General features: G+C 36.2%; 113 protein-coding genes, 2 tRNA genes, 1 other RNA gene, 2 riboswitches and 1 other annotated feature (2 of these 119 only partly in view). Of the genes, 69 read left to right on the plus strand and 47 right to left on the minus strand.

The window, feature by feature from the left end; translation table 11 throughout:
* The 7 genes from CAO17_RS16980 to tadA form a co-directional block, all read right to left on the minus strand.
* Positions 1 to 159 carry the 5' portion of a pro-sigmaK processing inhibitor BofA family protein gene (locus tag CAO17_RS16980; protein ID WP_085994540.1) on the minus strand. It extends 105 nt beyond the left edge of the window, so only the first 159 of its 264 coding nucleotides appear in the window; it begins with the start codon at positions 157 to 159; the stop codon falls past the left edge of the window.
* 126 nt (positions 160 to 285) lie between these two features.
* Positions 286 to 495, minus strand: a complete 210-nt coding sequence (locus tag CAO17_RS16985) for a DUF2508 family protein (RefSeq protein WP_085993762.1) — start codon at positions 493 to 495, stop codon at positions 286 to 288.
* 15 nt (positions 496 to 510) lie between these two features.
* Positions 511 to 1,107 carry a recombination mediator RecR gene (gene recR / locus CAO17_RS16990; protein WP_085993763.1) on the minus strand — a complete coding sequence of 199 codons (597 nt, stop codon included), beginning with the start codon at positions 1,105 to 1,107 and terminating at the stop codon, positions 511 to 513.
* 10 nt (positions 1,108 to 1,117) lie between these two features.
* Positions 1,118 to 1,432 (minus strand): YbaB/EbfC family nucleoid-associated protein, encoded by a 315-nt coding sequence (locus CAO17_RS16995; RefSeq protein ID WP_085993764.1) that lies wholly within the window; start codon positions 1,430 to 1,432, stop codon positions 1,118 to 1,120.
* Between the two features lie 66 nt (positions 1,433 to 1,498).
* On the minus strand, positions 1,499 to 3,190 hold the full coding sequence (gene dnaX, locus CAO17_RS17000) for a DNA polymerase III subunit gamma/tau (protein ID WP_085993765.1): 1,692 nt from the start codon (positions 3,188 to 3,190) through the stop codon (positions 1,499 to 1,501).
* A 355-nt stretch (positions 3,191 to 3,545) separates the two neighbouring features.
* Positions 3,546 to 3,810, minus strand: an RNA gene (gene ffs / locus CAO17_RS17005) — signal recognition particle sRNA large type.
* A 274-nt stretch (positions 3,811 to 4,084) separates the two neighbouring features.
* Positions 4,085 to 4,549 carry a tRNA adenosine(34) deaminase TadA gene (gene tadA / locus CAO17_RS17010; RefSeq protein WP_085993766.1) on the minus strand — a complete coding sequence of 155 codons (465 nt, stop codon included), beginning with the start codon at positions 4,547 to 4,549 and terminating at the stop codon, positions 4,085 to 4,087.
* Positions 4,550 to 5,145: 596 nt separating this feature from the next.
* Here tadA and CAO17_RS17015 point away from each other — a divergent pair.
* Positions 5,146 to 6,435, plus strand: a complete 1,290-nt coding sequence (locus CAO17_RS17015; RefSeq protein ID WP_085993767.1) for a glycoside hydrolase family 18 protein — start codon at positions 5,146 to 5,148, stop codon at positions 6,433 to 6,435.
* Positions 6,436 to 6,489: 54 nt separating this feature from the next.
* Here the strand turns inward: CAO17_RS17015 and CAO17_RS17020 are convergent, their stop codons facing one another.
* Complete coding sequence (locus CAO17_RS17020) at positions 6,490 to 6,927, minus strand: Rrf2 family transcriptional regulator (RefSeq protein WP_085993768.1); 438 nt, start codon at positions 6,925 to 6,927, stop codon at positions 6,490 to 6,492.
* A 135-nt stretch (positions 6,928 to 7,062) separates the two neighbouring features.
* On the opposite strand from CAO17_RS17020, the gene hmpA reads away from it, so the two are divergent.
* The gene (gene hmpA / locus CAO17_RS17025) at positions 7,063 to 8,289 is read left to right on the plus strand and encodes an NO-inducible flavohemoprotein (protein ID WP_085993769.1); all 1,227 of its coding nucleotides are present in this window, start codon (positions 7,063 to 7,065) and stop codon (positions 8,287 to 8,289) included.
* 85 nt (positions 8,290 to 8,374) lie between these two features.
* Here hmpA and acsA read toward each other — a convergent pair whose 3' ends face one another.
* Entirely contained in the window at positions 8,375 to 10,090 is a 1,716-nt protein-coding gene (acsA, locus tag CAO17_RS17030; protein ID WP_085993770.1) for an acetate--CoA ligase, read from the minus strand.
* Between the two features lie 198 nt (positions 10,091 to 10,288).
* Positions 10,289 to 10,361 (minus strand) — tRNA-Arg (locus CAO17_RS17035).
* Positions 10,362 to 10,490: 129 nt separating this feature from the next.
* Between CAO17_RS17035 and CAO17_RS17040 the strand changes: the two genes are divergently transcribed.
* A complete protein-coding gene (locus CAO17_RS17040; protein ID WP_085993771.1) occupies positions 10,491 to 11,153 on the plus strand; it encodes a deoxynucleoside kinase in 663 nt (220 codons plus the stop codon).
* Entirely contained in the window at positions 11,143 to 11,823 is a 681-nt protein-coding gene (locus tag CAO17_RS17045; RefSeq protein WP_085993772.1) for a deoxynucleoside kinase, read from the plus strand. Before CAO17_RS17040 ends, CAO17_RS17045 begins: the two co-directional genes overlap by 11 nt.
* A gap of 64 nt (positions 11,824 to 11,887) precedes the next feature.
* Here CAO17_RS17045 and proC read toward each other — a convergent pair whose 3' ends face one another.
* The 5 genes from proC to guaB all read right to left on the minus strand — a co-directional run bounded on the left by proC (position 11,888) and on the right by guaB (position 18,313).
* Positions 11,888 to 12,700, minus strand: a complete 813-nt coding sequence (gene proC, locus CAO17_RS17050; protein WP_085993773.1) for a pyrroline-5-carboxylate reductase — start codon at positions 12,698 to 12,700, stop codon at positions 11,888 to 11,890.
* Positions 12,701 to 13,143: 443 nt separating this feature from the next.
* Positions 13,144 to 13,236, minus strand: a tRNA-Ser gene (locus CAO17_RS17055).
* A gap of 223 nt (positions 13,237 to 13,459) precedes the next feature.
* Positions 13,460 to 14,734, minus strand: coding sequence for a serine--tRNA ligase (serS, locus tag CAO17_RS17060; RefSeq protein WP_085993774.1), 1,275 nt, complete (start codon positions 14,732 to 14,734; stop codon positions 13,460 to 13,462).
* Positions 14,735 to 14,808: 74 nt separating this feature from the next.
* Positions 14,809 to 15,027, minus strand: a binding site (T-box leader).
* Positions 15,028 to 15,190: 163 nt separating this feature from the next.
* Positions 15,191 to 16,528 carry a serine hydrolase gene (locus tag CAO17_RS17065; RefSeq protein ID WP_425435891.1) on the minus strand — a complete coding sequence of 446 codons (1,338 nt, stop codon included), beginning with the start codon at positions 16,526 to 16,528 and terminating at the stop codon, positions 15,191 to 15,193.
* Positions 16,529 to 16,843: 315 nt separating this feature from the next.
* Positions 16,844 to 18,313, minus strand: coding sequence for an IMP dehydrogenase (gene guaB / locus CAO17_RS17070; RefSeq protein ID WP_085993775.1), 1,470 nt, complete (start codon positions 18,311 to 18,313; stop codon positions 16,844 to 16,846).
* A 249-nt stretch (positions 18,314 to 18,562) separates the two neighbouring features.
* On the opposite strand from guaB, the gene CAO17_RS17075 reads away from it, so the two are divergent.
* Positions 18,563 to 19,507 (plus strand): YaaC family protein, encoded by a 945-nt coding sequence (locus CAO17_RS17075; RefSeq protein ID WP_085993776.1) that lies wholly within the window; start codon positions 18,563 to 18,565, stop codon positions 19,505 to 19,507.
* 122 nt (positions 19,508 to 19,629) lie between these two features.
* Here CAO17_RS17075 and gyrA read toward each other — a convergent pair whose 3' ends face one another.
* The 7 genes from gyrA to dnaA all read right to left on the minus strand — a co-directional run bounded on the left by gyrA (position 19,630) and on the right by dnaA (position 29,070).
* The gene (gene gyrA, locus CAO17_RS17080; protein WP_085993777.1) at positions 19,630 to 22,134 is read right to left on the minus strand and encodes a DNA gyrase subunit A; all 2,505 of its coding nucleotides are present in this window, start codon (positions 22,132 to 22,134) and stop codon (positions 19,630 to 19,632) included.
* A 135-nt stretch (positions 22,135 to 22,269) separates the two neighbouring features.
* Positions 22,270 to 24,198 carry a DNA topoisomerase (ATP-hydrolyzing) subunit B gene (gyrB, locus tag CAO17_RS17085; RefSeq protein ID WP_085993778.1) on the minus strand — a complete coding sequence of 643 codons (1,929 nt, stop codon included), beginning with the start codon at positions 24,196 to 24,198 and terminating at the stop codon, positions 22,270 to 22,272.
* A 146-nt stretch (positions 24,199 to 24,344) separates the two neighbouring features.
* Positions 24,345 to 24,626 (minus strand): extracellular matrix regulator RemB, encoded by a 282-nt coding sequence (gene remB / locus CAO17_RS17090; protein WP_085993779.1) that lies wholly within the window; start codon positions 24,624 to 24,626, stop codon positions 24,345 to 24,347.
* A 33-nt stretch (positions 24,627 to 24,659) separates the two neighbouring features.
* Positions 24,660 to 25,772 carry a DNA replication/repair protein RecF gene (gene recF / locus CAO17_RS17095; protein ID WP_085993780.1) on the minus strand — a complete coding sequence of 371 codons (1,113 nt, stop codon included), beginning with the start codon at positions 25,770 to 25,772 and terminating at the stop codon, positions 24,660 to 24,662.
* Positions 25,773 to 25,776: 4 nt separating this feature from the next.
* The gene (gene yaaA / locus CAO17_RS17100; RefSeq protein ID WP_085993781.1) at positions 25,777 to 25,998 is read right to left on the minus strand and encodes a S4 domain-containing protein YaaA; all 222 of its coding nucleotides are present in this window, start codon (positions 25,996 to 25,998) and stop codon (positions 25,777 to 25,779) included.
* A 385-nt stretch (positions 25,999 to 26,383) separates the two neighbouring features.
* Positions 26,384 to 27,520: a DNA polymerase III subunit beta gene (dnaN, locus tag CAO17_RS17105; RefSeq protein WP_085993782.1), complete on the minus strand. Its 1,137-nt coding sequence runs from the start codon at positions 27,518 to 27,520 to the stop codon at positions 26,384 to 26,386.
* A 206-nt stretch (positions 27,521 to 27,726) separates the two neighbouring features.
* Positions 27,727 to 29,070 carry a chromosomal replication initiator protein DnaA gene (gene dnaA, locus CAO17_RS17110; protein WP_085993783.1) on the minus strand — a complete coding sequence of 448 codons (1,344 nt, stop codon included), beginning with the start codon at positions 29,068 to 29,070 and terminating at the stop codon, positions 27,727 to 27,729.
* An 822-nt stretch (positions 29,071 to 29,892) separates the two neighbouring features.
* Here dnaA and rpmH point away from each other — a divergent pair.
* The 15 genes from rpmH to CAO17_RS17185 all read left to right on the plus strand — a co-directional run bounded on the left by rpmH (position 29,893) and on the right by CAO17_RS17185 (position 42,198).
* Positions 29,893 to 30,027 (plus strand): 50S ribosomal protein L34, encoded by a 135-nt coding sequence (gene rpmH, locus CAO17_RS17115; protein WP_035507360.1) that lies wholly within the window; start codon positions 29,893 to 29,895, stop codon positions 30,025 to 30,027.
* A 156-nt stretch (positions 30,028 to 30,183) separates the two neighbouring features.
* A complete protein-coding gene (gene rnpA / locus CAO17_RS17120; protein ID WP_085993784.1) occupies positions 30,184 to 30,540 on the plus strand; it encodes a ribonuclease P protein component in 357 nt (118 codons plus the stop codon).
* Between the two features lie 117 nt (positions 30,541 to 30,657).
* Entirely contained in the window at positions 30,658 to 31,398 is a 741-nt protein-coding gene (yidC, locus tag CAO17_RS17125; protein ID WP_425435918.1) for a membrane protein insertase YidC, read from the plus strand.
* Positions 31,395 to 32,015: an RNA-binding cell elongation regulator Jag/EloR gene (gene jag, locus CAO17_RS17130; RefSeq protein ID WP_085993786.1), complete on the plus strand. Its 621-nt coding sequence runs from the start codon at positions 31,395 to 31,397 to the stop codon at positions 32,013 to 32,015. Before yidC ends, jag begins: the two co-directional genes overlap by 4 nt.
* A gap of 211 nt (positions 32,016 to 32,226) precedes the next feature.
* Positions 32,227 to 32,517, plus strand: coding sequence for a hypothetical protein (locus CAO17_RS17135; RefSeq protein WP_085993787.1), 291 nt, complete (start codon positions 32,227 to 32,229; stop codon positions 32,515 to 32,517).
* Positions 32,510 to 32,728 carry a YozQ family protein gene (locus CAO17_RS17140; RefSeq protein WP_085993788.1) on the plus strand — a complete coding sequence of 73 codons (219 nt, stop codon included), beginning with the start codon at positions 32,510 to 32,512 and terminating at the stop codon, positions 32,726 to 32,728. The genes CAO17_RS17135 and CAO17_RS17140 overlap by 8 nt, the downstream gene beginning before the upstream one ends.
* A 27-nt stretch (positions 32,729 to 32,755) precedes the next feature.
* Entirely contained in the window at positions 32,756 to 33,001 is a 246-nt protein-coding gene (locus tag CAO17_RS17145; protein WP_085993789.1) for an alpha/beta-type small acid-soluble spore protein, read from the plus strand.
* 258 nt (positions 33,002 to 33,259) lie between these two features.
* A complete protein-coding gene (gene mnmE, locus CAO17_RS17150) occupies positions 33,260 to 34,636 on the plus strand; it encodes a tRNA uridine-5-carboxymethylaminomethyl(34) synthesis GTPase MnmE (RefSeq protein ID WP_085994543.1) in 1,377 nt (458 codons plus the stop codon).
* A gap of 49 nt (positions 34,637 to 34,685) precedes the next feature.
* On the plus strand, positions 34,686 to 36,572 hold the full coding sequence (gene mnmG / locus CAO17_RS17155; RefSeq protein WP_085993790.1) for a tRNA uridine-5-carboxymethylaminomethyl(34) synthesis enzyme MnmG: 1,887 nt from the start codon (positions 34,686 to 34,688) through the stop codon (positions 36,570 to 36,572).
* A gap of 377 nt (positions 36,573 to 36,949) precedes the next feature.
* Positions 36,950 to 37,663, plus strand: coding sequence for a 16S rRNA (guanine(527)-N(7))-methyltransferase RsmG (gene rsmG, locus CAO17_RS17160; RefSeq protein WP_085993791.1), 714 nt, complete (start codon positions 36,950 to 36,952; stop codon positions 37,661 to 37,663).
* A gap of 305 nt (positions 37,664 to 37,968) precedes the next feature.
* Entirely contained in the window at positions 37,969 to 38,823 is an 855-nt protein-coding gene (gene noc / locus CAO17_RS17165; protein WP_085993792.1) for a nucleoid occlusion protein, read from the plus strand.
* Positions 38,824 to 39,003: 180 nt separating this feature from the next.
* Positions 39,004 to 39,777: a ParA family protein gene (locus CAO17_RS17170; RefSeq protein WP_085993793.1), complete on the plus strand. Its 774-nt coding sequence runs from the start codon at positions 39,004 to 39,006 to the stop codon at positions 39,775 to 39,777.
* Positions 39,758 to 40,594: a ParB/RepB/Spo0J family partition protein gene (locus tag CAO17_RS17175; RefSeq protein ID WP_085993794.1), complete on the plus strand. Its 837-nt coding sequence runs from the start codon at positions 39,758 to 39,760 to the stop codon at positions 40,592 to 40,594. Before CAO17_RS17170 ends, CAO17_RS17175 begins: the two co-directional genes overlap by 20 nt.
* Before the next feature lie 226 nt (positions 40,595 to 40,820).
* On the plus strand, positions 40,821 to 41,525 hold the full coding sequence (locus tag CAO17_RS17180; RefSeq protein ID WP_085993795.1) for a DUF554 domain-containing protein: 705 nt from the start codon (positions 40,821 to 40,823) through the stop codon (positions 41,523 to 41,525).
* A 58-nt stretch (positions 41,526 to 41,583) separates the two neighbouring features.
* Entirely contained in the window at positions 41,584 to 42,198 is a 615-nt protein-coding gene (locus CAO17_RS17185) for a transporter (protein WP_085993796.1), read from the plus strand.
* 176 nt (positions 42,199 to 42,374) lie between these two features.
* Here the strand turns inward: CAO17_RS17185 and yyaC are convergent, their stop codons facing one another.
* The gene (yyaC, locus tag CAO17_RS17190; protein ID WP_085993797.1) at positions 42,375 to 42,995 is read right to left on the minus strand and encodes a spore protease YyaC; all 621 of its coding nucleotides are present in this window, start codon (positions 42,993 to 42,995) and stop codon (positions 42,375 to 42,377) included.
* 91 nt (positions 42,996 to 43,086) lie between these two features.
* Between yyaC and CAO17_RS17195 the strand changes: the two genes are divergently transcribed.
* From CAO17_RS17195 to rpsR, 6 genes are all read left to right on the plus strand, one after another.
* The gene (locus tag CAO17_RS17195; RefSeq protein ID WP_085993798.1) at positions 43,087 to 44,103 is read left to right on the plus strand and encodes a YkvI family membrane protein; all 1,017 of its coding nucleotides are present in this window, start codon (positions 43,087 to 43,089) and stop codon (positions 44,101 to 44,103) included.
* 277 nt (positions 44,104 to 44,380) lie between these two features.
* The gene (locus tag CAO17_RS17200) at positions 44,381 to 44,581 is read left to right on the plus strand and encodes a DUF951 domain-containing protein (protein WP_085993799.1); all 201 of its coding nucleotides are present in this window, start codon (positions 44,381 to 44,383) and stop codon (positions 44,579 to 44,581) included.
* A 218-nt stretch (positions 44,582 to 44,799) separates the two neighbouring features.
* The gene (ychF, locus tag CAO17_RS17205; protein ID WP_085994544.1) at positions 44,800 to 45,900 is read left to right on the plus strand and encodes a redox-regulated ATPase YchF; all 1,101 of its coding nucleotides are present in this window, start codon (positions 44,800 to 44,802) and stop codon (positions 45,898 to 45,900) included.
* Between the two features lie 206 nt (positions 45,901 to 46,106).
* The gene (gene rpsF, locus CAO17_RS17210; RefSeq protein ID WP_085993800.1) at positions 46,107 to 46,397 is read left to right on the plus strand and encodes a 30S ribosomal protein S6; all 291 of its coding nucleotides are present in this window, start codon (positions 46,107 to 46,109) and stop codon (positions 46,395 to 46,397) included.
* Positions 46,398 to 46,412: 15 nt separating this feature from the next.
* A complete protein-coding gene (ssb, locus tag CAO17_RS17215; RefSeq protein WP_085993801.1) occupies positions 46,413 to 46,901 on the plus strand; it encodes a single-stranded DNA-binding protein in 489 nt (162 codons plus the stop codon).
* Between the two features lie 47 nt (positions 46,902 to 46,948).
* On the plus strand, positions 46,949 to 47,179 hold the full coding sequence (rpsR, locus tag CAO17_RS17220; RefSeq protein ID WP_085993802.1) for a 30S ribosomal protein S18: 231 nt from the start codon (positions 46,949 to 46,951) through the stop codon (positions 47,177 to 47,179).
* A gap of 397 nt (positions 47,180 to 47,576) precedes the next feature.
* On the opposite strand, the gene CAO17_RS17225 is transcribed toward rpsR, so the two are convergent.
* A complete protein-coding gene (locus CAO17_RS17225; protein ID WP_085993803.1) occupies positions 47,577 to 48,062 on the minus strand; it encodes a DUF1189 family protein in 486 nt (161 codons plus the stop codon).
* Positions 48,063 to 48,383: 321 nt separating this feature from the next.
* Here CAO17_RS17225 and CAO17_RS17230 point away from each other — a divergent pair, with 321 nt between their 5' ends.
* The 4 genes from CAO17_RS17230 (at position 48,384) to dnaB (ending at position 53,364) form a co-directional block, all read left to right on the plus strand.
* On the plus strand, positions 48,384 to 49,328 hold the full coding sequence (locus tag CAO17_RS17230; RefSeq protein WP_085993804.1) for a YybS family protein: 945 nt from the start codon (positions 48,384 to 48,386) through the stop codon (positions 49,326 to 49,328).
* Positions 49,329 to 49,437: 109 nt separating this feature from the next.
* On the plus strand, positions 49,438 to 51,411 hold the full coding sequence (locus CAO17_RS17235) for a DHH family phosphoesterase (RefSeq protein ID WP_085993805.1): 1,974 nt from the start codon (positions 49,438 to 49,440) through the stop codon (positions 51,409 to 51,411).
* A complete protein-coding gene (gene rplI, locus CAO17_RS17240) occupies positions 51,408 to 51,854 on the plus strand; it encodes a 50S ribosomal protein L9 (protein ID WP_085993806.1) in 447 nt (148 codons plus the stop codon). The genes CAO17_RS17235 and rplI overlap by 4 nt, the downstream gene beginning before the upstream one ends.
* Before the next feature lie 139 nt (positions 51,855 to 51,993).
* On the plus strand, positions 51,994 to 53,364 hold the full coding sequence (dnaB, locus tag CAO17_RS17245; protein ID WP_085993807.1) for a replicative DNA helicase: 1,371 nt from the start codon (positions 51,994 to 51,996) through the stop codon (positions 53,362 to 53,364).
* A gap of 283 nt (positions 53,365 to 53,647) precedes the next feature.
* Here the strand turns inward: dnaB and cdaS are convergent, their stop codons facing one another.
* From cdaS to sppA, 3 genes are all read right to left on the minus strand, one after another.
* Entirely contained in the window at positions 53,648 to 54,268 is a 621-nt protein-coding gene (cdaS, locus tag CAO17_RS17250) for a sporulation-specific diadenylate cyclase CdaS (RefSeq protein ID WP_085993808.1), read from the minus strand.
* Between the two features lie 211 nt (positions 54,269 to 54,479).
* Positions 54,480 to 54,941, minus strand: a complete 462-nt coding sequence (locus CAO17_RS17255; RefSeq protein ID WP_085993809.1) for an RDD family protein — start codon at positions 54,939 to 54,941, stop codon at positions 54,480 to 54,482.
* A gap of 12 nt (positions 54,942 to 54,953) precedes the next feature.
* Positions 54,954 to 55,946 carry a signal peptide peptidase SppA gene (gene sppA / locus CAO17_RS17260; protein ID WP_085993810.1) on the minus strand — a complete coding sequence of 331 codons (993 nt, stop codon included), beginning with the start codon at positions 55,944 to 55,946 and terminating at the stop codon, positions 54,954 to 54,956.
* Positions 55,947 to 56,076: 130 nt separating this feature from the next.
* On the opposite strand from sppA, the gene CAO17_RS17265 reads away from it, so the two are divergent.
* The 4 genes from CAO17_RS17265 (at position 56,077) to CAO17_RS17280 (ending at position 59,904) form a co-directional block, all read left to right on the plus strand.
* Entirely contained in the window at positions 56,077 to 56,382 is a 306-nt protein-coding gene (locus CAO17_RS17265; RefSeq protein ID WP_085993811.1) for a metal-sensing transcriptional repressor, read from the plus strand.
* A gap of 12 nt (positions 56,383 to 56,394) precedes the next feature.
* Complete coding sequence (locus CAO17_RS17270) at positions 56,395 to 58,779, plus strand: heavy metal translocating P-type ATPase (protein WP_085993812.1); 2,385 nt, start codon at positions 56,395 to 56,397, stop codon at positions 58,777 to 58,779.
* Between the two features lie 50 nt (positions 58,780 to 58,829).
* Entirely contained in the window at positions 58,830 to 59,036 is a 207-nt protein-coding gene (gene copZ, locus CAO17_RS17275) for a copper chaperone CopZ (protein ID WP_085993813.1), read from the plus strand.
* A gap of 241 nt (positions 59,037 to 59,277) precedes the next feature.
* Positions 59,278 to 59,904, plus strand: coding sequence for a hypothetical protein (locus tag CAO17_RS17280; RefSeq protein ID WP_085993814.1), 627 nt, complete (start codon positions 59,278 to 59,280; stop codon positions 59,902 to 59,904).
* A 61-nt stretch (positions 59,905 to 59,965) separates the two neighbouring features.
* On the opposite strand, the gene CAO17_RS17285 is transcribed toward CAO17_RS17280, so the two are convergent.
* The 5 genes from CAO17_RS17285 to CAO17_RS17305 all read right to left on the minus strand — a co-directional run bounded on the left by CAO17_RS17285 (position 59,966) and on the right by CAO17_RS17305 (position 65,641).
* Complete coding sequence (locus CAO17_RS17285; RefSeq protein ID WP_085993815.1) at positions 59,966 to 60,772, minus strand: HipA family kinase; 807 nt, start codon at positions 60,770 to 60,772, stop codon at positions 59,966 to 59,968.
* A gap of 1 nt (position 60,773) precedes the next feature.
* Positions 60,774 to 62,738: a polysaccharide deacetylase family protein gene (locus tag CAO17_RS17290; protein ID WP_085993816.1), complete on the minus strand. Its 1,965-nt coding sequence runs from the start codon at positions 62,736 to 62,738 to the stop codon at positions 60,774 to 60,776.
* Positions 62,735 to 63,724, minus strand: coding sequence for an aminoglycoside phosphotransferase family protein (locus CAO17_RS17295; protein WP_085993817.1), 990 nt, complete (start codon positions 63,722 to 63,724; stop codon positions 62,735 to 62,737). Before CAO17_RS17295 ends, CAO17_RS17290 begins: the two co-directional genes overlap by 4 nt.
* A gap of 137 nt (positions 63,725 to 63,861) precedes the next feature.
* Entirely contained in the window at positions 63,862 to 64,992 is a 1,131-nt protein-coding gene (locus tag CAO17_RS17300; protein ID WP_085993818.1) for a glycosyltransferase family 4 protein, read from the minus strand.
* Between the two features lie 4 nt (positions 64,993 to 64,996).
* Positions 64,997 to 65,641, minus strand: a complete 645-nt coding sequence (locus CAO17_RS17305; RefSeq protein WP_085993819.1) for a hypothetical protein — start codon at positions 65,639 to 65,641, stop codon at positions 64,997 to 64,999.
* 444 nt (positions 65,642 to 66,085) lie between these two features.
* Here CAO17_RS17305 and CAO17_RS17310 point away from each other — a divergent pair, with 444 nt between their 5' ends.
* From CAO17_RS17310 to CAO17_RS17340, 7 genes are all read left to right on the plus strand, one after another.
* Positions 66,086 to 67,543 carry a M23 family metallopeptidase gene (locus CAO17_RS17310; protein ID WP_085993820.1) on the plus strand — a complete coding sequence of 486 codons (1,458 nt, stop codon included), beginning with the start codon at positions 66,086 to 66,088 and terminating at the stop codon, positions 67,541 to 67,543.
* 279 nt (positions 67,544 to 67,822) lie between these two features.
* Positions 67,823 to 68,524, plus strand: coding sequence for a response regulator YycF (yycF, locus tag CAO17_RS17315; RefSeq protein WP_085993821.1), 702 nt, complete (start codon positions 67,823 to 67,825; stop codon positions 68,522 to 68,524).
* 6 nt (positions 68,525 to 68,530) lie between these two features.
* Positions 68,531 to 70,366: a cell wall metabolism sensor histidine kinase WalK gene (gene walK / locus CAO17_RS17320; RefSeq protein WP_085993822.1), complete on the plus strand. Its 1,836-nt coding sequence runs from the start codon at positions 68,531 to 68,533 to the stop codon at positions 70,364 to 70,366.
* Complete coding sequence (locus tag CAO17_RS17325; protein WP_085993823.1) at positions 70,363 to 71,658, plus strand: YycH family regulatory protein; 1,296 nt, start codon at positions 70,363 to 70,365, stop codon at positions 71,656 to 71,658. The genes walK and CAO17_RS17325 overlap by 4 nt, the downstream gene beginning before the upstream one ends.
* 3 nt (positions 71,659 to 71,661) lie before the next feature.
* Positions 71,662 to 72,600 (plus strand): two-component system regulatory protein YycI, encoded by a 939-nt coding sequence (locus CAO17_RS17330; protein ID WP_085993824.1) that lies wholly within the window; start codon positions 71,662 to 71,664, stop codon positions 72,598 to 72,600.
* Positions 72,597 to 73,382, plus strand: a complete 786-nt coding sequence (locus tag CAO17_RS17335; RefSeq protein ID WP_085993825.1) for an MBL fold metallo-hydrolase — start codon at positions 72,597 to 72,599, stop codon at positions 73,380 to 73,382. The genes CAO17_RS17330 and CAO17_RS17335 overlap by 4 nt, the downstream gene beginning before the upstream one ends.
* A gap of 74 nt (positions 73,383 to 73,456) precedes the next feature.
* Complete coding sequence (locus CAO17_RS17340) at positions 73,457 to 74,668, plus strand: S1C family serine protease (RefSeq protein WP_085993826.1); 1,212 nt, start codon at positions 73,457 to 73,459, stop codon at positions 74,666 to 74,668.
* Between the two features lie 450 nt (positions 74,669 to 75,118).
* Here the strand turns inward: CAO17_RS17340 and CAO17_RS17345 are convergent, their stop codons facing one another.
* Together CAO17_RS17345 and CAO17_RS17350 are read right to left on the minus strand one after the other, a co-directional pair.
* Positions 75,119 to 75,469, minus strand: a complete 351-nt coding sequence (locus CAO17_RS17345) for a DoxX family protein (RefSeq protein ID WP_085993827.1) — start codon at positions 75,467 to 75,469, stop codon at positions 75,119 to 75,121.
* 234 nt (positions 75,470 to 75,703) lie between these two features.
* A complete protein-coding gene (locus CAO17_RS17350) occupies positions 75,704 to 76,861 on the minus strand; it encodes an acyl-CoA dehydrogenase family protein (protein ID WP_085993828.1) in 1,158 nt (385 codons plus the stop codon).
* Positions 76,862 to 77,084: 223 nt separating this feature from the next.
* Between CAO17_RS17350 and CAO17_RS17355 the strand changes: the two genes are divergently transcribed.
* The 8 genes from CAO17_RS17355 (at position 77,085) to CAO17_RS17390 (ending at position 85,148) form a co-directional block, all read left to right on the plus strand.
* Positions 77,085 to 77,810, plus strand: a complete 726-nt coding sequence (locus CAO17_RS17355; protein WP_085993829.1) for an amino acid ABC transporter ATP-binding protein — start codon at positions 77,085 to 77,087, stop codon at positions 77,808 to 77,810.
* Between the two features lie 32 nt (positions 77,811 to 77,842).
* The gene (locus CAO17_RS17360; protein ID WP_085993830.1) at positions 77,843 to 78,673 is read left to right on the plus strand and encodes a transporter substrate-binding domain-containing protein; all 831 of its coding nucleotides are present in this window, start codon (positions 77,843 to 77,845) and stop codon (positions 78,671 to 78,673) included.
* 65 nt (positions 78,674 to 78,738) lie between these two features.
* Positions 78,739 to 79,422, plus strand: a complete 684-nt coding sequence (locus CAO17_RS17365; RefSeq protein WP_245831863.1) for an amino acid ABC transporter permease — start codon at positions 78,739 to 78,741, stop codon at positions 79,420 to 79,422.
* A gap of 14 nt (positions 79,423 to 79,436) precedes the next feature.
* On the plus strand, positions 79,437 to 80,129 hold the full coding sequence (locus CAO17_RS17370; protein ID WP_085993832.1) for an amino acid ABC transporter permease: 693 nt from the start codon (positions 79,437 to 79,439) through the stop codon (positions 80,127 to 80,129).
* Between the two features lie 320 nt (positions 80,130 to 80,449).
* A complete protein-coding gene (locus tag CAO17_RS17375) occupies positions 80,450 to 80,788 on the plus strand; it encodes a YqzG/YhdC family protein (protein WP_085993833.1) in 339 nt (112 codons plus the stop codon).
* 183 nt (positions 80,789 to 80,971) lie between these two features.
* Positions 80,972 to 82,447, plus strand: coding sequence for a D-alanyl-D-alanine carboxypeptidase/D-alanyl-D-alanine endopeptidase (gene dacB / locus CAO17_RS17380; protein WP_245831864.1), 1,476 nt, complete (start codon positions 80,972 to 80,974; stop codon positions 82,445 to 82,447).
* Positions 82,448 to 82,604: 157 nt separating this feature from the next.
* Entirely contained in the window at positions 82,605 to 83,774 is a 1,170-nt protein-coding gene (locus CAO17_RS17385; protein WP_085993835.1) for a TraB/GumN family protein, read from the plus strand.
* A gap of 153 nt (positions 83,775 to 83,927) precedes the next feature.
* Positions 83,928 to 85,148 (plus strand): hemolysin family protein, encoded by a 1,221-nt coding sequence (locus tag CAO17_RS17390; RefSeq protein WP_085993836.1) that lies wholly within the window; start codon positions 83,928 to 83,930, stop codon positions 85,146 to 85,148.
* 76 nt (positions 85,149 to 85,224) lie between these two features.
* Here the strand turns inward: CAO17_RS17390 and CAO17_RS17395 are convergent, their stop codons facing one another.
* Positions 85,225 to 85,416, minus strand: a complete 192-nt coding sequence (locus tag CAO17_RS17395; protein WP_085993837.1) for a cysteine-rich CWC family protein — start codon at positions 85,414 to 85,416, stop codon at positions 85,225 to 85,227.
* Positions 85,417 to 85,596: 180 nt separating this feature from the next.
* Here CAO17_RS17395 and rlmH point away from each other — a divergent pair, with 180 nt between their 5' ends.
* Complete coding sequence (gene rlmH, locus CAO17_RS17400) at positions 85,597 to 86,076, plus strand: 23S rRNA (pseudouridine(1915)-N(3))-methyltransferase RlmH (RefSeq protein ID WP_085994546.1); 480 nt, start codon at positions 85,597 to 85,599, stop codon at positions 86,074 to 86,076.
* A gap of 160 nt (positions 86,077 to 86,236) precedes the next feature.
* Here rlmH and CAO17_RS21145 read toward each other — a convergent pair whose 3' ends face one another.
* Entirely contained in the window at positions 86,237 to 86,377 is a 141-nt protein-coding gene (locus CAO17_RS21145) for a hypothetical protein (protein WP_179151979.1), read from the minus strand.
* 385 nt (positions 86,378 to 86,762) lie between these two features.
* Complete coding sequence (locus CAO17_RS17405; protein WP_085993838.1) at positions 86,763 to 87,596, minus strand: HAD family hydrolase; 834 nt, start codon at positions 87,594 to 87,596, stop codon at positions 86,763 to 86,765.
* A gap of 386 nt (positions 87,597 to 87,982) precedes the next feature.
* On the opposite strand from CAO17_RS17405, the gene CAO17_RS17410 reads away from it, so the two are divergent.
* The 8 genes from CAO17_RS17410 to CAO17_RS17435 all read left to right on the plus strand — a co-directional run bounded on the left by CAO17_RS17410 (position 87,983) and on the right by CAO17_RS17435 (position 94,825).
* Entirely contained in the window at positions 87,983 to 88,789 is an 807-nt protein-coding gene (locus tag CAO17_RS17410; RefSeq protein WP_085993839.1) for a transporter substrate-binding domain-containing protein, read from the plus strand.
* A gap of 73 nt (positions 88,790 to 88,862) precedes the next feature.
* Positions 88,863 to 89,519: an amino acid ABC transporter permease gene (locus CAO17_RS17415; protein ID WP_085993840.1), complete on the plus strand. Its 657-nt coding sequence runs from the start codon at positions 88,863 to 88,865 to the stop codon at positions 89,517 to 89,519.
* A 2-nt stretch (positions 89,520 to 89,521) separates the two neighbouring features.
* A complete protein-coding gene (locus CAO17_RS17420; RefSeq protein ID WP_085994548.1) occupies positions 89,522 to 90,244 on the plus strand; it encodes an amino acid ABC transporter ATP-binding protein in 723 nt (240 codons plus the stop codon).
* Positions 90,245 to 90,335: 91 nt separating this feature from the next.
* Positions 90,336 to 90,482, plus strand: coding sequence for a hypothetical protein (locus CAO17_RS21150; RefSeq protein ID WP_179151980.1), 147 nt, complete (start codon positions 90,336 to 90,338; stop codon positions 90,480 to 90,482).
* A gap of 74 nt (positions 90,483 to 90,556) precedes the next feature.
* Positions 90,557 to 91,054, plus strand: a complete 498-nt coding sequence (locus CAO17_RS17425; protein ID WP_281252945.1) for a DNA/RNA nuclease SfsA — start codon at positions 90,557 to 90,559, stop codon at positions 91,052 to 91,054.
* Positions 91,029 to 91,241, plus strand: coding sequence for a DNA/RNA nuclease SfsA (locus tag CAO17_RS22190; protein WP_281252967.1), 213 nt, complete (start codon positions 91,029 to 91,031; stop codon positions 91,239 to 91,241). Before CAO17_RS17425 ends, CAO17_RS22190 begins: the two co-directional genes overlap by 26 nt.
* A gap of 104 nt (positions 91,242 to 91,345) precedes the next feature.
* A complete protein-coding gene (locus CAO17_RS17430; protein ID WP_085993841.1) occupies positions 91,346 to 92,935 on the plus strand; it encodes an FMN-binding glutamate synthase family protein in 1,590 nt (529 codons plus the stop codon).
* Positions 92,936 to 93,304: 369 nt separating this feature from the next.
* Positions 93,305 to 94,825 (plus strand): malate:quinone oxidoreductase, encoded by a 1,521-nt coding sequence (locus tag CAO17_RS17435; protein WP_085993842.1) that lies wholly within the window; start codon positions 93,305 to 93,307, stop codon positions 94,823 to 94,825.
* Positions 94,826 to 94,919: 94 nt separating this feature from the next.
* Here CAO17_RS17435 and CAO17_RS17440 read toward each other — a convergent pair whose 3' ends face one another.
* Positions 94,920 to 96,110, minus strand: coding sequence for a coenzyme F420-0:L-glutamate ligase (locus CAO17_RS17440; RefSeq protein ID WP_085993843.1), 1,191 nt, complete (start codon positions 96,108 to 96,110; stop codon positions 94,920 to 94,922).
* A gap of 108 nt (positions 96,111 to 96,218) precedes the next feature.
* On the opposite strand from CAO17_RS17440, the gene CAO17_RS17445 reads away from it, so the two are divergent.
* From CAO17_RS17445 to CAO17_RS17455, 3 genes are all read left to right on the plus strand, one after another.
* A complete protein-coding gene (locus CAO17_RS17445; protein WP_085993844.1) occupies positions 96,219 to 97,124 on the plus strand; it encodes a LysR family transcriptional regulator in 906 nt (301 codons plus the stop codon).
* Between the two features lie 319 nt (positions 97,125 to 97,443).
* Positions 97,444 to 98,163, plus strand: coding sequence for a hypothetical protein (locus CAO17_RS17450; RefSeq protein ID WP_085993845.1), 720 nt, complete (start codon positions 97,444 to 97,446; stop codon positions 98,161 to 98,163).
* 148 nt (positions 98,164 to 98,311) lie between these two features.
* Positions 98,312 to 98,884, plus strand: coding sequence for a uracil-DNA glycosylase (locus CAO17_RS17455; protein WP_085993846.1), 573 nt, complete (start codon positions 98,312 to 98,314; stop codon positions 98,882 to 98,884).
* Positions 98,885 to 98,946: 62 nt separating this feature from the next.
* Here the strand turns inward: CAO17_RS17455 and CAO17_RS17460 are convergent, their stop codons facing one another.
* Both CAO17_RS17460 and serC read right to left on the minus strand, forming a co-directional pair.
* The gene (locus CAO17_RS17460; RefSeq protein WP_085993847.1) at positions 98,947 to 100,152 is read right to left on the minus strand and encodes a phosphoglycerate dehydrogenase; all 1,206 of its coding nucleotides are present in this window, start codon (positions 100,150 to 100,152) and stop codon (positions 98,947 to 98,949) included.
* A gap of 15 nt (positions 100,153 to 100,167) precedes the next feature.
* Positions 100,168 to 101,247, minus strand: coding sequence for a 3-phosphoserine/phosphohydroxythreonine transaminase (gene serC, locus CAO17_RS17465; protein WP_085993848.1), 1,080 nt, complete (start codon positions 101,245 to 101,247; stop codon positions 100,168 to 100,170).
* Positions 101,248 to 101,327: 80 nt separating this feature from the next.
* Positions 101,328 to 101,409, minus strand: a riboswitch (ZMP/ZTP riboswitch).
* Positions 101,410 to 101,608: 199 nt separating this feature from the next.
* Here serC and CAO17_RS17470 point away from each other — a divergent pair.
* On the plus strand, positions 101,609 to 102,475 hold the full coding sequence (locus CAO17_RS17470) for a Cof-type HAD-IIB family hydrolase (RefSeq protein ID WP_085993849.1): 867 nt from the start codon (positions 101,609 to 101,611) through the stop codon (positions 102,473 to 102,475).
* Positions 102,476 to 102,594: 119 nt separating this feature from the next.
* Entirely contained in the window at positions 102,595 to 103,437 is an 843-nt protein-coding gene (locus CAO17_RS17475) for an aldo/keto reductase (RefSeq protein WP_085993850.1), read from the plus strand.
* A 47-nt stretch (positions 103,438 to 103,484) separates the two neighbouring features.
* Here CAO17_RS17475 and brnQ read toward each other — a convergent pair whose 3' ends face one another.
* The 3 genes from brnQ to CAO17_RS17490 form a co-directional block, all read right to left on the minus strand.
* Positions 103,485 to 104,813, minus strand: a complete 1,329-nt coding sequence (brnQ, locus tag CAO17_RS17480) for a branched-chain amino acid transport system II carrier protein (RefSeq protein ID WP_085993851.1) — start codon at positions 104,811 to 104,813, stop codon at positions 103,485 to 103,487.
* A 16-nt stretch (positions 104,814 to 104,829) separates the two neighbouring features.
* Positions 104,830 to 105,636, minus strand: coding sequence for a YitT family protein (locus tag CAO17_RS17485; RefSeq protein ID WP_085993852.1), 807 nt, complete (start codon positions 105,634 to 105,636; stop codon positions 104,830 to 104,832).
* Between the two features lie 477 nt (positions 105,637 to 106,113).
* Positions 106,114 to 106,434: a heme oxygenase gene (locus CAO17_RS17490; RefSeq protein WP_085993853.1), complete on the minus strand. Its 321-nt coding sequence runs from the start codon at positions 106,432 to 106,434 to the stop codon at positions 106,114 to 106,116.
* 257 nt (positions 106,435 to 106,691) lie between these two features.
* A riboswitch (glycine riboswitch) is annotated at positions 106,692 to 106,769 on the plus strand.
* A gap of 81 nt (positions 106,770 to 106,850) precedes the next feature.
* Here CAO17_RS17490 and CAO17_RS17495 point away from each other — a divergent pair.
* Together CAO17_RS17495 and CAO17_RS17500 are read left to right on the plus strand one after the other, a co-directional pair.
* Positions 106,851 to 107,126 (plus strand): ACT domain-containing protein, encoded by a 276-nt coding sequence (locus CAO17_RS17495; RefSeq protein ID WP_085993854.1) that lies wholly within the window; start codon positions 106,851 to 106,853, stop codon positions 107,124 to 107,126.
* A gap of 27 nt (positions 107,127 to 107,153) precedes the next feature.
* Complete coding sequence (locus CAO17_RS17500; RefSeq protein WP_085993855.1) at positions 107,154 to 108,515, plus strand: PFL family protein; 1,362 nt, start codon at positions 107,154 to 107,156, stop codon at positions 108,513 to 108,515.
* Positions 108,516 to 108,791: 276 nt separating this feature from the next.
* On the opposite strand, the gene CAO17_RS21155 is transcribed toward CAO17_RS17500, so the two are convergent.
* Positions 108,792 to 108,956 (minus strand): hypothetical protein, encoded by a 165-nt coding sequence (locus tag CAO17_RS21155; RefSeq protein WP_179151838.1) that lies wholly within the window; start codon positions 108,954 to 108,956, stop codon positions 108,792 to 108,794.
* Between the two features lie 324 nt (positions 108,957 to 109,280).
* Positions 109,281 to 109,613: a chaperone CsaA gene (csaA, locus tag CAO17_RS17505; protein WP_085993856.1), complete on the minus strand. Its 333-nt coding sequence runs from the start codon at positions 109,611 to 109,613 to the stop codon at positions 109,281 to 109,283.
* A gap of 332 nt (positions 109,614 to 109,945) precedes the next feature.
* Between csaA and fabF the strand changes: the two genes are divergently transcribed.
* Positions 109,946 to 111,181, plus strand: coding sequence for a beta-ketoacyl-ACP synthase II (gene fabF / locus CAO17_RS17510; protein ID WP_085993857.1), 1,236 nt, complete (start codon positions 109,946 to 109,948; stop codon positions 111,179 to 111,181).
* A 67-nt stretch (positions 111,182 to 111,248) separates the two neighbouring features.
* On the opposite strand, the gene CAO17_RS17515 is transcribed toward fabF, so the two are convergent.
* The gene (locus CAO17_RS17515; protein ID WP_085993858.1) at positions 111,249 to 111,605 is read right to left on the minus strand and encodes a VOC family protein; all 357 of its coding nucleotides are present in this window, start codon (positions 111,603 to 111,605) and stop codon (positions 111,249 to 111,251) included.
* A 369-nt stretch (positions 111,606 to 111,974) separates the two neighbouring features.
* Here CAO17_RS17515 and CAO17_RS17520 point away from each other — a divergent pair, with 369 nt between their 5' ends.
* Entirely contained in the window at positions 111,975 to 112,565 is a 591-nt protein-coding gene (locus CAO17_RS17520) for a YpjP family protein (RefSeq protein WP_245831865.1), read from the plus strand.
* A gap of 59 nt (positions 112,566 to 112,624) precedes the next feature.
* A complete protein-coding gene (locus tag CAO17_RS17525; protein ID WP_085993860.1) occupies positions 112,625 to 112,924 on the plus strand; it encodes a rhodanese-like domain-containing protein in 300 nt (99 codons plus the stop codon).
* Between the two features lie 612 nt (positions 112,925 to 113,536).
* Here the strand turns inward: CAO17_RS17525 and CAO17_RS17530 are convergent.
* The gene (locus tag CAO17_RS17530; RefSeq protein WP_085993861.1) at positions 113,537 to 114,256 is read right to left on the minus strand and encodes an NAD-dependent protein deacylase; all 720 of its coding nucleotides are present in this window, start codon (positions 114,254 to 114,256) and stop codon (positions 113,537 to 113,539) included.
* Positions 114,257 to 114,416: 160 nt separating this feature from the next.
* Between CAO17_RS17530 and htpG the strand changes: the two genes are divergently transcribed.
* Positions 114,417 to 115,343 carry the 5' end (the start) of a molecular chaperone HtpG gene (gene htpG / locus CAO17_RS17535; RefSeq protein ID WP_085993862.1) on the plus strand. Its footprint extends 954 nt past the window's final position, so the window shows 927 of its 1,881 coding nt (coding positions 1–927); it begins with the start codon at positions 114,417 to 114,419; its stop codon lies off the right edge, out of view.

A 115,343-nucleotide genomic window follows, 5' to 3' on the forward strand; every position in this document is an offset into this window, starting at 1 on the left:
CGCTCCACCAAAAACATTAATAAAAAATAAGAACAATACTCCTATCCCTAGCTTAATAATAGTTTGTCCAATAAAGCGCATGGGTTTTATTGGTGCACCGACAAGCAATAAAATAATGATTAATGAAACCATTATCGTGATAACGAGTGTGGAACTCAACATAACCAACCCCTCTTTTTATCCTCTCTTTATTAATAAAGGTATGATGAAAAGAAAGAAAAAAGAACAAAAAGAGCAAAGGGCGTTTTTTCCCTTTGCTTTCTTCTAAACTATCAATCTAGTATTTCAATGAAAGGCACGAAGCTTACGATATCTTGCTTCCTTTAGTAAGAAGACATATTTTGCTTGTGCAAGAGACTCCAGTATATATCCACCCTCCATTGGTTCAATGCTTCTTTTCATCATAGATTGGATTTGTTTCCATTCGCACTCTAACTGGTGAATACTTTTTATTAATTCCATATCTATTTCGTTTTTATTGTACTTCTTTCCCATGCACTCACCTAATTTCTACAGATCTCTTCGACCTTCTAACGCTTTAGAAAGCGTTACTTCATCTGCATATTCCAAATCCCCACCAACAGGTAAACCATGGGCAATTCGCGTTGTGCGGATTCCTGATGGTTTCACAAGACGAGAAATATACATCGCCGTTGCTTCCCCTTCTATATTAGGATTCGTAGCGAGAATTAACTCTTCTACCTCTTCATCTTTCAAACGATTAATTAAATCAGGTACATTTATATCTTCTGGTCCAATACCATCCATCGGAGAGATTGCACCATGTAGAACATGGTATCTTCCTCGGAACTCTTTCATTTTCTCCATTGCGATAACATCTTTTGGATCTTGTACAACGCAAATAATGGAATTATCCCGAGATGCATCGGAACATATCGCACATGGATCTTGGTCAGTAATATGTCCACAAACGGAGCAATGTGTTAACTCACGTTTTGCATTTACCAACGCATTAGCAAAATCCATCACATCATCATCTTTCATATTTATGACAAAAAAGGCCAGGCGGACAGCTGTCTTAGGTCCAATACCTGGCAATTTTGTAAAACTGTCTATCAGTTTTGAAATTGGCTCTGGATAATACATCGTGTGCCTCCTAGAACATTCCAGGCATATTTAGACCTTTCGTAAACTGCCCCATTGTGGAATTTGTTTTATCATCAATTTGTTTTAATACGTCATTTGTAGCAGCTAGAATTAAGTCTTGAAGCATTTCGATATCATCTGGATCTACTACTTCTTCTTTAATTTGAACATCTGTAATTTCCTTTTTACCATTTGCAATCACAGTAACCATTCCGCCACCAGCAGATGCTTCAAACGTCATTTCATGTAGCTCATCCTGTGCCTTCATCATTTTCTTTTGCATTTTTTGCATTTGCTTCATCATATTGTTCATATTTCCCTTCATGGAAATACCTCCTTCATAATTTCAGTATAGTAGCTTCATTTCATTCTAGGTAAATTTTGCACTTCTTTATTCATGAATTTCAACCAAATCATCCCCAAACAACTTTTTAGCCTCATCAATAAGGGGGGTAGACTGATCTTTCTTTGACGTGGATTCCCCACTTGCTTCATGTTTATTAATGAAATCTGCTCGTAATTCCTGCCAATCTTTCTCGGGAATTGGTATGATGGTTAGTTGTTTATTTAAAATACTGGCAAGAACGGATTCAACGGTATCTTTATGATCTAGAAATAAAGAACAGTGAATCTCATATTTGAAAGCAACAACAAGTGCCTCATCCGAAGCAGCTGCCGGCTTACTATCTTGTATGGTAGCATGCGCTGGGGCATTCATTCCCTTTAACTTACTTAAGAAATTAGCCCACCCAGACTGAACCTGTTTTAAGGCTTGTTTTTCTGCTTGCTTTAAAACTTCTCTTATACGATCATATGGAATTTTATAAGTGTTCTTCCCTGTTCTAGCTGGTCTTTTTCTTTCTTTTGTTGCAACAGGTTGATTTCCTGATGCTACTGGAGTTTGCCTTAATTGTTCCAGTTCTTTTTCTAAACGGGAAAGCTTTTGCGTTAATTGCATTACTGCTTCCGAGTCTACAGAATCTGTATGTTCTGGCTCATTATAGCGATTGGTAATCGTTAACACCGCTACTTCTATAAATATCTTTGGACTGTTCGTCCACTTCATTTCTTGCTGACACTGATTCAACTGTATAATTGCATCTTGAATCCAATCATTGCTCACTATATCTGCTAAAGATTGAAAGGGTTCATTTACTCTAGCTCTTTCCAAAAGTCCTTCAAGAGATGGTGCACTTTTATACAAAAGTAAGTCACGCATGAAGAAAATCAAATCATGAACAAATCGCCCAGGATCTTTACCATTTTGAATAATCTTATCTAATAACTGTATAGATTTTTGAACATCTCTATCAAACATTGCTTGAACAACTTCCGTAAGAACATCCTGTGAAACTCCACCTGTTACAGCCAGTACGTCATCTAATTCCACAACATCTTCACTATAGGAGATAGCCTGATCCAATATACTTAAAGCATCACGCATTCCGCCTTCTGCTGCCAAGGCAACGGTTTCTAATGCTTCATCAGAAACAGACACATTCTCCCTTTCCAAAATATACTTCATACGATTTACTATAGCCTGGTTTGTAATTGGCTTAAAGTCGAATCGCTGACATCTGGAATGAATGGTTAACGGAATTTTATGTGGCTCAGTTGTTGCTAAAATAAACACAACATGCTTAGGTGGTTCCTCCAATGTCTTTAATAGAGCATTAAAGGCATTATTCGAAATCATATGTACCTCGTCAATAATGTACACTTTATATGGAACCGAACTTGATGCGTATTTTACATTTTCTCGTATTTCACGAATATCATCTACACTGGTATTCGATGCTGCATCAATCTCAATAACATCTGAAATGGAACCATCCTGAATACCACGGCACGCAGCACATTCATTACAAGGTTCTCTAACTGGTGCCTGTTCACAGTTGATGGCCTTAGCAAATATTTTTGCAGCACTCGTCTTTCCGGTACCCCTTGGGCCAGAAAAAATGTAGGCATGCGAAAACTTCTGCTCAACAATAGCATTTTGCAGTGTTCGTGTAATATGTGTTTGTCCTGCTACATCTTCAAATTTCCTTGGACGCCAAACGCGGTATAAAGCTTGATAGCTCATAGCAAAATTCCCCTCAACATTCTCTCTTTATTATACCCGATTTAAGGGGTGTATGTGAACTATCACGGAGAAATCATTTATTTTAAATTGCTCTGGTACCAAATAAGGATTTTAAAAAGTAATAAAAGGTAAAATAAAAGGATTCTCTCCGTAAATTCTAAATATCCTTCTTCGTACTTAAAAGTAAATATTCATGAAAGGATAGTCGTATTTCTACAACGGTAATCTTTTCTTATGAAATTAAGGAACATTATATATATTGCATCACAACTATCATTTTAAAAACAGCAAACTAAAAAAGCTAGAGATCCGACAGACCTCTAACTTATTATTTCTATTTGTAATATATGTATAACCGTGCACCCACTGTCGATGAAACGGCTATATGCGTTACTCAAGTTCATGGCTCAGCCTAGGCTTCCCTGCGGCACACAGAAATGACCACTTACTGCTGCTTCCTTCCGGACCTGACAGGATTCATGGGTTTCTGTTGCGCAGGACCTAAGCGTCAACACCAATCCCTTGAGGCAGACCATACAGTCGCTCACCTCGAGTGGGAATTCAGCCTCGCTATAGCGGATTGCGAGTACAGGGCACCGCTACCTCCCCGCCTAGCACGGTAATTTACATTATAGCGATATTTTGTTTGTTTTGCAATGGTAATAGCAGGAAATCTCTAATAAACGGATTATAAAGTCTACTCTAGTTGTTCTATTAGCTTAGATTGACTAATTTCGTTTCTTGATTTTCAGCAAGAGTTTCTTTTCATCAGCCTCAACTTTGTAAAAAATTTATCGTTTCGCCACGTGTAAAAAAAGCAAAAGAAACAGTTTAGAATCTTGTAGCTCATTTCCTTTTCGATTACATTTCAAAAGTATCCTGATAATAAAAAAACTAGCTCAGCTTTTTTCTTTGTCTTAAATCACGAAAGAAGTCCGTTAATAATGTGGAGCATTCTTCCTCCAGTACGCCCTTTGTTACTTCTACTTGATGGTTAAATCTTGGTTCCTCTAGTAAATTCATCAATGTTCCCGCGCAACCTGCCTTTAAATCACTTGCACCGAAAACAACACGTTTGATCCTAGATTGGACTATAGCGCCAGCACACATTGGACATGGTTCTAACGTGACATATAATGTACAATCTTCCAATCTCCAACTTCCAACTTTTTTATTTGCTACTTCTATAGCCATTAATTCGGCATGTGACAGCGTTGTCTGAGAAGTTTCTCTTACATTATAACCGGTAGCAATTACTTCATTTTGATACACAATCACCGCTCCAATAGGTACTTCATCTATGTCCCTTGCCTTTTTTGCCTCTTCAATTGCAATAATCATATATGTTTCATCTTGCATTACATCACATCATTTCTATTCATGATTCATATCCTACTCATATGTTAATCACTTTAATCTCCTACAGCAAGTAATGAGATAATAACTACTGTCATAACTGCACATAAAAAAGGCTCTATTCATAAATTTATTGTTCCTTTACTTCACCATTGAAGAAAAATGCGCAGTAGCTAAAAGTCAAGATAGTATGATAATATCGCTGCGGAAATATCTGTCAAGAATTTTATGAAATTTATCCTCTTATAAAGTGGTTGATTAGAGCGGAGCCAGCCGACTCCTTGAAAAAGAAGACCGCTTTTTCTGTGTGCGATGTAACGCTCTCGAAGCCTTTCTTGTCCTGTAGGAATAGCACGTATCTGAAGCCGTGCCCACGGAAAGCGACTGCCCGCAATGTAAATTAACGTACACCAATACACTTTATTGACTGACAGGTTAATGCGCATTCTATCTAAAATGCTAAAAAGCAGCAGGTATAAATATAAGAATTAAAATAAACAACCATCCATAATAAATAGATTGCCATTTTAGTTGCATATCTTTTTTTCACTTTTCATACAGTGTAATAACTAAAAAGATTATTTAAAGGAGGAAGTTTATTGCAAATACATGTTGTACAGCCAGGGGATTCTTTATCTTCGATAGCCAATACATATAATTCATCTGCTAATGCTATTATTGATGCAAATGAACTAGATGCTCCGGGTCAGCTTGTAATAGGTCAGTCTTTAGTTATTCCAATCGTCGGGCAATTTTATTTTGTTCAGCCGGGAGACAGCCTTTTTACTATAGCCGGGCAATTTGGTATATCGTATCAAGAATTAGCACAAATCAATAACTTCCCTGTTAATAATACATTACCAGTAGGCTATCGACTGTATGTACCTCCACCTACAAAAAGACCGATCACTTCCATGGGTTACATTGAGCCACTTGGGGGAACTGTTTCAGATACATTGGAGAATTCTGCTAATAAAACAACCCCTTACCTTACCTACCTGGCCCATTTTAGCTTCCGTGTCAATCGAGATGGAACCCTTTCTCCACCACCTTTAGGAAATTTGCGCCAAATTGCTGAGGCTAATGGTGCTTCTTTATCACTAGTAGTTACGAATTTGGAGGAAGGATCATTTAGCTCAGATTTAGGCCATATCATCCTTACTGTTCAGGCTGTACAGAATACTTTATTGGATCAAATTGTGAATACTGCCACTTCGGGCGGTTATCGTGATGTACATTTCGATTTTGAATTTATTTACCCTGACGACCGTGAGGCATATAATTCCTTTTTACGAAAAGCGAAGGACCGTTTATCCCAAGCTGGATTAATTATGTCTACAGCTCTTGCACCTAAAAGAAGCGCAACCCAGGAAGGTATCGTATATGAGGGACATGATTATAAAGCGCATGGTGAAATTTCCGATTTTGTCGTTTTAATGACTTATGAATGGGGATATAGTTATGGTCCACCCATGGCTGTATCACCACTTGACCAGGTTCGCATTGTGGCAGAATATGCATTGACAGAAATTCCTGCGAATAAAATTATATTAGGCCAAAATTTATATGGATATGATTGGACACTCCCTTTTCAAGAGGGAGGAGAAGCAGCAAAAGCACTTAGTCCCCAACAAGCCATTGCATTAGCAAGGGAAAACAATGCAGCCATTCAGTTTGATACTACAGCACAGGCTCCTTTCTTCTACTATACAGATAGTGAAGGAAACAATCATGAGGTGTGGTTTGAAGATGCAAGGTCGATACAAGCAAAGTTTAATTTAATTAAAGAATTAGATTTACTTGGAATCGCATATTGGAAGCTTGGTTTGGCATTTCCACAAAATTGGCTTTTATTAAATGATCAATTTAATATAACGAGGCTAGACTAAAATAACCTTGTGGAAATAAAAACGCGGAATCTATACGTAGATTCCGCGTTTTTATTACTTCATTCCCATTAGCTCACGTAGTTCCTGTTCATTTTCTATTAAATCCTTTAATGTAAATTCCTCAAGCACCTTAAAGAATGCATGTAATGCTTTATTAAATACATGCTTTAATGTACAAGCTGGGGTAATGACACAATGATCGGCTCCTTTATCAAAGCACTCTAGCAAATTCAAATCACTTTCTAATATCCGGACAACCATTCCTATATTTATATCTTCAGGCTGCTTTCTTAATCGAATTCCACCGTTTCTACCTCTAATCGTTTCTATTAATTCCAGTTTATTTAACTGAAACACTATTTTTCCTAAATGATGTTGAGATATATTAAAAACATTTGATATTTCTTTAATATTGGCAAGTTCTCCATCCTTTTTCATTCCTGTAAATATTAAAACTCTCAAGGCATAATCAGTGTATTTTTTTAACTGCATTACATAACACCCCATTTCTTCACAATATTGTAACACATAAACGCTTTTACCTATTGATACAGTGTTAATATTTTATATACAATAAAGATGTATTTAAAATACATGTTTTAATTTCTAAGGAAATGGAGTGTTTATATGTCTACGGAAACAGCTAAATTAAATCAAGAAACGATGGAAATTATTAAATCAACTGTACCAGTTTTACAGGAGCACGGTACTACCATTACGAAACGTTTTTATGAAATGTTGTTTGACAATCACCCAGAATTAAGAAACATCTTTAATCAGACTAATCAACGTAAAGGTGACCAGCCTAAAGCATTAGCTAATGCAGTTCTTGCTGCTGCCCAACACATCGACCAATTGGAAGCGATTTTACCAGTTGTTAAGCAAATTGGACAAAAACATCGAAGCTTAAATATTAAACCGGAGCATTATCCAATTGTCGGCGAAAATTTACTAGCTGCGATAAAAGATGTACTAGGTGATGCTGCGACGGATGAAATTATAAATGCATGGGCAGAAGCTTATGGGGTTATTGCAGATGTATTTATTTCCGTGGAAAAAGAAATGTACCAAGAAGTATTGAATCAACGTGGGGGATGGGTTGATTTCAGAGACTTTAAGGTAGTTAAAAAAGTAGTGGAAAGCGATGTCATTACTTCATTCTATTTAGAGCCTGCTGATGGTGGTGAAATTCCTTCCTACTTACCTGGGCAATATATTACTGTGAAAGCTGAAATAGAGGGTCAACCATATAACCATTTAAGACAATATAGTTTATCGACTTCTCCAGGAAAAAACTATTATCGTATTAGTGTAAAACGTGAGGATGCATTAGGAGATACCCCAGCAGGTGTTGTTTCTAGTTACTTACATCACCATGTACATGAAGGCAGCATTCTTCCAATAAGTGCACCAGGTGGTGACTTTGTATTAGACTTAGAAGATACGAGACCATTAGTTTTAATCAGTGGTGGAGTTGGTTTAACACCGATGATGAGTATGCTAGAAACTGTCATTGAAAAACAACCCGAACGTCAAGTAATCTACATTCATGCGGCTCGTTCCGGAAAATTCCATGCAATGAAGGATCGTGTGAATGAAGTTGTAAGAGATAACTCACAAGTAACTAGCTATACTGTTTATGATAATCCTGAAGAAAATGAAGAGTTTGATAAAGAGGGTTACATTAATTATGAATTTTTGAAAGAAGAACTCCCAACTAATAATGCAGCATTTTACTTCTGTGGACCAAAAGGATTCATGCGTGCAATGTATCAAAACCTAAAACGATTAGGTGTAGATGGACAAGATATTCACTTTGAAATTTTTGGACCAGCTGAAGATATTACGGCATAATTTAGTAAAAACAACGCTCAGATCATTTTAATCTGAACGTTGTTTTTTCTCATCTTCTATTTTGACTTTTTGTATGAATACATGCTTATTTTTCAAGTGTAGATGTATCACCAGTTGGTAATCCTAATTCCCATGATTTAAGTAATCTACGCATAATCTTACCACTACGAGTCTTAGGAATGCCATCTGTCACTTCTATTTCACGTGGGGCGGCATGGGCACTCAAACCTGTTTTTACAAATTTTCGGATATCCTCTAATAGCTCCTCCGACTCACTATATCCATCATTGAGAGTGATAAATGCTTTAATAATTTCTCCACGTTCTGGATGTGGCTTACCGATAACACCAGCCTCAGCAACAGCTTTATGCTCAATAAGCTTGCTTTCTACTTCAAATGGTCCAACACGTTCCCCCGACGTATTAATTACATCATCTAGTCGTCCTTGGAACCAGAAGTAACCATCCTCATCATAATAAGCACTGTCACCAGAAACATACCATCCATTTATAAAATAGCTTTCATATTTACTTGGATTATTCCAAACCTTGCGCATCATTGCAGGCCATCCAGCTTTTATTGCCAAATTACCCATCTGATTTGGTGGTAATTCGTTTCCTTCATTATCTACAACAGAAGCCTCTATACCCGGAATAGGCTTACCCATTGATCCAGGTCGAATTTCAAGCGAAGGTAAATTCACAATAAGCTGTGCACCAGTTTCTGTCATCCACCATGTATCATGAATTCGTAAATCAAATGCCTTTAGCCCCCATGTAATAACTTCAGGGTTTAACGGCTCTCCTACACTCATGATATGACGTAAAGAAGAGAGATTATACTCCCTCACTTTGTCTTCTCCATGGCTCACAAGCATGCGTAATGCCGTTGGTGCTGTATACCACACAGAAACCTTATAATCCTCTAACGTTTTATACCAGTCATCTGGTGTAAATCTTCCACCACGGATAACATTGGTTACCCCATGAAGCCATGGCGCAAAAATCCCATAGCTTGTCCCTGTTACCCAACCTGGGTCAGCCGTGCACCAATAAACATCATCTTCCTTAAGGTCAAGCACCCATTCACCAGTAGCATAATGTTGAATCATTGCATGATGAACATGGTATACTCCTTTTGGTTTTCCAGTAGAACCAGAGGTATAGTGTAAAATCATTCCATCCTCCAAATCTACCCATTCCATTTCAAAGCTATCAGAAGCAGCACTCATTTCCTTTTTATAGTCAATGTATTTATCAGAGTCATCTTTCATATCGCCAACAACGACTATCTTTTCTAAGTTAGGTAATTCAGCCTGTGGAACACGCTCTAAAAGCTCTGGTGTCGTTACAAGCATCTTCGCTTCACTATCCTGTAAGCGATCACGGACAGCCTGCTCCATAAACGCTTCAAAGAGTGGCCCGGCAACTGCAGCAACCTTTAATATTCCAAAGAATGTAGCATAAAACTCTGGACTTCTTGGCATAAACAGAAACACACGGTCTCCTTTTTCAATACCATACTTTTTCAAGACATTCGCAAATTTATTACTTTCCTTACTCAAATCCTCAAAAGTAAGCCGTTCTTCTCTATCAGGTGAAGAATACAATAAAGCTACTTTATCCTTTTTCTCAGGATTTTCAGCATGACGATCTAATGCTTCATACGCCATGTTTACTTTTCCAGTACTACTCCAGGAAAAGTTTTTCTTTACATCATCCCAAGAAAAGTTTTCTTTGAATTTTTCATAATCCTTTAAGTTATGATTACCGCCTCTTACTGGTACAGTTTGCATATCCATATCTTTCACCTCACCTTAGATTTTGAAATCGATTACAATTTCCATTAAATAAAATAATTAAAAAATTAGGTAACTTATATATATTTTAGAACATTCTGTGACAATTTTAAAGTAGAAAGATTTAAAAAGTACAAAAAAACACACTAATGACGTAATTAGCGTGTTTTTTAATAGAAATTTATAAAAAAAGGCAAAAAACGACCCCGGCAGGATTCGAACCTGCGACACATGGTTTAGGAAACCATTGCTCTATCCCCTGAGCTACGAGGCCTAAATTAGAATGCGTATATTATTATACAAAAAAAAACGAAAAAAAGAAAGTATAAAACAGACAGTAACTATGTTAAAATAGTTTATTGTGAATTAATAGGCTTAGGCAGAATGGATTGGAGGATTTGCCATGACTGAAGTTCCTTTTATTGCTATCGAAGGTCCTATTGGCATTGGAAAAACATCTCTGGCTAAGAAGCTATCCAATCATTATGGATTTCATCTTTTAAAAGAAATTGTTGAGGAGAATCCTTTTCTAGGGAAATTTTATGAGGATATTGAAGCATGGAGCTTCCAAACTGAAATGTTTTTCCTTTGCAATCGATTTAAACAGTTAGAGGATATCGAGAAACAGTATTTAAATAATAAAGAAGCTGTTATTTCCGATTACCATATATCAAAAAATATGATTTTTGCCAAGCGTACCTTAAAAGCAGATAAGCTTGATAAATATAAAAAAATTTATCACATTTTAACGGAAGATATGCCTGTTCCCAATATGATGATTTACTTAAATGCTAGTCTTGATACGATTTTAAAAAGAATTCATCTTCGTGGAAGAGATATAGAGCAAAACATTAAACCTTCCTATCTGGAACAATTATCTCAGGACTATGAGCATTATATGAATGAGTTTGAACAAATGCACCCAGAAATTCCAGTTATTCGAATTAATGGTGATGATGTGGATTTTGTACAATATCAAGTTGATTTAGATACAATTATCCAAAAGGTGGACATGCATTTAAAAAAACTTAGCGAAGAATTAAAGGGGAATAAAAATGAATCTTAGAGAAAAATACCAAATCCCTAATGACAGTGTTATTACAATTGCCGGAACTGTAGGGGTTGGTAAATCTACCATGACAAAAGCTTTAGCAAAATCGCTAAATTTTAAAACGTCCTTTGAAAAGGTGGATACAAATCCATATTTAGAGGATTTCTACCATGATTTCGAGCGTTGGAGCTTTCATTTGCAAATTTATTTTCTAGCTGAGCGATTCAAAGAACAAAAGAGAATTTTTGAATATGGCGGTGGATTTGTACAAGACCGCTCCATTTATGAGGATACTGGGATTTTTGCCAAAATGCATTATGAAAATGGCAATATGTCAAAGACAGACTTTGAAACATACTCTAATTTATTTGAATCCATGGTTATGACACCATATTTCCCACATCCTGATTTGCTTATTTATTTAGAAGGATCCCTTGATGATGTATTAAAGCGGATTAATGAACGTGGCCGAACTATGGAGAAAAATACTCCAGTTTCCTACTGGGAAGAAATGCATAGACGTTATGAAGAGTGGATTAATAACTTTAACGCATGCCCAATTTTACGATTAGATATATCTGACTATGACTTATTAAACGAGGAAAACAGCATCGAACCTATCTTAAAGAAGGTTGGCTATTTTATTCAACAGGCTAGGAAACCAACATCAAGAGGAAATAGATAATATAGATTTTTAGATAATCACTGGGTAGACCAAACAGAGGCTACCCAGTTTTCTATTAATTTCATTACTCTTCCCCTAATTCCTCTGACCGTTCCTTTGCACTTTTTACACATTGCATGAGAATTTTGTGCATGTGATTTTCTTCTAATACATGGATTCCCGCTTCTGTTGTTCCATTAGGACTTGTTATCTTTTTACGCAATACATCGGCTGGCTCCCCAGATTGCTGTAACATGGCACCAGCTCCAATAACTGTTTGTGTAATCAATTGCTTGGCTATATCTTGATCCATACCCGCTTCGATAGCAGCTCTTTCCATCGCTTCTACCATATAATAAAAGTAAGCTGGCCCGCTTCCCGAAATTGCCGTAACAGCATGCATATCCTTCTCATCTACAATCGTTGTCGTCCCAATTGTATTGAAAAGCGTTTCTGCTAATTTCAAATGTTCCTCATCTGCATATTCCCCTTTTGCAAGGGCTGTAGCAGAATGTCCAATCATTGCAGATGTATTAGGCATCACACGTACGACTGGTGAGTTTACAGCCAATTCTTTCGTTATCGCTTCTGTTGAAACCCCAGCAAGAATGGAGATGATTAACTTATTTTCCGTAATATATGATTTTAATTCCTGAAGGGAATCATGTAAGTCATATGGCTTCATCGCTAAAACAACAATATCCGCACTATTTACTGCCTTTTCCTTATCTTCCATACTTACTATCTCATAGCGGTTTTCCATTTCCTCTAGACGCTTTATATTACTCCTATTTGTTACATAAATATGTTCGTTGGGGACAATCTCCGCTTTCACTAAACCTGAAATTATTGCTTCGGCTATTGAACCTGCACCTAAAAATGCAATTCTCTTCTTCATATGTTTTTCCTCCCCTATATTTCAATAAAAAAACCCATTTCATCCAAATAAAATAGGACGAAATGAGTTCCGCGGTACCACCTATATTGGTAAATCAATTACCCAACTTTCTTGATAACACAGTATTCTGTGATTAGTTATACACTAACGACTCTTAGGTAGGTTCGTACTAGCCCCATCGATGGAACCTTCCAGCCAAGAGTCCCACTCTCTTGCGAATCACTATGTACTACTAGCCTAATCTTCATCTTTGGTATTCTTTTATTTTTAAGTAATATATGCTGTTATTGAAATTTTGTCAAGGTCATTGCAAGCATTTTATGTAAATTTGTTTATATGTATGTTGTAAAGGAAGAATAACATATTAAGTTCACAATTAAAAACACCGCTACGTAGTATAGCGGTGTTGGTTTATCTCCAATATTTGTGTGTGCTGTTATAAATGGAGGAGGTAGAGGGATTCGAACCCCCGCGCGGTTTGACCCGCCTGTCGGTTTTCAAGACCGATCCCTTCAGCCAGACTTGGGTATACCTCCGTAACGACAAAAAATAATATACCATGTTGAATTTCCCATGTCAATATGTAAATAGTAACTTTTTTAAAAAACCTGCATTCACTTTTCCATTAGTCATGCGTTTATTTAAAATGGTGAGTAATATTAGTAGTCTTGTGTGGTAGGTGGTATTAAAAAAGGAGAAGAAGATGAAAGTAGGGGGAGAAAGAGAAATTCATACTTTCATCTTTTTCTTAGTATTATCTTATTTAATCCATTCTATACCACCCATATATGGACGTAATACTTCTGGAACTTTTACCGATCCGTCCTCCTGCTGATAATTCTCTAAGATAGCTGCGACAGTTCTACCTACTGCTAATCCAGAACCATTCAATGTGTGTATAAATTCAGGCTTACCATTTGCTTCTCTGCGGAAACGAATACCTGCTCTTCTCGCCTGGAAATCTTCAAAATTAGAGCATGAAGAAATTTCACGATATGTGTTTTGATTTGGAATCCATACTTCAATATCGTATTTCTTAGCAGCAGTAAATCCTAAATCCCCTGTACACATACTCATCACACGGTATGGTAATCCCAATAACTGTAGAACTTTTTCAGCATGTCCAGTTAGAGTTTCTAACGTTTCATAAGAATCTTCCGGCTTTGCAAAATGAACTAATTCTACTTTATTAAATTGATGCTGACGGATTAATCCTCTCGTATCTCGTCCTGCAGAGCCAGCTTCAGAACGGAAACTTCCACTAAAGGCAACATATTTCTTCGGCAAATCCTCTGCCTTAAAAATTTCATCACGATGATAATTCGTTACCGGTACTTCAGCAGTTGGAACCATAAAGTAGTCCCATCCTTCTAATTTAAATGCGTCTTCTTCAAATTTAGGGAGCTGACCAGTACCAGTCATACTTGTGCGATTTACGATATATGGAGGAAGCATTTCAACATACCCATGTTCATCAGCATGAAGGTCCATCATAAAGTTCCATAAAGCTCTCTCCAGTCTTGCACCCAAACCTTTGTAAAATACAAAACGACTTCCAGTTACTTTTCCTGCACGTTCAAAGTCTAAAATATCTAGGTTGGCAGCTATATCCCAATGTGGTAATACCTCAAAGTTAAAATTAGGAACCTCTCCCCACTTACGCGCCTCCACATTATCCTCTTCATCTTCACCAACTGGAACACTTTCATGTGGAATATTTGGGATAGAAAGCATTATTTGCTGTAGTTTTTCCTCTATTTCCTTTAATTCTTTATCAAGTGCAGAAATCCTTTCTCCTACTTCACGCATTTCTCTAATAGCTGGCTCCGCATCTTTTTTCTCCTTTTTCAGAGCAGAGATTTGTTTCGTTGCTTCGTTACGCTTTGCCTTTAATTTTTCTGTTTCTGCTATTAGCTCTCTTCTTCTTTCGTCAACTTCACCAAAATGATCAAGTTCTGATAAATCCTCACCGCGATGAGAAAGCTTCTCCTTCACTTCTGTAAAATTATTTCGTAAAAATTTCATGTCTAACATAAGTAGTCCTCCTTTTATTAACTATCTTTCAAATGAACATGTTTCAAAAACACAAAAAAATCTCGTCCCCATTATATAGGGACGAGATAAATTCCCGCGTTGCCACCCTTGTTGAAGAGAATTCTCTTCCGGCTTAAACGTTTTAACGGTACGTAACCGGGTTTACCTACTGACTAATGCTTTTAGTAAACCAGTTCAAGGATGGATTCACAGTCATCTACCATCGATTTTCACCAACCATCGACTCTCTTTAGGTAGAACATACTGGTACTATTTCCTATCAATACTTTTTGATTAGAGGTTGTTCAACTATTCCGGAAAAAGGACACCTCGAATTTCTTGGTCCTTCTTATCCTACCTTTTTGAACATACACAGTATATTATTTTTAAACTAATTTATAGATATCATAATCAATTTTAAAACTTTATGCAAGTCGACGAGAATCATTTTAAATCCTAACTAAATAGACCTGCAATCCAATCCACTGCGGCAGTGAAGATGTTAGCGAAAAAGTCACCAATTGCCCCAAGCATTAGCATAAACCAGTTTGACTTCTCTACTGCAGCATCTGTAACTATTGGAACAGTGCCTTTATTATTATCTGTAATAAATCCGTAATCATTATCACCATTATAAATAAGTTCAGCTTTTCCAACTACTTCTCCTTTTCCAATAGGAGCAGTTAATTCCCCATCCTCATTTAATTTTTCTTTATCAAAATGATACTTAACTGTATATAAATCAGCCTCATCTGTCTTTATCGGTATGGTGATGGATTCCCCAAGTGAAATATTTACGGAATCCTCTTTACCCTTGGTTACAGGAAGAGATGTTTGGTCTTCCAATTGATAGCCACTAGGAAATAGTTCCTCGTTCTGGAAGTTATTAAATCCATAATCTAAAAGTTTTGCTGTCTCTTCAAATCGTTCTTCTTTACTATCTGTACGCATTACAACTGAAATCAAACGATTCCCATTTCTAATAGCTGTACCTGTGAAGCTGTTTCCTCCACTTTCTGTATAACCGGTTTTTAACCCATCAATGCCTTCATAGTAGAATTGCTCTAAGAATGTTGCATCATGAGGAAGCATCCAGTTCCAATTGCGAATAGTCTGACCAGCAAATGTCATCTCTGGAATAGATGATGTCTCTAATACTTCAGGAAAATCATGAACAAGATGATAAGCTAGTAGTGCTGTTGATCTTGCAGATAATAAGTTTAAATCATCGGCCTCTGTTCCTTCTGGGTGATTACCATCCAGATCAGCATTATCAAGCCCAGTTGAGTTAACAAATTTATATTCCGTAAGCCCCATTTCTTCAGCTTTCTCATTCATTAACTTAACAAATTCCCCTTCAGAACCTGCAATGAGTTCCGCAAGAGCAACAGTTGTTGCATTATCAGAGTTTATGGCCATTGCCTCGTATAGCTCTTTCACGGTATAATCCTGATCTTGCTTCAATCCAACTCCGGAAAAGGCCTCATTTGCTGAAATACTATATGCATAGTCACTAATTTGTGTTGTAGTATCCCAAGAAAGCTCCCCATTATTTATTTTTTCCAAAACTATATACTCTGTCATCATTTTTGTCATACTAGCTGGTGGAATAGTAGCGTCCGGGTTTTTTGCATACAGAATCTTCCCTGTTTCAAAATCTACCAAAATAGCCGATTCTGCATTTAAATTCAATGATGCCTCTGCTTGAGTGCTATATGGGTTAGAGAGGAATCCCCCAAACATTACTGTCACCAAAAATAGTAATGAGAATATTATTTGCTTGTTGAATTTCAACGTTCTTTACCTCCAAGTTAGTGTTGCCAATCTAGTTTTCCCCTTGTCCAATCTGAAACACACTTTGCTATTTTACCATAGGAAGTCAAAAAAAAATAGATGAGGAAAGTCCTCACCTTTTATTTTTTCCAGTTGTAGGAAAATTTTTTCTATCTAAGAAAGGAAATATAAAATGAATCTTCAATTAGTGGGGGTATTACTACCCTTATCTGCGATAAAATTATTTATTAATATCACCATACATGTCTTCGAACAGGATAACCAAAGTCCTAGGACGAGAAGACCTTAAGATATAAAGCATGTATTCTTTGGTTCTTATACAGAATAGTTCGGTGACTCTTTTGTTATTTGTACATCATGTGGGTGGCTTTCGCGTAAACCCGCATTGGTAATTCTTACAAATTGTGCATCATTACGTAAGTCTGTAATGGTCGCTGCTCCACAATACCCCATTCCAGAACGTAATCCCCCGATTAGTTGATGGACAGTGTCAGCTAAAGCTCCTTTATATGGTACTCTTCCTTCTATACCTTCAGGCACTAACTTTTTATTATCTGCTTCAGCTTGGAAATAACGGTCTTTAGATCCAGCCTTCATTGCACCAACCGATCCCATACCACGATATACTTTGTATTTTCTTCCTTGGTAAATTTCTGTTTCTCCTGGGCTTTCTGTTGTTCCGGCAAACATACTACCCAACATAACAGCATGTGCTCCAGAAGCTAATGCTTTTACAATATCACCGGAATATTTAATTCCGCCATCTGCAATAACTGGTACACCATATTCATGTGCTACCATTGCACAATCATGAACCGCTGTGATTTGCGGTACCCCAACACCCGCTACAACACGTGTCGTGCAAATAGAACCTGGCCCTATACCAACTTTAACAATACTAGCACCTGCTTCAATTAATGCTCTTGTTCCTTCTGCTGTTGCTACGTTCCCAGCTACAATGTTTAAGTCAGGGTACTCGCTGCGCACTTCCTTCACTTGGCTTAATACACCTTTAGAATGGCCGTGTGCAGTATCAATAACAATGGCGTCTACACCTGCTTCAACTAATTTTTCAATACGCTTCAATGCATCTTTCGTTACTCCTACAGCTGCCCCGACTAAAAGTCTTCCATGAGCATCCTTTGCTGCATTCGGAAATTCAATTACCTTTTCAATATCTTTTATGGTGATTAATCCTTTTAATATATTATTTTCGTCTACTAGAGGAAGTTTCTCTATTTTATACTGTTGTAAGATTTTCTCCGCTTCCTCCAATGTTGTTCCTACAGGAGCAGTAATAAGATTAGTGCTCGTCATTACTTCAGATATAGCAATAGAATAATCCTGAATAAAGCGTAAATCACGATTTGTTATAATACCTACAAGTTTTTGCCCTTCAATAGAATCAACAATTGGAACACCAGATATGCGGAATTTCCCCATTAAATGTTCAGCATCGTAAACCTGATGTTCAGGTGTAAGGAAGAATGGATTCGTAATAACGCCACTTTCAGAACGTTTTACACGGTCTACTTGCTCCGCTTGTTCTTCAATTGACATGTTTTTGTGAATTACACCAAAACCACCTTGTCTGGCCATAGCAATTGCCATTTCAGCTTCTGTTACAGTATCCATTCCAGCACTAATAAATGGAGATTTTAATTTTAGACTTGGCGTTAACTCTGTATCAAGTTGAACCTGATTTGGTAATACCTCAGATTCTGCTGGTAATAACAACACATCATCAAACGTTAAACCTTCTTTAGCAAACTTATCTTTACGCAATGTTACTCCTCCTTTTTTATTTAAGAATACTTCTAAGCGAGATATTATTTAAAAGGTACTCTATTAACAAATTACCGACGAGAATCCATTTAACTTTTTTCTAAAATAAGTATCAAATTTATGAAAAAAGATTAAACTAGTAAGTAAATCTATTTTTATATACTTTACGCTAACTAACCTGCTTTTTCAATACTATACTTTTATAAATCAAAAAGAAATTAGATTCTGAATTTTTGGTGGGATTACTTAATGAATAAAAACGACTTTTATACGTACTTAACGTCTCAACAAACGGCTCAGAGCTTTTTACACCATTGCTATAAGCAACAAGATGAAATAGAAGCAGAGTCAAAGAGCTATGAAAACTCTCAAGCTTTTTTGTATTATCTAGATCATGGGCGAAGATTCTATGACATCGGTAACCATGTAGAATTATTTGCAAAACCCGTATTGTACTTTTATGGATTAACTCATTTATTAAAGGCATGTCTTTTAACAAAGCGACCAAATTACCCAGAATCAACCACCCTTCTATCACATGGTGTAACAGCAAGAAAAAGAAAAAAGAGAGACTATACGTTTCTAGAAGACGAGGTCAAGGTTCAGCAAAAGGGCCTTTTCCCATATTTTTCTAATCACCTTTTCTCCATCGACCATATGCCATTTGAGAAAATAAAAATGAAGGATTTATTTGCTAATCTACCTGAATTCAATCATTTTTTTGCACTAACAGGGGAGCGTAAAATGGAAAAGGTTGGTTCAACGGGCTCCTTCATACTAGCATTTCCAGCTCAAGTATTAGATACACATCATCTAACAGAAAAGGCCTTCATCAAACGTATCGAACCATACCTCCCAAATATAGTGGATATAGATTCAGATCAAAGTAGATTGCAAATAAAAATGGACCAAAAACTAACCAAATCAAAAGGGCCTTTCTATATCCATATGAATAATGGATTAATCTATTTTCCTATTCATAGAGAGCAATTCTTAGCTATTTCAGAAATAATGATTCATTATTTATTGCTCTATAATTTGAGTATGTTATGTAGATATGAAGCTGAGTGGTGGGGGGACTTACTAACTTCCAAACCAGATGTGGACTATCCTTTTATTAAACATTTTTTACATGTAACAGCAGAGAAAATCCCTAAATTACTAGAAGAAGAGTTGTATCTACTTTCACCATAGGAGGATTCGTCTTACCTGATACATCCTGGAACGAACTGTAATGGGGTTACCTGCATACACAGTCCCCCCTCGCCCAATATTAAAAAAAGTAAGGTGACATCCAAAGGGGCCACCTTACTTTTTTATTCATTATCCGTTTCATTATTGCTATCTTTTGAGGTATCTTCTATTGGAATCTCTTCTGTTTCTTCCTCTTCTTCATGTTCAACTTTTGCAACAGTAGCAACTTCTTCTTCGTCCTGAAGGCGAATCAATCTAACCCCCATCGTATTTCTACCTGTTTCTGAAATATCTTTTACTGGAATACGAATTAATACCCCTGCAACTGTAATAAGCATTAAGTCTTCTTTCCCGTTAACAGCCTTCACAGCCGCTACATGTCCTGTTTTATCATTTAGCTTACAAGTGAATACACCTTTTCCACCTCGGTTAATGCGACGATACTCAGTCTCTGGTGTTTGTTTTCCATAACCTTTGTTTGTTACATGGAGAATCTTAGAACCTTCTTCGAGTATTTCCATGGAAACAACCTCATCATCATCTCTCAGGGAAATTCCTCTAACACCAGCTGCTGTTCTACCCATCGAGCGGATTTGTGTCTCTTCGAAGCGAATAAGATATCCGTTTTTCGTTGCAATCATAACATCTTTATTACCATCCGTTAATTTAACAGAAATTAGTTCATCATCTTCGCGAAGTCCTAAAGCAATTAATCCACCTTTACGGATATTTGCGAATTTAGATAGAGCGGTACGTTTAGCGACACCTTGTTTTGTAGTAAAGAAGAAGTAAGCATCTTCATGGTATTCATTTACTGAAATCACAGCGTTTACCCATTCGCCACTTTCAACTTGTAGCATATTAATAATCGGAATACCTTTGGCTGTTCTAGAAAATTCCGGTACTTCATAACCTTTTGCTTTATATACCTTACCTTTATTGGTAAAGAACAATACGGTATCATGAGTGGAAGTTGAAACTAAATGTTCTACAAAGTCATCTTCATTGGTACCCATTCCTTGGACACCTCTTCCTCCTCGTTTTTGTGCACGATAAGTAGAGGATGGAAGTCGTTTAATATATCCTTTGTGCGTTAATGTGATAACAATGTTTTCTACTGGGATTAAATCCTCATCTTCAATGAAGTCTACTCCACCAGCCATTATTTCGGTACGACGATCATCACTGTATTTCTCTTTTACTTCCGTAAGCTCTTCACGAATAATTTCTAAGATTTTTTCCTCATCTGCTAATATTGCTTTTAATTCAGCGATTTGCTTTTGAAGTTCAGCATATTCTTCCTCAATTTTATCTCTTTCTAAGCCTGTTAAGCGTTGCAAACGCATATCAAGAATAGCCTGTGCTTGTTTCTCTGAGAGATTAAATTGTTCCATAAGACTGTTACGTGCAATATCGGTTGTTTTTGAATTACGTATTAGAGAAATAACTTCATCAATATGATCTAAAGCAATACGTAATCCCTCTAAAATATGGGCACGTGCCTCTGCTTTTCTTAATTCAAATTCCGTTCTTCTTCTAATAATCACTTGTTGATGGCTTAAATAATGCTCCAGACATTCCTTAATATTTAACACCTTAGGCTGGCCATCCACTAGTGCCAATGTATTGACACCAAATGTCGTCTGCATAGCGGTCTGTTTGTATAAGTTATTCAGCACGACATTAGGATTAACATCACGGCGTAATTCAATAGCAATACGCATTCCGTTACGGTCCGACTCATCACGTAAATCAGTAATTCCATCAATTCGCTTATCACGAACAAGTTCAGCTATTTTTTCCACGAGCTTCGCTTTATTAACTTGATACGGAAGTTCTGTTACTAAAATCATTGCTTTACCATTTGCTTGCTCTTCAATATCTGCTTTAGCTCGAACCGTTATGGATCCTTTACCAGTTTCATAGGCTTTACGAATTCCACTTCTTCCTAGGATTTGCCCAGCTGTTGGAAAGTCTGGACCATGAATATAGTCATCCATCAGCTCACTTATAGAAATATCCGGATTCTTACTTAATGCCAACACAGCGTCAATTGTCTCCCCTAAGTTATGAGGTGGGATATTAGTCGCCATACCAACCGCTATACCAGATGTTCCATTCACTAATAGATTAGGAAAACGAGCAGGAAAGACAACCGGCTCCCGCTCAGCGCCATCGTAGTTATCCTGATAATCAATCGTGTCCTTGTTGATATCTCGAAGCAATTCCATAGAAATCTTAGACATTCTTGCTTCTGTATAACGCATTGCTGCGGCAGAATCACCATCAACTGAACCAAAGTTACCATGGCCATCTACTAGCATGTAGCGGTAGCTAAAATCTTGTGCCATACGCACCATGGTCTCGTAAACTGCTGAATCACCATGTGGATGGTACTTACCAATAACCTCTCCAACTATACGTGCTGATTTCTTGTAAGCTTTATCAGAATGCATACCTAAGTCATTCATAGCATATAAAATTCTTCGGTGTACTGGCTTCATTCCATCACGAACATCTGGTAATGCCCGTGAGACAATAACACTCATTGCATAATCAAGGAAGGACGTACGCATCTCTTTACTTATATTAACCTCTTGTACACTAGGGCGTCTCTCTTCCGCCATACTTTATACCTCCTAAAGAGAAAAACACTTATCCATGTTTTTCTAGAGATAGGAAACCAGAGATCAGAATTGGGAAATTGGCAATAGCTTGTTCCCTATGTTCTCACCTCTTACTTCTAACCTCTTACTACTGTTTTATATGTCTAGATTTTTAACATACTGCGCATTTTCTTCGATGAAATTACGTCTAGGCTCTACCTTATCCCCCATTAACATATCAAATACCTGATCAGCATCAATTGCATCATCCAATTCAACTTGTAGTAAGGTGCGTTTTTCCGGATCCATTGTTGTATCCCAAAGCTGTTCAGCATTCATTTCACCGAGACCTTTATAACGTTGGATACCTGGTTTAGGAGCACTTGGAAGCTCTGCCAATCGTTCATCGAGTTCCTTATCGCTATATACATACTGAACAGCCTTCCCTTGCTTTATTTGATAAAGTGGTGGCTGCGCAATATAAATATAGCCTTTTTCTATCAATGGACGCATATATCGATAGAAAAATGTTAATAGTAAAGTACGTATATGTGCACCATCGACATCGGCATCAGTCATAATAACGACTTTATGATACCTTGCCTTCGAAATGTCGAAGTCTTCCCCGATACCAGTGCCGAGGGCAGTAATCATAGAACGTACTTCATTATTAGATAGAATTCGGTCTAATCGTGCCTTTTCAACATTTAATATCTTACCTCTTAAAGGAAGAATAGCTTGGAAATGACGGTCTCGCCCTGACTTAGCTGAACCTCCTGCTGAGTCACCCTCAACGATATATAATTCACTAATCGATGCATCTTTTGATGAGCAATCAGCAAGTTTACCTGGCAAGTTTGATACTTCTAAGGCACTTTTCCTTCTAGTAAGTTCCCGAGCCTTTTTTGCTGCCATACGGGCTCTTGACGCCATTAATCCTTTTTCCACTATTATTTTTGCAACACTAGGATTTTCAAACAAAAAGGTAGAGAACTTCTCGCTAAACACCGAATCACATACTGTTCGCACCTCACTATTACCTAGCTTCGTCTTGGTTTGTCCTTCGAATTGTGGGTCAGGATGCTTTATAGAAACAATTGCTGTAATTCCTTCTCTTACATCTTCACCTGATAGGTTAGAGTCTCCCTCTTTAATTAAATTACTTTTACGCGCATAGTCATTAATAACACGAGTTAACCCCGTTCTAAAACCAACTTCATGTGTTCCACCTTCATAGGTGTGGATATTATTTGCAAAGGAGTAAATGTTGGTTGAAAATCCCTCATTATATTGGATAGCTACTTCTACAGAAATATCTTGATCTTCTCCTTCTGCATAGAAAGGTTCATGTAATACTTCTTTATTTCCATTAATATATTCAACGTAAGAAGCAATACCACCTTCATAATAATAGCTTTCAGTCTCCTTATCCTCCGAGCGCTTGTCTTCTAAGGAAATTCTTAATCCCTTATTTAAGAAAGCAAGCTCACGCAGACGTTGTGATAATATATCAAAGTTATATTCTAATGTTTCCGTAAAGATTTCAGGATCTGGACGAAAATGGGTTATTGTACCTGTTTTGTCAGTCTCATCAATTACTTTAATATCTTCTTGTGGAACACCCTTTTTGAATTGTTGATAATAGATTTTATTATCGCGGTGCACGTACACCTCTAATGAAGTAGACAAGGCATTTACAACAGATGCACCAACCCCATGGAGTCCACCAGATACCTTATATCCTCCGCCACCAAATTTACCACCGGCATGGAGAACCGTCATAATTACTTCAAGAGCAGGTCGTCCTGTTTTCTTTTGAACATCAACAGGAATTCCACGACCATTATCTTGTACAGTAATACTATTATCTTCTTCAATAATAACCTCGATATGGTCACAGTATCCTGCTAAAGCTTCGTCAATACTATTATCAACGATTTCCCATACTAGATGATGTAGTCCTCTTTCTGCTGTTGACCCTATATACATACCAGGTCGTTTTCGTACTGCCTCTAATCCTTCCAATACCTGTATTTGGTCGGCATCATATGATTGGTCAGTTGTTACTTTTTCTTCCATCGACATCTTTCTCACACTCATTTCTTATGAAGAACTTAATCTATTTCAAATGATACGAATCATCTATATTAGAAGTTGTTCAAAAAGTTAGGTTCCTCCTTTTTGAACACGTATTACTTAGTTATATATATTTCAAAAATCGTTTAGAATAATTATGAAATAACCTCTTCCGAATAATCATCTAGATTATTAATCGCATGATTAATGCTTGATCGCCTTTTCAAGGTTGAAACCGAAACAGTGGTGTAGTAAATCAAGTCTGTTGTAATCATTATCGATTTAGCATCCTTCATCGTACCAATAATCTTTTTTTCCCTTTTCCAGGCCTTCATCATTTCTCCCATGATTACAGAAGAGGAGATCATTTGATAATCAATGATTGCAATAACATCCTCAGAACGAATTACATTGTCATTTCCTAAATGAATAAACATATATTTTTTCCTGAACCCTTCTTTTAAAATTGGTTATGACTGAACCGTTCCATTAACCACACGGAACATTTCCGCTTTTTCTAATGTCTTGTGGTGAATTCCGTCTACACTTGTTGTAGAAACAAAGGTCTGTACCTTTCCTTGAATGGTATTTAGTAAATGAGATTGCCTGAAATCATCTAATTCACTTAAAACATCATCCAAGAGCAAAATCGGATATTCACCAACCTCTTTATTTATTAATTCTATTTCTGCAAGTTTTACCGATAATGCAGTTGTTCGCTGCTGACCTTGTGAACCATATGTTTGAACATCTTTGTTATTTACATGAAACAATAAATCATCACGATGAGGACCAATTAGTGTTGTACCACGTTCTATCTCTTTTTCTTGTATTTCCTGAAATTTCGATAAATATATATCTTCTATTTTTCCCTTATTTTCCTCTTCTGATACCTCTATTGACGCATTATACTTGATTTCCAGGTTTTCAAGTCCTCTACTTATTCCATAATGAATTGGGCTTGCCCAACTTTTTAAGAGTTCAAGAAACATAAATCGCTTTTCTAAAATAATAGAAGCATGTTCAACAAGCTGGTCTGTTAATACATCCAACATGGTCCTATCTTTTATTTCGCGTCTTTGTAACTGCTTTAATAATTGATTCCGCTGTCTCAAGATTCTTTGATACTTTCCTAAATGATAGATATAGGTTGGTTGGATTTGTCCGAGCTCCATATCTATGAAACGTCTTCTAATTTGTGGAGGGCCTTTAACTAGTGTTAAATCTTCTGGTGCAAACATGACAACATTAATCGCACCAATAAAATCACTCAAACGTCTTTGCTCTAAATGATTTAACTTTGCTTTTTTACCCTTTGAGGAAAGAACAATATCTAGCGGGAGAGATTGATTACGTCTAATAATCCTACCTTCTATTTTAGCATAATCCTTCTCCCACTGTATTAATTCTTTTTCATGAGAAGTTCGATGAGACTTTGTAAACGCTAATACGTAAATAGCCTCCATTAGATTTGTCTTACCTTGAGCATTTTCTCCTATAACAACGTTAATTTTATCATCAAAGGATATTGATAATTTCTCGTAATTCCGATAGTTTGTTAACTCTAACCGTTCAATGTGCATGAAATTAAGCCTCTTTTTTTACAATGTACGATCCAAAATTCTCAATTTCTATTATATCATTCGGATAAAGTTTCCTCCCTCGTCGATGCTCTTGTTCGCCATTAACCATCGCACCTACATCTTGGAGAAATGCCTTCACCATTCCACCTGAGTCTAATATGTTTAGAAGTTTAATAAATTGACCTAATGTAATATATTCCGTTTTTATATTAATTTCTTCATGCAATGCTATCACCAGATTCTTTTAAATTTTGAGTCCTATAATCTGCTTTCCCATCTAAAAACTTTATATACCTATTTTACTAAAGTTTTTGGATTAATGAAAGGTAAGACCCCAGAATAAACTAAAAAACCCTTATTTATGCCTATATTTGCTTTTAAAACACATTAATTATTTATCTTTCATGCTGGCCAAATAAAAAAGTTCCATTTTATTTTTTCGTGATACTTAATTAATTCTTTTTTATAATTATACCTTTTAATTTAAATTCATTGTAAGAAGGATATAAGTTAATTTTTAAACTTTTATTGCTAACAATATTTTCTTTAGTAGTGGTTTTAAGTTGTCCGCTTTTAGGCAAAAAAAGAAATCGGTATTTGCACCGATTTCCTTAATACGTTCGTACTGGGAGAATTAATTGTAAGATGGAATCATCATCAACAGGACGAATAATAAATGGCCTCATTGCTCCCGTAAAAGCAATAGATACTTCGTCATATTCAATTGCCTTTAATGCATCAATCATGTATTTCGAACTAAATGATATTTTTAACTCTTCTCCCTCGATGGAATGTACGCTAATATCTTCTGTGACATTTCCAATTTCAGGGGAATTACTAGTAATTTCGACGATGTTTGTTCCTTGAGTTGCTAAACGAACAACATTATTTCTTTCTTCTTTTGCTAGTAAAGAAGCGCGATCAATCGTTCCTAATAATTCCTTTGTTTTAACTTTTATTTTGGTTTTACTTTGTTCCGGTATTAAACGAGAAGTTTCAGGATAATTCCCATCGAGTAATCGTGATAAGAAATTTAGGTGCTTGGTGCGGAATAAAATTTGATTATTTGTAACACTAATTTCCACCGATTCCTCATTATCATCAAGTATTTTATTTAATTCATTCAGACTTTTACCCGGAACGACAATATTCTTAAATTCAATACTAGTATTTGCTATAGGAACTTCCCTGGAAGCTAATCGATGGCTATCTGTTGCAACAAACTTCAGTACACTATTCGCTAAGTTGATGTTAACCCCTGTTAAAATCGGACGAGTTTCCATGGTTGAAACGGCAAATACCGTTTGTTTAATCATGCTTTTTAATATATCAATTGGCATTTCGATACTATCATCCGTTTGAATCTTAGGAAGCTGTGGATATTCTTCTGCATCCTGTCCGTTTAGAGTAAATTCAGCTTTGCCTGATCGAATGGTTACTTTTAAGCTTGCATCAGATTCTATTTCTACTGTTTTTTCAGGAAGTTTCCGTACGATGTCAGGAAAATATTTTGCTTGTAAAACAATGCTACCTTCCTCTATTTGTTCTACGTTTACTTTTTCATCTTCTTCTGCTGGGATGTAAGACTCGATAGATATATCAGAGTCACTACCAGTTAATGTTACGCCATCATTTCTAGCTTCAATTTTAATACCTGTCAAAATTGGAATGACTGTTCTAGACGAAATTGCCTTCATAACATCTTGAACACTAGAAATTAATTGTTCACGTTGGATAATAAATTTCATAAAGAAATCCTCCTAAGGGAAGTTATATATATATTTATTTTTTATAAAATATAATAATAAAAGTAATAATGCTTGTGATTATGTGGATAAGCGAGATTTTTGTTTAGAGCTCTAAGTTTTCCACATGTGGATAGTCTGTTTATAACAATGCAACAGAATTAACATTATTAACATGTGGATAATTGGAAGAGAGTAAAAAAATAACGCTATAAAGATTTAAGTTCTTCTTTTAATTCTTCAATTTCTCTATTTAAGGCTGCATCCTTTTCTAATAGTTTAGAGATTTTTTCGTGTGCATGAATAACTGTTGTATGATCTCTTCCACCAAATTCATCCCCAATCTTAGGCAATGAGAAATCTGTTAATTCTCGTGATAGATACATAGCAATCTGTCTTGGAAAGGCGATAGACTTCGTTCGTTTTTTTGCTGCGAAATCTTCCAATTTAACATTATATTTTTCTCCGACAGCTTCTTGAATTCCTAATATAGTAATAACTTTCGGCTTACTGCTAGGGATAATATCTTTTAGCGCATCTGCAGCAAGTGATGCATCAATATCCTGGTTAACTAGAGAGGAATAAGCAACAACACGGATTAGAGCTCCCTCTAGCTCGCGAATATTCGTATCAATTTGATTAGCAATATATAGCATGACTTCATTGGGAATATCTAAACCTTCTGCCTTTGCTTTTTTATTTAAAATAGCAATCCTAGTTTCTAAATCCGGAGGGGTAATATCTGTAATTAGACCCCATTCAAACCGAGAACGCAGACGATCTTCCAATGTTGGTATTTCTTTAGGCGGACGATCACTCGAAATAATGATTTGCTTGCTTTCCTCATGCAATGTATTAAATGTATGGAAAAATTCCTCTTGAGTTGATTCTTTTCCAGCAATGAATTGAATATCATCTATTAATAGAACATCGACTGTTCGATATTTATTGCGAAAGTTCGTCGTTTTGTTTTCCATAATGGCATTAATAAACTCGTTCGTGAATTTTTCCGAAGTGATGTAGACAACTTTAGCATTAGGATTTTGATCCATTACATAATGACCGATTGCATGCATCAAATGTGTTTTACCTAATCCAACACCACCATAAATAAAGAGCGGATTATAAGCTTTTGCTGGCGCCTCTGCAACAGCTAAGGATGCCGCATGTGCAAAACGGTTGCCTGCTCCAATAACAAAAGTATCAAACGTATACTTTGAATTTAACATCGTCTTTGGGAAATCATTGTTTTCGGCTGAATTCTTAGGCTTTGGAACAGGCTTTACATCCTCTAATTCAGGAGTTATATCTGGAATAACAAATTTCGTGTTCAATCTTGTACCAGTGATTTCACCTATAATATCGGAAATTAAATCGGTATATTGGTTTTCAAGCCAATCCCTAGCGAATTCGTTTGGTGCAGAAATAACTAATGTATTTTTTTCTAACGATTCCGCCTTTGTATTTTTAAGCCAAGTATCAAAGCTTGGTTTGCTGATTTTTTCTTCAATTTTTTCTAATGTAGCAACCCATAGCTCTTCAATGTTTTCCAATACGGTTTTTCACTCCTTTTTAGAAAAACTAAGCTATTTATAAGAAAAGTTCTTAGTTCCTCTTTATTTCGGTTTCAATTGTTTGCTCCATCACTTCTTCTTTCTGATAAAAAATGATAGGACATAATACTTTTAATACTGACAGAAAAAGCCTTCCTTTGTTCTTATTGGAAAGAAAGAAAGGCATTAAATATGAACATATTTTACTAGGTTAGAGGAAATAGTTCTGTGGATAGAAAATATGTGATTGTATGAGGGATACGAATAGTTATATACGTTATCCACATCATTGTTGAAAAACTTATTAATAATACTGTGAACAACTATCCACAGTTTATCCACAATCTGTGTATAAGTTAAATTTGATTTTGATTTTCCACAAGTGAAAACATAAATATGATAACAAAAAAAACCTAAACGTGCAACGGCATTCTGACACTTATCCACATAATTCTACCTGTTGTATATAAATGTTGTCCACACTACTATATTTTGTGATTTTCTTGTCGATAATGGTTGTGGATAGGAGAATAGTGTCGAAATTTTTATAAACAGTGAGTGTGGATAATTGAAAAATCCCTTTTGGAATTGGAAAAGGTAGAGGATTAAACGAATGAAATATCGTGGTAAGCAAAAAATTAAATAGTTCTCTATGGGAAAAAATGTGTTTCAATATTATTATTTGTCGACGGAAAGCAGTATTGAAAAATCTATTTGACAAAGTGGCCTTCTTTTACGTATAATTACAAAGACTGTTTTTGATTGATATGTTTAAAAACAAAATTTTAGATATTTAGTAATCCTTTGGGAGGTGCATGATAAATGAAAAGAACATTCCAACCAAATAATCGTAAACGTAAAAAAGTTCACGGTTTCCGTGCTCGTATGAGTTCTAAAAATGGACGTAAAGTTTTAGCACGTCGCCGTCGTAAAGGAAGAAAAGTTTTATCTGCATAGGCCACTGTTAATTCAGTGGTCTTTTTCTACTTATTTTGAGAAAAGATGACTCCTTGTTGGGGTTTATGGAATATATATACATATTCATTATGTAGTTAGAATAAAAGCGAAGTTGGTTACGTAAATGGTTAGCGTCGTTTTTAGATAGGTGGTTAGATGAAAAAAATATTTCGTATTAAAAAGAATGAGGAATTCCAGCTGGTTTTTAAAAAGGGAAAGTCTTTTGCCAACCGACAGCTTGTAATATATTATATGGAAAAACCTGGACAGGATCATTTTAGAATTGGTCTTTCAGTGGGGAAAAAGATAGGAAATGCTGTTACTCGTAACCGCATAAAACGATATTTACGCCAAGCATTTCAAGAGCTGGAGGATTACATTAAGTATCCGCATGATATTGTTATAATTGCTCGAAACCAAACAAAGGATATGGAATACAAAGATATCAAAAAAAGCTTAATCCACTTATTATATAAACAGCATTTATTAAAAAATGGCTTTAAACAAGCTTAGTATAGAAACTTGTACCTATTTCATATAAAATAGCATATAGAAAATCTGTTATTTGCCAGGAGTTAAGGAGGAAATAAATTGCGAAAGAAGTATTTATTACTTCTGACAATAATCGGTATGGTACTTTTATTAGCCGGATGTATGGAAGTAGATCAGCCGATTACGTCAGAAAGTGAAGGAATATGGAATACAGTATTTGTTTATCCGCTTTCATGGGTAATTATAAAAATCGCTGAAATCTTTAATAATAGTTATGGGCTTTCAATTATTATTGTTACAATCTTTCTTCGTTTGATTATTCTACCTTTAAGTGTGAAACAAATAAAAAGTTCAAAAGCGATGCAAGAAATACAACCAAAATTACAAGAAATTCAGAAGAAATATAGTTCCAAGGATGCGAATACACAACAGAAGCTGCAACAGGAAACGATGAAGTTGATGCAGGAACATAATGTTAATCCACTTGCAGGCTGTTTACCAATCTTTGTTCAAATGCCAATATTAATCGCGATGTATCATGCAATTGTTCGTACGGAGGCAATAAGTAATTATAGCTTTTTATGGTTTGAATTAGGATCACCTGATTATATCTTACCTTTATTAACTGCCGGATTTACGTTCTTGCAGCAAAAATTAATGATGTCAACCAATACATCAGTGAATTCCAATCCACAAGTTGCTATGCAAATGAAAATGATGTTATATGTGATGCCAATCATGATTGGGGTAATGGCATTCTTCTTCCCAGCTGCATTAGCATTATACTGGGTAACAGGTAACATCTTCATGGTGGCTCAAACACTTCTAATTAACAAACCGATGATGAATAATGCAAATAATGGAGGAGACAAAAAGTGAAGGAAATAACTGCTAGTGGTCGTACGGCTGAAGAAGCGATCCAATCAGCATTAGAGCAGTTAAACACCACGAGGGATCAAGTCGAAATTACCATTATTGATGAAGGGAAAAAAGGATTATTAGGCGTTTTTGGGTCAAAACCTGCATTTGTCAAAGTAACTATTGCGCAAGACTTGGTAAAAGATACCGAAGCTTTCCTACAAGAAATTTTGGCTAAAATGAATGTAGAGGCGGAGATTAAGACCACAGTAGATGGAAAGTATGTCACCTATGATTTAGCAGGAGAGAACATAGCGATTCTAATAGGGAAACGTGGACAAACACTTAATGCATTGCAATATTTACTACACTTGGTAATTAATAAGGATAGTCCAATTTATTATACAGTCACACTAGATGCAGAAGGTTACCGAAGCCGTAGAAAAGAAACTCTGGAGGCTTTAGCAAAAAAAATGGCAGACAAAGCTATTCGATTAAATAAAAAAGTAGCTTTAGATCCTATGCCAGCATTTGAAAGAAAAGTTATACATCACGTACTACAGGAATCTCATGTATCAACTTATTCTGATGGCATAGAGCCTCATCGTCATATTGTAATCAAACCGAATAAAAAATAACAAAAAACCTTGGATATGTTCCAAGGTTTTTTGTTTTGTACGATAGAATATATCTATTCATTAGTGAGTAGACGTTTCCTAAAATTAGTTTTTCTAATAAAACCAAAGATATTGCACAACTTAATAACGAATTCCTTTTTACCAAACGTGAATGATGGAAATAAGTTAATCCATACTAGGAATACTACGATTTGGTAAAGGAGTTTTCTGTATGAATCAATATACTGGTGCAATATTTAGCGGGGAATTGGATAAGAAGAATGAGACTTTTTATCTAACTGAGGTAAAAAGTCTTACAACGGGTTCCACTTTATCCCTAAATCAATTAGAGCAAATGTATTCGTATTTAGGGAAACAACAAGATAGTTGTATGTTAACCGTTAATGACCAAATTCCCGTTCTCATACAAGAAAATGAGAAGAATGAGTTAATTAATGACCTTCATCATATTTTAAAAAACCTAAATCATGTAAGTTCAGAAGGGAGTTCATCAAATGCTTAAAAAAAGCAGTGGAAAGGCTAAAACTGTAGCGGAAAAGACATACCAATATTCGGATTACTATAGTAATGATCAACTATCAAAGGGAATGGCTGAAACTCATGAACAGGTATCCGATACCTATATGGAGGGAACCGTAGATAGGGAAAATAATTATACGAATTCCCGTGATGATAATAGTGATGAGAATAGTATTCCTAGAAAAAAACATTAATGTATTTTAGCGGAAGAAGGGAAGAACATGGCGAAAAGGAAAATTCTTGTTCCAGAGGCCCGTGAAGGTTTGGACCAATTAAAGGCAAAAGTTACGAATACAATTGATCCAAAGAATACAAAATATGAAATTGCTGATGAGCAAGGAATTTCATTAAATCATGGCTATAATGGTGACATTAAAGCAAAGGAAGCAGGTAAAATAGGTGGGGAAATTGGTGGAAATATGGTAAAGGAACTAGTGAGTATCGCCAAAAAACAAATGAACAGGTAATCTTTAAAAGCCTCGCTTAGGTATGAGCGAGGCTTTTTAATATATAAGGAATATTCACTTGTTGATAAATTTTTGTTTAACGTTATAATAGATTTTTGGTAATGTATCCACATGTTGATAACTATGATGTGTTTTTGGTTATACTAATAGTGTGGATAAGTTTATTTTTTTTTTGGTTTGTGTTATCCTATTTTGTTAGTGACTATAAAAATAATTCTTTAATATAAAGCTGGAATATTGTTGGAGGTGAATGTAATGATGGGAACTGATACAATTACTGCAATTTCAACCCCAATGGGTGAGGGCGCGATAGCTATTGTCCGATTAAGTGGTCCAGAAGCCATTAAGTTAACATCAGAAGTGTTCAAGGGGAGGGACTTGCAGGAAGTCGATTCACACACGATTAATTATGGTAAGATTGTTGATCCTGAGACAGGCGAAATGGCAGAGGAAGTGATGGTTTCCATCATGCGTGCGCCGAAGACATTTACTCGTGAAGATGTAGTTGAGATTAATTGTCATGGTGGAATGGTGGCTGTAAATCGTGTGTTAGATATTTTATTGAACCGAGGTGCAAGACTCGCGGAACCTGGAGAATTTACAAAACGAGCTTTTTTAAATGGCCGTATTGACCTTTCCCAGGCTGAAGCTGTCATGGATCTGATTCGTGCAAAAACAGATAAGGCAATGAATGTTGCTTTAAAGCAAATGGATGGTAGATTATCTGGTTTAATTAAGCGACTAAGACAAGATTTATTAGAAACGGTAGCACATGTAGAGGTTAACATTGATTATCCGGAATATGATGATGTAGAAGAAATGTCACATGAAATGATGCGAACGAAGACGAAAGAAGTTCATGCAGAAATTGAAAAACTTCTAGAAGTAGCAAAGCAAGGGAAAATACTTCGTGAGGGTCTTGGTACAGCTATCATTGGAAGACCGAATGTTGGAAAATCCTCATTAATGAACACACTGGTTCAGGAAAATAAGGCAATTGTAACAGAAGTCCCTGGAACAACAAGGGATATTATTGAAGAATATGTTAACGTTAGGGGAGTTCCTTTACGTTTAGTGGATACGGCAGGTATTCGTGAAACAGAGGATATTGTTGAAAAAATCGGTGTGGAACGCTCCAGACAAGTATTAAAGGAATCTGATCTTATTTTATTTGTTCTAAATTATAATGATGGTTTAACAGATGAAGATGAAAAGCTATTTGAAGCGGTTAGAGGGCTTGAATATATTGTTATTATTAATAAGACTGACTTAGAGCAAAAACTGGATTTAGAAAAGGTAAGAGAACTTGCTGGCAACCGCCCCATTGTGACCACTTCCTTATTAAAAGAAGAGGGAGTAGATGAATTGGAAAAAGCGATTGCTGATACGTTCTTTTCAGGAGAAATTGAATCTGGTGATCTAACTTATGTTTCTAATGTTAGACATATTCAGCTTCTTCAAAAGGCTAAAAAGGCATTGGAAGATGCGATGGAAGGTATTGAGCTTGAGATGCCAATGGATATTGTTCAGATAGATGTTACGAGAACGTGGGAATTTTTAGGCGAAATTATAGGTGATACTGCAAGTGATAGTTTAATCGATCAGCTATTCTCACAATTTTGCTTAGGTAAATAAAAAGTCATATTGCTATTTATTAGAATCGTTAGGAAAGGGTGAAAAATAGATGACATACAATGCAGGTCATTATGATGTTATTGTTGTTGGAGCGGGGCATGCCGGTGTAGAAGCTGGTATAGCGGCAGCGCGTATGGGTGCCAACACACTTATGCTTACCTTGAATTTAGATATGATTGCTTTTATGCCCTGTAATCCTTCTATAGGTGGCCCGGCAAAGGGAATCGTCGTACGTGAAGTTGACGCACTTGGTGGCGTGATGGGAAAAGTGATAGATAAGACATATATTCAAATGAGAATGTTAAACACTGGTAAAGGACCTGCTGTTCAAGCATTACGCGCGCAAGCTGATAAAGCACTTTATAGTGTGGAAATGAAGAAATTAATTGAAAATGAAGAGAATATTACATTGCGTCAAGGGATGGTTGAGGAACTTATTGTAGAAGATGGCGTCTGTAAAGGAGTCATAACAGAGACTCATGCTGCTTACTATGCGAATGCTGTAATTCTTACGACAGGTACCTATATGCGTGGTAAAGTCCTTATGGGTGATTTGGAATATGAAAGTGGCCCAAATAATCAGCGTCCATCTCTTAAGTTATCCGAGAACCTGGAAAAGATAGGGTTAGAGCTTGTTCGTTTCAAAACAGGTACACCGCCACGTGTGAATAGCCATACCATCGACTATTCCAAAACTGAAATTCAACCTGGAGATGAAAATCCAAGCTTGTTTTCGTTTGAGTCAGCGGAAAAAATTGTCGATCAAATACCGTGTTGGTTGACCTATACGAATGAATTTACACACGAGGTTATTAATGAAAATTTAGGTCTTTCTGCTATGTATTCCGGTATGAAACGTGGAACTGGACCACGATATTGTCCATCGATTGAAGATAAAATTGTTCGTTTTAATGATAAGCCTCGTCACCAAATTTTCTTAGAACCTGAAGGAAGAAACACAGAAGAGGTATATGTTCAAGGATTATCTACATCCTTACCAGAATCAGTTCAACATCAGATGGTAAAAACGGTTCCAGGGTTGGAAAATGCAGAAATTATGCGTGCAGGATATGCCATTGAATATGATGCAGTGGTGCCAACACAGCTATGGCCAACATTGGAAACCAAAGCCATTTCTAGATTATTTACTGCTGGACAAATTAATGGAACATCTGGATATGAAGAAGCGGCAGGGCAAGGAATCATGGCGGGCATCAATGCTGCAAGAACCATATCCGGTAAAGACTCTGTTATTTTAGACCGTGCTCAGGGGTATATCGGTGTGTTGATTGACGACCTAGTAACCAAAGGTACGAATGAACCATATCGCCTGTTAACTTCCCGTGCAGAATATCGCTTATTACTACGACATGATAATGCCGATTTAAGATTAACGGAAATTGGCTATGAAATTGGGTTAATCTCTGAAGAGCGTTATGAGAAATTCCTAGAGAAAAAACGTTTGGTTGAAGAAGAGAAAAAACGTTTAAGTAAAATTGTGATTAAGCCGACTGAAGAAGTAAAACAAATGATGGCTGAAGCGGGAGCTACTCCTATGAAGGAAGCAACAAAAGCTTATGATCTCATGAAAAGACCGGAATTAAGCTATGAGATTATAACAAACATGATTGAATCTAACCCAGACCTTCCCGAAGAAGTTAAGGAACAAGTTGGGATTCAAATTAAGTATGAAGGGTACATTAAAAAAGCGTTAGACCAAGTAGAACGGATGCTTAAAATGGAGGATAAAAAAATTCCAGAAGACATTGATTATGATGCAGTAAGTGGAATAGCTACAGAAGCTAAGGAAAAATTGAAAAAAATACGTCCATTGTCTTTAGGTCAAGCTTCTAGAATCTCTGGCGTAAACCCAGCGGATATCTCCATTTTGCTTGTATATATTGAACAAGGGAATATTGCTCGTTTAGCTAATTAAAGGAAATGGTTGAGCATGCAAGATAGGCTAAAGAACCTATTTTATTTATGATTTAAGAGGCTGGGACATAACGAAAGTGTTTAACTCAAAAGACGAACAATGTACTGCTTAGGGGAGTATATTTCCGAAGTGGCCTTCGCACTAATCATGTTCGGGTTTTGCGTTGAAAAATACTTTTGTCCTGGCCTCTTTACATAGGAAGTCTTAATTATTACAGTTAGGACTTTTTTAAAAATTGTTGTTTGTACTGTAAGATAGAATGTTCATTTAGAACTAGAGAATAGTATCTTTTAACCGTGATGAAAACACCGCCATTTACGAAAAGAGTCATAAGTAATAGCATATATAAAATTTTATAGTTAGGAGTTTATCTTTCCATGAATCCAGAACAATTCCAATTGGCTTTAAAGGAAAAGGGAATAGAATTAAGCGAGATACAATTAGAGCAGTTTGAAACTTACTTTAAACTTCTAGTGGAATGGAATGAAAAGATTAATCTTACTGCTCTAACTGCTGAAGAAGATGTTTATCTAAAGCACTTTTATGATTCGATTTCCGCTGCATTTTATTATGATTTTACGAAGGAACAATCCATTTGTGATGTAGGAGCAGGGGCAGGATTTCCGAGTATACCATTAAAAATCTGTTTCCCGGAATTAAAAGTAACCATTGTGGATTCTTTGCAAAAGAGAATTGTTTTTTTAAATCAATTAGCAGAGAAGCTACAACTATCTAATGTTGCTTTTTATCATGATCGTGCAGAGACTTTCGGTAAAAACAAAGAACATAGAGAAAGTTTTGATATTGTTACTGCAAGGGCAGTAGCTCGTATGTCGGTCTTAAGTGAGCTTTGCCTTCCATTAGTAAAAAAGAACGGTATTTTTATTGCAATGAAGGGTGCACAGGCTGATAATGAATTATCAGATGCTAAAAATGCCATTGAGATATTAGGTGGGGAAGCGAAAGACACGCATACATTTACACTTCCGAATGATGAAGGTGAGCGTAGTATTATTTTCATAAATAAAAGGAAGAAAACACCGAATAAATATCCTAGAAAGCCTGGAACACCAAATAAAAGCCCATTGTAAAACATGACGCAGCATTAGTGATGGTTCAGAGATAAATGGAATGGTTCTTACGTATCCAAAATTTTTACAAATAAAGAACATTTAAAAGGCATGATAGCCTTTTTTTTATTATCTCGAAAGATATTGATACTTTTCTTATCCTACTTATGGTAAAATAGATTATAAATCTATGCATAGAATTCTACTATGTTATTAATCTATAAATTTATCTATATAATAGTTAAAATATAAATAAATATTGTTTCACGTGAAACAATTTAATACATAAATTTTTATTTAATAGAAATTAAAGGTGGTGTCAAATCATGGTGCATCCTTTTAATCGACTTTTTGGATTAGGTGATAAAACTACAACAGAAACGGAAAAAGAATCCTATAATCCCGATGAAGTAGTTCAGATACCTGTAAAAGATATCATTGCCAACCGTTTTCAGCCTCGTTCTATATTTGATGAAGAGAAAATAGGGGAGTTAGCGCAAACCATTCATACACATGGGATGATCCAGCCAATTATTGTGAGAAAGTTAGAAGATGATAAATATGAGATTATCGCTGGTGAACGAAGATGGCGTGCTGTTCAATCGATTGGTTGGGAAACGATCTCAGCTATTGTTCGTGAAATGACAGATACGGAAACGGCTTCTGTTGCTTTAATTGAAAACTTACAGAGAGAGGAATTGACGGTAATAGAAGAAGCTTTTGCTTACTCAAAATTACTAGAAATGCATTCCCTAACACAGGAGGCTCTAGCCCAAAGGCTTGGTAAAAACCAGTCCACTATTGCTAATAAATTACGTTTATTGAAACTACCTGATGAAGTACAGGAAGCATTATTAAGCAAAACTATCACAGAACGGCATGCACGAGCATTAATAAAGCTGAAAGACCCAGAGAAACAGGTCGAAGTATTAAAGATAATTATAGATAATGAGTTAAATGTGAAGCAGACGGAAGAGCGTATTGCAAAAATACAGGAGCCAAAGGAAAATAAAAAGAAACGTCCTAAACTTAAAGGTATTAATAAGGATATTCGTATTGCCATGAACACCATACGCCAGTCACTAAGCATGGTTACACAAACAGGTGTTAATGTGGAGTCAGATGAGAAAGAATTTGATGAGTATTATCAAATCACTGTTAAGATACCGAAGAAAAAATAGGAGTATGGACACAACATTTGTTTTTACCCATCTTATGAACATAAGGTGGGTATTTATAATAGATAAGTTGTTAAACTAGAGGACATCTATTACAAGTTTTTTAAAGATACGATTAAAACGTTCTCTTTTATAGAATGCGTGATAAAATAGTATGTATACAGTTTTTAGGAAGGTGTCAACATGGGGAAAATAATATCCATCGCTAACCAAAAAGGTGGCGTAGGAAAAACAACTTCATCAGTTAATTTAAGTGCTTGTCTTGCCTATTTAGGAAATAAGGTCCTTATAGTAGATACAGACCCACAGGGAAATGCAACTAGTGGAGTAGGGGTAAATAAAGCAGATGTGAATCATTGTGTTTATAATGTTCTAGTAGATGATATGGAAGCTGAGGATGTCGTCATTTCCAGTAATGTTGAAAGCTTAGATATAATTCCTGCTACCATCCAGTTAGCTGGTGCAGAGATTGAACTCGTTCCTGTTATTTCTAGGGAAATTCGCTTGAAGAAAGCATTAGAGAGTTTAAGGGATGAATATGATTATATTATTATAGACTGCCCACCATCCTTGGGTTTATTAACGCTAAATGCTTTAACAGCTTCAGATACGGTGATCATTCCAGTACAATGTGAGTATTATGCACTAGAAGGATTAAGCCAATTATTAAATACGATTCGCCTTGTACAAAAGCATTTAAATAAGTCGTTAATGATTGAAGGAGTTTTATTGACGATGTTAGATGCCAGAACCAACTTAGGTATACAGGTGATTGAAGAAGTGAAGAAATACTTCCAGGATAAAGTCTATCAAACTATTATTCCAAGAAATATAAGGTTAGGAGAAGCACCTAGTCATGGTGAGCCAATCATTACATATGATCCAAAATCAAAAGGTGCTGAAGTATATCTTGAATTAGCAAAGGAAGTGATGGCCAGTGGCGAAAGGGTTGGGTAAAGGTATTAATGTGTTTTTTCCAGAAGTAGAACAGAAAAATGACGATTCTATTCAAGAAATTGATATTAAAGAGCTTAGACCAAATCCATATCAACCAAGAAAGTCGTTTCACGCCGATGCGATTGAAGAATTAAAAGAATCTATTCTTCAACACGGTATTCTTCAACCACTTATTGCTCGTCAAAGTATCAAAGGGTATGAGATAGTCGTTGGTGAAAGGCGATACCGAGCCGCAAAGGAGGCAGGGCTTAAGAAAGTTCCTGTAGTGGTTAAAGAATTAACAGATGATAAAATGATGGAGTTAGCTTTGCTTGAGAACCTTCAGAGAGAAGACTTAACACCGATTGAGGAAGCACAGGCATATTCTAATCTCATGCATGAACTAAAGGTCACACAAGAGGAACTGTCCAAACGGTTAGGTAAGAGCCGATCCCATATCGCCAATATGGTTCGTTTGTTGTCCTTACCTGAAAATATTGTTGCTTATATTAATAATGGGGAATTGTCTATGGGACATGGTAGGGCTTTATTGGGACTAAAGGATAAAGACCGACTAACACCACTCGTAAATAAAATAAGAAGTGAAAAACTAAATGTAAGACAGGTTGAAAAATTGATTGCTGCATTGAATGAAAAGCCAGTGAAGAAAAAGGAAAAGACAAAAAAGGATGTATTTATTACGGAAAGAGAATCCATCTTAAGAGATCGACTTGGTACCGCAGTATCTATTCAAAGAGGGAAGAAAAAAGGGAAAATTGAAATTGAATTTTATACAGATGATGATTTAGAACGAATTATTGAGCTACTTGAGGATTAAATAAATGCTGATTAAGAAATATAGACTGATTCATATCGGTCTATATTTTTTTCTGTTAACAACAAGGAATAAAACAACTGCGCATTATCCTTCGTAATAAACGAATAGTACAAGACAAAGCAAAAGAGTATTTCATCAAATAATTTAACAAAAAATGTTCCACGTGAAACATTTTTTGTTATCCTTATAGATATATATAATTTACATAATAGGGAGATGTAGCAGTGTGGCTTTATTAGGGACGATTGTAAATGGTGCATTAATTGTTATTGGTTCAATTATTGGTTTGTTTTTTACGAAAATACCAGAAAGATATAAGGAGACAGTTATGCACGGAATAGGCTTAGCTGTCATATTAATAGGGTTACAGATGGCCTTTTCGACAGAACAGATTCTTATTGTATTACTCAGCTTACTTTCTGGAGCAATTATTGGAGAGCTATTTCGTATTGAGGAGGGGCTTAATCGTCTAGGGGATTGGATAGGAAGTAAATTTACAACAAACAACGATGAATTTAGCATTTCGCAGGGATTTATCACTGCTACACTTATTTTCTGTATCGGTGCTATGTCAATTATTGGTGCACTGGATAGTGGAATCCGACATGATCATGAAGTACTGATAACTAAGGGAGTTATTGATGGTTTTACCAGTCTTGTATTAACAACAACACTGGGATTTGGGGTTATCCTTTCTATTATTCCAGTTGTGCTTTATCAAGGTTCTATTGCTCTATTATCTACTCAAATTACTCACTTTGTATCTGAAGCATTCTTAAACGGGTTGATTGTGGAAATGACTTCAGTTGGTGGACTTCTTATTGTTGCAATCGGACTTAATATATTAAAGATAACAAAGATTCGAATTGGGAATTTATTACCTTCCATTCTAACTGTAATACTTATCTATTATATTTTTCAGCTATTTTAGAATTAATTTCAGTTTTGATGGTTGAATATAATAGGGTTATAGATAGTGAGGTATTTAAATGCAAAGGGTTATGAAAATGGCATACGAAGGGATTATGCTTCTTTTAGTCATGCTAACCATTATGACAATATGGTCAGAAGATACAATAAATACAACCATCAATTGGGTAGTGTGGGCAATATTTACGATTGATTTTTTACTTAGACTTTATTTATCTGAAGGTAAGTGGGCATTTATAAAAGAAAATCCATTTCTTGTATTAGCTATTATACCACTCGACCAATTATTTCAAGTTGCTAGAATAGTGAGATTAATATATTTCTTTCGGATTAAAACCATTACCAAATATTATGTTTCTCCCTATATTGAAAAACTTTCCTATAAATCGTTGACCATGGTTTTGACCTTGTTAGTTATCGTATTAATTGTAGAATCCTTCATTATTATGGCTCTTGAAAGCTCTGTTTCCACATTATTAGATGCGATGAATGTAACTTTCGGCCATTTAATGTTCTTTGGGAGGGAAATTTTTGTTATTAACCATTCCATTTCTGTATGGCTGCTAACAGCTACATCTATCATTGGTGTGATAATTCAGGGGCTAGCTTTACAATGGGGCTTTCATAAAGCTGATAATGTATATAGGAAGTACAAAGAAAAGATTAATCTGTAACTATTATATAAATAGGGAGGGAGAAGGCATTCGTGCTACTCCCTTTTTTAGTTTCTTAGTAATTTCTACTTATAGTGTTGACTAAATATGAACCACTGGTACACGGTGCTAAAGGGAGCCTTCCTTTTCTAAGCTACATATATTTATTCCGTGTTCTAAATCTGTGTCTAATCTAGTTATATGCTCTGTTTATTTCGGGAGTGTTTAAGAACAATTGCGGGCATAGAGCGGTTATGTGTTAAATTACGATCCACTTTATCTAGTACAAATGCTAGTTCTTTCGCCATATCGGTTACAACGGATAGCCTAGTGTTTTGCAATACGGAATACTCCATAAACCCACCAATATTCACAACTCCAGATATATGCATGTCTCCCACTGGTGGCAGTGATTTATTTAAGGCAGCTCCAGGCTTTAAGGGTCCTTTTGCTGTAATGAATTGACCAATGGATGAATTTTTCCCTAAACAAGCATCAATTGCGATAATAAAAGGGTTTCGATGTGATTCCATAATGTGCTCAAGCGAGTCTTCTAAATTAGTAGCATGTATGGGCTGATGTAACGTTCCATAAACAGTCATATGTTTTAATCTTAATTCAGATAAATAAGTGCCGGTAAGAGGACCAAGGGCATCTCCAGTAGAGCGATCTGTACCAATGCAAACAATAATATATTCACGTGGAGCATCGGGCATCCATGAAATAATTTTCTCGCTCATCTTATGATGCAATGTTGGATCATTATATAGCATACGAAAATTTTCATTAAAATTACCAAATCGACTCTTTAGATTCATAGCTTATCCTCCAATTACATATTGGTATAGTATACGGATATTTTTCCCTTTCTATACATAGATTGTATAAATAAATATTGGAGGAAATAAAATGCTGAATGCTGGTCTAAAATGGATGTTTTTAATTATTGGAACAACGATTGGTGCAGGATATGCTTCAGGAAGGGAATTATGGCAATTTTTCGGTCATGAAAGTGGACTAGCTATTGTCTTGTTTGCTATTTTCTTTACCATTTGTTGTATGGTTATTATGTATATTAGCTATAAACATAAATCTACGCATTATTTACCGGTTCTCAAAGACATAGTTGGTAAACGTTTATCGAAGTTTTATGATGTAATGATTTTCTTTTATTTATTTTCTACAACGGTTGTGATGATTGCTGGCAGTGGTGCAACGGGACAAGCCTTTAATTTCTCAAAATGGTGGGGGATATTAACAATCATCATTGCATTAGTACTACTATTCATGAGAAATATAAATGGATTGCTTACGATCAATCAATTTATATTACCCATATTATTAGGTGGTTTACTTTTTATTTTAATGTTATTTACGATTGATCAAGAATTAGAGCTGTTTTCACATTGGCATGAACAAAGAAATTGGACTGCTGCATTTCCATTTACAGCATTAAATATCTTACCTCTAATAGCTGTATTGGGAGCAATAGGAGACAAAATGAAATCGAAATCAGAGATTTTTATTGCCAGTATTGGCAGCGGAATGATTCTTGGGGCGATATCTTATATTTACAATAATAGTTTGATTCAAATTGCAGATGAAATTCTTTTATATGAAATACCTTTGTTTGCTATTCTAAAACACTATCCTTTTGAGATAACGGTATTTATGTCTATTATGTTGTGGTTTGCCATATTTACTACAGCCGCTTCTGGAGTATTGGGGATTGTAACTAGAATTCAGGAGTATTTTAGGCAATCCTTCGTTTTTTTAGTTGTGGTAACATTGCTTTTTATGATTCCATTAACGACGATTAGCTTTTCAAAATTAATTAGCATTATTTATCCCATTTATGGAATATTGAATTTATACGTACTAACTAGATTATTGCTATTTCCTTTTTGGAATAGGATAGAGAAGTAGTAACAGAATACGGTAACTTAAATTAGGCATATAGACTTTAAGATGTATGTGTGTGTTTAGTTATCATTTGGACATAATCTTTTGTTGAGATATCTTGAAAATAACATAGAATTAACTAGTCACTTCTTGCCATTATCCGTTATAATAAATGGGAGTTAAAAGAAAGTTAATTTGGAAATATTTGTTGTACAATCGATAGAAATGAATGGTAAAGAAACAAGCTTTAACTATTATTCCAATAAGGTAACAGCAATCATGCAGAAAAGGAGATGGCAAAATGGTTAATAAGGATTTCGAATTAAATGATGTAGTTCAAATGAAAAAGCCTCACCCATGTGGAGAGAACCGTTGGAAAGTAATACGTATGGGCATGGATATTCGAATTAAGTGCCAAGGTTGCAATCATAGTGTCATGCTTCCAAGAAGAGAGTTTGTTAAAAAAATGAAGAAAGTTTTAGAAAAGGCTAACCAGGAATAGGTAAATATATTTATAATAGACGGTATAATGCGTAAAATGATAGTATAGTATTAAGTAGTAATAGCAAAAGTGAAAAATTACAGGATGAAAAGGCAAAAATAGGTATAGGAAACATGCCTATTTTTCTTTTTTGTGTATTTGTCATTTTTACGGCTAAAATCTATAATTGGATTATTGAACGCGTTCAGATGAAAGAATCCTTAAGGAGTGGAATTTTAATGGCTTTAACAGCAGGAATTGTCGGATTACCCAACGTAGGGAAATCTACGTTATTTAATGCAATTACGCAAGCAGGAGCAGAGGCAGCGAACTATCCATTTGCGACTATTGATCCTAATGTGGGAATTGTAGAAGTTCCCGATGAACGACTAAATAAGTTAACAGAATTAGTTAAACCAAAGAAAACTGTCCCGACTACGTTTGAATTCACAGATATCGCCGGCATTGTGAAGGGTGCAAGCAAAGGGGAAGGTTTGGGTAACCAATTTCTTTCTCATATTCGTCAAGTTGATGCAATCTGTCAGGTTGTACGTTGCTTTGAGGATGAAAATATTACACATGTATCTGGTAAAGTTGATCCAATTGATGATATTGAAGTAATTAATCTTGAATTAATTTTGGCAGATTTAGAGACTGTAAACAAACGATTTCAGCGTGTAGAAAAACTCACTAGACAAAAAGATAAAGAAGCAATTGCTGAGTTTCATGTTCTTTCTATATTAAAGGAAGGACTAGAAGCAGAAAAACCAGCACGGGCATTAGAATTTACAGACGAACAATGGAAAGTCGTGAAAGGTCTGCATCTATTAACTAGTAAACCTACCTTATATGTAGCTAACGTAAGTGAAGAAGAAGTTAGTGATGTGGATAGTAATGAAAGTGTCCAAAAGGTTAGAGAATACGCAGCGCAGGAAAATGCACAGGTCATTGTTATCTGTGCTAAAATAGAAGAAGAAATTTCAGAATTAGATCAAGAAGAGAAGGAAATGTTTCTTGAGGAATTAGGAATCAAAGAGTCTGGTTTGGACAAGCTTATTAAAGCTTCATACAGCTTGTTAGGCCTAGCAACTTATTTTACTGCTGGTGAGCAAGAGGTTCGTGCATGGACATTCCGAAAAGGAATCAAAGCTCCACAAGCAGCAGGGATTATCCATTCAGATTTCGAAAGAGGTTTTATTCGTGCGGAAACGGTGTCCTATTCAGATTTAATGGAAGCGGGATCGATGGGAAGCGCACGAGATAAAGGAAAAGTTCGGTTAGAAGGTAAGGACTACATTGTTCAAGATGGAGATGTCATTCACTTCCGATTTAATGTTTAAGGCATCGTTGCATAATCAGGGAAAATAGACAAAATTAGATAACGTATAATAAACAGGATTTCTCGAATGCTTGTCAAATAAAAAAAGTTTTGGTATAATATTTTACTGTGAGTAATTTATTGTATGATTGCTCCTTGCTCTAAATTGGAAAGGATTATTACAACTTTCCTAAATAGGGCCGCTAAGACCAAAAGGAGGTGTAACGGATGAGAAAATATGAAATCATGTATATCATCCGCCCAGACATGGAAGAGGAAGCTCAAAAGTCTTTAGTTGAGCGTTTTAACACAGTTTTAACTGATAATGGGGCGGAGATTGAAAAAGTTAATGAAGTAGGTAAAAAACGCCTAGCTTATGAAATTCAAGACTTTCGTGATGGATACTATGTTGTAATAAACTTCAGCGGTGATGAAAAAGCAGTTAATGAATTTGACCGTCTAGCGAAGTTTAGTGATGACATTATTCGCCACATTGCAATTCGAGAAGATGAACAATAATAAGGAGTGGTTCTGATGTTAAATCGTGTCGTATTAGTAGGCAGATTAACGAGGGATCCTGATTTACGTTATACGCCAACAGGAGTGGCTGTTGCTAACTTTAATATTGCAGTAAACCGGCCTTTTACAAATCAACAAGGGAATCGTGAAGCTGACTTCATTAACTGCGTTACATGGCGCAGACAAGCAGAAAACCTTGCGAATTACATGAAAAAAGGTAGTATGATTGGTGTAGATGGTCGTGTGCAAACACGTACTTATGAAGGTCAGGACGGTAAGACTGTTTATGTAACAGAAGTTCAGGCTGAAAGTATTCAGTTTTTAGAAACAAAAGGATCTTCTGGTGGAGGTACAAATACATCAGGATTTCAACAAAATCCAAATCAGAACCAGTTTCAACCGAATCAATTCCAACCAAATCATAACCAAAATCAACAACCAGAGGACCCATTTAAGAATAATGGGGAACCTATTGATATATCAGATGATGACTTACCATTTTAGAGTATCGGACTTTAAAATGGAAAGAAGTACAAAAAGGAGGGTTTTAAATGGCAGCTCGTCGTGGTCGTGCAAAGCGTCGTAAAGTTTGTTACTTTACAGCAAACGGAATTACACACATTGATTATAAAGATGTTGATTTATTAAGACGTTTCATTTCTGAGCGTGGAAAAATTCTTCCTCGTCGTGTAACTGGAACTTCTGCAAAATACCAACGTAAACTGACAAGAGCAATCAAACGTGCTCGTCAAATGGCATTATTGCCATACGTTGCAGACTGATTGAAGAAACCTCTAACCAAGTATGATTACTTGATTAGAGGTTTTTTTAGGCTAAAATGATTTTATATATTTTGTGTGATGTTGTTATTGCATAAAAAATATATAATGTTCATTAACTTGATGCTAGCTGTGCGTGTCGATTTTTGCTGCGGGGCTTACATGCACGTGCCTTTTTAGCAGGACTGGGAAGGCTTCGTCAGCGTCACATCTTCGTTAGATAAAGCAATTTTCTTTTCAAGGAGTTGACTGTACTCCGTTCCAATCAATTATAGTAATGGAACTCTTATAATCTAATTAATTGTACAATAAAAGCGAGTAGCAATGTACAAATCTAGCGGAGTGTATTTCCGTAGCGGTAATTCTCCTACTTCCTCATATTCTCTCAATGAGTATTTATTCATTTCACTCTTCGTTTTGGATAAATCATAATCATTTTAACCAATAATCCCATCGTATAAATGAAGGCCAGGAGTAAATAAAGATTATTCATAGAAAAAAAGAATGCCAAGATACTGTATAATAATAACGGAATCGTTAATGTGAAAGCAGTCATTTTCCACAATAGAGAATAGTGAAGCTTTCGATTTACGATGTGCGTGATTATTTTACCGAAATAAGCAATAATTGAAATTAAAGCAAATACAATAATAGTTAATGGGAGATAATAGAATATAAAAAAGTAAATTAGTTTAAATAAAACATTAATATTTGAACTGAAGCTTGTTGTATCCGTCATCCGGTCCACTAGTGTGGGAATAGATACAATGAATAATAAGATAAATATATAAAATACAGCGATGTCTAAACCAACACGATTAAGGCTAAATAGTGCTTTTTTATTTGGTAATTGAATACTTTTTTTAAAAACATGCCAAAAAATCATTTTTTTCTCCTTATTGAATATGGTTTGATAATACCTTTATTATAGTAGAAGTGATGTATAAAATTGTATAATAACTTTGAAGAAAAGTTGATATTTCTTCAATTATTAACAAAAAGTAACAATCATCTTGATAGGGTATATGCGTTATAATGGGTCTAGATAAAAATTTTAGTTCCGTTCACACTTTAGATCACAATGATTAATATAAGAGGCACCAATCCGAATACTAGTTCTATTTTTTTCGACAACAATTTCTCTTTGTTTCATGTTATCATGTAGTATATTATATCATTAGTTATAGATGTTTAGTTGAGGTGTCTTATGAATCAATCAAAGATGTTAAAAGATGGTATTGTACTATTAATCATTTTTATGATTTTACTGTTTATTACCATTTCTATACCAGTTTTACCAATGATTAGTATTTTTCTATTGCCACTTCCATTTGTTATATTTGCTGCAAGATATAATTGGAAATCATCATTACTTATGCTTATGGTAGCCATGGTTATTACCGCCATGATATCTGTGTTTCTCATTATCATACCAGCTGTTATGGGATTTGCAGGGATTATGATTGGAAGTGCAATTTATAAAGGTTTATCATCATATGAAACCTTAGCAAGGGGAACGTTTGGATTTATTATTGGCCTACTCTCCCTATTTGTCATTAGTCAATCTATATTTCAAGTAAGTTGGACAGAAGATCTTCAAAGGGGAGTATCTGAGTCCATGGAAATGAGCTCTTCTGTCCTAGATGAATTTGGTCTAGAAAGCCAAGCACAATTGGAAGAATTTGAAGAGATGATGCAACAACAAATCAATTACCTGATAGATATTTTCCCTGTATTTTTAGTTGTATCTGCATTGATTCTAGCCTTTATTACGCAATGGATTAGTTATAAGATATTAAATCAATTGGAAAAGATGGATCTGGTTTTTCCACCATTTCGGACATTACGGATACCATCCGTATTTCTATGGATATATTTAGTTGTTCTCATTCTGTCATTTGTGGAACCAAATACAGGAAGTGCATTATATGTTGTAATTCAAAATGTATTAGTAATGGTTAGTATTTTATTAACTATCCAAGGGTTCTCGTTTATTTTCTTCTATTCTCATCATAAACATTTATCCAAGGCAATTCCTATATTGAGTATCATATTAGCAATTCTGTTACCATTTCTTATAAGCTTGATACGAATCATAGGAATTATCGATATTGGTTTTAAAATGAGAGACCGTTTAATTCAAAATAAATAACTAACCTGAGGATGTATAAGTGTGTGTTCAAAAGGGAGGATAAACCGGACATTTTGAACACCATCTAGAAGCAGCCTTAAAGGAACAGTTTTTTAGGAGCTGAAAAACGATGCCGGATTTCCAAAGAAAACCAAAACTTAGCAGGCACTTATGGGTGATCTATTTCTTATCCATCATTCTGTTAATGTTTATATGGTATTTTGAATGGATACTAGGAATTATCATGAGTGTATTATTAGTTGCTTCTTTTTACTATACTATACGGACAGAGAGAACCTTAATGGACGAAACAGAAGCATACATTTCAACGATTTCACATCGTATAAAAAGAGTAGGTGAGGAAGCACTATTAGAGATGCCATTTGGAATCATTTTGTTTAATGATGAGTATCAAATCGAATGGTCTAACCCTTACATGAATTCATTTAGTGAGGAGGATACCCTAGTCGGTGAATCTCTAAGTGTTCTTTCCGAGAAACTTATTCCAATGATTAAAGAGAATAAAGAGGAAGTATGGATTGATTTGGGCGAATATAAACTACGTACGATTATTCGCAAAGAAGAACGTCTACTATACTTTCTTGATCGTACATCTCAGGTGGAACTAGAAACACGGTACCAAGATGAAAAAACGGTAATAGCTTTTATCTTTTTAGATAACTATGAAGAGATAACACAAAACATGGATGATACAGCTAAGAGTCAGTTAAATTCAGAGGTAACATCTGTCTTAAATAAATGGGCGGGTGATTACGGCCTTTATTTGAAACGTACCTCACAGGAAAGATTTATAGCTGTAGGTACAAAGGAAATTCTAGAACGGTTGGAAAAGGCAAAATTTGATATTTTAGATGTAGTGCGGGAATTGATAGGAGAGCAGAACAATCCGGTTACACTTAGTATTGGAGTTGGAACAGGGAATTTTACACTTCCCGATTTAGGGGAGCTTGCTCAATCCTGTCTAGATTTAGCGTTAGGACGTGGTGGTGACCAGGTCGCTATTAAAGATGAAACGGGCAAGGTTCGTTTCTATGGTGGAAAAACCAATCCAATGGAAAAGAGAACACGTGTTAGAGCTCGTGTTATTTCTCATGCATTAACGGAATTGGTAAAAGCTAGTGACAAAGTGATTATCATGGGACATAAGTCACCTGATATGGACTCTGTCGGTTCAGCTATTGGTGTCTTAAATATTGCCAAAACGAATGATGTCGATGGATATATTGTATTTGACCCTGATGATGTAGATACAGGAGTATATCGATTGATTGAGTCCTTAAAAGAGGACGAAAATCTGTGGAAGCATTTTATTGAACCATTTGAAGCTGAGGAAATAATGACCAATCAAAGCTTAATCGTTGTTGTAGATACACATAAACCATCGATGGTTGCAGATGCGAGTCTGTTGAAAAAAACAGATTATAAAGTAGTTATAGACCACCATCGCCGGGGAGAAGACTTTATTAAGAATCCTACTCTGGTTTATATGGAGCCATATGCTTCATCAACGGCAGAATTAGTGACAGAGTTATTGGAATATCAGCCTAAGGGTCTGAAGCTGAAGATGCTTGAAGCAACTGCACTATTAGCTGGGATTATTGTGGATACGAAGAGCTTTACACTTAGAACAGGCTCTAGAACCTTTGATGCGGCGTCCTATTTACGTTCGAAAGGTGCAGATACTGTTCTTGTTCAGCGGTTTATGAAAGAGGATATTGACCTTTATATTAAACGGAGTAAACTTATAGAGCGGACTGAGGTATTTAGGGATTCTGTTGCTATTTCTAAAGCGGAGCAAGGTGTTACCTATGGACCTGTATTAATTGCACAAGCGGCTGACACGCTTTTAACGATGACAGGAATTAATGCATCTTTCGTTATCTCAGAGAGAGATGATGGTAGAATAGGGATAAGTGCAAGATCCTTAGGTGATGTAAATGTTCAAGTTATTATGGAAAAAATGCATGGTGGTGGGCACTTAACGAATGCGGCTACTCAATTAGAAGACACTACCATTGAAGAAGCAGGAAACTTACTAAAGGATATTTTAGTGGAATATTTTGAGGGGAGAGAATCAGAATGAGAGTTATTTTCCTAAAAGATGTTAAGGGCAAAGGAAAAAAAGGTGAAGTAAAGAACGTATCGGACGGCTATGCGCGTAATTACTTATTAAAAAATAATCTAGCAGAAGAAGCAACTTCTGGTAATTTAAAAGCATTAGAAGCGAAGAAACGTAAAAATGCTGAACTAGAACAACAAGAAAAAGATCAGGCAATGGAATTAAAAGAAAAGCTAACGAAACAAGAGGTTGAATTAAAGGCAAAGGCTGGCGATGGTGGCCGTCTATTTGGTTCCATTACAAGTAAACAAATAGCAGAAGCACTGCATAAACAGTATGGTCATAAAGTAGACAAGCGGAAAATCGAGTTGGATCAACCCATTCGTGCACTTGGATATACAAATGTTCCAGTGAAATTGCATCCAGAAGTAACTGGTACCATTAAAGTACATGTTGTTGAAAAATAAAGTGATTTTCTTTTCATATAATCAAATTCAAATAGAAATCGGCTTGTTAGCCGGTTTCTTCTACTCTTACTATCACTTCGGACACCCCTTCTTCACTAACAAACTTCTTAGATTATAAAACTAAAGGAGAGAAACATATATGAGCCAATCGTGGAATGATCGGACACCACCACATAATATGGAAGCCGAACAATCTGTATTGGGTGCTATCTTTCTAGAACCAGAGGCCTTTTCAGCAGCTTCAGAGATATTGGTTGCTGAGGACTTTTACCGTGCTGGGCATCAGCGCATATTTGCTGCCATGATGAAGTTGGCCGACCGTGGTGAACCTATTGATGTTGTAACGGTTACTTCTTATTTAAATGACATGAAACAGTTAGATGAGGTTGGCGGTGTAGCTTATCTTACACAGTTAGCGGAAAGTGTACCAACCGCAGCTAATATTGAATATTATAGTAAAATTGTTGAGGAAAAGGCCATACTGAGAAGATTGATTCGTACGGCGACAGATATCGTTACTTCAAGTTATGAACATGAGGATCAGGTAGAAGATGTCCTTAATGATGCAGAAAAGGGTATTTTAGAGGTATCAGGTCAAAAGAATTCAGGAGCATTTAAATCTATTAAAGATGTCTTAATAGATGTTTATGATAATATAGAGTTATTACACCAGCAAAATGGAGATGTAACCGGTATTCCTACTGGTTTCAGAGATTTAGATAAAATAACGTCTGGCTTCCAACGTAATGACTTAATCATTATTGCTGCCCGTCCATCTGTGGGTAAAACAGCTTTTGCACTGAATGTTGCCCAAAGTGTTGCAGTGAATACAGATGAAAATGTTGCGATTTTCAGTTTGGAGATGGGTGCGGATCAACTTGTACAACGTATGCTTTGTGCGGAAGGAAATATTGATTCACAGCGCCTGCGTAATGGACAACTTCAAGCAGATGATTGGAGTAAATTAACGATGGCCATGGGTTCTTTATCCAATGCTGGTATTTATATTGATGACTCACCAGGGGTCCGTGTTAGTGAGATTCGTTCTAAATGTAGAAGGCTTAAACAAGAACATGGCCTTGGAATGATACTAATTGATTACTTGCAACTTATTCAGGGTAGTGGAAATTCAAAAGAAAACCGACAACAGGAAGTTTCAGAGATTTCCCGTTCCCTAAAAGGATTGGCTCGCGAATTAAATGTGCCACTTATAGCCCTATCACAGCTTTCCCGTGGAGTGGAATCGCGACAAGATAAGCGCCCAATGATGTCTGACTTACGTGAATCGGGAAGTATTGAGCAGGATGCGGATATTGTAGGTTTCCTATATCGTGATGACTACTATGATCAGGAATCTGATAAACAAAATATCATCGAAATTATCCTTGCTAAGCAACGTAATGGTCCGGTTGGTTCAGTCGAATTAGCCTTTGTAAAGGAGTATAATAAATTCGTAGACTTGGATCACCGTTATGATACAAGTGATATACCACCAGTACCTATGCAATAAAGATACAATTAAACTAGTTTAATTTTTACTATAATCACGCTTAGAGATTTTTTAGCTCTAAGCGTATTTTTTGCTGCTTTTCCCAATTGGTTTCTAATTATGTTTCATTTTTCTTAGTAGAAAGATGATGTGCAATAGCTATCATTTGAGCAAAAAGCACCAACTAGCGAAGTGTATTTCCGTAGTGGTAATAGTACACCAATCATCTGTGAAAGATTACTGCGCACTATATCTTTAATGTGCATAAAACTACAATCTTTAAGAAAACGGCCATTTTTAAATATTATCTTAATCCCTTTGTCATAATCGGGTATAGATTCCCTCCTAATGCAAAGGTTGCTCTACCACTTTCCTCCGATACAACAAGTACTAACGCATCGGTTAATTCGCTTATTCCAAGTGCTGCACGGTGTCTTGTGCCGATTTTCTTAAGATTAACCTTTTTATTGGATACAGGTAAAATATTTGCAGCAGAGACAATTTTATTATTACAGACTAATACGGCTCCATCATGTAATGGATTACCAGAGTAAAAAATGGATTCAAGTAATGGAGCAGATAATTCAGCATGGATAGGGACACCAGAATGGATGAACCGGGTTAGGTCATCGTTTCGTTGAATAACAATTAATGCCCCATGGTTTCTTTGAGAAAGATGCTGAATAGCAGTAGCTAGAACATCAAATTGTTTCGTAAAAGGGGCAAGATATCTACGCAGGTAATAAGAAGCTGCATTTACTTGTACATCGTGAAATAAATGGTGGAGTTCCTCAAACTCATTCAATACCGAAGATTCCCTTTGATCTATGGTTATAAGCATTTGTTGTATTTCCTGGGATAACCGTTCTAAGTTTCCTTTTAAATGATTGAACATAGAGATCGTTATACCTGGGTTAGAAGGCATTTTTTTCCCCCCCATAAAAACTAAAGGTTTTTATTTATTTTTAACTTGTTACGGTTTCTTATTCACTGCTGATAAAATGGGTATATTAAAAGCATGCCTATCGTTCTGAGTTGCTAGACATGCTTTTTCTCCTGATTTCCTATTGCATAGCTTATTTATCTTCTCTTAATAAATATTCATTTTCATCGTTTTATTTGTCACTTAAATCCTTTCACACATGGATAACCCTCGTATCCGCAAGCATATCGTGAATTCCTTGCTTCTCCTCTTTTACGGCAACGACGATATAGAGGAAAGCCGTAAACCAAAAAACACGGTGGAAAAACCGTCCAACAACCTCCCGAAATAGTAGGTCACTCCAGCTTAGTGACTGTCTATCTTCTCTAATTACTTTTAGACCAAATATCATCTTTCCAAGTGTTTGATTAAAATATTTGGTCATTAGTAAAAAATAAATGTAAAAAACCAAACTGCTTGCTATACCAGCTAGAGTCCAAAATCCTATATCAACACTCTTCCCATCATTTATAAAATGCAATGGACTAAGTAAGATGCCATTCAAGCTAAAAACAATCAGTAGATCTGCTAAATATGCCCAAAAACGCATCCAAAAGCCGGCATATTTTATTGTTTCTATTTCCTCATTTGTAACTGGAATTGTTTCTTCACTCATCATATACCCCCCTTACTCCGAATAAAGATACATGGCTTGTGGTGCATTGGATTGTCGGAGTAATTCAACCAAGCTATCCATTTTTCCTTGTGAGCCCAAGCTCGACTTTAAGGTCATGCCGATATATTGATAAATCCCTAGGCCACTTTTGTATTCCACAACTTTTGCATTCTCTAATTGATGCTCTTCCTTCATGCTGGCTATCGCATCATCAAGTGTACCTAGACTATCAACAAGGCCTAATTCAAAGGCTTGTGATCCTGTATAAACCCGCCCATCGCCAAGTTCTCTGACCCTTTCATCTGAAAGTTCTCTACCTTCCACAATCACTTGCACGAAGTCATCATAAAGGTCATCTATCATTGTTTGGAGAATTTGCCGCTCTTCTTCAGTCATTTCCCGTGACGCAGACATAATATCTTTAAATTCACCACTTTTAATGGTATTAAAATCAATACCAAGCTGATTTGCTAGTTCAGTAAAATTGATACTTTCCATAATGACACCAATAGAGCCAGTTAATGTTGCTGGATGGGCAATTATTTTATCTGCAGGTGCAGAAATATAATAACCGCCGGAAGCAGCTGTGTTTCCCATTGAAACGTATACAGGCTTCCCATGCCTTTCTTGGACTTCTTTTATTTTATCGTGGATTTCTGCACTTTCAACGACACCTCCTCCTGGTGTATTTACCCTTAGTATGATTCCCTTGATAGTGGAATCTTCTCCAGCTTCTTCAATCATTTGTAAGAATTGATTATGATTATATGTTGTGGTATTAAACGCATTGGTAGATGTATCTTGGATAATCCCATTTAAGCGAATCACTGCAATTTTATTTAACGATGATCCTTCCTCTAGGATATCTTCTTCAAATTTACCTACATCAAAATTCATTAACTTCTCCAAGTCAGCGGTCATTATGCGAGTAACTGCTTGGAATCCAATAGAAAATACAAAAAGAATGATTGCTATGGTTAGGGCAATCCATCTTTTACGTGTCATGTGCATCCTCCTCCTTCAAATAGGTATTATAACCATATCTTACCATTCCCTTTATGAATGATCTTAATTATTTGACTTGAATACTATAGGGGGGTATAGTAAAAGTACAAATAAAAAGGAAGTGATTTATTTGGATGAGAAATTTTTACATGATCACCCAAGTAAGCCAAGGACGAAAAATGAAATACAAAAAATAACGAATCGTTTAAAGCGAATAGAAGGTCAAGTACGTGGAGTACAGAAAATGGTAGAAGATGATCGATATTGTATGGATATTTTAGTACAAATCAGTGCCATTCAATCTGCACTAAAAAATGTAGGTTTTTCAATCACAGAAAGACATATTAACCATTGTGTCAGTGATGCAATCAAACATGGTGAGGGAAAAGAAACGATTGAGGAACTACTGAATGTCATGAAACAATTTTCCAAGTAAGGGGGGATACTCATGAATGGTACAAATCATGCAACACTTGGTGTCACAGGAATGACTTGTGCAGCTTGTTCGAACCGTGTTGAGAAGGTTTTAAATAAAATGGATGGTGTCGATGCTCAAGTTAATCTCACAACAGAAAAGGCAACTGTGAATTATGACCCTGAAAAAACTTCCATAGAGGATATTACGAAAAAAATAGAGGACATTGGCTATGGCGTTTTATTCGAAAAGGCTGACCTTGATGTCTTTGGAATGACTTGTGCAGCATGCTCTAATCGTATTGAAAAGGTTTTGAACAAGCAAAGTGGGGTAAAGCTTGCAACAGTAAACTTAACGACAGAGAGTGCTCAAATTGAATACAACCCTGGTTTAGTTGATATAAAAACTTTGATAGATAGGATTAAAAATATCGGCTATGATGCTAAACCAAAGGCAGAAGTGGAAGAAAAGCAAACAAATAAAGAAAAAGAATTGAAAAGTATGAAGACAAAATTACTCCTATCAGCCATTTTATCTGCACCATTATTAATAACGATGCTTGTTCATTTATTTGGCATGAATATTCCAGATATATTCATGAATCCATGGTTCCAATTTATTTTAGCAACACCTGTTCAATTTATCATTGGATGGCAATTTTATGTTGGTGCATATAAGAACTTGAAAAATGGTGGAGCAAACATGGATGTGCTTGTCGCATTAGGTACAAGTGCAGCTTACTTTTATAGTCTTTATGAAGCAATAAAAACAATTGGAAATCCTGAGTATGTGGCCCATTTATATTTTGAAACTAGTGCGGTTTTAATAACGTTAATTTTATTTGGTAAATATTTAGAAGCACGAGCAAAAACGCAAACGACTAATGCTTTATCTGAATTACTTAACTTACAAGCAAAAGAGGCTCGTGTTATTAGAGCTGGTAAAGAAATGATGATTCCAGTTGAAGAAGTAGCAGTTGGAGATCGTTTAATCGTCAAACCGGGAGAAAAAATACCCGTAGACGGTATGGTGGTGAAAGGCAGAACTTCTGTCGATGAATCCATGCTAACAGGTGAATCGATTCCAATTGAAAAAGATGTAGGTACAAAGGTAATTGGGTCGACTATGAATAAAAATGGTTCGATTGAAATGGAAGCAACAAAAGTTGGGAAAGATACAGCACTTGCATCCATTATAAAAGTTGTGGAAGAAGCTCAAGGTTCAAAGGCTCCAATACAACGATTAGCTGATGTTATTTCTGGATATTTCGTTCCTATTGTAATTGGTATAGCCATTGTTACCTTTATTATCTGGATTGCTTTTGTACAGCCTGGGCAATTGGAACCCGCATTAGTTGCAGCTATTGCTGTGCTTGTTATTGCCTGTCCATGTGCTTTGGGACTTGCTACTCCGACTTCGATTATGGTCGGAACAGGTAGAGCAGCAGAAAGTGGAATCTTATTTAAAGGTGGAGAACATTTAGAGGGGACCCATGAATTGCAGACCATTGTACTTGATAAAACAGGAACTATCACAAAAGGAAAACCGGAAGTAACTGATTTTTCTGGTGATGAAGAAGCACTCCAATTATTAGCAAGCGCTGAAAAAGGATCAGAGCATCCACTTGCTGAAGCAATCGTAGCGTATGCAACAGAGAATGACATGAACTTTGTAGAAGTAGACCATTTCTCAACCATACCTGGTCACGGTATAGAAGCTACTATTTCAGGGAAACACATTCTTGTAGGAAACAGGAAGTTGATGAAAGACCATCACATAGATATGGAGGGGTATGAAGAGGAATTAGCTGAATATGAAACAGCTGGGAAGACAGCCATGATGATTGCTATAAATGGCAAGTATCGTGGAATGGTTGCAGTTGCAGATACTATAAAAGAAACAGCACCAGAAGCTATTAGGGAATTAAAAGAACTTGGAATGGAAGTTATTATGCTTACAGGGGATAACGAAAGAACGGCAAAGTCTATTGCAAGCCAGGTTGGAATCGACCGAGTAATTGCTCAAGTATTACCTGAAGACAAGGCAGAAAAGATAAAGGAAATTCAGGTTAAGGGTAAGAAGGTAGCCATGGTTGGTGATGGAGTGAATGATGCACCTGCATTGGTAGCAGCTGACATTGGCATTGCGATTGGAACAGGGACAGAAGTAGCCATAGAGGCTGCAGATGTTACGATTCTTGGTGGGGAGCTTTTACTTATTCCAAAAGCAATTAAAATTAGTCATGCAACGATTCGAAATATCCGGCAAAATCTATTTTGGGCTTTTGGGTACAACACAGCAGGAATCCCTGTTGCTGCATTAGGTTTATTAGCACCATGGATTGCTGGTGCAGCAATGGCATTAAGTTCCGTAAGTGTTGTTACAAATGCACTTCGTCTAAAGAGAGTGAAATTGTAATGAATTTTTACCGGACATTTCGAACAATCATTTAAAGGAGGTGAAAGGCCATGGAAAAATCCCTAAATGTACAAGGCATGTCATGTGGTCATTGCAAAATGGCAGTAGAAGGTGCTTTGAATAAATTAGATGGTGTGTCATCAGCGGAAGTGAATTTAGAAGCTGGTAAAGTGGTTATTGCTTATGATCATTCTAAAGTAAATGTTGAAGTCATGAAAGAAGCTATTGAAGAGCAAGGCTATGATGTGGAAGCCTAAATATAGGAATGGATAAACAGTTGATTTTCTACTAAGGAAATCAGCTGTTTTATTTTAGTATAATTATATATTCAAAAGGTATGAGAAATAATAGGAAATAGTCATGGTCGTAGAAAAGAAAAAATGTTCATTACTCTTAACCCATAATATTATTGTTAAAGAGACTTGTCTATACGAATTTCTTCTTTCAGACATAAGAATATAGTATGTAATCTGATAGTTCTGAAAGGGGTTGTAGATAGTGAATTTGGATAAGGGAGTTATGGAAAAGCTAGATAAAATAAGTGTATCCAAAGCCTCAGGTGCTGTGGAAGTAAGTAATCCTACACAATTTAAAATGATAGGGAAGGGACATCAAGGGGCCGTATTTCAAATAGATGATCATCGTTGTGTAAAAATCTATAATACCAAAATAGACCGAGATAGAGAATTGGATGCGCTACAACGAGGTAATCAAATCGGTATCACCCCAAAGGTATATATTACAGGAGATAAGTTTATTGTGATGGAATTTATCAAGCATCCGTCCCTGTTTGAGTATTTGGATAATAATCCATTGGACAAAGAGTTAACAGGTAAAATTGTTGATTTACTGGATTCATTTGAACAAATTGGGTTCAACCGTTTTGATCATTCAGCAAGGCATATCTATGTTGTCCCTAATGGGAAATTGAAAATCATTGATGTTGTTCACATGATCAAATCAGAGCCTGTTATGTTAGCTAAGAAGTTATTGGGAGATTTGGGGGATAAAGCAGAAGACTTCATACATCTGGTAAAAGAAGTTAGTCCCAAATGGTATGATACATGGAAAAATCACCCTGATTATGATGGACTAATGTTTAAAATAAAAAATAAAGGGAAGTAGTAATTCCATTTTATACAGTAGAAAAGGTTCTGCCGAGGAGCAGAACCTTTTTACATGGTTATTATTTTTTCTTCTTCTTCTTTTTTTTCTTCTTTTTCTTCTTCTTGGAGTCCGCCTGTAAATTGATATTTGGTAATCTTTCTCTCGACTCAAGTAGGTGGGTGACAAGTGCTTCTCTTTCTTCTTCCGTTACATCCCAGTCGTATGGTATCGATTGGATGACATTCTGAATGGTTTCTTCTGGTAATGCCATAATATTTGTAATGGCTTCCTGAATTTTATTTTCACTTTCCGGCCAATTTAAAGACCATTTGTGAACATTGAGGTTGACATCCATATTCGGCATTTCTTTCAAGGCCTTTATATCCCATTTGGCTTTGGAGAAACAACGTCCGTGGTCAATCATATGAAGGAAATGCTTTCCATCGCCAACGGGTTCAAGCAAGACATTGTTTTCTTTTCGATCGGTATTACCCACCCAAAGATCAAATACAACCATTTTGGCAAGTTGGTCGCGATTACTCACTTTAATGTGTGCATTGTCAGATCTTCTTTCTAGCTGGATGCAATTTGGAATATATAAACTAGCGAATTGGTTACCAGATGTAAAGCCGTGCTTGGCAAAAACATCATGTTGTTTTATAAAGTCATCTGTTATTTCGATTACTTCAAAGGGAATCACGGGGAGCGAAAGAATCTCACCTAATTTGGTGGCAATGTACTCATTTACGAGAATTCTCGTTCCAGACGGATTATTTTTAAACTTTACAACATAAGAATTTCCGTCATTAAAAAGAATGTGCTGAGGTTTGGAGTATCCTTTAAAGACGGTATCTAAAAGTTTTACTGGTTGTAAATTCTCACTCATTTTAAGATGAACCTCCTTCGTATGGTGATGAAATAGGTCCCGACCCAATAAGGATGGAACCTGAACTTGATGAAATGGTTAGTCCTAGACAGAAACCATGTCCGAAAATGGGAACACGTGGTATTCTCCATACAGTGTCCTCTGACTCTATCGATACCCATGAAACCACGTTTCCATTTTGAAAGCCTCTTTTACTATCTATTTGAAATGGTTGAATCGATGAGCGACCTTCGCGTAATAATCGCAAATAATCTGGGGATAGACCAATATCAAGAGATAGGGGTAAGATTTTGGAGGGGATATGCTCATAGCTTATTAAGACTTCATTATTCCCTTTCTTCAGTAAATAGCGCTTGGTCATCCCCATGGCTGCACTGTTGGTTTGAATGTTTTTCAGTATGAGTTCGACTTCATTTTCCTTTATATTGAGAGATTGAATGTCATACTTGTCATGTTCAAAGCCGTAATCTGCTAATGCACCGGGGTGGTTCATAGGAACATCCATAAAATCATTTAGTTCCTCCAGCCAATTCCAGTCATCGGTAGGATTCCCAATGGTAAGATGCCCATCGTCTTCACTATAGAAAAATTGGTAGATAATACGCCCACCGAATTGTGGAGATATGACCGTTGCGCCATGATTATTTCGTAGTACGATTTCTTGATAACCATCATTATCTATATCATCGATAAAGGCATGGACAAAACGAGTTTTCTTTCGGTCTATTTGCCACTTTACGGATTCTATCAAAACGGAAGTTGATTGTGCGTGGCTGGCAACCGCACGTGCCCAATGTGCTGGTATAGCGACAGGATTGTTGCTTTTACCAGTATGAACACTGTTAGGGGCGTCGTGCCAAGCTGTTTCGTACGTGCAAGCAAGAAAGTGTTTTTTAGCTAAATCTAATAAGGAAGATGGATAGGTGATTTTAGAAGCGGTTTGTTTATACATATCCCATGTCTTTTCCAAAATGCGTTGATAAGGTGCCCATCCTTTTGAGTTAGCCCAGTTCATATAATCTTTACCGGCGTCAAACAAGGTTTCTAGTTCTCGGTAGGTACCTGTTCCAATCGATTGTTGGGAGGTAATGCTGATATTTTCCAACCAAGATTGAAGGAAAACGGCTTTTACCTTTTTTTTCTTTGTTAGCCATTTAAGAAACTGTTTATAATGGTTGATGGCCTCTGGGTTCCATGGTGGAATTCCGGCAACCTTTTCCATGTCGTCACCATAGATTGCAATGGCGTCTCGACCACTTTCTATCTCGTGCTGTATTTGAGAAATGAGCGTATTCAATCGTTGCTCTTGCTCTTTGGTTTCCAATGGGATTACTTGACGTAATTGATCTGAAAGAGGCAGCGCTATTAAATGGTCACTGTCCTTTATATATTGAGCCTCGAAAAGTTCTGGAATAAAGGATGGATTTTGGTCAAATTTATTACGTGACCTTTTCGGTAAAAACAATCGATCATCCAATAATACATATTGAAAACCTCCATTGGAAAGGGTGGGATCTGTTATAACATGGGCTAGTTTTTCGGTGTTCCAGACTCTTTCAGGGACCCAAAAACCGGAAACATCCGATAGATTCGACCCAAGCCATTTATCGAAAAGGTACAATTCTTCCTCCATTTGCAAGCGATTGTGTTCGTCGTCGAATAGAGGCATAATATTTTGGGCATAAGTGGAACCAATGATTTCGATTAATCCAGCTTCTCTTAGCTCAACTATTTCATTCAGAAAAAGTGGATCAAACCAGGCACATGCCTCGATGAATGTACCACTGATATGAAGGTGAAATGGAATATCATATTCAGAGTGTAGGTCAAATATGGCACGCAAACCTGAGGAAGCATCTGGGGGACCAATGATTTCTTCGATTCCTGGACGATTCTTATACCCATTGGTGATTAGATATTGATTAGCATGATGAACGATAGCTATAGGAACGTGGGAGAGGCTCATTGATAACCACTCCTTTGTAAATATTGTTCACACTTGCTGAGGAAAGCATCTACAATATGAAATTTACCAGTATTTAAAACGCATAATTCATAGTGTAGACTTTCAAACAAAGAACGAGCACTGTATAATGCAAGACGATTTAAAAATGCCTGTCGATTATAGGAAGGATTTAGTTCAAGATACTTTGTGATAAAATGCTTGACCATTGGTTGAAAAAAATCAAAATCGCCTTTTTTAATAAAGCTACTTACCTGTATTTGACAGGCAAAATATGCTACATCCCAAGCCGGGTCTCCATCAAAATGGTGGTCAAAGTCAATCGCAATCACTTGATCCTTGTGCATAAAAACATTTTTAGTATGAAAATCCCCATGCAGTAATACTTCTTTATCTGTATTTAGTCTTCCAGATTCTTTCATAAAATGATGGTACAGCTCTCTAAGCCTTGATTGTTCTTTTGGTATGCATTTTTCAAGGTCTTCATAAAAACGCCTTATATCAGAATTTGCCCTTGTTTGACTCTTTTTCCGAATTTCTGTAAGAGGAATGGCATGCATCTGCGACATCCAGTAAGCAATAAGAGAAGCCAATTGTTTATTATCGACTTTTGGATCATACATCCAATCATCCACTGTTTTACCTGGGGACTTGGACATAATCATCAATCCCCACTTTTTTAAATAAGCAATCGGACGTACAACGGTAAATTGCGGGTTGGAACGAAATCCATTTTCCCATAAATACTTTAAAAATTGATAGCTATCTATTCCTTTTTGGACATTAGAATAGACCTTTCCAATTAATGATTCTTTTTTTACTTCTCCAGTTGGCGTACGGTATGTTACTAGATATTCTGCAATCATTTTTCGTATTTTAGGGGTGGAGGAAACCAGATCCACTTTTATAACCTGTCTTCCGTTTTTATAATGATTCTCATATGCTGAACGAATCACTTTATTCGAAGGAAGTCGCTCTTTGTTTTCCATTCATCCATCAACTCCTTTCTTGTTTAGAAATTTATCGTAGGTTAAGGGGCAGTAACACTCCCATCTCACAATGGAGGTAACACGAACCATTTTAGGTGGGGGATGAAAGAAAACCCCCTGATGATTGAATGCCCACTCTATTTTAAAAGTTCCTTATATAATAGTTGGGTTTTCGCAGCTACATGTTTCCAAGACCAGTTCAGTGCTTCTTGTGCTCCTTTTTTCCCTAAGTCTTGTCTTAAATTCGTATCCCCAAGCAATTTGAGGATTGCTTTAGCTAGCTCTTCAGGTTGATTAGGCTCAACAACAAGAACATTGTGCACCATTTCTAATGCACCAGTTGTACTACTAATGATGGTAGGGACTCCTGAAGCCATTGCTTCCAGTACGGTTATTCCAAATGGCTCGGATCTAGATGGAAGAACAAATAGTGTAGCATTTTTGTAGCAATCCAATAGTTTGTCTCCAAAAACGGTGCCAGGAAATTCTACCTTATCAGCAATCTTCCAGCGACGGGCTTTCAGGCGTAACTTATGGAGTAGGTCTCCGTCTCCTGCTATCATAAAACGTGTATGTTCACGTTCTGAAATAACTAGTTTCGCTGCTTCTAAAAAGTCCTCTGGTGCCTTCTGTCCAGTTAATCTACCAAGGAATAACACATAGCCATCCGTTTCTTGATAGTTTCGGTTTGCTAGCGGTCTATAAGAGGAGATATCTATCCCATTATAAATACTGGTAACCTGGTCTGGATTCGCTCCATACCGATTCACTAAAATGTCCTTTGTTCGATTAGAAACAGCAATCGTATGTGTTACGGTACTTAAAGCTTCTTGTTCAATCGTATAAACTGCTGGATTCATTGACATTCCCCCAGAGCGGTCATATTCGGTAGAATGAACGGTCCAAATGAAAGGAATATGATGTTTTTGAGCAATTTCCGTTGCGGCATAAACTCCCATCCAATCATGTGCATGAATCATATCGACCTCAGTTGGATCAAATTGTTTATTGAGCTGGTTTCGAAATTCCATCACAGAGTCCCACATGACGCTTCCTAAATAGGAATTATCAGAGAAAGAATGGCTCATTTGTACGTGATGAATGGCCATTCCATCGGGAGTACTAAATTCGAACTCTTTAAATTTAGGGAGATAGTATTCAATTTCTACACCAATATCAGCTAGTTCCTTTGTTAAAGCTTGGCAGTGGATGCCAAGACCTCCCGAAAACTGTGGAGGGTATTCCCAACTAATCATTGCTACTTTCATCCCATCACCCCCTTAATTTAGCTTTATCTACTGTGGACTGAAACTTTGGATGCTTTGTCCATTTTTTGTACAAATCAGAGTCTAATTCTTCCACGTACTTGAGAAAGGTAGGTGCCTGTTTACCCATTCCTTTGATTAATCTTTGTGGAAATTCCTTCCCGGGTATTTTCGTATGACGGTGCACATTTACTACCTTGAAGCTGCCATCTGGCATGAGGTAAATGTATTCTGGACTTTGATCAAGACGGGTATAACCAACTGCTTTAAAATCATTCAGAAGCTTCAGTAGTTTTTTGGTAAATTCCTTTGTAATGGTATTCTCCTTTAGATAATCAGCAACTGTTGGCGCATCAATCGGTTCCATTACTACGTAAGTACCTTTTCTTCCATATACAGTTGGAGTAATTCCTTGCTTCGCCCCAAGTTGAAGGGATTTAAATTCTTTCTCCGCTTTTTCTTCTTTTTCAAAATAAGCTGCACAATGATTTTTATCGATACCAATGACCACTCGCTTCTCTTCATGACTAATAACAGATAGGTCTGTCGGGTTATGCACTACCATCCCTGTATCTTCAGGTTTTGTCACCTTGATTTTATGGATCTCTTTGACTAATTGTTTGTCACTGAATCCTTTGGAATCTTTGGCCATAATGAACACAACTCTCCTTTTCTAAAAAAATGTAAAGAATATTAACTTACTGTTAAGGTATGGAAATCTATCAAAGGGGAGTATACCCCTGTCCAATTAAATAAAAATTGAAGAATATGCACTATAAGACTTGAACTCTTTTAAGCTGTTATTACTGTAAGTGAGGTCTGATGTGTCTACTTTATTGAAATAGGGTGGGATGAAATGGAGAACAGTTGATGATTAGAAGTGCTAAATAGTAGGTAGCAGTGCTGATAAAATTCATTTCCATATATTAATAGTATTGTAATAGGGCTAGGAAAAAATGGTAATTATGTGGGGCTATGCTACAATTTCTTTACATTATTCGACAAACTATTTCCAATTCAAGCAGGCTATGGTAGATTTATATAGGTGTAAATGATTAGATCTTATAGGAACATAGAATGAAGGAGTACTATTATAATGAGAAATAAAAGTAGTGGTAAAGGTTTACAGAGAAACATACCACAACAAGGTAAGAAACCAACGATTTTTAAAAAGATCATGGCTACAACATGTATTGCCTTAGGTCTGACGTTTTCGGTAGCTTATGCCGAGGAAAATATTGTCGAAACAGTTTTCCATGTTTATATAGATGAGGAGCATATTGGAAAGGTGAGTAATGAACAAGTTGTGGAGGACTTGGTAGATCAGAAGTTAACCGCAGGGGAGAAAGACTATGATTATCCTAATTTAACCATTGGAGAGGATATTACATATATTCCTGAGAAGGTTTTTAATCCTACATATAATAATGAAAAGGTAATAGACAGATTAGAAGATGAACTCACAGTTATGGCTGAAGTGTTTGAGTTAAAAATTGGTGAAAATACAGTTGGTTATTTCCAAGATAGGGAAACAGCCAAAGAGGTTATGGAAGAATATAAAACAAAATTTGTCGATAAGGAAGCACTCGAACAAGTAGAAGGCTCTGATGAAAGCAATGAGGATAGAGCACTTGAAGTGGATGAGTCTGTTATCACAGATGTAGTTCTAACCGAGGATGTCAAAATTTTAGAGGGGAAGTCACACCCTGAAGAAGTTTTAACAAAAAAAGAAGGCATCAAATTACTTGAAAAAGGTACGCGTGTAGAAAAAACGCACCAAGTTGAAGAGGGAGAAGTTTTAAGCGAAATTGCTAATAAGTATGATCTATCAATGGAAGAATTATTAGATTTAAATCCGGGTTTATCAGAGGATTCTCTCATTCAAATAGAACAGAAAATAACCGTGTTGGGTTATGAACCGTTTGTTGATGTTATCGTTACGGAAGAAAAAGTAGTAGAAGAAACCATAGAATATGATACAAAGATTGAAGAATCGGATGACATGTATAAAGGAGAAGAAAAGGTAACTCAAGAAGGACAGGATGGCAAAAAGGAAGTTCATTATGTAGTTGAAAGGATAAATGGGGAACAAACCGAAAAGGAAAAATTAGATGAGAATGTAATAACGGAACCAGTTAAAAAAATCGTTGTTAAAGGAACAAAGGTTATCCCATCAAGAGGGACAGGTGACTTAAGCTGGCCAGCAGTTGGTGGGTATGTATCTAGTGATATGGGCCAACGTTGGGGAAGAATGCACAAAGGAATTGATATAGCAGGTCCTAGCAATCGAAATATCTTAGCGGCAGATAATGGTGTAGTAGTATCCGCTGGCTATAACAGTGGTGGATATGGTAATAAAGTTGTTATCAATCACAATAATGGAATGAAAACGATTTATGCTCATCTTTCTTCTATTGATGTAAATGTTGGACAAACCGTAGAAAAGGGCCATAAACTAGGTGTCATGGGATCCACAGGAAATTCAACAGGGATTCATTTGCATTTTGAAGTATATAAAAATGGATCATTAGAAAACCCACTGGATTATTTATAAGACTTTAATAAAGTAAATCTTCAATCGGTGGGGGATTACTGCCCCTTAACCTGCGATAAAAATAGATATGAACAAAGTGACGGACGTAAAAGGAACACAATCAACGAATAACTTTAATTAGTAGAAAGACTGACTCTTGAAGGGTTAGTCTTTTTTCTTATAAAATAGTATGTAAAGAATTAATTACCAAAATGGGAAAATGGTTCAACTCAAGACATATCGGGTAAAGTACGATAAAATAGAATAAGGCAAAAGCAATGGTAAAAGGAAGTGACGAGATTGAATCAGAAAATACTTGTAGTAGATGATGAACAACCAATTGCAGATATATTAAAATTCAACTTAGAAAAAGAAGGATATCAGGTAATTTGCGCTAATGATGGAGATGAAGCCGTTAAATTAGCAGATAGTGAAAAGCCTGATTTAATTTTACTAGATATTATGCTACCAAATAAGGATGGTAATGAAGTTTTACGTGAAGTGCGAAAAACACAGACCATGCCAATTATTATGTTAACAGCGAAGGACTCTGAAATTGATAAGGTATTGGGTCTTGAACTTGGTGCAGATGATTATGTTACCAAACCATTTAGTAATCGCGAATTGATTGCTAGGGTGAAGGCGAATCTAAGAAGACAACAGGTGCCAGAGGAACCTGCTAAGGAATCATCTGATATTGAAATTGGTAATTTAACCATTCATCCAGATGCATATGTTGTTTCCAGAGATGGCGCTCAAATTGAACTAACGCATCGGGAATTTGAATTATTATATTATTTGGCACGCCATATTGGACAAGTCATGACGCGAGAACATCTTTTAGAAACGGTATGGGGTTATGATTATTTTGGGGATGTTAGAACTGTAGATGTTACCGTGCGAAGACTTCGCGAAAAAATTGAGGAAAACCCAAGTAATCCTACTTGGATTGTCACCCGTAGAGGGGTAGGGTATTATTTACGTAATCCTGAACAGGAGTAGTTTTTAATGAAAAAGGTTGATTTTTTTCGTTCGATACAATTAAAGTTTATTATCATTTATATTTTGTTAATTTTATTAGCCATGCAAGTGATTGGAACCTTTTTTATGAAAGAATTGGAGGATGACCTTTTAGAAAGCTTCACACGTTCTATTAATGATCGTATGGAGCTTCTTAGCTATAATTTAGAACAGGCTTTTAACCGTGATCGGAGTGAAGACGTAGAAGGTCTGACATTACAACAGGAAGTTCAGCAAATTGTAGACGAGATAAATATTGATACAGCGGTAACTAGTATTCAAGTAGTGAATAATCAGGGACGGATACTTGCAACAAATGATCCAGCATACGAAAGAGACATAGGGAAAAAAACAACAGATGACATCATTGAAGATGCGCTTTTTTTTAATACATTAAAGCAGGATATATTATGGGATAAAGCATCTGGTGAGCGAATCTATGTCCAAGCAGTACCACTTTATGATAATAGCAATACAGTTATTGGGATTATCTATGTTAAGGCATTAATCCAAAGTGTTTATGATCAATTAAATAAAATCAATGAAATTTTTGTTCAAGGGTCTATTTTGGCCATTAGTGTCTCTGCCTTTTTGGGAATTTTGGTGGCTCGTACGATAACGAAGCCGATTATGCAAATGCGCAGACAGGCACAGACAATGGCTAGAGGAGATTTCACCCAAAAGGTAAATGTTTATGGGCCTGATGAAATTGGTCAGTTAGCAGAAACTTTTAATGATTTAAATAGTAAATTAAAGCATTCTTATGCAACGATAGAGGAAGAAAGGCGTAAGTTAAGCTCTGTCTTATCCAATATGTCTGATGGTGTTATATCCATTGATAATACTGGAATCATCACGTTAATGAATGATGCTGCAGGTCGTCTGATTGGCCAAAATCCGGATGAACTTATTGGTGAGTGCCTAATTGACGTATTACAGTTAGAGGAGAGAATTGTTGATATTACGGAATTACAAGATACCGGTACCATGATTATTGACTTTAGTGATGATGATGAGCCTTTCCTTATTCGGGCTAATTTTTCAACCGTACTAGACGATGAGGAGCAGGTAACTGGATTCATAGCGGTTATTAGTGATGTAACGGAACAGGAAAAAGTGGAACAAGAACGCAGGGAATTTGTATCCAATGTGTCGCATGAATTAAGAACACCATTAACAACTATGAAGAGCTATATAGAGGCACTTACAGATGGGGCATGGCAGGATAAAGAAATTGCACCTAGATTCTTAAATGTTGCGCAAAATGAAACAGACCGCATGATTCGTATGGTTAATGACCTGTTACAATTATCGAAATTGGATGCGGATGAATACCCAATCCATAAAGAACAAATTGAATTTATCAGTTTCTTTCATCAAGTTATCGATCGATTAGAAATGAATATTCCTGAAAAGCTTGTCTTTAAACGAGAATTACCAAAGGGTAATTACCATGTTTGGATAGATAAGGATAAGATTACACAAGTTCTAGATAACATCATATCCAATGCGATTAAATATTCTCCTGAAGGCGGAGAGATTTGCTTAAAGGTTGAAAATAAACGCCATTATCTTTTAGTTAGCGTGAAGGATGATGGTATAGGAATTGCCTATGATAAGCTAGAAAAGGTATTTGAACGTTTCTATCGTGCCGACAAAGCTAGAACAAGGAAACTAGGTGGAACCGGATTAGGTTTAGCCATTACGAAAGAACTTGTCGAAGCCCATCATGGGAAAATATGGGCAACAAGCAAAGAAGGAAAAGGGACTACCGTATACTTTACACTCCCGCTGATGAGTAAGAAGCGGAGGGACAACCGATGAAATTAGAAACTGTAAAAACAGTTATTTTAATTGTATTAATTGTTATAAGTCTGTTTTTAACATTCGGTATGTGGAATTATCAGCCAAATTATAGTGCCCTTAATGAAGAAAGACCAGAAGATGATAGTCTTAATGGATCGGAGGAATCCATTGCTTCACTAATAGAACCTACTCAGATTATTTTCCATCAGGGTGTAAAGGATTACGGTTTTAGTGACCCGGAGCAAAGAACCGAATTCTATCAAGAAATACAAAGATGGTCCTTAAGTAGGTTTGAAACAGCGAAAACGCAGGATGTTACAAATAGGCAATATGATTTTGAGATGATCTTTCCAACGACATTACCGATGGAGCTTTTGGATAGTATGTTTATGATGAAGTCGGCAAATTTGGAGTTGCCAAGTTGGTCTTTCCAACGCGTTTATTTTACTTTGGAACCGGAAATGGAGCAGATTCTTGTTGAATTTGTCTCTATTGATGGTAGAGATAAGGCTAATGCTGTGATAACGGGACAACGGGAGCTTGAGTTTGTAGATTCCTTTATAGAAGAACAGGACTTGCAAGAGTTCACTGTATTTAAGGAAGGGGCTTCTAAGATTTATATTCCAAAAGGGAACATAACGATGCCTAGACAAACAAGAGCAGTAAGTTTTATTAATCCAAATCATTTAGTCGATATTCTTTTTTCTGATCCATCTATTGTAAGGCAATCTAGTTCATCTTCTCGTGGAGTAACTTATTTTACTGACAGTAGTCAAATGCGTGTGACGCAAAATGGTATGTTATTGGAATTTGCCAATCCTGTAGTAGATAATAACAGTAATTTGTTATTTGAAGAGGATTTACTAAATCTAAGTATTTCTGATATTAACAGTTACCGAGGATGGACAGACGAATATAATTTGATGAATATTAAAGTGGATCAAAGTGAAATTACGTATCAGATGTATTATAATGGATATCCGGTATTTGATGATCGTCTAGCTGTCATTGAGCAAAGGTGGGGCAAGCGCCTGGTTGAATATATTCGGCCGCTTTTCCGTATAGACTTATTTTTAAATGAGATTAGTGTTGAGTTAGCATCAAGTGATGAGGTTATTCAATATTTAAAAGAACATCCTAATTATAATCTTGAGAATATAAAGGATATCCAAATTGGTTATCGTTTAAATTATCAAGGTAATGACCGATATAATATTGTTTTTGAGCCGAGTTGGTTTATAAATTACAATGGGGTCTGGATGGATATTGATCCTCTTGATGAGGACTCTAGTTTACAAGGAGGGAACTAAAGGATGCAATGGGGACATATTAAGACACTATTTATCCTTAGTTTCCTCATTCTAAATATTTATTTGCTGGTTCAATTAATTGATAAGCAAAAAAATGGAGATTATGGAATGATAAATAGCCAAGAATCATCCATTGAGGAACGGTTAGCTGTAGAGAATATTTCTATAGAGCCTGATTTGAATATGGAAATTAGTGATGAAACATATATTCTAGCTACTCAAAAAACATTTACAGATCAGGAAGTAGAACAATTAGAAAATAAGGATAATCAGGAAATTACAATTATTGATAACAAATTGATTGTTTCCCAGCTAGATCAGCCCATTTCCCTATCCAAGGATATGCTAGAAGAAGAAGTGAATAGAAGGGTAAAAAGTGTTGTAACGTTTCCAGAGCAATTTACCTTTTGGGAGTGGAATGAGGATTTAAATATTTTAATATTTCTTCAGCAGATAGATGGCCGCCCTGTATATTATAATAGAAATGGACCAGGTGTACTGTTGGCTTTTCTCAATGAAGAAGATGAGATAACACATTATACACAAACATTGCTTGGAGAGGCTAAGCAACAGGGTTCAGGTGTGAACTCGTTATATCAGCCCATACAGGCAATTGAGATCTTGTACAATACCAATGAACTCATACCTAATGAAAATGTTACAGAAGTTGATATTGGTTATTACTCTAGGCTAATCGAAGAGGGAGAGCAAATCTTTGCACCTACCTGGAACATTGTGGTAAACGGAAAGCGAAATTATTTTGTAAATGCTATTGAAGGATTTGTGTTCTCAAGTATAGATAAATCATTTTTAAGTTCCGTTATCCAAGATACAATGTTGAAGATTCAGTCGTTAGATGATGAAAAAGAGAAGAAACTAGAATCGTTTATAAAGGTTCTCAAACAGAAGCAACAATTGGGAAATCGGAGTGAAAATGAATGACCTTACGTTTTAGTGTATTAGCATCAGGAAGTACGGGAAATGCATTTTATATCGAATCTGAACAGGAAAAGTTCTTAGTTGACGCAGGAATGAGTGGTAAAAAGTTAACAAATTTGTTTCATAAGGTTCAGATTGATCCATCACAACTCACAGGGATTCTTGTAACTCACGAGCATAGTGACCATATAAAGGGATTAGGAATTTTTGCACGTAAGTATAATTTGCCAATTTATGCAAACGAAAAAACATGGAAGGCGATGGAAGGCTCCATTGGAAAGCTCAGCATCGATCAAAAATTCCTATTCAATATGGAAGAAGTAATGACATTTGCAGATATGGACATTGAATCATTTGGTGTTTCACACGATGCAGCGGAACCGATGTTTTATACTTTCCGTCACGATGGAAAAAAAGTAGCCCTTGTTACAGACCTTGGTTATGTATCAGAACGTATTAAGAAAACAGTAGAAGATGCAGATGCTTATATTTTTGAAGCAAACCACGATGTGGAAATGCTTCGTATGGGACGTTATCCATGGAGTGTTAAAAGACGTATTTTAGGTGACTCTGGTCATGTATCCAATGAAGATAGTGGACTTGCATTAGCGGATATAGTAAGTAATCGGACCAAACGTATTTATCTAGCCCATCTAAGTTTAGATAATAATATGAAGGATTTAGCCCGAATGTCTGTTCAAAACGTTCTCAGTGAACGAGGGATAGAAATAGAATTGCATGATACAGATCCAGAAGAGCCAACAGCATTATATGAAGTGAGTTAATGTTTATAAGAGTAATTCCCCATTTATTAGGAATACTACGATAGTAGAAATCTTAATTAAATGAGGGGAAAGAAATGGGTTATTATAATCAAGGTTATCCGCCAAATCCACATCGGAAAAAGCACCGCAAATTCCGTTGGTTATGGCCAATGTTAATTGGAGCAACTCTTGGTATATTATTAGTTGCAGAAGTGATACCAAGCTTTATGCAGGCAGATGATGGAAGTTCTAATCAAGCGCTTGATATGAATAATGGATCCAGTGGAAATACTGGTAAAATCATTAATACTTCAGTAAATGTGGATGTATCTACGCAAATTACGGAAGTTGTGGAAGAAGTTACTCCTGCAGTAGTAGGAGTGACAAATCTTATGAAGCACGAGGACTATTGGCAGCAACAGGAAAGTATGGAAGCTGGTACAGGATCTGGTGTTATTTATAAGGTTGAAAATGGGAAAGCCTATGTAGTTACCAATCATCATGTTATTGAAGGCGCTGATGAAGTAGAGGTTATTCTATATAATGAAACAGCTATTCCAGCAGAGATTGTGGGAAGCGATATTTTTACGGATTTAGCAGTGCTTAAAATGGATGCTTCTAACGTTGAAAAAGTCATTGAGATAGGGTCATCTGCTAATGTTAAAGCTGGGGAGCCTGCAGTAGCAATTGGTAATCCGCTTGGTCATATATTCTCAAGTACAATTACACAGGGAGTAATTAGTGGTACGGAGCGGACAATACCACAGGATTTTGATCAAGATGGAAGGGCAGATTGGCAGGCTGAGGTTATCCAGACGGATGCTGCGATTAATCCAGGGAATAGTGGCGGTGCGCTAATTAATATTAAAGGTCAGCTTATCGGAATTAATTCCATGAAGGTCAATCAAGAAGCTGTAGAGGGAATTGGTTTATCTATACCAATTGATTTTGCTATGCCTGTTATAGCAGAATTAGAAGAAAAGGGTGAAATGATACGTCCATATCTAGGTGTAGAAATTTATTCGCTTGATGAAGTACCACATGCGGAATGGGACAATACATTAAATCTTCCTAGAGAAGTGGATGGAGGAGTTTATGTTTGGAGTGTCGAACCTTTTTCGCCAGCTGACCAAGCTGGTTTAGAAAAACTTGATGTTATTATTTCGCTGGATGATAAGCCAGTAAAAAATATGATTGAATTACGTAAGATTCTATATCAGGAAAAAGAAATTGGAGAAGAAGTCAACATTTCCTTTTATCGAAATGGGGAACTTCGTGAGGTAACCTTAACATTAGGTTCACAATAATATGGTGAAAAGCTATCTTCAAAGTTGAGAAGATAGCTTTTTTAGTGATAGGGGGTATAAGATTCAACTAAAGCTACATTTAGCTCTACCTCCCAGTGACTAGGGGGTATCTAATGGGCACTTTTGTTCTAAAAAAGGTTATCCACATAGGTTATGCACAGGGTGTTGATAAGATTGTAGATAAATCACAATATATGGTATAGAAAGAATGTTCGCCAACAAAATAGCTACGAACACTTGTGCATATGTTAATAACTATGTGGATAACTTTTGATTTTGTGGGTTAATTTGCCTGTTATTAACTATTTATCAACAATAGAAAGACGAAAGATGTTGAAATTTGTAAGATGTTATTGACGGTAAAAGTTTAGATTGTGTATAAATAGGATGATACGGATTGGGAAAACGCACTTGAAATTTTTTTCTGAGCATTTTAGAATATCTCAAGGTTTATCGATGTTTCCATAATGCTAATAAGAGAATGAGCATGACGATATCTAGCCTTATTTCAAATGCAAAGGATAAAAATCCATCGCTTGTAAGAATCGGAAGTTTTACTAAGAATATAGCTCCAACCATAATGATGACCAGTGGAGGGATAGCTTTGTTTAGATTCATTCTTGCTGCGATGAGTGTTCCGCAAGCGATTTCGATAACAGCTATTAAAAATAACAAAAGTTCTGGATAAGGCAATCCAAGGTTCATAAATATAACCTTAAAATCATTTATTACTAACTTAGCAATACCAGAAATAATAAATACATAGCCGATTGCATAGGGCACCCACTTAGTCAATGGCATTTACCAAATCCCCTCCCAAAAATGTAGTTATTATCACCTTATGCAGATGTTGGGACAACATTGACAAGCAAATGGGGAAATCTAAAATCTTTCGACTTATAAGGAAAATAACCCGCAGAACGGAGTGATTTTTTCATTCGTTCTACGGGTTATTTTGGTTGTTTTCTATAGGATGGTTGTCTACGCACAATATGACCTTCAACTGCTAATCAAACAATAAAATATATGAAAACATCATTTATTTTGATCAGCAATCGATTTATCAGCTAACTTCATAATTGTCATATCGTCCATAGGTGGATTGTGGAGTCCAGCACGAACATCACGATAGTAGCGTTGTAAATCGCTTTTAATGGATAGGCTACGTGCACCGACAACACGCATTGCTAAGTCCACAATATTTACGGCTTTATTGACAACAGACAATTTTGCAGCCCCAAGCTCAGGGCCCATGGTTTGTCGGACTTCCTCATCACTTTCATCCCATTTCTTTGCTACAGAGTATAGTAAAGATTTGGATTCTAGAATAGCGAGCTCCATTTCTCCAAGTTTTTGTTTAACATTTGGTAGGTCGGAAATGGTCCCCTGAATACTATTAGGAGAATAACTAGTTGCAAAATGAATGGCAGATTTTTGCGCGGCTTGGGCAATTCCTAGGTAGCATGCTGGAATATGCAATAACCAACCGGCCGGCTTCTTCTTACCAGGTATTACTTTTTCCACCAAATCATTTTTATTAACGCGTACATTTTCTAATACAAGGTCATGACTGCCTGTTCCACGCATAGCGATGGAATCCCACGTTTCTTCAACCTTGACTCCTTCTCTGTCCCGTTTAATTAGGAAATACCCCACATCATCCGTACCATCAATGGAGGCAGTTACAACAAAATAACTGAGGATAGGAGAAAGTGTTGTAAATGTCTTCCTTCCATTAATAAGCCAGCCATTTCCATCCTCAACTGCAAAGGTTTCTGGTTTACCTCCACGAGTAGGACTTCCTGTAGCAGGTTCTGTTGCCGCATTATTCAACAATGCCCCTGTTTGAATAACATCTTGAGCGACGGCGGTATAAGTCTCCTCTTTCCATATTTTATTTTCTCCCAGATGTTTCATTAGCCCCATATGCCATCCAATGGAAAGTGCTGTTGAGCCATCAGCCTCTCCAATTATTTCCTGATAACGTAGCATTTCATATAAAGAGATTCCGAGCCCTCCGTATTCTTTCGGAATGGTTACAGAAGGATAACCAATCTCTGTTAAGTCCTTAAAATTTTCAAAGGGAAACGTTAAGTTTTTATCATGTTCTGGTGCACGTTTAGAAAAGGGCTTTACCGTTTTAGATAAAAGATCTATTCGTTCTTTCATGGTGTTTAAATCTAGTAAATTCATTGTATTCCTCCATCGTCTGTTCTTTAATCAATTTATTCCCAGGAAATTAGTGCGTTTTATATTTTTATTATTTCACCATTATAGGAAAATTTCAATACATATGTATTAAAAGCCAACTAATCATAGTTGACAGCTGGGGATTATACATTTAAGATATAGATTAATATAAAAATCTTAAAATTTGGGAATGTGCCAATTTGTCATCAATAGGAGAGAGTTTGAAATGCTAACTTTAAAAGATTTACATGTATCGTTTAATGGCAATGAGGTTTTAAAGGGTATTGATTTAACCGTTAACAAGGGAGATGTTGTTAGCTTAATCGGACCAAGTGGGACAGGAAAGACCACTTTATTAAGATGCATCAACTATCTGGAGAAACCAAGTAAGGGAGAAATATCGTTAGCTGATATTCATTTGAATTATCAATCAATACGGAAGAAAGATGTTCTTAATCTTCGGAGGAAGACTGCGATGGTTTTCCAGCAGTATAACCTCTTTAAAAATAAAACGGTTGTTGAAAATGTAATGGAAGCACAAATGGTTGTTCAAAAGAAATCAAAGAAGGAAGCTTATGAAAAGGGTATAGAAGAATTAGAGAAAGTTGGTTTACAGGATAAAATAAATTCGTATCCCTCTGAGCTTTCTGGAGGACAGCAACAAAGGGTTAGTATTGCAAGGGCACTAGCTGTGGAACCAGAGGTCATACTTTTTGATGAACCGACATCTGCACTCGATCCTGAATTAGTTGGTGAGGTGTTAAAGGTTATTGAGCATGTTGCAAAATCCGGAATGACGATTGTTCTGGTAACGCATGAGATGTCTTTTGCGCAGAAGATTTCAACAAAAGTAGCTTTTATGGATAAAGGTAGAATAGTAGAAGAAGGTCCACCTGCGCAAATTTTCACTAATTCTACCATGGAAAGAACAAAGGAATTTGTAAAGAGGTAAGAAATACGAAGGAGAGGAAGGAGTTAAAAACGATGAAAAAATACTTTTTAATACTTATAATATTTAGTTTTACCTTATTTTTAGCTGCCTGTGGTAGTGAGTCTACATCAAGTGAGGGGAATTCTTCGGAATCTGGTGTTCGAACCATTGATGTTGCTGTTCCTCCTGCAGCAAAACCGCTTAGTTATACAGATGAGAATGGTGAACTTACAGGATATGAAGTTGAAATTCTAAAGAGGGTTGATGAGAGATTAGAAGATTACAAGTTTGAGCTCGTAGGTGTTGGTGATAGTGCTGCTGAGCTTGGTCTTGATACTGGTAAATATGACATGATTGCACAAGGGCTATTTAAAACAGATGAGCGTGAGGAAAAATACCTTATTCCTTCTGAGAGCAATGGTTCCAGCTTAATGAAGATTTATTTGAATGAAGCAAGTAAAGAAGTGAATTCGCTTGAGGATTTAGTTGGAAAAAGCATTCTTCCACCAAACCCTACAGGAGGGGTCTTTAATTTGTTGGTACAGTATAATGAGGAAAATCCGGAAAACCAATTAGAATTTAAGCCATCTGATCAAGGTCTTTCCGTAGCAGCGAGATTAAAGGAAGTGGAATCAGGAAAATATGATGCTTTAGTTCTTCCTTCTAACCTTGGTCAGGCTGAGATTATTGAAAAGGAAAACTTAAATATTTATACATCTGATCCAGTTGAAATTAACAAGACTTATTTCCTTATTCATAACGCCGAGGAAAATAAACAGTTAAGTGAAGAGATTAGCACAGTATTAAAGGATTTAAAAGATGAGGGCGTACTGTCCGAATTATCTCTAGAGTATTATGGTGAAGATGTATTTCAATATGAGTAGTTTTTACTATTGTAATAATAGATATAGTTAAATGAGAAAGGATTACGAAAATGGATATCGCATTTATGCTTGAGATACTTCCGCAATTTTTAAGCGTTATCCCTATTACACTGATGATTATTGTTGTATCAGCTGTTTTGGGACTTCTATTAAGCGTTATTGTTACAACCATAAAAATACAAAAAGTGAAATATCTCAGCCCATTAATGGATGTCTATATATCTTTTACAAGAAGTACACCTATTTTGCTTCAATTATTTTTGGTTTATTATGGTTTACCGGTACTCCTAAGTGCAGTTGGCATCAATATGAGTAACTTAAGTGCTGTATTAGCTTCCATCATTACGCTAATTGTTTATAATGGAGCCTATTTATCAGAGGTGTTGAGACCTGCCTATTTAGCCATTGACAAAGGACAGCATGAAGCCGCAGATAGTTTCGGATTCACTCCTTTTAAAAAGCTTACTAGGATAATCATTCCACAAGTAACACCAATTGCATTGCCAGGAATAGGGAATGCCATTATTTATTTAATTCATGACACTTCCCTCGTTTTTACTATTGGTATTATAGACATTATGGGACTAGCAAACATTATCATTTCAAATAATCTTGGGACAAATCAAATTGAGGTTTACTTAACTATAGCAATCATTTATTGGATGATTTGTTTAATTTCTGAGGGTATTATTAAATTTTTTGAGAACAGAACGAAAAAACTTCATTTAGACAGTGGATTTAAAAATTAGGGGGCGACAAGAAATTGTTTGACATACGTGTTTTTATAGAGGACTTTTTTAGCATTTTAACGGTCGTTCCCAAAACATTATTTTTAGCATTAATTATTTTATTGTTATCTTTATTAATTGGAGGGTGCATTGCTTTAATTCAGCAATATAGAATTCCAATATTTTCACAGCTGTTCTTCTTGTTAAAATCTTTTTTAAGAGGAACACCTAATGTTGTTTTATTGCTCATAGCCTATTATGCCTTACCTGAAATGGCTAGCTTTATATTATCATTGATTGGCATTGACTTTGACCCGAATAATTTATCCCCGGTTATTACAGTAATTGTAGCATTTTCCATTAGTTTTTCTGTATTCCAATCGGAAATTATTAGGGGATCCTTCTTATCTGTCCACCATGGGCAAATAGAAGCGGCGCAATCTTTAGGCTACAGTTTCTTTCAAATATTAAGGAGAGTCATTGTACCACAAGCACTTGTTGAAGCATTGCCAGATATTATGAATGCCTATTTGGTTATTATTAAAGCTTTGTCTTTAGCATTTTTAGTTTCTGTAGTAGATATCTTTGGTCAAGCCAAAATATTGGGAGCACTTAGTTTCAGATATTTAGAAGCATTTGCGGCTGCGGCAATTGTATATTGGGTCATTTGTGGGATTTTAACATATCTAATTAATAAATATGAGCTTAGGTTGAGAAAAGGATATTGAGTGTTTAAGGGTAGTTTATGCATTTTGCATGCTACCCTTTTTGATTTTTATGATTATTGCTTTGGATATTAATATATATAGTTGGGGCGGAATTCCCGCTACGAATATACATTATAGAATGATTGTTTTTATGACAAAATGGAACAATTAGTTAATCATAGTTCGACATAGTGAATGGGAAATTTCCTGGGAAATTGTCGATATTACCTGGGAAATGACGGAATATTTCCTATGTAAATAGTACGGAGCATTATTTAATGGCCGGTGTTTGAATAGTTCTGAATGGATTAACAAAATCTAATAGAAAGGAGGTTTGCATAATGAAAAAGATAGTAGGTATCATGATGGTTTTCATGTTATTTAATGCCACGTACTATACGATTCCCCATCCACCTCTACTTCATGCACAAGAAAAGCCAATCCCCTCCTATGCTAAATGGGGGCGATTAGCGATGAAGGAAACGAAAGCTAAATACTCCAATGCGCAAATTATTGACTATCTTCATATAGGAAGAGAAACAAAGGGTGATCATTCCATAGAGAAATTTAAACTTTGGTTAAGAGAGGGGCAGAGAGAATTTGGAGTGTTTATCGATATTGAATTTGTAACTGAATCAGAGGAAGTAATCTCTATCAACTTTGAAGAAACAGATCGGTGAAGTTATTCCTGCCATACTCTATAAAAAAGGATGGCAGGATTATTTATTTTCAGGAAATAAAATACAGGGAAAATGGAAAGCATAGTAAGGTTTGGCCGATATAAAGGAATAATTACAATAAGGGTGTGGAACGGAATGATTTATAGGAAATGGATAAAAGCGATATTTTATTCCCTGTTTATGATGATTATCGTAACTTTATTATTTCTAAATCAAAAAGATGGACTATTTGTTACAGCATCTAAAGATTTAACAAAAGAACTAGACGACTCTTTACCACTAGACGAAAAGTTGAATCAGATTTTAGAAGATGAACGGCTTGATGGTTCTATAACTGGTATTAGTATCCGAAAGGCGAATAACGGTGAAGAAGTATTTTCTCACAATGGGGACATTCGTTTGCATCCAGCATCAAACATGAAGATATTAACTGCTAGCGCTGCATTGGAAACGCTAGGATTAGATTATCGATTTACGACAGAAGTTTTAACAGACGGTAAGGTGATAGATGGAACATTACATGGCAATTTGTACATGAGAGGAAAAGGTGACCCTACGTTAATAATAGAGGATTTACAAGTATTTGCGAAACAATTAAGAAGCCAAGGTATTCGGAAAATAAAAGGAAAGTTAATAGGTGATGATACATGGTATGATGACGTACGACTGTCACAGGACCTTAATTGGTCAGATGAGCCCTTTTATACAGGTGCACAGGTATCTGCTTTAACTCTTTCACCGGATAGAGAATATGATGCAGGTACCGTAATCATAGAAGTAGTACCTGGGGAAAAAGTAAATAGTAAGGCGAAAGTGAATATCATACCTGAAACGAATTATGTAACCATACATAACAAAACCAGTACCGGAAATAAGGAAGAAAGAAAAAAAGTCTCTATTGAGAGAGAGCATGGTACGAATGAGATTGTTGTAGAGGGTGTCATGCCTATAGATGGTAAAAAGTCAAAATCCTGGGTAGCCATTTGGGAGCCGACATTCTATGCACTCCATATATTTCAAGGAGTTTTAGAAGAGAACGGTATTACGTTTATTGGAAATTCTACCATGGAATCGGCTGTTGTACCTCGGGATGCAACGATATTAGCATCCAAACAATCAATGCCACTTCAAGAGCTTCTCATTCCTTTTATGAAGCTAAGTAATAATGGGCATGGAGAGATATTAACAAAAGAAATGGGAAAAGTAATTCATGGGGAAGGAAGTTGGGACAATGGGCTTAAAGTGATAAAGAATGTGGTGACAAATCTAGGTGTTTTACCTGAAACCATTCAATTACGAGACGGATCTGGTATGTCCCATAAAAACTACATTCCAGCAAGTGAGTTAACCAAATTACTCTATGAAATTCAAGATAAACCTTGGTTTCACACATTTGAGAAGTCTTTACCTGTTGCCGGTGTTTCTGAACGAATGGTAGGTGGAACATTACGGAATCGTATGACAGAAGAGCCAGTAAAGGGAAATGTCAAAGCAAAAACTGGTTCATTAAATGGGGTGGATACGTTATCCGGATATATAAGAACAGTGGATGGAGAGAAGTTAATCTTTTCTATATTAAATAATAACTACATCAGTGGTTCGATGGATGAATTACAAGACACTATCATTAAAATTCTCGCGTCACATGAGTTCAAATAATAAACGAATAGAGTTTAGATATTCTTTCAATAAAGAGAGCTTCTCAAGGGGTTCTCTTTTTTTCTTATTTGGAAGGTAATAATATTAATTTCCATGAATCTAGTTTAAAATGATATTATATTGTAAAAGTTTTTATATATTAAAAGGAAGGTACCAAATGAAGGAAGATAATATTACTCGGTTACATATCAACAATAAAGAATTAATTCTTATTGGGACAGCACATGTATCGAAGCATAGTGCAGAGCAGGTTAAAGAAGTAATTGAAAGAGAGAATCCTGATTCCGTTTGTATTGAATTGGACGAGCAGAGATTTCAATCCATTCAAGAGGGAAATAAATGGAAGGATATGGATATATTTGAGGTGATAAAGGGGAAAAAGGCTACGCTACTGCTTATGAATCTTGCTATCTCCTCCTTCCAAAAGCGGATGGCCAAGCAGTTTGGAATTAATGCGGGACAGGAAATGATTCAAGGGATAGAGTCAGCTAGGGATGTAGGGGCTGAATTAGTTCTTGCTGACCGTAATATCCAAATCACCTTTTCAAGAATATGGGGGAACTTAGGATTAAAAGGAAAATCCATACTTCTTACACAAATCATTGCAAGTATTTTCAGTAAAGAGGAAATCTCAGAAGAAGAATTAGAAAAAATGAAGCAGCAGGATACAATAAATGCCATGCTACAGGAATTTACGGAGCATTTCCCAAAGTTAAAGAAGCCACTTATTGATGAAAGGGACCAATATCTTTCACAGAAAATTAAACATGCCCCAGGAGAAAAGGTTGTTGCTGTTTTAGGTGCAGCCCACGTACCGGGTATTACAAATGTGATTAAAAAGGATCATGATTTAAATAGGCTTTCAAGTCGCCCTCCAAAGTCAAAGGCACCAAAGATTATTGGTTGGTCCATTCCTATTCTCATCCTTGCTATGATTGCTTATACCTTTATCACCAATCCTGCAGCCGGCTGGCAGCAGACGATTAGTTGGGTAATATGGAATGGCTCTTTTTCAGCGTTAGGAACGCTGATGGCATTGGGACATCCTTTGGCAATAATAACTGCCTTTATTGCAGCACCGATTACTTCTCTTAATCCTTTGTTAGCTGCCGGATGGTTCGCAGGGATTGTTCAGGCTTATATTAGTAAGCCAAAGGTAAGGGACTTTGAAAGTTTGGCCGAGGACATATATACAGTCAAAGGATTTTGGAGAAATAAAGTAACCCGAGTTTTATTAGTAGTTGTACTAGCTAATGTAGGTTCCTCAATAGGAACGCTTATAGGCGGTGCGGATGTGATACGACTATTCTTAAATAATTTGGCATAATTTAAAGAAGGGATTGAGGGTGGCTTTTTGATGAAAAAGCCACCCTTTTGTTTAATATATCCGTTCTTTGGAATACTATTTTTTACACGGTAATTCCTACTAAATTTCTTACTCATTTCGTTATTTTGATTGATATAAGGAGGAAACCAGCTCGTGATCATCGCGATCATTTTTTTAATATTTGTTTCATTTTTCTTTTCAGGAAGTGAAACGGCACTGACAGCTACGAATAAAATGAGACTTCAGACCAAAGCAAATAATGGGGATAAAAGGTCTGAGAAAATATTAAATTTAGTGTCAAGACCAAGTGAATTTATTACCACTATTCTTATTGGTAATAATATTGCCAATATCTTATTACCAACCTTAGTGACCACATTGGCCATTCAATATGGCTTTAATGTGGGACTTGCTTCTGCAATATTGACCATTGTTATTATTATTTTTGCTGAAGTCATTCCAAAATCTGTATCAGCAGCATTTCCTAATCGCATTTCTACTATTGTTTATCCGGTTATTCGCTTTTTTGTAATCATTTTTAAGCCAGTCACTGTTATTCTGAATGGTCTAACAGGATTTATTACGAGGACACTATCAAAAGGTGAAGAGACGGATGTATCAATTTCTAAGGAAGAATTTCGGACAATGATTGATATTGCTGATTCGGAGGGAACCTTTAGAAAAGACGAATCATCACGTATCAAAGGGGTTTTAGACTTCCAAAATTTAAATGTAAAGGATGTTCTAAAGACCCCACGTGTCGACCTTGTAGCACTTCCCAACACCGCAACCTTTGAGGAAGTTAGGGAAGTTGTGATACAGAATCCTTTTACCAGATATCCGATTTATAGAGAGGATATTGATAATATTGTAGGGGTTTTCCATTCCAAGTACTTGATACAATGGTCATTGGAACCTGATAAGCCCTTAAAAGCATTTAGTGACATTGATCCGTTGCTTGTCTATGAGTTTCATTCCGTGGAGTGGGTTTTTTTAAAAATGACCAAAGAGAAAAAGCATATGGCTATTGTCTTGGATGAATATGGTGGTACAGAAGGAATCCTCACACATGAGGATGTGATTGAATCCATGATTGGGCTAGAAATTGTGGATGAAATGGACCTTGAGAGTGATACCTTAGTTGAAAAGTTAACAGAAACAGAAATTATCTGTGATGGTAAAATCACCTTACACCGCTTGAATACCATTTTCCATACAGACATTCCTGAGGAAGAGGACGTACTGGCTGGGTACCTATTAAAGGAAGTTACAGATTTTCCAGAAGAGGATAAGGTTATCGAACGGGATAATTTGACTTTTAAAATACTGGAGATTGATGGTCGGACCATTAAGAAGGTACAGATCGTAAAGTAGAAACTGAGGGGGACAGTTCTCTAGTTTCATTATCCGAATTGCCCCCCTTTTTAATAGTAGGCCAGTAAGGAGTCTATCATTTCTGTACTTCTATATATTTATTTAAGCACTTTAGACAGATACAGTGTTTTCTTTTACTATCTTCAGGAACTAATTCAAATATTTCTCTAGGGAATTTCTGCGTGTCACACCAGCAGTTGTTATTCCCCTTACCTCGACTCATGCATTTATTTACCTCTCCACAAATCGGACAATACGTATTAGCCAATTAGGATCCCTCCATATTATTATAATGTTTTAATTTATCAGTTAATTGTAACATAGAGTCACTTCTGATCGGGGATAGATTCTAACGTACTTTGGCTAGGTAGAGCTGGGTAGCTTTAATTTATCTATTATAAGTCGTTTGGTAAAATAATTGTTGGATTATGTGGGAAAGGAATGGAATATGAAAATAACTATTGTATCGGTAGGGAAATTGAAGGAAAAATATTTAAAACAGGGGATACAGGAATATCTAAAGCGATTAACACCCTATGCGAAAGTAGAGATTAAAGAAGTAGCGGATGAAAAGGCTCCGGAAAACTTAAGTGAGGCGGAAATGCATAACGTAAAATTAAAAGAAGGGGAGAGAATCCTGTCTCACATTCGTTCTGATACCTATGTGATCACCTTGGAGATTCAAGGGAAAATGCTTAGTTCTGAACAACTTGCTAGCAAGCTGGATAAGCTTGCAACATATGGAAAGAGTAAGGTTGCTTTTGTAATAGGCGGCTCTCTTGGTATCAGTGAAGCAGTCCAACAACGAAGCGACATGGCGATATCCTTCTCAAAAATGACGTTCCCACACCAGCTTATGCGGTTAATATTGTTGGAGCAAGTGTATCGGGGATTTAAAATCAATAGGAATGAACCATATCATAAATAGTGGTAAAACAGTTGTGGGGGTGGTGTGGAAAAGAACGGTTCGGAAAGTTAAGATAATTTCATAATAGTGTGGACTGGAAAACCCGCCTTTTTCTTCATCTAATATTGTTTTGGTAGAGGAAGAATTAGTGATGCTTCTAATTCTTCCCCAAGGCAATATCCTAACTTTCGGAGAGTTCAATCCGTTTTACTTTTCCGATTACAAAGATATAAGACATTGTACTCGAACCACTTTCCTTCTTTTCCTCGGTTATTTCTATTAAATCTGGTTGCATCCTCATTTCTCTTAACTCGTTACTCATCTAATTTCTCTCCTTATTAACTTTCCAGCTTTTAATATTTTTTAATAATTCCTTTAATTTGTATTGCAGGTTAAGAGGCAGTAATACCCCACCATTAGAAGTCACGGAGGAAACAATTAACGGTTGAGTGCGTAAGGGGGAGAAAAAGTAACGTATCTGTCCTACATCATATTCATTGATGTTAGGATCATTTTTAAAAGAATAGGTATGTATTTAAATAAAACCATTGACCTCTCATAAAGAGTGTCAATGGTTCTATTTTTTGAATGAATCCCAAGTGGAATAATAGCTGGAATCGTAGCATATAGGAAGGAAAGATAAGAGGGATTCAACTATCCCCCTTATCTTTATCAATCCATTTTGCTTCGTTTTATCATTCTATGAGCTATTTTAGTTTGTTTGGTAGAGTGTCTTTTGCGGTTGTTAATTGAAGCTGTTCACACATAGCATAAGCAAATCCATCTTCATCATTTGTCTTTGTAATAAAATCAGCTTGTTTTTGTATAGCAAGAGGGGCATTTCCCATTGCAATCGACGTAGTTGCTACTTCGAATTGTCCGAGGTCATTACCTCCATCACCGATCGCAATAATCTCTTTGAAAGATAGATTCATCATCTGCTGGTAACGTAATATAGCCTTTCCTTTATGAGAATCACTAGAGGTGATCTCTAGATTATTAGGAAAAGAGGATGACATGGAAATATCGAATTTATTTGCTAAGGACGTTTTTACTTCTTCTATTTTTTCTAATTGGTCATTCGGAACCAATGCTATTAATTTATATATTTTTAGACAATCCTTTATTAATATTTCGTCATAATTGTATTCTTGAAATAGCATGGTGAGCTCTTCTTTACTTTTATCATGTAATAAAGGCAAAGTGGAAGGAAACCCGCCATAATTGGTATAAACAAGAATACCTACACCCATTTCGTTTAATATCGAAAATATCCTTTTATAAACGGAAATAGGGATTGTTGCCTCATACAGTAACTCTCTTTTTTTTGAATATAAAATAGAGCCATTTATACAAAAAATAGGGATTTCTATATTTTGTACAGCTTTTAGTTTTATCACATCTCTAAAGGCGCGACCTGTGTTCAAAATAACGCAGTGCCCCTGTTCCTTTAATTCGTTTAAGGCTTTTAAATTTCCATCCGATATTTCTTGTTGAGAGTTTAATAATGTACCGTCTAAATCAATGGAAATACATTTCATTGGATTATTTTCCTTCCTTTCTATGCTTTAGACTTATTGGAACTAAGTGATATTATAGTTCTTTTGTTGACAGATTGCTAGAACTCAGGCAGCCTTGACCCCTTTCTTTACCAGGAATTCCTGGGTTTTACAGGAATGGCAATGATCGGAGCCCTCGATTTCTATTATAAAAGCGATAAGAAAGCCCAATTTCAGAGGATATGTTAGTATATCAAACTTTCCATGAGGATATGTACAAAATCTCTTCCCTACTAACATTAATCTATAAAAATATAAAAATAACATCATAAACCAGCATTAATCCAATTTTGAAATGTCGGAATATATCGATATAATGGAAAATGTCGTTTTAAAATTAAATCAATTTTACAGGGGGATTATTCTTAATGAATATACAACAAAAGAAAGTGCCATTTGTTAGTAAATGGCTAATGATTACCTTAGTTGGTCTCATTACATTGGCATTAGCAGGATGTGGAACTGATGAAGTAAATAGTGAATCTTCAGGTGAAACAAAAGAAGAAATCACAGTTGCAGTAGTGCAAGACTATCCACCATTTGAATATAAAGTAGATGAGGAATTGACTGGTTTTGATGTGGAGTTAGTTGAAGCTGTTGCAGAGAAGGTAGACTTAACTGTTGACTGGAAAATTATGAAATTCGATGGTATTATCCCGGCACTTCAGGCTAATCAAGTAGATGCAGCTGTATCAGCGATTGGAATAAGAGAGGATCGTTTAGAAGTAGTAAATTTCTCCGACCCATATTTTGAATCTGGTCTATCTTTAGTTACGTTAAAAGGTAGTGATATAGAATCAGAAGCAGATTTAGAAGGAAAGACAATTGTTGCCAAACAAGGGACATCTAGCTTAAAACTAGCTAATGAACTTGCTGAAAAATATAATGGTGAAGTTACTAAACTTCAAGACGATGCCACTATGTATATGGAATTAGAAAACGGTAATGCCGATGCTGTCATCAATGATTATCCTAGTGTTGCCTATAAAATCAACCAAGATAGTGAGGAATCTCCACTTCGATTAGTTGGCGATAAGTATCCAAGTGAAGACTATGGAATTGCCATTTCTAAGGGGAGTGAAGGTTTAGTAGAAAAAATGAATACGGGGCTACAGGAACTAAAAGATAGTGGTGAATTTGACGAAATTTATAGCCGATATTTTTCAGAAAAATAATAAATAAAAATGAAATCAATAAGGTGTGGCACAGTTTGTCACATCTTATCCAAAAGAAAGAGGGAAACCAAGTATGATGGAAACAATCAACATTATCCTTGAAGCATTACCTACTCTATTAAAAGGAATGGGTTTAACAATAGAAATAACAGTCATATCACTTATTCTTGCAATGTTTATTGGACTGATACTCGGTGTATTTAGTATAACAAAGAGTAAAATATTAAGGGCAATTTCAACTGCCTTTGTTGATATTATTCGAGGGACCCCGTTACTCGTTCAAATATTATTTATTTATTTCGGTTTGCCAAGTGTCATTGATATTAGCTTAACAGCATTTTCCGCAGGTGTGATTGCAATTACGGTCAATGCTGCAGCCTATTTAGTAGAAATCTTCCGGGCTGGAATAAATTCTATCGATAAAGGGCAAATGGAAGCCGGTAGAACGATTGGTTTTTCTTATGGCCAAACGATGCGTTTAATTATATTACCTCAAGCAATACGTCGCATGATTCCCGCATTCGTCAACCAATTTATTGTAAGCATTAAAGATACTTCACTCCTTTCCGCTATTGGATTGGCTGAGCTAACATTGTCTGGGCAATCCATCTATGCAGCTAATTTCCGTGCTTTTGAAATATTATTTGCTGTTGGGGTTCTGTACTTTATCATTATTTACTCATTAAGCTTATTCTCACGCTGGCTTGAAAGGAGATTAGATGTAGCATGAAAATGATTGAAGTAAATAATCTAAAAAAGTCATTCGGTAAATTAGAGGTTCTTAAAGATATCAATATAGATGTTCATTCGCAGGAAGTAGTTTGTGTCATTGGCCCTTCAGGTTCAGGAAAAAGTACACTTTTACGTTGTATGAATTTATTGGAAGAACCGACTGGTGGAGAAATCTTTATTGAGGGAGATAATCTCACCGCAACCAAAACGAATATTAATCAATTGCGTCAAAGAATGGGAATGGTATTCCAACAGTTTAATTTGTTTCCCCACATGACGGTAATAGAAAACATTACTCTTGGACCAAAACGATTAAAAGGGAAATCACAAGCAGAAGCAAATAAATTAGGAACAAAGTTACTTGATAAAGTAGGATTAGTAGACAAGGCAGAGGTGTATCCTGATAATTTATCTGGTGGACAAAAACAACGGGTAGCCATGGCTCGTGCGTTAGCCATGGAACCAAACATTATGTTGTTTGACGAGCCCACATCAGCCCTAGACCCAGAAATGGTTGGAGAAGTACTTCAAGTTATGAAGGATTTAGCTGAAGAAGGTATGACGATGGCGATTGTGACACATGAAATGGGATTTGCCAAAGAAGTCGCCGATCGTGTTATCTTTATGGATGAAGGCTTTATTGTAGAACAAGGTACACCAGATGAACTATTTAATCACCCAAAAAATGAAAGAACGAAAAGCTTTTTATCGAAAGTATTATAATCAGTAACTGTTGCATCATAAGGCTTAGAGGTTTTCTCTAGGTCTTTTTTAAAATATAACCTGACATATTACTTCTAATGGGGGTGCATAAATGGTACAGGGGAATAACAGGAATAAGAAAATTACCTTAGCAGTATTTTTCGTCGTTGCTGGTATATTGGATATTAAATATAAAGGATTATTCTATAAACTATTACCTTCTTCCATTCAAATGTACTTAACTAATTCTTTTAAGTAAACAAAAGGAATGTTTCCTTTTGAGTTTGAATGAAAGATTAATAACGTAATGATAAATACGTTGGATGTGAAATGATGAAGTACGGAAAAGTAGTACATGGAAGGTTTGAAAAAAGACTAAACAGGTTTATTGCTGAAGTCTGGATAAATGGGAGAATAGATAGGGCACATATAAAAAATACGGGTCGCTTAACTGAATTGTTTCAGCCAGATAGGAAAGTACTCTTGGAAGTTAGTGATAATCCAAATAGAAAGACAAGATTCTCGCTTATAGCAATTGATAAAAATGGAACATGGGTAAATATTGATTCTCAAGCACCAAATAAGGTTGCCATGGAGGCACTGAAGATAGGGAAATTAGCTGAGTTTGGATCGGTTGACTTCGCTAAAAAAGAGGTTACTTATGGAAAATCTCGATTCGACCTTTATTATGAAAAGGATGATAAAAAGGGATTTATTGAAGTAAAAGGTGTAACATTAGGAGAATGGAATAGCTTTATTTCCGGATGCTCCGACCGCCAGAGGGACGAAGCATGTATTAGAATTAATAAAGGCATCTCAATATGGATATAATGCTGCAATCCTCTTTGTTCTGCAAATGAAAGGTTGTCATGCCTTTTCCCCTAATATAAAAATGGATAGGAACTTTACAGATTCATTATTAAAGGCATCAAGACAGGGTATACAAATTTTAGCTTATGATTCCATTGTCAAAAGGGATGGATTGACTCTTAATCAACCAGTACCAGTCATTATATAATGGATGTACGTATATGTTTTTGCTTCGAATCGATTAGTTAGCATTCCTCCGGGTAAAATACTACAAAAAGGGTATTTGAATAATAAAGGAGGAATTTGCTTAACATGGCAGATATATTTACTATTATCGCCTTTCTTTTTGGAGCTTTCATTTTTGCGGTACTGATAATAACGGGCTTATCTTTATATTTCGTAGATCGGAATCAAAGGCAGCATCCTGTTTTACGTAATTATCCGGTCTTAGGTAGAATACGATACTTTCTAGAACAAATCGGTCCTGAACTTAGACAGTATTTATTTAATAGTGATTTAGAAGGGAAGCCTTTTTCTCGGATTGAATATCAGCAAGTTGTTAAGAAGGCAAAATATAAACGAGATGTTCTTGGTTTTGGCTCGCTAAGGGATTTTGATTCGCCGGGTTTCTATATTCGAAATGCAATGTTTCCAAAGATAACAGAGGAATTGAAAATGGACAATGATATAAAGGTGAAGACAAAGAGATATTTATTATTAAATGATCCGTTGTTTACCCAAAGGAAAGAGAAGTGGGAAGTGCATGAGTCGGGAGCATATTTACTTCAGGACGAAGATGCAATTGTGATCGGAAAGGATTGCAAGTATCCTTTTATTCTTAAGGGACAAATTGGGATGTCGGCTATGAGTTATGGCTCCCTTGGAAGCAGAGCAATTACTGCCCTATCAGAAGGGTTGGGCAAGGCAAAAGGTACATGGATGAACACAGGAGAAGGCGGTATTTCAGATTACCACTTAAAAGGTGGTGTGGACCTCGTGATGCAAATTGGCCCCGGGCTTTTCGGCGTAAGGGATAGGGCTGGGAATTTTAGTTGGGATGCTTTAAAGGAAAAATCTCAGATACCTCAAGTAAAGGCGTTCGAGCTGAAACTGGGACAAGGTGCAAAAACACGCGGTGGTCATATTGATGCGGAAAAGGTAACCGAGGAAATTGCGAGAATAAGAATGGTTGAGCCATTTAAGTCAATAGATAGTCCAAACCGCTTTAAGGAATTTAGTGATTTACCATCGTTGTTTTCGTTTATGGAACGCATTCGTGAATGTACTGGAAAACCTGTAGGAATGAAGGTTGTGATTGGAAGTAGTAAGGAAGCGGAAGAATTAGCAAACCAGATCAAGGAAACTGGAAAAGGTCCCGACTTTATTACAGTAGATGGTGGAGAGGGTGGAACAGGTGCATCCTATCAAGAATTGGCGGATAGTGTTGGGTTGCCAATTAAATCCGCTTTACCATTAGTTCATCAAGCTTTGTTGAAATTAGGTGTACGTGACAAAGTAAAAATAATTGCGTCGGGCAAACTCGTTTCTCCAGATCGAATTGCGGTTGCCCTAGCTATGGGGGCAGATTTAGTAAATATTGCACGGGGATTTATGATAACAGTAGGATGTATTCAAGCACTAAAATGCCAATCAAATGCCTGTCCAGTTGGTGTGGCCACGACAGACCCTGACCTGCAAAAGGCTTTGGTAATTGATGAAAAGAAATATCGAACTGCAAACTATGTCATAACAATGCGTAAAGGGCTATTTCGAATTGCTGCAGCTGCTGGATTGGAGTCACCGATTAAATTTAGTGCGGAACATGTGATTTACAAAGATGAAAGAGGAGACGTTTATACACTAGATGGAAAGAAACAAGGTGGAAGTTTTTCTGTATCCTAAACTATTAGGGACTAAAAGTACGGTAGTAACCAATAACGGTTGCATCTTTCCACTATGTGTGGTTTTCTCTAATCATAAAAAGACTTGCAGTTCAAAAGTGAGTCTTTTTATTGTTTCTTTACTAGCTCGATTAACGATTTAGTACATTAATAATTTGATAGTTTATGTAATCATTACCTATTGATTTGTTAGCTTTTGATTGGACAGGAATAATCAATATATAAATATATATTTTAATCCATCAAAGATTCTGATAAACTATAAGTAGATTATAATATATTCAGATTAGGGTGTGATTGGATTTCTTGCTTTTAATAAGCGGGTGTTCAACAATTTTCTGAAAAAATTTATAAGATAGGGATGGGACAAATGAGCAACAAACAGACTAAAACAGAAGTTATCTTAATCGGTGCCGGTATCATGAGTGCAACATTAGGAGCACTTTTAAAAGAATTGGTACCGGAATGGGAAATTACAGTGTTTGAGAAGCTCGAAAGCGCAGGGGAAGAAAGTTCCAATGAGTGGAATAATGCTGGAACGGGGCATTCAGCGCTATGCGAACTTAATTATACCAAAGAAAAGCCAGACGGCACTATAGATACGAAGAAAGCAATAAAAATTAATGAACAGTTTCAAGTATCAAAGCAATTTTGGTCTTATCTAGTAAATAGTAATCTCATAAATAATCCTCAGGACTTTATCATGCCATTACCTCATATGAGTATGGTTCAAGGGGAAGATAATGTCTCTTTTTTAAAGAAACGTTTTGAAGCGCTATCAAAAAATCCATTATTTGAAGGAATGGATTTTTCTGACGACCCAGAAAAATTAAAGGAATGGATACCACTAATCATGGAAGGCCGTACGTCAGATGAACCGATAGCAGCAACAAAAATAGACTCTGGAACAGATGTTAATTTTGGCGCTTTAACGCGTAGATTATTTGAACATTTACAGAGTCGAGATGTTGCGGTTAACTATAAGCACAGTGTGGAGAATATTCAACGTATGCGTGATGGTTCATGGGAAGTTAAAGTACACGACATGGATGGCGATAAGTTGGAATACCATACTGCTGATTTTGTTTTTATTGGTGCTGGTGGGGGAAGTCTACCTCTATTACAGAAAACTGGTATTCCTGAATCAAAACATATTGGTGGATTCCCAGTTAGTGGGCTATTTTTAGTATGTAACAATCCAGAGGTGGTTGAGAAGCATCATGCAAAAGTATACGGTAAGGCTAAGGTCGGTGCGCCACCAATGTCTGTACCACATTTGGATACTAGATTTATAGACGGCAAAAAGTCCTTGCTATTTGGTCCATTTGCCGGCTTCTCACCAAAATTCCTAAAAACAGGTTCAAATTTAGATTTAATAGAGTCTGTTAAACCGAATAATGTCTTCACCATGCTGTCAGCTGGTGCAAAAGAAATGAAACTTACAAAGTATCTCATTCAGCAAGTTATGTTATCCAATGATAAGCGGATAGAAGAATTACGTGAGTTCATTCCGGATGCTAACAAAGAGGATTGGGAAGTTGTTGTGGCCGGTCAGCGTGTGCAGGTAATTAAGGATACAGAAAATGGAGGGAAAGGAACCCTACAATTTGGTACAGAAGTAGTAAGTTCAGATGATGGGTCTGTAGCTGCACTACTTGGAGCTTCTCCAGGTGCTTCTACATCTGTTACCGTTATGCTGGATGTCTTGAAGCGATGTTTCCCAGAATATATGAAGGAATGGGAGCAAAAATTAAAAGAAATGATTCCTTCTTATGGAAAATTACTGAGTGAAAATCCAAGACTTTTCCGTGAAATTCATGCTTCAACATCTAAAACACTTGGCTTAGATAAACAATACGGTGAAAAAAGCCGTATATTACAACAAGTATAAATGAAAGAGCCTCCTCAGAATACTGAGGGGGCTCTTTTTGGATGGTTCATCTTTGTATAAGCTGCTATTAGACAATTTAATACATTTTTATTAATTATTTCGTATAGTTATCAAAATAACCTTGTATATAGATAATGGGTGTACCCTTATCTCCACTTCCTGAAGTTAAATCAGACAGAGATCCAATTAGGTCCGTAAGTTTTCTAGGTGTCGTTCCTTGTGCTTCCATCGAACCTACAAGGTCTTCCTCTTTATTATTGATATATTGAGAAATAGCTTCTTGTAGCTCTTCTCCTTTTAAATCAGCAAAGTTATTATCAGCTAGATATTTTAATTTTACTTCATTCGGTGTACCATCTAGGCCTGAGGTGTATGCTGGGGATACAACTGGATCGGCAAGTTCCCAAATCTTCCCTACAGGATCTTTGAATGCTCCATCTCCATAAACCATGGCCTCTACATTTTTCCCAGTTTTTTCCTTCAGCTTTTGTTGAATGTTATTAACAATAGGCTGACAGTTACGAGGGAAAAGTTTCACACTATCCTCTGTTGCTTTATTGGAACCTAATAGACCATATTCCTCATTATATCCACTACCATCGATGGATTCTGACAAAATGTTATCAAGGCTGTAGATTATTTCTCCACCATTTTCTTTTATTATTCTTTTCGTTCTTTGTCTTGAATGGATATCACAAGCTAGTACATTTTTTGTGTATTCTAAAATGGACTTTGGATTATTGGAGAAAATGATTTCACATTCAACACCATTCTCTTCCACAACGGATTTATAGTATTCAATATAATCCACACCAGTAAAGGTATGTTTATGATGACCAAAATATTCACGGAATTGTTTCTCTGTTAAAACATCTGTCCAGGGATTCACACCCTTTTCATCAAGTTGATCAAGACTGACCAAGTGATTCCCAACCTCGTCAGCTGGATAGCTAAGCATTAAGACGATTTTTTTTGCTCCTTTTGCAATCCCACGAAGAACGGTAGCAAAACGGTTTCGGCTTAAGATAGGGAATATAACACCGATTGTTTCTTCACCAAACTTTGAACGGACATCTTGAGCGATATGATCCACTGTCGCATAATTTCCTTGTGCACGAGCTACAACGGATTCTGTTACTGTTACGATATCTTTATCACGAATAGCAAACCCTTCTACTTCAGCGGCTTTTAATACACTATCTACTACAATTTCCTCTATTTGGTCCCCTTGATTGATGATAGGGCAACGTAATCCTCTGGCAACTGTTCCAACTACTCTTTCCACAACACTCGCTCCTTAAAATGGTGTAAATTATTTTCTACAATTACTATACAATTATATTTTATATAAGTAAAATTAATATATGTAATAATGAATATAAGGAGGGTTTATATGATAGGCAAGTTAGATTTATATAGAATTTTTTGGACGGTTGGAAAAAATCAAAGCTTCTCTAAGGCAGCAAAGAGTTTATACATGACACAGCCGGCTATCAGCCAAGCAATAAGGCAATTAGAGAGAGAGTTAGGGACACGCTTATTTCATAGAACACCTAAAGGGGTATCACTAACAAACGAGGGAAGCCTCCTATTTGAGTATGTCCATTCTTCCCTTAATTTAATTGATGCTGGGGAAGAAAAAATACTGGAATTTAAAAATTTAACAGCTGGCGAATTAAAAATTGGTGTAGGTGACACGATATCTAGACATTTCCTCCTACCATATTTAGAGGATTTTCATAACAAATATCCCAAGATTAAATTTAAAATTGTGAATGGGACGACATTAGAGATTGTTACTCATTTAAAATCAGGAGAAGTGGATATAGCAGTTTGTAATTTTCCAATCAATGACCCATCACTAGAATTAATACCATGTATCGAAGTACAGGATACTTTTGTTTGTGGGGAAAAGTATAAAACACTCTCATCTAAGCCACTAGAACTGGAAGAATTAACTAAACTGCCATTAATTTTCCTTGAACCTAATTCAAATTCTAGAAAATATGTGGAGGAATATCTATTTGCGAAGGGAATTTTTATTTCCCCAGAATTTGAGTTAGGCTCCCATGATTTACTACTAGACTTTGCGAAAATTAACCTAGGTATTGCATGTGTAACAAGGGAATTCTCTATAGACTACTTGAATAGGGGATTTGTATATGAAGTACAACTTGAAGATGAGATACCTAAGAGAAACATTGGTATAGGCTATTTAAAAAGTGTTCCATTATCACCAGCATCAACAAGATTTGTAGAAATTATAGAAAAGGGACAGTCACGATTTAAATTTAATTAAAAAAGTTGTGATGGTGTTTTTTAATAATCATGTATATCACAGGTTAAGGGGCAGTAATACCCCACTGATGGAAGATTTAATTTATGATGAGATTGCTTAACTTTGTTGTGACAAGAGGTATGAATAGGTCGTAGGGGGAGATGCATAGGTGGGTGGATGAAAAAATAGTCCAACCTACCTGCTAAGGTAATTTACACAGGATAAAAAATTTTAAAATAAAAAGAAGGATTATGGAGATCCTTGTCGAATTCTTAATGTTAAGCAAACTAAAAAGAAATAGACAAGGAAAGGTTTGTTGTTATGAAAGGATGGAAAACAAATGAATAAAAAGTTGCTAGAATTTACGCAGTCAGAAACAAAAGCAAAGCAATTCAGGCATGATTATCCTATTTCAGAAGAGTCAAGAGAGAAGTTGCTACAAAAGGTTTATCCGGATTTTGCTAAGTATATATTCCATCGCCGTTACTCCACAAATTTCCCACTACTTGAAGAATTCATGAATGAACACCACATAAGAGAAGAAAAAAAAGAGACACTAGAACATAATATGTTTTGGTGGCAGGTCCTATATGAAGCCAGAAAAAACCCAGAAAACAATGCTATAGAAGACTATATTGAGAAAGACCCATTGAAAGAAAACTTAATGACATCTTGGTTAAGAGAGTGGAAAAAGGCTGTTCCTAAATTTTATTATGTGGGTTATAAGTATAATGATCGAATCCTTGTTATGGTTGATATTCTGACACAGGAGACATTAGATGTCATTGTATATGATCCAACTGCTATTCCATCTGAAAAAGGTGAAATCGTTATGGGAACCTTAATTCCAATAGGAGATGCATTATATTTTCCTATTATTGATTTTTACCATTTTGATTTTGCCGCCAGAGAAGACTTAGCAGGAAATCTAACCCACTTTTATAATAAATATTTAGAAACATCTACATTACATGAGGCATTTATTCATGTCCTTTCTGCTGCATTGCAAATAGAAAGAATTAACTTCTTGGAAAACCAAAATACATCGTATAAAAACTAAGATTTTCTATAAAACCTAGTTTTAAGTACGATAATCTAAATTCCCCCCATTTACTCCTTTTTAAAAAAGTACCCATTTTTAATTTATAGCTGCTCAGCTCATTAGTAGAGTGACAAATGGTTATTCTAGTAGGAGGAGCGTGATAATATTGAATTCATTTTGTCCAGAGGCCTGGCCGGAGGATATGACTCCAGAGGCACAGAAGGATTGCAAGAAGTGTGGTTTGTATCAACAAGGATCGCGGATGATTTGGGGGGAGGGAAATCCCAAGGCACCTATTATGCTTATTTTGGATAATCCAGGTGCCCGTGAGGATCGTGAAGGAAACCCGATGGTCTGTGGAACAAGGCAGACATTGCAAAAAGCTACTTTAGAAGCAGGGCTAGATAAAGATCAGATATATGTTACTTATATTTTAAAAAGACGACCAGTACGGGCGTATGATAAGGAAAAAACACGGAATATATGTATACAGCATTTGCAGGAACAATTGGAACATCAAAAACCAGATATAATTGTTTGCCTTGGGAATGTTGCAGTACAGTCCTTTTTTCAGGACTTGGAGGTAGATGTTAAGGGGTTAAGAGGGTCATGGCATCAAATAAACGGCTATCAAACGACCGTAGCATACCACCCACTTGCAGCAAGGCGACGTCCTAATTTATATCCTCTTTTATTAGAAGACATGCAGCTTGTTGCTGAAAGAATGGAGAAAATGTAATTAAATAGAGGCTGGCACAAGTTAAACACTTTAGTTATGTGCCAGCCTCTTACATATTCCTCTTATTGTGAGATGATTCGAACGCTAACCATCCCTGCAATTTGATTGATTTGTTTTTCTAATTCAGGTAACGTTTCTGTAGTCGTTTCATTATCAACATCAATCATGGTATACGCATATTCCCCGCGGCTCCGATTGATCATATCAGCAATGTTCAGGTTGTTTTCAGAAATGGCTGATGTAATTTGTCCCACCATGTTTGGAATATTATGGTGAAATGCTGTGACCCGTGTTTTTCCAGTGTAAGGGAGTGATGCATTAGGGAAGTTAACAGAGTTTTTAATGTTCCCTGTTTCCAAAAATTCCCTCACTTGACGAGTAGCCATTACTGCACAGTTTTCTTCTGATTCCTTTGTAGATGCCCCAAGATGTGGAATTGGTACTGCATTTTTCATCTTTAACACATTTTCATTAGGAAAGTCTGTAATATATTTACCTACTTTGCCACCCTCTAGAGCTTCTGCCATATCCTTATCATTCACTAACTCACCCCTAGAGAAATTGAAAATATGAGCACCTGGTTTCATTAGTTTAAATGTCTTCTCATTAAATAGTCCACGGGTATCATCAGTTAGAGGAACATGTACAGTAATATAATCTGATTTTGTTATAAGCTCTTCCAATGTCATGGCGCGCTGCACATTACGAGATAGATTCCAAGCAGTGTTGACAGAAATAAAAGGGTCAAAACCGATAACATTCATATCCAAATGAAGTGCATCGTTAGCTACAAGAGCTCCAACATTACCTAAACCTATAACGCCGAGGGTTTTACCTTTGATTTCTTTCCCTAAAAACTGTTTTTTACCAGCTTCAACAAGACTTGGTATCTCTTCTCCTTTGTCTTCAAGTGATTTGATCCACTCTACACCATCAAATAGATTACGAGAAGAAGCCATAAGTGCAGTTAATACGATTTCTTTTACTGCATTTGCGTTTGCACCAGGTGTATTAAAAACGGTAATTCCTAATTCTGTACATTTTTCAATAGGAATGTTATTGACACCAGCACCCGCACGTGCAATAGCTTTTAAGTTACTATTAAACTCATAATCATGCATTTTATAGCTTCGTAATACGATAGCATCAGGGTTATTACTATCATTATCAATCGTATAATTATCTTCGTTCAATACTTCTAGTCCACGGCTTGCAATATTATTCAGTGTCTTAATAGTTTTTGTTTTATTAATCGTTACTGTGCTCAATTTGCTTCCTTCTTTCTAGTTATGGTTTTTTTCAAATTCCTTCATAAATGTAACTAATGATTGAACACCTTCTAAGGGCATTGCATTATAAATACTTGCACGCATACCACCTACAGAACGATGGCCTTTCAATGTCTCAAGTCCTGCCTCTTGTGCTTCTTTAATAAATGCAGCATCTAGTTCCGGTGAGGAAGAGACAAATGGAATGTTCATAATGGATCTACTATCTTTTTGAACAGGAGATGAAAACATAGTTGACGCTTCAATAGCATCATAGATTAATTGAGATTTCTCCAGATTTCTTTTTTCCATTTCCTTCAGTCCTCCAAGGTCCTTTAGCCATTCAAAAACTAGCTTAGCCATATAGATACTATAGGTTGGAGGTGTATTATATAATGATTCCTTATCACTATGGGTCTTATAATTTAACATGGTTGGGCAGCTTTCTGGTGCATTCCCAATTAAGTCTTCACGAATAATTACAACCGTTAATCCGGCTGGACCAATATTTTTTTGTGCTCCAGCATAAATAATACCGAATTTAGAAACGTCTATTTCCTCTGATAGTATATTAGAAGACATATCAGCAACAAGTGGCACATCACCTGTGTCTGGAATGTTTGTAAATGCAGTACCTTCGATTGTATTATTAGTCGTGATGTGTACATAGTCTGCTTCCGGGTCAATCAAATGTTGATCAACGTTTGGAATATAGGTGAAGCCTTCATTCTCTGATGAGGCAATCACGCGAACGTCACCAAATCTTTTGGCCTCTTTAATCGCCTTTTGGGACCAAGAGCCTGTATGAACATAATCTGCTTTTCCATTAGTCAATAGATTCATAGGTACCATCGCAAATTGTTGCGATGCTCCCCCTTGAACAAACAGAACCTTATATTCCTCAGGGATATTCATTAATTCTCTTAAGAGTTGTTCCGCCTCTTTAATTATTTCACTAAATAACCCGGAGCGGTGACTTAATTCCATAACAGACATGCCGGAGTCCTTATAATTAACCAATTCTTTTTGTGCTTTCTCTAATACTGGTAAGGGAAGCATAGAAGGACCAGCAGAGAAATTATACACCCTATTCATTTCTTACACCCTCATTCTTTTGTAGTCTATATATTTAATGGTTTCTGACGATAACACAAAGAGGTAAGGAAAATTTTCCTTACCTCTGCCCAGGCGAACGGCATAATTCTATCCATGTGCTCCCTCGCGGTTATCCGCGTCTCGCCAGTTACACATAGCACTTAAATTTTATTTAACCGTAACAAATTTTCTAATTATTTTCAACCTCTAATTAGAAATTAATTTAAACTTATTAATACGAAAGTACTTTTTAGACTTTAATTATATAGTTGATAGAATTGCTTAATAATTAAAATAGTGGCAAATGGTTTATTACTTTATTATAGTGAAGGTAAATATGAAAATAAATGAGGTACTGTAAATGAAAATGATAGCTTCCGATATGGATGGCACACTTCTTAATGAAAAAGGTAAAATTAGTAAGGAAAATGAGCTAGCAATTAAGAAGGCAATGGAGAAAGGGATAACCTTTGTAGCAGCAACTGGTAGGGGGTTCGAATCAGCAAATAAACCACTACAGGCAAAAGGAATAACTAGTCCAATTATTTCACTAAACGGGGCAAAAACTTACGATCAAAACCATCAATTAATTCATGAAGTATCTATGGACTTTTCTATAAGTAAAAAGATTTTATCGGTTTGTCAACAAAAAGAGATGTACATTGAATTATTTACAAATCATGGGATCTACTCACTTGCTCAAGGTGATTATATGGATATTATTATAACCATCATGAAAATGGTACGAAAGGATGCTCATGAAGATGAAATCCGCCATATGATGGAGCAACGCTTTAAATTAGAGAAGGTTCATTTTATTCGACATTATGAGGAATTAGCTTCCATTAGCGACTTAAAAGTTTATAAAATTCTATGTTTTTCAGATAATGACGAAGTATTAAATCAAGCCTTTAATACGCTAGAAAATGCACCGGGGATGGTTATAACCTCGTCAGGAACCTGGAACCTTGAATTTAATCATCCAGATGCTCAGAAAGATATAGCTTTAAAGTTCTTAGCTAATCGTATGGGGATTCGTATGGAGGATATCATGACAATAGGCGATAATCTAAATGATAAAAGTATGCTAAGTAAGGCTGGACGAGGTGTTGCAATGGGAAATGCATTAGATGAGATTAAAGAAATATGTAAGTACACAACCAAAACAAATAATGAAAATGGTGTTGCTTTCGCTATTGAAGAAATGCTGGAGGATTATAATTTGTAATGGTTATCCCTAGTTCATTAACTTCATGCGAAATGGGGCGTAATCACTGTTATGAGAATACACTACGCTTTCCATGGGAGGCTTGTAATAAATATTTTTTAAGGAGGAGACTTTTCACTATGAGTCAATGGATACCAGAAGTGACCTTAAATGATGGATTAACCTTGCCAGCAGTTGGATTAGGTACATATAAATTGAATGGAAATGAGGGGGCCAATGCCATAAGAAATGCCGTTCGTTTGGGTTACAGGCTAATTGATTCTGCGTATAACTACGAAAATGAAGGAACAGTTGGGGAAGCGATTAGACGTAGTTCTGTTCCTAGACAGGATTTGATAGTTACTTCGAAGTTACCTGGTCGTTATCAAAGTTATGATAAGGCTGTTTCAACAATCCAAGAATCTCTCTATCGTGCCAATTTGGATTATTACGACTTATATCTTATTCATTGGCCGAATCCGAAGCAGGATACCTATGTGGAGGCATGGGAAGCATTAATTGATGCAAAGAAATGGGGACTTATTCGTTCTATCGGTGTTTGCAATTTTCTACCTGAGCACCTCAAACGATTAGAAAAGGAAACTGGGGTCAAGCCAAGTATCAACCAAATTGAATTACATCCATTTTTTAATCAAGAGAACCAACGAAAATGGCATGAAGAAAATAATATTATAACGGAATCATGGAGTCCATTAGGTAGAGCCAATGCCGTTTTACATAACGAAGCGATTCAAAAAATTGCCGAACATCATCAAAAAAACGTTGCACAGGTTATTTTACGTTGGCATTATCAACTTGGAGCCATTACCATTCCTAAATCTGCGTCACCTAAGCGTCAATTAGAGAATATATCTATCTTTGATTTCTCATTAGATGAAACGGAGATGGGTATGATTTCAGAGTTAACCCGTCCTGATGGTAGACTAAAGAACCAAGATCCCGCTACCTATGAGGAGTTTTAAATTCAATACCTCTTTTATTAACCTAAAACACAAAAAACTACTTATTCCTATTTTGTCTTGGAATAAGTAGTTTTTAAATGATTTGCTCTTAATTTTATTCGATCTATCGTGTATCCAATTACAGCTCCAATAAATGCCGGTAATACCCATCCCAATCCATTCTCGAAAAATGGCATGACCCCAATCCACTTTTCAAGTATTATTGGGTCAAATCCTATGCTTACTAGAACATCATATAAAGCATAAAATGATGTTAGCAGGATGGAAAACTGGTACATTTTTTTACTGTATCCAATGAATGGCTGGAATAAAGAAAGGATAATTAACACGATAGCAAAAGGATAAACTAGAATTAATAAAGGCGTAGCGATAGCTATTACTAATTCTAAACCTAGATTGGAAACCAGCAATCCGATCAAAACAAAAATTCCTACATACGTTTTATAACTAATCCTCGGGTAAATCTCATTAAAAAATCTAGAGCATGCATTTGTCAGTCCGATGGTTGTAGTTAAACAAGCCAATATAACAATCGCACCGAATAATAGACTACCTCCATTACCAAACAATGTGTTTGAGGCTACGACCAATATTTCCGCTCCAGATGTTAGTGGCATTTCTTTTGGTATGACAACACCCATCCAGCCCAGCGATACATAGACAATGGCTAATCCCGTACAAGCAAGTATTCCTGCTCCCAGTGTTCCTTTTACGATGGATTGTTTACTTTTGGCTCCTTTATCCTTTAACCCATTAATAATAACAATTCCAAAGGCTAAGGCTGCGATGGCATCCATTGTAAAATAGCCTTCTAAAAATCCATTAATAAATGGAGAGGTTGCATACTTTTCAACGGGTGACGTCGCTGGGCTATGGAATTGAAGAAATGCTTGGATAAAGAGAATGGATAAAACCACCAATAAGACCGGAGTTAGAATTTGCCCAACACGGTCTATCATTTTCTTTGGATTTAAGCTTATTAGATAGGTAGCAGCAAAAAACACAAAAGAAAAAAAGAATAAGGAAAAACGGTTATCTAATGGAATAATCTGAATAAAGCCTAGTTCATATGCGACATTAGATGCTCGTGGAATTCCATAAAGTGCCCCAATTGACATATAAATGAGTATTGCGAAAATTAATCCAAAAATACGGTGTACTCGATTACCGATGGAAATTAACCCACTTTCTGAAAGAGAGACAGAAATAATTGCCATGAATGGGAGTAATACACCGGTAATGAGAAAACCTGTTATAGCAGGGCCGAAGCTACTTCCAGATTCCAGACCTAAAAAAGGTGGGAAAATAAGATTGCCTGCTCCGAAAAACAAAGAAAATAGCATAAGGCCAGAAAGTAGAATATATTTCTTGTTCATTGGTTAAATAGTCCCCCTAATTTTTAGCGAATTCGCCATCAACTTCGATGGTTTCGAATATATTAATAAATGCCTTTTCATCATGTTTCCGGACGATTTCTTTCACTTTGATTGTTTCATAACGAGTAAGTACCATCATAAGTATTTGCTTATTCTCCATGGTATATCCTCCGTAGCCATCTGTAATCGTTATTCCACGATAGATGGAGTCTAACAGTTCTTTGCGAATGACCTCTCCTTTTGTCGTAATAATCTGCATGGTTAATTTAATATGATTCGTATGAATCGTGTCAATTAATTTACCTGTTATAAAAATAGATAGGAGCGTATAAAGTGCAAGATTCCAGCCAAATATAGCACCGGAGAAAAGCACGATAATACCGTTCATTGCCGTTAGCAGTAAACCAACGCTTATATTACTGGAACGAGAGATAATGATCGCGATAATATCCAGACCACCAGAGGTTCCAGAAAATTTTAAAATAATGCCGATCCCAATCCCACTGATAACCCCACCAAAAATAGAAGAAAGCAGGGTGTTATCTGATACTTGGACAATGGGAAGAACATATAAAAATACCGATAATGATAGTACGGAAATAAGCGTATTAAAGGTAATTTCCTTTCCTAGCTTATAATATCCGAATAATAAAATTGGTAAGTTTAATACAAAGTTCAATACCCCAGTATCAAAGGGAGTGAGTATACCGAGTAAAATAGCAATCCCACTGATTCCACTACTTAGAATTTCATAAGGAACCAGGAAGAAATTAAAGGCAAACGCAATGATTAATGAACCGAAAATGACAATGAGATTTTTCATTTCAATATCTCCTCTATTCGTTGCACGAAAAAAACTCGTTCCCTGTTCTAGGGACGAGTTTGCGTCCGTATCTGCCACGATATGAAACCATTCAAAAATTAATCTATCAGAGCGGGAAAACAGAGTCAATACATTTCACGAATTAAACATATTTTTCTTTTGTAAGATTATTATTTCCAAGGATTGTAATCTTAAACAAAAAAATAAGCTGCTATTGAATTTTTAATAGCCAGATAAAATGGAGTGTCCAATAGAAAGTTTGTACGGTTCCATGAAGTAATAAATGACTGTACAAGGTGGGCATAATGAAAGTACTTTGATAGCACTAAAAAAACCCCCTAATCCATAAATTTAGAGGGAATTCCTTTATTGCTCCTTTATCGCAGGTTAAGGGGCAGTTTATTCCCCATCTTAAAAAATGGAGGAAAAAATGAACCCTTTTAGGTTGGGATGAAAGAATCCCTACTGATTGAAGATTCACTGTATAGATTTTAGTGTAGATACTACTTTTGATATAATGATTTCACTATCTATAATAGGGGATTCGGAAGCGTTCTTGTTTTCTGATCCCTGATGTGCTCGCTTGAATATATCACTATCTCGCCATGCTTGGAAATCCTCGTGGCTTTCCCAATACATACTTACATTTAGTATGTCACATTCTTGCTTTTCCGTTACGGTAACTTCAACCTTATGAAAACCCTGCATTTCTTGAAGTGGTCCAGCCTTTGTGAATCGATCGGCCATTTTTTCCGCATACCCTTTTATGGTCTTCATTTTATTCGTCACGATAATCATATAGAATCCTCCTATTATTTAAACATTTCTATTAAAATAATTGTAACATGTTATCTTTAAATCATAAAAACTCCTTGTCACCAAATGATGAAATCGATTTTAAATACCAAAAAATACGGAAGTTATTGCTGGATATCCATATGATGGAATCCAGATTTGAATTGACCAAATACATAATAATTGGTATCCTATATTTGTTCTTTTTTAAAAAAATAATAATATTAATAGCTATGAATCTTGTGGGTAAAACTACAAAAGGAGCAGCTTCTGGAGAGACCGAATGATTTCGGCGCCGAAGGATTCACAATCTCAGGCAAAAGGACAGAAGAGTATACATTTAAATACTCTTGTTCTATTTGAGATTGGTAGCTAAGACCAATCTCTTTTATTTTCTAATATTTGAAGAGGTGACAAACGTGAAGAATAAACGTGCAGTAGTAAGTGTTATAGGAAAAGACCAGGTAGGTATCATTGCAAATGTAACGAATGTATTATCCAGTAATGAAGTAAACATTTTAGATATAAGTCAGACCATCATGCAAGACTTTTTTACGATGACGATGATAGTTGACGTCACTGAAATACAAGATTTAGGTCATTTACAGCAGCAATTTGATGAGGTAAGTGAGGAAATAGGATTGGAAATAAACATTCAGTTAGAAGAAATCTTTCAAGCCATGCATCGAGTATAGAGCTATTTTAGATAAGGAGAAGGCATAATGAATATGGAATTAAATGAAATGATGGAAACGATACGAATGATCCAATTGGAAAACTTGGATATTCGTACGGTTACAATGGGGATTAGTTTAGATGATTGTGCAGATTCTGATTTCAACCAACAAAAGGTGAAGGTTTACAATAAAATTGTTAACTATGCTGGTAACTTAAGAGAGGTAGCAGAAACTGTTGAAAAGGAATATGGAATTCCCATTATCAATAAACGTATATCCATCACTCCTATTGCGAATATATTAGGAGAGGCTACAAAAGAGCAAGCCATTGAATTGGCAAAAACATTGGATCAAGCAGCAATGACGCTTGGTGTGGACTTTATCGGTGGTTATTCCGCACTCGTGCATAAAGGAATGACAAAAGGGGAAGAAACACTGCTTGATGCACTTCCGGAGGCCTTAAGTCAAACGGAGAGGGTTTGTGCTTCTGTTTCTGTTGCTACGACGAGAACAGGGATTAATATGGATGCAGTCCGCAGAATGGGGACTATTATTAAGAAGGCAGCAGAGCTTAGCAAGGATCAAAATGGTCTAGCTTGTGCAAAGCTTGTTGTCTTTTGTAATCCAGTAGAAGATAATCCGTTTATGGCAGGTGCCTTTCATGGAACAGGTGAAGGAGAAGTAGTCCTAAATGTGGGTGTCAGTGGTCCTGGTGTGGTTTTAAATGCATTGAAAAGGCATCATGAGGCCGATTTGGGAGAGGTTTCAGATGTTATTAAGAAAACAGCCTTTAAAATTACCAGAGCTGGTGAATTTATAGGTAGAGAAGTTGCTAAACGACTTCATGTTCCTTTTGGTATTATGGATCTTTCTCTCGCACCAACAAATGCAATGAATGATAGTGTTGCGGAAATTTTAGAGGAGATAGGGCTAGAGCGCGTCGGAACACATGGTACGATTGCCGCTCTTGCTTTGATGAATGATGCAGTGAAAAAAGGTGGTGCCATGGCGAGCTCGTATGTTGGTGGTCTAAGTGGTGCATTCATTCCGGTGAGTGAGGATAACGGGATGATCAAAGGGATTACGGATCATGCGTTAACATTGCCAAAACTAGAGGCGATGACCTGCGTATGCTCTGTTGGCTTGGATATGATTGCTGTAACAGGCGATGCCTCAGCTTCCACACTTTCAGCATTAATTGCTGATGAGGCAGCTATTGGGATGATTAACAAAAAGACAACAGCAGTCAGAGTTATTCCTGTTATAGGAAAAGAAAAGGGCGATATGGTAGAATTCGGTGGATTATTAGGTCGTGCCCCTGTGATGGGTGTTAATGGCTTTAGCTCCGAAAAACTAATCTCGCGTGGCGGACGAATTCCAGCGCCATTGCAAGCACTTATTAATTAAAGGAATAGATGTAATGGCTTAAAAGGTGATGAGACTAAAAAGCTCTTGAAGAAAGGGAAACCTGTGACTTAATACCATCTGAAAAACTGATAAAAAGAAAAATCCGAACTAATTCGAATTCGAACGCAAGGATTTCGAATCGTAGTCCGGATTTTTTTATAAACGTCCTTTTGCTTCAGTCTCATTTTGTCTTGGAAGATTGTTAAATTGCCAAAGGTTACGGTCGAAGTTAATACTACCCATATCTTCCTTCGGTGCCACAAGGTAAGTTCATTTTTATTCTTGCTCTTGTTCTGGTGCCCCTTCTGTTTCATTCTCCTGTTGCTCTGTAGGCTCCTCATTCGTCGCCGGATCTTCTTCATCTTCAGCGGAGCATCCAAATAATAGTCCGATAGAGATCATTCCTGAAAGTAATAATACATTTAATTTTTTACGTTCCAAATTATCATCTCCTTACCAATATTTATGGTACATGTCTTATTGTATAATTTAATGTTTAAGACAGTATGAATGCAATGTTAATAATTTGAAAAGTTTTATTATTTAAATTAATTTGGGATGAATGGGATAAAATGGTCAAGAGTATAGGTGAAAGATGATAACTTTTTAATACCTAATAAAAATGAGGCTGAGACATAACTTAAGTATTTAATTCAAAAGAAGAATAACGCACTAATTAGCGAAGTATATTTCCGTAGCGGTTTTTATCCACCAATAACGTTCGGTTTTGCTTAGAGAAAATACTTTTGTCCCAGTCTCACATGCTTAAGCTATCGGTGTTCCATTTTTAACAGGTTCATCTGGTTTTAATAGTACGACATCATCTTCTTCTGGGATTCCACCAATGATTAAAGCCTCTGATTTAAATCCTGCAATCCTTAGGGGAGGAAAATTAACCACTCCAACAACTTGTTCTCCTATTAATTTATCTTGATTGTATCTCTTTGTAATTTGTGCGGATGATTGTTTAATCCCTATCTCTTCTCCAAAATCAATCGTAAGTTTAATTGCTGGTTTCCTTGCCTCCGGAAAAGGCTCTGCCTTTATCACAGTGCCGATTCTCATATCTAGTTTCTGAAAGTCCTTTATATCTGCCATTATAGTTACCTCCTGAATAAATAAGATGTTGATCATTGTATCGTTATTTTTATTATTTCCATCTAACCGCATTTTAACATTTATAGGTAATTTATAGTATATAGTGATTTGACTATTTCAAAAATGGGGAATTATTCATGATATGAAAGTTGGTGGATGTTCTACTCAAAATATTTATTAGTGGGAATAAATACCGCTACGAAAATACACCATAGCCTAATTTACCATTTGGTATTTTGCGAATCCCTTTTGATAGCAGAGTCAAAAATTTAAATTTCCGTTCACAATCGATATAATGGATATAAAGACTATAAATTAGGAGAGGAACTTCGATGAAGAGGGTTGTTGTTACTGGAATAGGGGCTGTTACACCGTTGGGAAATGATGCTTTTACGAGCTGGGAGAACGCCAAAAAGGGAATATCGGGTATTGCCGAGTCCACTAGACTGGATAAGGAAAAGGTGGATATCTCTATTGTTGGAGAAGTAAAAGGCTTTGAACCACAGAACTATATGGATAAAAGAGAAGCTAGGAGAATGGGACGTTTTAGCCAATTTGCTGTTGCGGCAAGTAAAATGGCGATGGAGGATGCGGCAGTAACAGTAGGTGAAAACGTTGAGGCGGAACGTGTTGGGGTATGGATTGGTTCAGGTATTGGCGGATTAGGTGAGTTTGAAGAGCAATACCAGAAATTTTTAGATAAGGGGCAGCGAAGGGTTAGTCCTTTTACCATACCTATGTTTATACCAGATATGGCTTCAGGAAGAGTGTCGATAGAATTAGGGGCAAAGGGAGTAAATAATTGCTCTGTTACCGCTTGTGCTTCTGGTAGTAATTCTATAGGTGATGCTTTCCGGGTCATTCAGCAAAATAAGGCAGATATGATGGTCACTGGTGGTGCGGAAGCTTGTATTACAGAAATGACTATAGCTGGTTTTTCTAATATGACAGCTTTATCTAAAAATTCTAACCCTAATCAGGCAAGTCGTCCATTTGATAAAGGTCGTGATGGATTTGTTCTAGGAGAAGGAAGCGGAGTGCTTGTTTTAGAAGAATTGGAGCATGCTAAAGCTCGTGGTGCAAAAATATATGGAGAATTAATCGGATATGGAGCAACAGGAGATGCCTATCATATAACAACACCAGCACCAGATGGCGAGGGTGCTCAGCGTTCGATGAATGAAGCGTTAGAGGATGCAAATATTTCCTCTAATGAGGTAGACTATATCAATGCTCATGGAACATCCACTGCATATAATGACCTTTATGAAACGAATGCAATTAAAGCCGTTTTCCAAGAACATGCATATAAGCTTGCAGTTAGTTCTACCAAATCCATGACAGGTCATCTATTAGGTGGTGCTGGAGCGGTGGAGGCTGTTTTCTCCTTATTGGCCATTCGGGATTCTGTAATGCCACCAACCATTAATTATGAAACACCTGATGAGGAATTAGATTTAGATTATGTTCCAAATGTCGCGAAAGAAAAGAAACTAGACATTGTGATGTCCAATTCATTAGGGTTTGGTGGTCATAATGCAACATTGGTATTTAGGAAATACATCTAATAGGATAAATAAGTTAGTGAACAGATAGCCTTTCTGATTTCTGTTCACTAATTTTTTTCTCCCATTTTTATTCCCAGTGACACACCTTCAGCCGATTGTGATCCAAATCATAAACATCAAGAGATTTACTTATACCGTTGTCTAGTATTGTGCTCGTTTTTACATTATCCCTTTGGAGTTTTTCATATGTCTTTTCTATATTTCTAGTAAAAAAGATAGGATATACTTGATTAATGCTTCTTACCTCTTTTCCTAAGTCCTTTTCAAGAATTAAAGGTATCTCACTACTACCAACCCCTAAAATAAGATAATCCGTTCCACGAAAAATCTCCTTGAATCCTAAAACTTCCTGATACCAATAACTCGCTTGCTCGATGTTATTGACCTGTAGACAGATGGAATCAATTCGGTCAATCAGGCTCATGTTTATTCCCCCATTTTATCTGACATGTGTGTTCCCTTAAATGATGAGTATATTCAAGAATCAATTTTAAAATTTCCCGACACCTTATACTCCACCTGGTTTTAAGCATTCAGGGGATTACTTCCTTGTATTCATGTTTGCAAAGGGTATGATTGAATGTCGAATTTTGTTTAATTAATACTATATTCGCTATGTATATCTAAAATCCTTTTATTTATAGAAAAAATTTACTAAAAACATTGTTTAAGATTGTGGAGGAATTGTGGAAAGTATAAAATTCTTATTAATACTTTTTAAAATTACACAAATAACCTATACACATGATAAAATTGAAATATAAATAGTAGGTGATTTAAAATGAAATTATGGATGAGAAAGCTAGCAGTTGCACTAGTAACAATTGCCACATTAGGAATGTATACCCCTACGGCACTATTAGAAGTTCATGCAGATGAAGCGGAAGGTCAGCTTTCTAAATCAGATGTAAATCAGGAACCATCTGTTAAACAAGAAGTTCTTGAACATACGGATTTAATTCTGGATAAAAAGGATAATGAGGAAGAGTCCTATTATCAAGAAATGAATGAGCATATCAAAATGCTATCTATGGAGAAATTCGGTCCAAGAATTAGTAATCAAGTAGAAGATGAATTTACTACGACGATTTTACCAGCAATGGAATATGTTATCCGGACTACAATAGAGAAAAATGGTAATGAAGTAGAAAATTACGGGATTACGGAATCTCCTACGAGTGGATATGGAGAGAGAATCTTCCATGTTTATGATTATCAGAACGAAAGAGATTTGGCTAGATTCCATGTTCGTCGTGATAATCGACCAATGGAAGGGTATTATTTCAATTTTCACTATCACCTCAGCGAGGATGGATTTAAGGATCATCATGAAATTGGTGAGATTTATTGGGATAAAAATACACCACCAAAATGGATGGCATAATTTACTTAGAGCAAGCACATAGGTTAAACTAGAAGAAAATGGTCTGGAGGTAATTTATAATGGAAGAAATATCAGCAAAGGATTTACAAACAAAGCTTGAAAATGGAGAAAAATTAAATATGGTTGATGTACGCGAGGATGAAGAAGTAGCACAAGGGATGATTCCTGGTGCAAAGCATATACGTCTTGGTGAACTTCCTGAGCGTCTAGAAGAGCTAGAAAAGGACAAGCATTACTATATGGTTTGTCGATCTGGTGGAAGAAGCGGAAGAGCAACAGAATTCCTCAAGGAAAAAGGCTATGATGTAACCAACATGGCAGGCGGTATGTTAGCATGGGAAGGCGAAGTAGAAGCTTAAAAAGTAGAGAGGGGTGCGCGCACCATTAACATGGCGCACCTTTTTTGCTTCACTCACCTGTTTTTTTGTAATTGAAGGATAATACGACGTAACTCGGTAAAGTTTGCCGGTGCACGTTGATTTCCACTGCAAGCAGTCGCTTTCCGTGGGCACGGCTTCGGCCTTCGTATCTGAAGACTACCGCTTCGTAGTCTTCAGATACGTGCTATTCCCACAAGACAAGAAAGGCTTCGGTAGCGTTACATCTTCGTGAGAAAAAGTGGTCTTCTTTTTCAAGGAGTCGACTGCCCTTCGTTCCAATCCACATTATTATAGCTAAAATAATAATAGAAGATTATGCTCAAAAATAGCGGAGGAAATACACGAAGACTCCTCGAAAATACAAACCGATTTTCTTCGTGCGATGCGTTGCTGCCGTAGTATTCCTTGTCCTGTGGGATGAAAAGCCTAGGTGAGACTCTGGAGAGCGTTAGCTCGGAGGAGGCTCAGCAGCGCCACGGAAAGCGTAGTGTATTTCCGTAGCGGTATTAATGCACCGATTATCTTCGTCTGGTTACTGCGCATTCTAAATAAAATGTGCATGACAAATTACGCTTAAAAACGTATATTCTCTTATTTCACACGTATCTCCTGATCTAATTCCTGCAGTAGCTCGCCAATCTTTTTATTACGAATAACCTTATCCGCATAAAGGTCCATTTGTGTTTCCTCTTGGTTAACAATAACAAGCTTTGCCCCATTTTCCTTAGCGATTAGTGGGAATTGGTTCGCGGGTGTTACACTAAGTGATGACCCAAGTACGATGAATAAATCGGATTTCTCTGTGTCCTGTAAAGCTAACTGAAATGCTTCTTCCGGTAAGCTTTCCCCAAACAACACTACATTCGGTCGCAATATGCCTCCACATTCACAATGATAATCTTTATGTACATATTCCGTACTATCATACTCTCTCCCACATACCTGACAATGCAATTTCTGCAATGTACCATGAAGCTCAGCCACTCTTGCACTACCTGCTAACTGATGGAATCCATCTACATTTTGTGTAATGATGGATTGGATGATACCTTTCCTTTCCCAGTCCGCGAGAATATGATGTCCTTTATGTGGTTTATATTCCTTCACACCAAGAACACGTTGACGGTAAAAGGCGATGAACTCCTCGACATTATTATTGAGAGCATCTGTGCTTGCAATTTTACTTGGATTCTTCTTCCTCCAAAGCCCCTGATTAGCAGAGCGAAAGTCAGGTAAACCACTCTCTGTTGACATCCCAGCCCCTGTAAAGATAACAGTATGTTTTGCCTCCTGTATCCATTGTTTTAGCACTGAAATCCCTCCATTATTAAAGTCTATTACTTCATTATAACCTCTTCTAGTATGATTAGTAATTTAATTGACAGGTCAAAATGGATGTGGTATTACAATTATAGGAATTATCACTCACTCATATAGAGTGCTAATAATATCGGAAGAAGGAGAGATTATCTTGGCCAAGAAAGAGTTTAAAGCAGAATCAAAAAAATTATTGGATATGGTTATTAATTCCATTTATTCGAAGCGTGAAGTATTTCTTCGTGAGCTTATTTCTAATGCAAGTGATGCAATCGATAAAATTTACTATCGTGCATTGACGGATGATAATCTAACATTTAACCCAAGTGATTATTATATAAAAATCGAACCAAATAAAGACAAACGGACATTAAAGGTCATCGATACCGGGATTGGGATGACAAAGGACGAGCTGGAATCAAATTTAGGAACAATTGCTAGAAGTGGATCCTTTAACTTTAAAAACGAAAATGAGATTAAGGATGGCTATGATATTATTGGTCAATTTGGTGTTGGCTTCTATGCTGCTTTTATGGTTGCTGATACAGTGACTGTCATCAGTAAATCTCTTGATGGTGAGGAAGCGTACAAATGGGAGTCCCAAGGTTCGGATGGCTATACGATTGAAAGTGTAGAAAAGGATGATGTTGGTACAGAAATTATCCTTCAAGTAAAGGACAATACGGAAGAAGAAAACTATGATGAATATCTAGAGGAGTACCGATTAAAACAAATTATTAAAAAGTACTCTGATTTTATTCGCTATCCAATTAAAATGGATATTACAGAAAGTAAGCTTAAAGAAGGATCCGAGGATGAGTATGAGGACGTTATTGAAGAGCAAACCATTAATTCCATGGTTCCGATTTGGAAAAAGAACAAAAGCGAGTTGACAAATGAGGACTATGAGAACTTCTACAATGAAAAACATTATGGTTATGATAAACCATTAAAACACTTGCATATTAATGTGGATGGAACCGTTCGTTATAATGCGATTCTTTATATCCCAGAAAGTGCTCCATTTAATTACTACACCAAAGAGTATGAGAAAGGATTAGAGCTATATTCTAATGGCGTT

The sequence above is a fragment of the Oceanobacillus senegalensis genome (genome assembly GCF_900176885.1).
GTDB classification, from domain to species: Bacteria; Bacillota; Bacilli; order Bacillales; family Amphibacillaceae; genus Oceanobacillus; species Oceanobacillus senegalensis.

Coding starts and splice junctions, on each gene's coding strand:
- dnaX (WP_085993765.1), bottom strand. CDS start 3,190: ATGAGCTATCAAGCTTTATACCGCGTTTGGCGTCCAAGGAAATTTGAA.
- CAO17_RS17075 (WP_085993776.1), top strand. CDS start 18,563: ATGAATAAAAACGACTTTTATACGTACTTAACGTCTCAACAAACGGCT.
- CAO17_RS17295 (WP_085993817.1), bottom strand. CDS start 63,724: ATGGAAAACAAAGAGCGACTTCCTTCGAATAAAGTGATTCGTTCAGCA.
- copZ (WP_085993813.1), top strand. CDS start 58,830: ATGGAAAAATCCCTAAATGTACAAGGCATGTCATGTGGTCATTGCAAA.
- yyaC (WP_085993797.1), bottom strand. CDS start 42,995: ATGAATCTAAAGAGTCGATTTGGTAATTTTAATGAAAATTTTCGTATG.
- mnmG (WP_085993790.1), top strand. CDS start 34,686: ATGACATACAATGCAGGTCATTATGATGTTATTGTTGTTGGAGCGGGG.
- CAO17_RS17170 (WP_085993793.1), top strand. CDS start 39,004: ATGGGGAAAATAATATCCATCGCTAACCAAAAAGGTGGCGTAGGAAAA.
- CAO17_RS17045 (WP_085993772.1), top strand. CDS start 11,143: ATGAATCTTAGAGAAAAATACCAAATCCCTAATGACAGTGTTATTACA.
- CAO17_RS17525 (WP_085993860.1), top strand. CDS start 112,625: ATGGAAGAAATATCAGCAAAGGATTTACAAACAAAGCTTGAAAATGGA.
- CAO17_RS17185 (WP_085993796.1), top strand. CDS start 41,584: ATGCAAAGGGTTATGAAAATGGCATACGAAGGGATTATGCTTCTTTTA.
- gyrA (WP_085993777.1), bottom strand. CDS start 22,134: ATGGCGGAAGAGAGACGCCCTAGTGTACAAGAGGTTAATATAAGTAAA.
- sppA (WP_085993810.1), bottom strand. CDS start 55,946: ATGACACGTAAAAGATGGATTGCCCTAACCATAGCAATCATTCTTTTT.
- rlmH (WP_085994546.1), top strand. CDS start 85,597: ATGAAAATAACTATTGTATCGGTAGGGAAATTGAAGGAAAAATATTTA.
- CAO17_RS17450 (WP_085993845.1), top strand. CDS start 97,444: ATGAATAAAAAGTTGCTAGAATTTACGCAGTCAGAAACAAAAGCAAAG.
- proC (WP_085993773.1), bottom strand. CDS start 12,700: ATGAAGAAGAGAATTGCATTTTTAGGTGCAGGTTCAATAGCCGAAGCA.
- dacB (WP_245831864.1), top strand. CDS start 80,972: ATGATTATCGTAACTTTATTATTTCTAAATCAAAAAGATGGACTATTT.
- brnQ (WP_085993851.1), bottom strand. CDS start 104,813: ATGAACAAGAAATATATTCTACTTTCTGGCCTTATGCTATTTTCTTTG.
- serS (WP_085993774.1), bottom strand. CDS start 14,734: ATGTTAGACATGAAATTTTTACGAAATAATTTTACAGAAGTGAAGGAG.
- CAO17_RS17340 (WP_085993826.1), top strand. CDS start 73,457: ATGGGTTATTATAATCAAGGTTATCCGCCAAATCCACATCGGAAAAAG.
- CAO17_RS17435 (WP_085993842.1), top strand. CDS start 93,305: ATGAGCAACAAACAGACTAAAACAGAAGTTATCTTAATCGGTGCCGGT.
- rsmG (WP_085993791.1), top strand. CDS start 36,950: ATGAATCCAGAACAATTCCAATTGGCTTTAAAGGAAAAGGGAATAGAA.
- CAO17_RS17475 (WP_085993850.1), top strand. CDS start 102,595: ATGAGTCAATGGATACCAGAAGTGACCTTAAATGATGGATTAACCTTG.
- CAO17_RS17350 (WP_085993828.1), bottom strand. CDS start 76,861: ATGAATTTACTAGATTTAAACACCATGAAAGAACGAATAGATCTTTTA.
- CAO17_RS17145 (WP_085993789.1), top strand. CDS start 32,756: ATGGCGAAAAGGAAAATTCTTGTTCCAGAGGCCCGTGAAGGTTTGGAC.
- noc (WP_085993792.1), top strand. CDS start 37,969: ATGGTGCATCCTTTTAATCGACTTTTTGGATTAGGTGATAAAACTACA.
- CAO17_RS17200 (WP_085993799.1), top strand. CDS start 44,381: ATGGTTAATAAGGATTTCGAATTAAATGATGTAGTTCAAATGAAAAAG.
- ychF (WP_085994544.1), top strand. CDS start 44,800: ATGGCTTTAACAGCAGGAATTGTCGGATTACCCAACGTAGGGAAATCT.
- CAO17_RS17425 (WP_281252945.1), top strand. CDS start 90,557: ATGAAGTACGGAAAAGTAGTACATGGAAGGTTTGAAAAAAGACTAAAC.
- CAO17_RS17040 (WP_085993771.1), top strand. CDS start 10,491: ATGACTGAAGTTCCTTTTATTGCTATCGAAGGTCCTATTGGCATTGGA.
- CAO17_RS17335 (WP_085993825.1), top strand. CDS start 72,597: ATGACCTTACGTTTTAGTGTATTAGCATCAGGAAGTACGGGAAATGCA.
- gyrB (WP_085993778.1), bottom strand. CDS start 24,198: ATGTCGATGGAAGAAAAAGTAACAACTGACCAATCATATGATGCCGAC.
- CAO17_RS17515 (WP_085993858.1), bottom strand. CDS start 111,605: ATGAGCCTGATTGACCGAATTGATTCCATCTGTCTACAGGTCAATAAC.
- CAO17_RS17485 (WP_085993852.1), bottom strand. CDS start 105,636: ATGAAAAATCTCATTGTCATTTTCGGTTCATTAATCATTGCGTTTGCC.
- CAO17_RS17520 (WP_245831865.1), top strand. CDS start 111,975: ATGAGAAAGCTAGCAGTTGCACTAGTAACAATTGCCACATTAGGAATG.
- rnpA (WP_085993784.1), top strand. CDS start 30,184: ATGAAAAAAATATTTCGTATTAAAAAGAATGAGGAATTCCAGCTGGTT.
- fabF (WP_085993857.1), top strand. CDS start 109,946: ATGAAGAGGGTTGTTGTTACTGGAATAGGGGCTGTTACACCGTTGGGA.
- walK (WP_085993822.1), top strand. CDS start 68,531: ATGAAAAAGGTTGATTTTTTTCGTTCGATACAATTAAAGTTTATTATC.
- CAO17_RS17140 (WP_085993788.1), top strand. CDS start 32,510: ATGCTTAAAAAAAGCAGTGGAAAGGCTAAAACTGTAGCGGAAAAGACA.
- recR (WP_085993763.1), bottom strand. CDS start 1,107: ATGTATTATCCAGAGCCAATTTCAAAACTGATAGACAGTTTTACAAAA.
- CAO17_RS17355 (WP_085993829.1), top strand. CDS start 77,085: ATGCTAACTTTAAAAGATTTACATGTATCGTTTAATGGCAATGAGGTT.
- CAO17_RS17500 (WP_085993855.1), top strand. CDS start 107,154: ATGAATATGGAATTAAATGAAATGATGGAAACGATACGAATGATCCAA.
- CAO17_RS17345 (WP_085993827.1), bottom strand. CDS start 75,469: ATGCCATTGACTAAGTGGGTGCCCTATGCAATCGGCTATGTATTTATT.
- CAO17_RS17405 (WP_085993838.1), bottom strand. CDS start 87,596: ATGAAATGTATTTCCATTGATTTAGACGGTACATTATTAAACTCTCAA.
- acsA (WP_085993770.1), bottom strand. CDS start 10,090: ATGGATATGCAAACTGTACCAGTAAGAGGCGGTAATCATAACTTAAAG.
- rpsF (WP_085993800.1), top strand. CDS start 46,107: ATGAGAAAATATGAAATCATGTATATCATCCGCCCAGACATGGAAGAG.
- recF (WP_085993780.1), bottom strand. CDS start 25,772: ATGCACATTGAACGGTTAGAGTTAACAAACTATCGGAATTACGAGAAA.
- CAO17_RS17285 (WP_085993815.1), bottom strand. CDS start 60,772: ATGAGTGAGAATTTACAACCAGTAAAACTTTTAGATACCGTCTTTAAA.
- CAO17_RS17255 (WP_085993809.1), bottom strand. CDS start 54,941: ATGAGTGAAGAAACAATTCCAGTTACAAATGAGGAAATAGAAACAATA.
- rpmH (WP_035507360.1), top strand. CDS start 29,893: ATGAAAAGAACATTCCAACCAAATAATCGTAAACGTAAAAAAGTTCAC.
- CAO17_RS17230 (WP_085993804.1), top strand. CDS start 48,384: ATGAATCAATCAAAGATGTTAAAAGATGGTATTGTACTATTAATCATT.
- cdaS (WP_085993808.1), bottom strand. CDS start 54,268: ATGCCTTCTAACCCAGGTATAACGATCTCTATGTTCAATCATTTAAAA.
- CAO17_RS17360 (WP_085993830.1), top strand. CDS start 77,843: ATGAAAAAATACTTTTTAATACTTATAATATTTAGTTTTACCTTATTT.
- remB (WP_085993779.1), bottom strand. CDS start 24,626: ATGTTTATTCATTTAGGAAATGACAATGTAATTCGTTCTGAGGATGTT.
- CAO17_RS17445 (WP_085993844.1), top strand. CDS start 96,219: ATGATAGGCAAGTTAGATTTATATAGAATTTTTTGGACGGTTGGAAAA.
- serC (WP_085993848.1), bottom strand. CDS start 101,247: ATGAATAGGGTGTATAATTTCTCTGCTGGTCCTTCTATGCTTCCCTTA.
- rplI (WP_085993806.1), top strand. CDS start 51,408: ATGAGAGTTATTTTCCTAAAAGATGTTAAGGGCAAAGGAAAAAAAGGT.
- CAO17_RS17365 (WP_245831863.1), top strand. CDS start 78,739: ATGCTTGAGATACTTCCGCAATTTTTAAGCGTTATCCCTATTACACTG.
- hmpA (WP_085993769.1), top strand. CDS start 7,063: ATGTCTACGGAAACAGCTAAATTAAATCAAGAAACGATGGAAATTATT.
- CAO17_RS17415 (WP_085993840.1), top strand. CDS start 88,863: ATGATGGAAACAATCAACATTATCCTTGAAGCATTACCTACTCTATTA.
- CAO17_RS16985 (WP_085993762.1), bottom strand. CDS start 495: ATGGGAAAGAAGTACAATAAAAACGAAATAGATATGGAATTAATAAAA.
- CAO17_RS17470 (WP_085993849.1), top strand. CDS start 101,609: ATGAAAATGATAGCTTCCGATATGGATGGCACACTTCTTAATGAAAAA.
- CAO17_RS17195 (WP_085993798.1), top strand. CDS start 43,087: ATGCTGAATGCTGGTCTAAAATGGATGTTTTTAATTATTGGAACAACG.
- CAO17_RS17330 (WP_085993824.1), top strand. CDS start 71,662: ATGCAATGGGGACATATTAAGACACTATTTATCCTTAGTTTCCTCATT.
- rpsR (WP_085993802.1), top strand. CDS start 46,949: ATGGCAGCTCGTCGTGGTCGTGCAAAGCGTCGTAAAGTTTGTTACTTT.
- CAO17_RS17310 (WP_085993820.1), top strand. CDS start 66,086: ATGAGAAATAAAAGTAGTGGTAAAGGTTTACAGAGAAACATACCACAA.
- CAO17_RS17305 (WP_085993819.1), bottom strand. CDS start 65,641: ATGGCCAAAGATTCCAAAGGATTCAGTGACAAACAATTAGTCAAAGAG.
- CAO17_RS17290 (WP_085993816.1), bottom strand. CDS start 62,738: ATGAGCCTCTCCCACGTTCCTATAGCTATCGTTCATCATGCTAATCAA.
- CAO17_RS17420 (WP_085994548.1), top strand. CDS start 89,522: ATGATTGAAGTAAATAATCTAAAAAAGTCATTCGGTAAATTAGAGGTT.
- CAO17_RS21150 (WP_179151980.1), top strand. CDS start 90,336: ATGGTACAGGGGAATAACAGGAATAAGAAAATTACCTTAGCAGTATTT.
- ssb (WP_085993801.1), top strand. CDS start 46,413: ATGTTAAATCGTGTCGTATTAGTAGGCAGATTAACGAGGGATCCTGAT.
- CAO17_RS17375 (WP_085993833.1), top strand. CDS start 80,450: ATGAAAAAGATAGTAGGTATCATGATGGTTTTCATGTTATTTAATGCC.
- CAO17_RS17490 (WP_085993853.1), bottom strand. CDS start 106,434: ATGATTATCGTGACGAATAAAATGAAGACCATAAAAGGGTATGCGGAA.
- yidC (WP_425435918.1), top strand. CDS start 30,658: ATGGTACTTTTATTAGCCGGATGTATGGAAGTAGATCAGCCGATTACG.
- CAO17_RS17270 (WP_085993812.1), top strand. CDS start 56,395: ATGAATGGTACAAATCATGCAACACTTGGTGTCACAGGAATGACTTGT.
- CAO17_RS17325 (WP_085993823.1), top strand. CDS start 70,363: ATGAAATTAGAAACTGTAAAAACAGTTATTTTAATTGTATTAATTGTT.
- CAO17_RS17135 (WP_085993787.1), top strand. CDS start 32,227: ATGAATCAATATACTGGTGCAATATTTAGCGGGGAATTGGATAAGAAG.
- CAO17_RS17225 (WP_085993803.1), bottom strand. CDS start 48,062: ATGATTTTTTGGCATGTTTTTAAAAAAAGTATTCAATTACCAAATAAA.
- dnaB (WP_085993807.1), top strand. CDS start 51,994: ATGAGCCAATCGTGGAATGATCGGACACCACCACATAATATGGAAGCC.
- CAO17_RS16995 (WP_085993764.1), bottom strand. CDS start 1,432: ATGAAGGGAAATATGAACAATATGATGAAGCAAATGCAAAAAATGCAA.
- CAO17_RS17235 (WP_085993805.1), top strand. CDS start 49,438: ATGCCGGATTTCCAAAGAAAACCAAAACTTAGCAGGCACTTATGGGTG.
- CAO17_RS17020 (WP_085993768.1), bottom strand. CDS start 6,927: ATGCAGTTAAAAAAATACACTGATTATGCCTTGAGAGTTTTAATATTT.
- csaA (WP_085993856.1), bottom strand. CDS start 109,613: ATGGCAGATATAAAGGACTTTCAGAAACTAGATATGAGAATCGGCACT.
- CAO17_RS17300 (WP_085993818.1), bottom strand. CDS start 64,992: ATGAAAGTAGCAATGATTAGTTGGGAATACCCTCCACAGTTTTCGGGA.
- tadA (WP_085993766.1), bottom strand. CDS start 4,549: ATGCAAGATGAAACATATATGATTATTGCAATTGAAGAGGCAAAAAAG.
- CAO17_RS21145 (WP_179151979.1), bottom strand. CDS start 86,377: ATGAGTAACGAGTTAAGAGAAATGAGGATGCAACCAGATTTAATAGAA.
- CAO17_RS17430 (WP_085993841.1), top strand. CDS start 91,346: ATGGCAGATATATTTACTATTATCGCCTTTCTTTTTGGAGCTTTCATT.
- mnmE (WP_085994543.1), top strand. CDS start 33,260: ATGGGAACTGATACAATTACTGCAATTTCAACCCCAATGGGTGAGGGC.
- CAO17_RS17410 (WP_085993839.1), top strand. CDS start 87,983: ATGAATATACAACAAAAGAAAGTGCCATTTGTTAGTAAATGGCTAATG.
- CAO17_RS17385 (WP_085993835.1), top strand. CDS start 82,605: ATGAAGGAAGATAATATTACTCGGTTACATATCAACAATAAAGAATTA.
- dnaN (WP_085993782.1), bottom strand. CDS start 27,520: ATGAAATTTATTATCCAACGTGAACAATTAATTTCTAGTGTTCAAGAT.